We start from the raw sequence: 84,529 nt of genomic DNA on the forward strand, positions 1-84,529 counted from the left end.
GCCCCCACCAGCACCGCAGGCGGCCCCGCGACCCCTTCGCCGGTGGGCCCCACGACCACTTCCCAGACGGTCACCGCGCTTCCAGCGCCCCCACTTCAACCGGGCATTGATTGCCGGACAGTGGCATGACCACACAACTTCAGCCGCCCGTCGCGGTGACGCCGCCGCTGCCGACCCGTCGCAACGCCGAGCTGCTGCTGCTGTGCTTCGCCGCGGCCATCACCGTCGCCGCGCTGATCATCGTCGAAGCCAACCAGGACCGTGAAATACGCTGGAACGTCATCACCTACGGGTTGGTGTTCCTACTCGTGTTCGGTTCGGCGCACATGGCGATCAGGCGCTTCGCGCCCTATACCGACCCGTTGCTGTTGCCAATTGTGGCGCTGCTCAATGGACTTGGCTTGGTGATGATCCACCGGCTCGACCTGGTCAACAACCAGATGAGCGGCCGCCATCACCCCAGCGCCACCCAGCAGATGCTGTGGACGGTGGTCGGGGTCATCACGTTCGCGCTCGTGGTCACGTTCCTCAAAGACCATCGACAGCTGGCGCGGTATGGCTACATCTGCGGGATCACCGGCCTGGTGCTGCTGGTGATTCCCGCGCTGTTGCCGGCATCGTTGTCCGAGCAGAACGGCGCGAAGATCTGGATTCGCTTCCCCGGCTTCTCGTTTCAGCCCGCCGAGTTCTCCAAGATCTTGCTGCTGATCTTCTTCTCCGCCGTGCTGATCGCCAAGCGGGGCCTATTCAACAGCGTCGGAAAGCATTTCATGGGCCTGACCCTGCCGCGCCCACGCGACCTCGCGCCACTGCTGGCCGCGTGGGTGATCTCGGTGGGCGTGATGGCCTTCGAGAAGGACCTCGGCACCTCGCTGCTGCTCTATGCGTCGTTCTTGGTCGTGGTTTACCTTGCGACACAACGGTTCAGCTGGGTTGTGATCGGCCTGGTGCTGTTCGCGGTGGGCAGCGTCATCGCGTATTTCATCTTCGCGCACGTGCGGGTCCGCGTGCAGATGTGGTGGGACCCGTTCTCCGACCCCGACGGCAGCGGCTATCAGATCGTGCAGTCGCTGTTCAGTTTCGCCACGGGCGGCATCTTCGGCACCGGGCTCGGCAACGGCCAACCCGATACCGTTCCGGCCGCGTCGACCGACTTCATCATCGCGGCCTTCGGTGAAGAGCTGGGGCTGGGAGAAGCGGTGGTAGGTGGAGTGGTCGATGCTGGCGATGCCGCGACACTTGACTCGGGGGCGCCGCTCCCGAGGCCCGGGGATCCCGGCGGCGACGTAGCGCGCGGCGACGGACAGGTGGGCAGCAGGTATTCGGCCAGCAATTGTCGTAGCTGTGACTCGGCCTGGTCCAGGCTGCCGCCCGGCAGCCCGGTTTGCACCTGGACCTGCCCGGGACGGCGCAAGTCCCGCAGAGTCATCAGTTGGCAGTTCGAGTGGCCGGATTGGCCGTAACTGATCAGCGACAGCTCGTTCCGCGCGCTCAGGCAGCCGACCAGATAGGGCTCCTGCAGCGGCAGACCCAGCAAGGACCCCTGGATTCCGCGGACTATCGAGACCTTGCCGTCGTATTCGGTGACGTAATAGTTGCGCTGGATCACCCACCAGGCGATGGCCAGGCCCGACAGAACGAACAACACCGCCAACGTCACGACGAAGAACATCCGGCGCCGTGGCCAGCGGGGCCGGTTGGGGGTTTCTGGTTGGGGCGCAACGCGTTTCGCGGCCTCCTCGCGGGGCCTGATCGCGGAGGCGCGGCCGGCGGAGGTGTTGGGCAATGTCATCTGGTCGTCGTCACCGGAAACCGCGCCGGCCAGAATTGGTTGGGTTTGGCCGTAGTCGTAGTCGACGACATCGGCGACCACCACGGTCACGTTGTCCGGGCCGCCGCCGCGCAGCGCCAGCTCGATGAGGCGGTAGGCGGCTTCGGCCACGTCCGGGATCTGCAGGGCTTCCAGGATGGTCTCGTCGCTGACCGGGTCGCTGAGTCCGTCGGAGCAGAGCAGGTAGCGGTCGCCGGCCCGCGCCTCGCGCATGGTCAGCGTGGGTTCGACCTCGTGACCGGTCAGCGCGCGCATGATCAGCGACCGCTGCGGGTGGCTGTGCGCCTCTTCGCGGGTGATGCGGCCCTCGTCGACGAGGGTCTGGACGAAGGTGTCGTCCTTGGTGATTTGCGTCAGTTCACCGTCACGCAGCAGATAGCCGCGCGAATCGCCGATGTGTACCAAGCCAATTCGGTCGCCCGCGAACAGGATCGCGGTGAGCGTGGTGCCCATTCCCTCGAGTTCGGGCTCCGCCTCCACTTGCGCCGCGATGGCTGCATTGCCGGCGCGCACCGCGGCGTCGAGCTTGGCCAGCAGGTCGCCGCCGGGTTCGTCGTCGTCGAGGTGGGCCAGCGCGGCGATCACCAGTTGGGAGGCGACCTCGCCCGCGGCGTGGCCGCCCATGCCGTCGGCCAGGGCGAGCAGCCGGGCACCGGCGTATACGGAGTCTTCGTTGTTGGCGCGCACCAGGCCGCGATCGCTGCGCGCGGCGTATCGCAGGACCAGGGTCACGGGCGCAACTCCTCGATCCCGGCTAAGCCGGCATCATCGTCGTGAGCGCGGGTCACGGGCGCAGCTCGATCGCCGTCTTGCCGATCCGAATCGGCGTCCCTATGGGAACTCGTACCGCAGTCGTCACCTTTGCCCTGTCAAGGTAAGTGCCGTTTGTCGATCCTAGATCCTCGACGTACCATTCCGAACCGCGCTGAGATAGCCGGGCGTGCCGCGTTGAGGCGTAGTCGTCGGTGAGCACCAGGGTTGAGTCGTCAGCCCGCCCGATCAACACCGGTTGCCCGCTGAGTGTGATGCGGGCCCCGGCCAACGCCCCCTCGGTCACCACCAGGTAGCGCGCGGCGTGCCGGCGTTCCCGCGACGGCAGCAGGGTGCTGCGCAACGTCAAGCCCCGGCGCACCATGACGGCGCCGGTGGGGGCGTAGATATCGGTCCGCAAGATCCGCAACACGGACCAGATGAATACCCACAACAACATCAGAAATCCGGCACGCGTCAGCTGCAGTACGAGTCCCTGCATCTGGCGTCCTTTCCGTCCTGGCGGCGTAGTCCCCCCGGCGCCCATGACCCCGAGCACATCGGCAACGTCACGATACTTGGACGGCGGTCGACACGGGGCGAAGCAGGGCAGCGTTGAGCCCAGCGGGTTCAGTGGATCCGGACGATGATCTCCGAGTGGCCCAGGCGGATCACGTCACCATCGGCCAACTGCCATTCCTGCACGGGCGCGTTGTTCACGGTGGTGCCGTTGGTCGAGTTCAGGTCCGACAGGAGCGCCACCTGCCCGTCCCAACGGATCTCGAGGTGACGCCGTGACACGCCGGTGTCGGGCAACCGGAATTGGGCGTCTTGCCCGCGGCCCACGATGTTGGAGCCCTCGCGGAGCTGATAGGTGCGGCCGCTACCGTCGTCGAGCTGCAGCGTGACCGTCGTCCCGGCCGCACCATAGCCGCCGCCGTAAGCGCCGTAGCCGCCGGCCTGCTGGCCGTAGTCGGCGGGCTGGGCGTACTCGGCCTGCTGGCCGTAGTCGTAATCGCGCTGGGGGGCCTCGGGGTACCCGCCGCCCTGGCCGCCGTATCCCCCGCCCGGGACGTTCTCCGCGTACTGCGTGTAGTCGCCGGCGTAATCCTGCCGACTGTAGCCGCCGCCGCCCTGCTGGTATCCCTGCTCGTACCCGCCGGCCTGCTCATAGCCGCCGCCCTGCTCATAGCCCGCGCCCTGCTCGGGGTAGGCCGGCCGCTGCTCGGGCGGAGCGTAGGCACCCTCGTCGGGGCGCGCCGGTCCGCGGCCGTATTCGCCGTACCCGCCGTAGCCCTGCTGGCCGCCGGCGGGCTGACCGCCGCCGGGCGGGCCGTACCCGCCGCCCTGGCGGTAGCCCTGGTCGTAACCTTGGCCGCCGTACCCACCGGGCGCGGGAGGGCGCTGCTCGTACTGCGGCGGGTACCCGCCTTGGCCCTGCTCGGGGTAGCCCCCGCCCTGGCCCTGGTAGCCGCGCTGCTCGGGGTATCCCCCCGGGCCTTGGTACCCGCGCTGGTCGGGGTAGCCGCCCGGCGCCTGGTAGCCGCCCTGCTCCGGGTAGCCGCCTTGGCCCTGCTCGGGGTAGCCGGCCTGCTCGGGATGCCGCGGTGGCGGGTAGCCCTGCTGCGGCGGGTAGCCGCCCTGCTCGGGCGGCGGTGGGTACCCACCGCGCGGTTCAGGCCCCGCCTGCGGTTCTGCGCCACCCTCTTGCGGACGCCCGTAGCGGTCGTCGTAATACTCATCGCTGGGCCGCCCCGGCCCCTGAGCCCCGCGGTAGCTCGAATCGTCAGTCATTGGTGCTACTCCTCGTTCTGCGCCGAACGCATTATTTGATTGTGGCCGGACGGGCTCATTGACCGTCGGGCGGGGCTGCACATCGGGGTTGACAGCACCACGGGCGCGGTACTGGCCGGTACGCAGGTTCGACGATTGCTCGAACCGGACGACCACATCACCATACGTTTGCCACTCCTGTTCACGGATGTAGTCGGCCAAGTACCTAGCGAAAGCGCCCGACGTGAGATCAGGGTCGGCGCCCACCTTCTCGAAGTCGTGCCTTCCGAGGGTAATGATGTATTCGTTGGGGGCCAAAAACCGATTTCCATGCAGCCGCTGGACGCCGTCGCGGGCTTCGCGGCGCAGCAGGGCCTCCACCTCCTGCGGAACAATCGATCCGCCGAAGACTCGGGCGAAGGCATTGTCAACGGTGGCCTCAAGCTTGCGCTCGATCCGCGCCGCCAGCCCCCGTTGGCTACTCATGCCCCGCCGTTCGCCTGCACTTGCCGACGCGTGTCGCTGCTATGCGGCAAACGATGCGCGGAGTGACCTCTCACTCCAGCATGGTATCGACACAGCGCGAGCTCGCGGCACCGTGAAAACTCTGAGAACTGCGTCCGCCCTGCTCAGAGACGTTGGCCCGCAGCGCCGCCCAGCCGCCCGGCCCGACCAGGCAGTTGGGGAATGCGGCTATTAGAGTGATATGGTCCATCGGTTGTTTTTCCGGGCGAGTGGCGGAATGGCAGACGCGCTGGCTTCAGGTGCCAGTGTCCTTCGGGACGTGGGGGTTCAAGTCCCCCTTCGCCCACAGTTGAGCGGTTCTACGAACTGCAGGCACGAAGGTCACGAACTCGAAAAGGGGTCGTGACCTTTGTGTTTGCGTGGGGCCTGGCCGCGGGGGTGCGATTCCAGGTGCCGTAGGGGACTTTGTCCCGTAAGTCCCCGTAATCGTCTACAGATACCCGATCGACGCTGGGGGCCGCACAGCAAAAGGAGTTGTAGGGGCGCGTCGACGAAGTTGATCACCTAGGTGACCCAGGTGGCCGGCGCATCGAACTATGGATCCGGCAGATTTCCCAGGACCAGGGGAAGCGCTGTCACTCGTCGGTGTCGGGCGGGCCCGTCTCGGGTACCGGGAATGGTCCCAGTGCCGCGGGCCACGCCGCGCGCATCTCCCGGAGACGCGCGCAGGCTTCGGCCAACGCCGTATCCACTGCGGCCTCCGCTGCACTGCAGGCTGTGACCTCATCTCTACGCTCTGCAATCGCGCGCTGGTGTGCCTGGCGCTTGGCCTCGCTTGGTGCCGTCCACTTCGGGTCCCGCGTGAGTTTGCCGTCTATGAAGTCCCACCGTGGATTCAGGATCCGCAGGTAATCCTGCTTTGCCACTACGAGTTCATGCTGGGCCTGCGCCCATTCGAAGTGACGCCGGGCCTTATCAACTTGAAGCTCGTCGATCAGAGCTTGCTGTGCAAGGGCCAGGGCGGTGAGTTCGTCGACAGGGTTCACGGGTGGGTCGCCTCGTTGAGTTGCGCTTGGGCTGCGCCCACTTGCTCGGCCAAGCTGGCGAAGGCCTTGGCGATCTCGGCCGCATCGGGGGCCTGCTCGTCCAGAGCGGCGTCGACGGCCCCCAACAGAGCCAGCACCGCGTTCAGTTGATCGCAAAGCCCCGCGCTCGCCCAGTCGGCGCCCGCGGCGGCGACTGCCGCAAGGTGGACGCTCAAAGTGGCGGTGCCGATGAGTTGCCGTGAGGCCGCTATGGGCCGCTTGGCATGTTCGCCGGCCCACTCCTCGGTCAGGGCTTGGATCTGGGGAACGGAGACATTGCCCAGGTGCTGTCGCGCGCGCTGCGCCGCCGTCGGGCCGTCCTCGTCGTCGGCAGCGTCGGGGTCCCGTCCCAACGCCGCATTCAAAGCGAACTCGATGGACTTCTTCGTGACCTCGTTGACCACTTCGACGATCACAGAGGTCCCGATGACGTGACCAGGGACCAGCGGAGCCGCCGCCGCAGCGATCGCCGCAGCCGTCGCCGCGGGCATCACCGCTTGGCCGATCACCACGACGGCAGCCGCGACACCAGCCGCGACGGCCAATCCGCGGACGACGCGGGATCCTCGGCGTAACCACTTGCGAAACCGCGACGGCGTGGCCGCCGGCAGGACGGTCAATGCGACCAACTGCTTGCCCAGTTCCCGTACCTGGGCCCGCACCTCGTCGATGTTGCGTCCATCGCGCTCGACGATCACGGTGGATAACGCTTGCACGAAGGACGTCCCGTACGTGTCGGCCGGCGGCGGCTCCTTATAGCCGAGTGCGTTGAGGGTCTCAACCCAGTTGATGCTCACCGCCGCGCGCAGCCGGGCTCTCTCGCCGGGTGTCAGCGCGTTGTCGGTTCGATGCGCAAGAACCATCCATAACGCATCATCGGCGGCGGTTTCGATGAGAGTGTTGCCGACTTGTGCCGCCGTGCCACGCAAGACTGCGATGTTGGCGTCGGCATCCAACGCGGCTAACGCTTCAGACGCCGCGTTGACCCGGGCCCGCGTCGCATTCAACTTGTCGACGACATGCCCTTCTAGTACGGGCATGTTGTTTACGGGCTGGGTCATGTCGGTGGTGCCCCCGTCGCAGAAGGCTGGCAGAGGACCTTAATCGTACGGTCGACGTTTCCACTGCACGCCCAAATAACACGGTCGATGACGACGAGACACATACTGTTTAGCCACCCGTTATCCCGTCCGACGGCGCCGACTTGTCTCGTGGCAACGTCAGGCGCCGGTACGCGATCGCCTGCTGATGGCATCAAGCATCTCCACAGTGGATGGCCGAGGGCTGCCCTGATGATGCGGTGAGAAGTCATGTACGAGACAACCGCCTACGCGCTGGCAGCGAGCGGTCTCGCGGGCGGTCCGGCGGCTGTCTGTGTGCTCGACTCGGGACGGGCTTCGACGGAATAGCTGTCGCACCGCTACGACGACTGCAACCACCGCTGAACGTCAGGCGTAACCGCGTCGGTGATGTCGTCGTATTCGGGGTGCTTCTTGAGCACGGTGCCGATCATCGAGCACACCGGAACGATGCGCTTGCCTTCGTCCCGGGCTTCGTTGAGCGCCTCTTCGACGAGAATCGTGGCAAGGCCGCGTCCGCCGTACGCCGGGTCGATTTCGGTGTGGTAGAAAACCCGCTGGTCGCCACGGTCGGCGAAGTCGGCGAGGCCGACCTGCTTGCCGTCCACGGCAATGGTGTAGCGGCCGTCCTCGAGGCTGACGGTCGCTTCGGCTCCTGTCTTGTCGGTGGTCATGTGTTTCCCTTTCGTTGCGGTACGGGTCGAGGCCGCAGCCGCGTGGTCGGCAGCGGCGGGGCGGGCAGGCGGGCAAGCGAACCCCGGTAACCGTGGATGACGCCGAAACGATCGTCGCCGTCCTCCCACAGTTGGCGGATGCGGCGGAACGTCCATGCGCGTCGCCGCAGGGCCGTAGTGGTCGATGAAGCACCACGCCCCGATCAGCGAGCGCTGGCGTTGCGGAAGCGTGCGATGCACCTGCATGGCGCGGGGCCCGCCCAACGGAACCTCCCGGGGCCGCAGCACTTCGACGCCCACGCTTGGCGAAGCCGCGCAGGCGACTTCGACCGGCGCCGGCTCGAGGTTGCTCATCGCACCCGACGGTACCCATACGCCATTACTTGCGTGGCGGCCGGAGCACCTTCATGGCCAGCCGCATGACGGGTTCGGGCACTCGGTCCTGCATCGACAGTGCGGTATCGGCGGCGCGGGACCGCAGCGGGGTGCCGCGGCCGAAAACCCGGTTCAACGGTCCGCCCGACGGCTCGAGCACGACGTGCAGTGGCGGCGTGCCGACGGTGGCGCCCAGCGCGTTGGCGATCACCATCCGCTGGATTTCGCTGGTGCCTTCAAAGATGGTGTACAGCTTGGCATCCCGATACCACTTCTCCACCGGGTGATCCGTGATGTAACCCCAGCCGCCCATGGTTTGAAGGGCGCGTTCGGTCGCCTTCACGGCCACCTCGCTGGCGGCCATCTTCGACATCGAGCCTTCCCCGCGTTCGAAGGGAACGTTGTTGGCCGCCATCCACGACGCTCGCCATGTCAACAGCCGGGCGGCGTCGATCTGGGTGGCCAGCTCCGCCAGCGGGAAGGCAATCCCCTGATTGTCGATGATCGGCGCGCCGAAGGCCTCGCGCTCGGTGGCGTATGCCGTTGCGTACTCCAGCGCGGCGCGCGCGATCCCGATGGCCTGGGCGGCGACCATGGGCCGGGTCTGTTCGAACGTGCCCAATGTCGCCGACCCCGAACGCTTCCCGCCCGCCACCACCTCACGCGCCTTCGCGAGCTTGTGCTCCAGTTTCTCTTGTCCACCAAGCAGATTCGCGGCCGGCACCCGGACGCCTTCGAACAACAGCTCGGCGGTGTGGGAGGCGCGGCAGCCCAGCTTGTCCAGCTTCCGCACCAGCTTCAACCCGGGCGTGCCACCGGGCACCACGAACAGCGCCTGGCCGCGGTGGCCGAGCTCCTCGTCGACGACGGCGTTGACCACATGCACGTTGGCGATCCCGCCGTTGCCGATCCACATCTTGTGGCCGTCGATGATCCAGTCGTCACCGTCGCGGCGCGCGCGGGTGCGCAGATTGCGTACGTCGCTGCCGCCCTCGGGTTCGGAGATCGCCAGGGCCGCGAGCTTGAGATCGCCTGGGGTACCGAAGCATTCGGGCGCCCACTCCACCATCTGCTCTGGCGACGCGGCCTGTCCGATCGCCGACAGGGCCAATGCGGGCATCACGATCGCCAACCCGATCCCGGCGCAGCCCCAAAACAGCTCCTCCATGAACATCGGCAGCGAGAGGCCGGTCGGATCGCCGATCAGGTCACGGTAGAACAGCGGGCTGTAAAAGCCGCGTTGGGCCGCCTCCTCCAACACCGGCCACGGGAACTCCTGCCGTTGGTCGTAGTGGAGCGCCACGGGGCGGATCACTTCTTCGGCGAACTCGTGGGTCCGTCGGGCCAGGTCGTGCTGCGCTGCGGTCGGGGTCAGGTCGAACGTCATGGATCCCGCCTTTGGGTCGACAGACTCGGTCGTGCCGCCCGTCTACCCCGTCGACCAGGTCAGCAAACTGGCCCGCGAAGGAAGCTCAGGCGGCCGAGCGCGGCCCCACCTGTGCGAGCGGCAGGTGCAGCACCACCGCGGCAACCGCAACGGCCTCGTGTTCGTGGTTGGCGAGCAGGGCCGCGTTCTCGGGCAGCTGACGCGAATTGATCTCGCCGGACGCGATGCGCCGCAGCACCTCGTGGGCCTGCGCGAGCTGTTCGCGCTTGCGGTATTGGCCCCCCGGCAGTTTGACGCCGGCCCACACGCCGTATTCCTCGCGGTGCGCGATGGCGTGCTGGGCGCATTGGCGTTGCTGCGCCAGCGGACAACGGCGCAGGCATTGGATCCGCGCCTCGACGGCCGACCGCTCGTACGCACGGGCCTTCGCGGCGCCGTCACCACCGTCGTCGTCGGGGTAGCCGAACCAAAGTTCCGGGTTGGCAGCGCAGGGGTGTCCCATGTCGGTCTCCTTGTCGAGCGTGAAACGTAGACAGAAGCGTATACAGACATGGAGTCACTGCGCAAGAGAAACGTGACAGAAACGTATATCTACAGCGATACGACCCGGCGTGTGTAATATCCGGCCTATGGCCGGAGCGTGCGATGAGCCGTGAATCGGCCGGCGCGGCGATCCGCGCCCTCCGGGAGTCACGTGACTGGTCATTGGCCGACCTGGCCGCCGTCACCGGCGTCAGCATCATGGGTTTGAGTTTCCTGGAGCGGGGCGCCCGCAAGCCCCACAAAAGCACAGTTCAAAAGGTTGAGAATGGGCTGGGCCTGCCGCCCGGTACGTATTCGCGGCTGTTGGTGGCCGCCGATCCGGATGCGGAACTAGCCCGGCTGATGGCCGCGCAACCGCCCGCCGTCGAGCCCGCACGGCGCACCGGACCAGTGGTCGTAGACCGGCATAGCGACACGGAAGTGCTGGAAGGCTATGCCGAAGCTCAGCTCGAAGCCCTCAAATCCGTCATCGATCGCTTGCCTGCGACAACATCAAACGAATATGAGACGTATATTCTGTCTGTGATCGCTCAGTGCGTGAAGGCAGAACTGCTGGCCGCCGGTTCCTGGCGGGTCGCGGTGAACGCCGGCGCGGACTCCACCGACCGCCTGATGGACCATCTCCAAGCCCTCGAGGCGACTCGAACTGCGCTGCTCAAGCGGATGCCGACCAGCTTGAGCGCGCGCTTCGACCGGGCATGCGCCCGATCGTCCTTGCCGGAGACGATCATCGCCGCGCTGGTCGGCGTCGACGTCGGGGAAATGTGGGACATCCGCAACCGGGGCGTTATTCCACCTGGAGCGCTCCCTCGCGTCCGCGCCTTCACCGCCGCCGTCGAATCCGAAGCCCCACAAGCCGAGGAGGCGCAGTGACCCACAGCGATATCGAGCTGCTGAGTCGCGCTCACGACCTGTTCGCCGGCGGCACGCGGCCCCCATCACTGGATGCGGGCACGGGACACTATCGCACCCTGTTGCGCGCAGCCGGCGGGTTGAACGACGCCTTGGCGCACGGGGGTTACCGGCTCGCCGCGGATCACGGCCGGCAACGGCTCGCCACGGCCGCCGCCGCGGATACCGCCGCAGCCGGCGTCATCGCCGGTGCTCTACGCGAGCGGGCCGAGGCCCGTGATCTGACCCGGGGCGTACTCGACGAAGCACGAGCCGACGCAGCCGTCCCGGTGACACCGATGGCCCAGCGCGAAGCGATGCGTCGCCGCGCGGCGCGACTGCGGACCCAACGCGCCCACGTTTTATCGGCCCGCCTCCGGGCGCGACGACGCGTGGGGGAACTGCGTTCGCTGCGCTACCAACTCCTGCGCCACCGCGCCGGGGGGTCGGGATCGACCGGGCGCGCCGCAATCGCGGTGCGCGCCGCACTGTCGCGCCTTGGCCGACCTTACGTCTGGGGTGCGACCGGCCCCGACCGGTTCGATTGTTCGGGGCTGGTGCAGTGGAGCTACGCGCAAGCGGGAATTCGCCTGGGCCGCACCACCTATCAGCAGATCAACGACGGGATCCCGGTGACTCGTTCGCAAGTCCGCGCCGGTGATCTGGTCTTCCCGCACGCCGGACACGTCCAGCTGGCCATCGGCAACAACCTGGTGGTCGAAGCGCCCTACTCGGGAGCCTCGGTCCGGATCAGCCGGCTGGGCGCCAACGTCGCTATTCGCCGACCGCTATGACGAACAGGGTGAGTCGATGACGGAACAAGCCGGACCCTCGGTAGCCGCCGTGCAGGCACGGCAATCAGACCTGGCCGGCCAGCACGGTACGGCGGCCGACGCCGACCGCGTGCTGGCCGAAGTGCTGGCCAGCGCCCACGCCGCCACGCGCGAAGGCGCCAGGCGATTGGATGCCATCGCCGAGCAGATCGACCATGCCACCGCGCATCAGGCGAACCTTGCGCTGGACACGCCGACGGGGGCGCGTGAGTTTCAGCGGTTTCTGCTCGCCAAGCAGCGCGAGATCACCGCGGTCGTCGAGGAGGCGCGTGAACTCGGTCGAGCGAAAAAGGCTGTACTGGAAGGCCTTCGGGACGGGTACAGCTCGGGCAACGGCTAGCAAGGCAAGCATCACCGTGTCATCCACAATCGCTTGGCGCAGTGAATTGTCCACCGGAAAGGGTCTGGGTACTGTCGCCGGGCATGGAGGGGCCGCGACACCTGCCGCAAAGACAAGCGGTGACCGCAGCGCCGGTCGGCTAGCTGATGTCGGCGTACGAGGAGCTGCTTGCCGCGGTGAAATATGCCCGGGACCAAACCGGTGACCCCAACGCGTGGCAGGCGGGCCTGTCGCCCAGTGAGCTGGCCGCCGTGATCACCCCCACGGCGCGTCCCGAGCGGCTCCAGGCGATTGTTGACAAGATCCGTCAGCAGCATGCGGCGATGCCGGAAGGAGAGAAGGGCGAGGCGGCGGAAGCCATCTCGCGAGCCGAAGCCGCACTGTCGCACCAGAATTCAGCGAGTTCTCAGCTGGACATGCAGGTGATCACGGCCATCTTGAACGCCCACCTCAACACCGTCGAAGGCGGCCAGGCGTTGGCGAAGTTGCAGCAGGACACCGAAGCCGCGGTGCGGACGCGGTCGGATTTGGACACCCCGGCCGGGGCGCGCGATTTTCAGCGCTTTCTGATCGGCAAACTCCGTGACATTCGCGCGGTGGTCCTCGACGCGAGCCTCGACGACACGTCGAAGTCGGCACTGATGGCGGCATGGACGTCGCTGTACGACGCGTCCAAGAATCAGTCGAACACTTCCGAAGAACGCCCCTCGGCCAGGGTGTCGTCCGACGCCGATGCGGCCACCGCGCCGGCCACGGGCGACTCCGACTGGGATCCGCTGCTGGATTCGTTGTTGGCAGACGACCCGGGCCTGCCACCCGATGATTCGTCGGGAACGGTTGTGCCGGAGGGTGTGACCGCTCCCCCCGCGCCCTTGGCTCCTGTGCCGCCGACAATGCCCAGCCTCGCGTCCGGACTGCCGAGCCTCGGCGCGCCGCCGAGCGGGTTCCCGCTTCCCGGCCTGCAGGGTGACGACGGAACGGATCCTGCGCTGCAGGGCCTCGACGACGAAGGCGTGCTGGACCCCACCGACGACGATGCGAAGACGGACCCATCGTCGGATGAACCGGGCGACCAAGACGGGGACGCCGTCCAGGACGCGTCGGCGGTGGGAGATGCATCGACTCCGGCCGGTCCCACCACGGTGACCCTGCCCGACGGTGAGACGGTGACGGCGGCCAGTCCCCAGCTGGCGGCTGCGATCAGGGCCGCGGTCGGTGGAGTGGCGATACCGGATGCCTTCCAGCAGCAAGGAATAACGATTCCACCGCCGGGCACCGCGATCACCGAACCGGTCGACGTGTCGCACGTGGCTCCGGCGGACATCGGAATGTTCATCGACCGGCACGCCCTTGCCCTCGGCCCGGGCAAGGCCCTTCTCGATGGCCAAATCCAAGACATCGCCACCGTGAGCGGACCAAGCTTTCTAGGCTGGGAGCATCCACCGGCGGCGGCCGCGGTCGCGACCGCACCGACGAAGCCAGACACACCGACACCCACCCGGCCGGCGAGTTGGCCGGCCACCTGACAATAGTGATCCCGCCGGTCTGGCCGGCGGACGGGAAAAGGAGACAGCGGATGGCAGATTCGATCCATGTGGTGCCCGCGCACTTGCGTGAAGCCGCTGCGCGTCACCAGGAGACGTCCGAGTACTTACGCACGGTGCCGTCCTCGCACGAGGCCATCCAGGAAAGCCTGGACTCGCTGGGCCCCATCTTCGGTGAACTTCGTGACGCCGGGCGCGAACTGCTCGAGCTCAGACGCCAGTGCTATGAGCAACAAGCAGCCGACCACGCCGATTTGGCGGACAAACTCAGGGCGTCGGCAACGATGTGGGAACAGCACGAGCAGGATGCGGCGCGCAACCTCGGCGGCATTGCTGACCGCGGTCGATGACGGACGCGAACCCCGCTTTTGACACCGTTCACCCGAGTGGGCACATCCTCGTCCGCTCTTGCCGCGGCGGGTACATGCACAGCGTCGCCCTGAGCGAAGAGGCGATGGAGACCGACGCCGACACACTGGCACGAGGCATCTTGCTGACGGCCGACGTGTCTTGCCTGAAGGCATTGCTGGAAATCCGCGAGGAAATCCTGGCGGCCGGACACACTCCCTCGGCAGAGGTGCCGACCCCGCGAGACCTCGATGCGGCGATCGAGAAGCTACTGGCACATAAGCTGCGCCGCCGCGGCGGCTCGACCTAACCGGTTCCGCCCACCTAGAGCACCCAGGTCTTGGCCGCCTCGGGATCTGGAGCGATATCCGTGGGTGGCTCTACGGGATTGGGGCCGAACAACTCTCGTGCGCGAGCGAGCAGGGCACGCACCTCGTCGAGTTGCTGCTGCAGGGCAGATTCAGCCATATCTCCACGCTACCCAGGCCGTCACAGCTGCACAATTCACCGACCGAATAGGCGATTCATCAGCTCCCGGTACGCTTAGCCGGTGGCGATCTTCGGTCGGATGACGGCGCGTCAGCGCCTCCGGAGAGCTACCCGGGAATCACTGTCGAAGCCGGCCTTCAGCTCTCCCATCGATTGCACCCCGTGGGTGATCGGTGGGCTTTGGCCTGCCGAGCTTTCCACGATCACTGCCGAAAACACCGCGCTTGCAGACTATCTGAGGACTGACCTACGGCGAATCGCCGACAGCGCGAACGAGCAGCTCAAGATGATCAAACGTGCGGGTCTGGCCGATTTGCCCCGCCAGGCGGAGGAGACCCGGGTCATCGATGAATCGCGTGCCCGCGCGGTGCGGCGCGTCGAATCGACGATCCGCCAGCTGCGCGCCTCGAACGCCGGGGTGACCGTCGGGCATCCCGGCCCGCACTTCGCCGGACCACCGGCACCGGGCATGGATCAGACCCAAGTCATTCCTTCGGTGACGGACGCGGAACCTTCCAATGCGCCCACCAGGACTGTGCGTAAGCCACGCTGGCGGATCGCCGACAAGCCCGCTCCGGTCGGGCCGCAAGACGGTGACGACGCCGCTCCGCCTCCGGATGAGACGACCGCCCAGGAGGGGACCCAGGTCATACCGCCTGCCGTTGATACGGAGCCCGTCGCCAACGGCCGCCACCACGTGGAGGCGCCGGAGCCGGCGCCGGTCCCGGACGAGACGCGGCCCGCCCAAGAGCATGCGCCCGACGACGCAGCGGCGGCTTCTCTTGCGGAGACCCAGGTCATCCCCACCATCAGCGAGGACGTGCCCGCGATTGACGAGCCGGCCGGGAGCGCGGAGCCCGTCGCCGACGGTCGCCACCACCTGGAAGCGCAAGAGCGGGCGATCGATCAGGCCGCACCCGAGTGGGCTCCAGAACCGGTGGACGACACCACGGTGGGCTCGACGGAGGAGACGCAGGTCATCCCGGCGATCACCGAGGCCGGGCCCGTCATGGACGAGCCGGCCGAGAGCGCGGTGCATTGGGACGCCGTCGGCAACGGTCGCCACCACGTGGAGGCGCCGGAGCCGGCGCCGGTCCCGGACGAGGCGCGGCCGGCCCAGCAACCGCCGCCCGCCGACGACGCGGAGTTGGCTTCCCTCGAGGAGACTCAGGTCATCCCCGCGATCACCGAGGCCCTGCCCGTCGCCGACGAGCCGGCGGACAGCGGTCGTCACCACGCGGTCGTCGGCGATCCCGCCACGGGCCGAGATGAGCCGCCTTCCCAGGAGCCGCCCCGCCCGCCTTCCGAAAAAACCGTCACTGCAACAGGTTTCGATGTCGAGCGACTGAACCGACTCCTCGAGTTCGTGGTCCGCCAGGAGCCGCGGTTGAACTGGGCGGTCGGTGATCGTGCGGACGGCACGACAGTTTTGGTCACCGACCTCGCCCACGGATGGATACCGGCCGGCATCACACTGCCGGCCGGCGTGCGGTTGCTGGAACCGGAGCAACGCAGCGGCAGGGTCACCGCGTTGCTCGGGGACGCCGTGCGCATCGTGACCTACGCTCCCGGTGCTACGCTGCGCCGCTCGGTCGACTTCGCCGCGACCAAGTCGTCGTTGGAACCGCGCGAGCTGCCGGCCATCGAGGACCTGCGCAGAGTGCTGAGCGACACCACGCGCCGCTTCGACGGACTCCCCCGGATTGTGCAGAGGCTGGCCGACGCGGCCGCCGCGGAGGCCTTCATCGTCGACCAGGAGGTCGACGTGCTGCGGGTGCACCTCGATACGGCGCGCTACCAGCTTTTGGTCCAGTACCCGGCCGTGAATCCGGCGCTTCTGCTCAAATGTTTGTTGATGGCCGCCACCGAAGGCATCGCGAGCGGAGACGCGGTGTCGGCGAACTATCACCTCGCCTGGTATCAGAAACTCGCCAGCCCGCCGCCCAGCACATAGGCCACGGGTGGTTGCGCGCAACCAGGATTTTGAATTGACGCTGGTGGGAGGGGTCGACATACTGTGACCGTGTCGGGTTCGGGCAGGCGCGCGAATCTCAGCGATAAGGATCTCGTCGAATCAGTTCTGCGCGAACTGAGCGAAGCCGCCGACAAATGGGAAGCCCTCGTGGCCCAGGCCGAGGCCGTCACCTACAGCGTCGACCTCGGTGACATCTATGCCGTGGCGAATTCCGACGGACGGTTACTCAAGCTGAACCTGCACCCGAGCGTGATGACCGGATATGCCCACGGCGAGCTCGCCGACAGGCTCAATCTGGCGATTTCGGCGCTGCGTGAAGAGGCCGAGGCCGAGAACCGGGCAAGTTACGGCGGCCCGCTCCACTAACGCGCGCACGCGCGCTCATCGACCGTCGCCGGGTCGGATGGGCGCCGGCTCTCTTCGCGCGCACGCGCGCTCATCGACCGTCGCCGGGCGGTCCCGCGAAGGCTTGCGCAATCTCCAGCCAGCGCTGGGCGTCGGCCCCGTGCGCCGTGATGTCCAGAGCGCTGAGTGGGCGGCGCTGCGTGACCAGGAAGCAGAAGTCTTCGGCCGAACCGGTGACCCGCTGCACCGCGTCGGGAGGTCCCCAGCTCCAGGTGTCGCCCCCGGGTCCGTGCAGCTCGACCAGAAACGCCTCGGCCGGAGCAGGCAGATTGTTGACGAAAAACGCGTAGTCGCGGGTGCGCACCCCCAGGTGGGCGATCGACCGCAGCCGGTCGGTGGCCACCCGCTTGACGCCCAGCGCGTCGGCCACGTCCAGCCCGTGAGCCCAGGTCTCCATCAACCGCGCGGTAGCCATCGACGCCGCACTCATCGGCGGCCCGAACCAGGGAAGCTTGCGCCCAGCGGGAACGTTCAGCAGCTCGTCGTGCAGCCGGCCACGGGTGGCCCGCCAATCGGCGAGCAATTCGGCCGGCGCCAGAGTCGCCAACTCCGCCGCGCCCGCGTCGACGAAGCCCGTTGGGTCGGCGGCGGCGGCCTCGAGCTGTTCGGCGAACCCCGCCTCGTCGGTGACCGAGGTCAGCGCGACCCGGTCGGTCCACAACAGGTGGCCGATCTGATGCGCGATGGTCCAGCCCGGCGCGGGCGTCGGATCGGCCCAGCGTTCGGCCGGCAGCTCCGCCACCAGGGCGTCAAGCTCATCGCTTTCCGCACGTAGATCGGCCACGATCAGTTCGGGACCCGCCATCATTGCCTCCGCTCGTCCATCGCCCCCGCCGGGTAGCGATTATTCGCCTGCTCGCCGCGCCGGCCCAGGAAGCTGTGCATGGCGAGACCGGCCAGATACAGACCCGAGCCGAACAATGCGAATGCCGGTGCATGCCCGTCGGCGGGAATCAACGCCGCGGCCACCGTGATCGAGACGATGAACGAGACCCAGAACAGCGCGTCCTGGACGGCGAACACGTGCCCGCGAAGGGCGTCATCGACGTCCATCTGCATCGCCGAGTCGGCGCACAGCTTGACCATCTGTCCGGTCACACCGAGGAAGAAGCCGCACGCCACCATGATCGGCAGCACTAGCTCCGCGCCGGTGACCTCGACGATCGCCGACATCGCCAACGCGCCGTTCACCGTCCTGTAGCGCCCCCAGCGACGGACCGCGGGCGGAGTCAGCACGTTGGCCAGGAACGCGCCCAGGCCGGCGGCGCCGAAGAACAGCAGCGCGGTACCCAATCCCCCGGCTTGGGGATCGGTCATGTGGTGGACGAGCAACAGCACCAGCAAGGAATTGATGCCGATCACCATGCGATGGGCGGCCAGGCCGGACAAGGTGGCGGAGACCGTCGGCCGTTGGGCGACCGTGCGCGCGCCGTGCAGCCAACCGGTGACCACGGCGTAGACAACCGGCCCATGGATCGCCCGCTTGGTGTCGTCCGGGCCCAACACGCGGGAGCCGAACCGCCACGACAGCAGTAAGGCGATCAACACCGGAATCGCGGTGAGGAAGATGATCGCCGAGGCGCCCTTGTCGCCGGCGCCGAACACGAACCGGGGAACGAGCATGAAGTTGGCGCCGATGAAGGCGGCGACGGCCCCGGCCGCGTTCGCTGCGGCGTTCATGGTCACCACCTGTTCGCGCGGCACGACATGCGGCAGCGACGCCGACAGCCCGGACGCGACGAACCGCGCCAGGCCGTTGGCGAACAGCGCGCCCAATAACAGCGGCAGGTCGCCTGCCCGGACGGCCAGGATGGTCCCGATGGCGGCGATCAGGATGAGACGGCCGGCGTTGGCACCTACGAGCACCAGCCGCCGGTCCCAGCGGTCCATCAGCGCTCCCGCGAACGGTCCCAACAGCGAGTAAGGCAGGAACAACACGGTGAATGCCCGCGCGATCGCCATCGGATCGGCGGCCCGGTCCGGATTGAACAGCAACGCTCCCGCGAGCCCCGCCTGAAACAGACCGTCACCGAATTGACTCGCCATGCGCACCTGCAGCAGCCGCCAGAAGTCTGGCAAACCACGCACCGACCGCCATATTTCGGCGGGTGCGCTTGAGTGCATCCGGGATTGGATCACAAAACCGACTTCCACGAGGGGGGCTAGCAAGCTCGCCGCGATCCGAGCCGCTTTACCAACAGTACAAATCTTCACGCCCCGGGCTTGATTCGCCCGGGCGGCAAGCACCGGATGCGATGATGGTGGGGTGCCGCCGCCCGAGGATCCAGAGGACTATGTCGCGCCGGCCGCGCAGCGAGTGCGCGCGGGTACCTTGCTGCTGGCCAACACCGATCTCTTCGAACCGACGTTCCGGCGCAGCGTGATCTACATCGTCGAACACAACGACGGCGGGACGTTGGGGGTGGTGCTGAACCGCGCCAGCGAGACCGCGGTCTACAACGTGCTGCCGCAGTGGACCAAATTGGCGGCCAAGCCGAAGACGATGTTCATCGGCGGCCCGGTGAAGCGTGACGCGGCCCTGTGCCTGGCGACGTTGCGAGTCGGCGCCGATCCGGCGGGTGTTGCGGGCCTGCGGCACGTGGCCGGGCGGGTGGTGATGGTCGATCTGGACGCCGAGCCCGACACGATCGCGCCGCTGGTCGAGGGGGTGCGGATCTTCGCGGGCTACTCCGGCTGGACCATCGGCCAGCTGGAAGGCGAAATCGAACGCGACGACTGGATCGTCCTGTCCGCGTTGCCATCTGACGTTTTGACGGGGGCTCGATCAGACCTGTGGGGGCAGGTGCTTCGTCGCCAGCCGCTGCCGCTGTCGCTGCTGGCCACCCATCCGATCGACCTCAGCCGCAACTAGCTCCACTCCCCCGGGCGTCCGGGGTTCCGGCGGATGTCAGTGGCAGGACTGCGTGCAGCCGGTGCAGGTCCCCGCGCACGCGGGTGCGGCCGCCTCTTGCCGCAGCGCGAAGCGCGCGCTCTGCCAGGATCCGGCGGCGACCGTCCCGACGGCTCCGGTGACGCAGACGATCAGCACCACCAGCGCGGTGTGCGGGGATGCGGCCAGCGCCACCACCCCGCCGGCGGCCAGCATGATCGCCGCGGCCAGCTGCGCCGGTGCCATGGACCGCAGCGCCAGCGCGGTGGGGTCGACATTCTGGGGGTGCGCCAGCGACCACGTTCCGAATCCGGCGGCGGCCACCGCCGCACACATGCACAGCACGCCCGCAATCAGCATGGGCTCACAATACGAGCCCGGCCGTCGGCCCGCTCAGTGGGCTCCGGCGGCGTCGGGGCGGGGGCTAGTGCTGCAGGAATGAGAAGTTGGGCAGCGGGGGCAGGCCCGGAACCAGGGCCAGCAGGTTCGGCGCCGGCTGCCGGCTCGGGGCGGGCGCCTGCACCGGGAGGCGCACCGGGGCGGTGGCCGAGGTCTGCGTCAGCGGAGCCACCGCCGGCGCCTGCCCGACCGGAGCGGCGACGGGTGCCTGCCCGACCGGAGCGGCGACGGGTGCCTGCCCGACCGGAGTGGCGGCGGGTGCCTGCCCGACCGGAGTGGCGGCGGGTGCCTGCCCGACGGGGGCGGTGACCGCCGTCTGCCCGGGAAGCCCGACCGGCGAGGCGGCCGGCGTCTGGGCCGGCGCGGGGACGGGGGCCCCGGGAACGGTCACGCGGAAGCCGTTGACGATGGCGTCCGTGGCCGGTGCGTCGGCGACGGCCACCGCGCGATCGGTGGTCACGGCGAGCGACACCAGGTACTTGTCCGGCCCCGAGGTGGCGATGACGTGGCGCCGCGAGGTGTTCAGCGTCATGTCGCCGTCACGGTAGGTACCTTCGACGATCGACGATGGGAAGCCGCCGAAATCGGCCATCGAGGCGTTCGTGGGCTGCCAGGCGAGGAGCTTCTGGCTGTCGACGTAGCCGTGCGAGATGGCCTCTCTGGGATCGAAGTTGCCGACCAGCCTGTACACCACCACCTGCGCATTCGAGCTATAAATGCTGCTGCCCTGCCGGTCGGCGATCACCGCGAAGGCGTCGGGCACGTTGGGGTCGGGCACCTGAGTCCAGCGGGCCGGCACCGGCAAGGTGATGTCGAGCGCCTTGAGTCCCTGCGGCTTCTGCGCCTCGAGCTTGACCCCTTTGGACTCCAAGTATTCGCGGATGGTCCCGGAGGTGGCGGGAGTGACCGCGGGGGCGACCGGCGCGGCGGGTGTGACCGCGGAAGGCGCGGAAGCGCCCGGGGCCGCAGGCGACGCGACGGGGTTCGACGCCGGCGGTGCGGCGAGCAATCGGTTGGTCGGCGCCTGCGCGGGCACGGCGGTGACGTTCTGCGGCGCCGGCGCCGGCGCCGGGATCGCGGGAACGGGTGCCGGGGCGGGAATCAGGGGATCTGCGGATGCCTGGGCGCTGGTGAGAACCGCCAGGCCGATCAGGCCGGCGACCATACCCCCGAGAAGCACACGGTGGGCGGGGAGGGTCTCGATCATCTGCGTCGGTCCTTCCAATGGCGCACTGCCAGCAGTTAGAGGCCGACTGTAACTACAGGTCAAAGGCGGTGAATAGGCCCGAGACAGACCTGGGATGAACCTCTGATCCGTGCGCAACGGAACCGAGACCATCCTGTGGCCGGGCGGTCGGGCCGCGGCCATCCTTATACCCTGTTCAGGTGACCGACTCCCCGACCACCGCCGCCGCGGGCAACTCCGGTGCCGTTCAGACGGACTCCGATGCACCGACGTATCGCTACACCGCGGCGCTGGCGGGGCGGATCGAGAGCACCTGGCAGGAGAACTGGGCCAGGCTCGGCACGTTCAACGTGCCCAACCCGGTCGGTTCGCTGGCCCCGACGGACGGCACCCCGGTCCCCGCTGACAAGTTGTTCGTGCAGGACATGTTCCCCTATCCCTCGGGGGAGGGACTGCACGTCGGCCACCCCTTGGGCTACATCGCCACCGACGTCTACGCCCGCTACTACCGGATGACGGGACATAACGTCCTGCACGCGTTGGGTTTCGACGCCTTCGGGCTGCCAGCCGAGCAGTACGCCGTGCAGACCGGCACCCATCCGCGCACCCGGACCGAGGCGAACGTGGTGAACTTCCGGCGTCAGCTGGGCCGGCTGGGCCTCGGTCACGACAGCCGGCGCAGCTTTTCGACCACCGACGTCGAGTTCTACAAGTGGACGCAATGGATCTTCCTGCAGATCTACAACGCCTGGTTCGACACCGCGGCCGGCAAGGCCCGCCCGATCACCGAGCTGATCGCCGAATTCGACTCCGGCACAAGGAACCTCGAGGACGGACGGGACTGGGCCATGCTGTCGGTGGGGGAGCGGGCCGACGTGATCGACGGCTACCGCCTGGTCTACCGCGCCGACTCGATGGTGAATTGGTGCCCCGGGCTCGGCACGGTGCTGGCCAACGAGGAGGTCACCGCAGACGGCCGCAGCGATCGCGGCAACTTCCCAGTCTTCCGGAAGCGGTTGCGGCAGTGGATGATGCGCATCACCGCCTACGCCGACCGGCTGCTCGACGACCTGGACGTGCTGGACTGGCCGGAACCCGTCAAGACCATGCAACGCAATTGGATCGGCCGCTCCACCGGCACCCGGGCGCTGTTCTCGGCGCACGGCACCGGCGGCGAGACGGTCGACATCGAGGTGTTCACCACCCGGCCCGACACCATGTTCGGTGCCACCTACCTGGTGCTGGCTCCCGAGCACGACCTGGTCGACGGGCTGATCGCTGTCGCCTGGCCGGAGGGCACCGACCCGCGGTGGACGTACGGCGCCGCGACGCCGGGGGAGGCGGTCGCCGCCTACCGACGGGCGATCGCGGCGAAGTCCGACCTCGAGCGCCAGGAGAGCAGGGACAAGACCGGGGTCTTTCTCGGCAGTTACGCGACCAACCCCGCCAACGGGAAACCGGTGCCGATCTTCATCGCCGACTACGTGCTGGCCGGCTACGGCACCGGCGCGATCATGGCGGTTCCCGGCCACGACCAGCGCGACTGGGACTTCGCCAACGAATTCGGCCTGCCGATCGTGGAAGTCATTGCCGGAGGCGATATCTCGGAGGCCGCGTACGCGGGGGACGGCGTGCTGGTCAATTCCGGTTACCTCGACGGGATGGACGTCGCGTCGGCGAAGGAGGCGATCACCGCCCGCCTGGAAGCGGACGGCCGCGGTTGGGCCAGGATCGAATTCAAGCTGCGGGACTGGCTTTTCGCCCGGCAACGCTACTGGGGCGAACCGTTTCCGATCGTCTACGACAGCGACGGGCGCGCCCACGCGCTCGGCGAGGCCGCGCTGCCGGTCGAGCTCCCCGATGTGCCCGACTATTCCCCGGTGCTGTTCGACCCCGACGACGCCGACAGCGAACCGTCGCCACCGCTGGCCAAGGCGACCGACTGGGTGCACGTCGAACTCGACCTGGGCGACGGCCTGCGGCCCTACACCCGCGACACCAACGTGATGCCGCAGTGGGCCGGCAGCTCCTGGTACGAACTGCGCTACACCGATCCGCACAACTCGGAGCGGTTGTGCGCCAAGGAGAATGAGGCTTACTGGATGGGCCCACGGCCCGCCGAGCACGGCCCGCAGGACCCCGGCGGTGTCGACCTCTACGTCGGGGGTGCCGAGCACGCGGTGCTGCACCTGCTGTACGCGAGGTTCTGGCACAAGGTGTTGTACGACCTGGGCCACGTCAGTTCCCGGGAGCCGTACCGCCGCCTGGTCAACCAGGGTTACATTCAAGCCTTCGCCTACACCGATTCGCGCGGTTCATACGTTCCCGCCGAAGAGGTGGTCGAGCGCGCCGGCCGCTTCTTCTACGGGGGGCCGGACGGCGAGATCGAGGTCTTCCAGGAATTCGGGAAAATCGGGAAGAGCCTCAAGAATTCGATCTCACCGGATGAGATCTGCGACGAGTACGGCGCGGACACGCTGCGGGTCTACGAGATGTCGATGGGCCCGCTGGAGGCCTCTCGCCCGTGGGCCACCAAGGACGTCGTCGGGGCGCACCGCTTTCTGCAGCGGGTCTGGCGCCTAGTGGTCGACGAGCAGACCGGCACGACGCGGGTGCTCGACACGGACGGACCGCAAGAGCTCGACAGCGGCACCCTGCGAGCGCTGCACCGCACCATCGCGGGAGTTTCGGAAGACTATGCCGCGCTGCGCAATAACACCGCGGCCGCCAAGCTGATCGAATACACCAACCACCTGACCAAGGAACACCGCGATGCGGTGCCGCGGGCCGCGGTGGAGCCGCTGGTGCTGATGTTGGCGCCGCTGGCCCCGCACCTGGCCGAGGAGCTGTGGCTGCGGCTGGGCCACACCACCTCGCTGGCGCATGGCCCGTTCCCGCAGGCCGATCCGGCCTATCTGGTCGACGACAGCGTCGAATATCCCGTGCAGGTCAACGGGAAGGTGCGCGGGCGAGTGGTGGTGGCCGCTGACGCCGACCAGGACACGCTGAAGGCCGCGGCGTTGTCGGACGAGAAGGTCCGCGCGTTCCTGGCGGGTGCCAGCCCGCGCAAGGTGATCGTGGTCCCCGGCCGGCTGGTCAACCTGGTCGTCTGACCGGCGCCCAATCAGCGGCCCGTCGGCCGCAGCACCACCTCGTGAACATGGCCGTCCCGTGGCGTGGCCACCACGTTGGCGACGGTGGCCGCGACCGTCTCCGGCTTGAGGAACTTGGCGGGTTCATACGTGCCGCCCTCGAACGCGACGAGCTCGCGCTGCATCTCGCTGTCCGTGCGGCCGGGGTAGACCGTCGTCACCCGCAAGTCCGGCTCGTCGGCCCGCAGCGAGTCGGCGAACGCGCGCAACGCGAACTTGCTGGCCGAGTAGGACGCCATACCGGGCGACACGTTGCGCCCGGCGCCGGAGTTGATGAAGACCACCTGACCACGGGCACGCCGCAGCGCGGGCAGCAGTGCCAGTGTAAGTTCCACCGGCCCAAGTACATTGACGGCGAAGGTGGCGCGCCACTGCTCGACGTCCGACTCGGCGACATGACCGGGGATGGACAGCCCGGCGTTGTGCACCAGCACGTCGAGTTCGTCCACGACCTCACAGGCGGCCTCGATATCGCCGGAGTCGGTCAGGTCCAATGGAAACGTCGTCGAGCTGAGTCGCTCCGCGACGGCGTCGAGCCGGTCAGAGGGGCGGCCGGCCAGCAGCAGGGTGTGGGTGGGGGCCAGTGTCGTGGCGATCGCGGAGCCGATGCCGCCGCCGGCTCCAGTGATGAGTGCAGTGGGCATGTAGGGGAGTCTACGTGCGCAGCCAAAATGCCTGAATGGCAGGTACTTTCACGCCTCTTTACAGGCCGGCGGCTCGCCCGCGGGGCCGGGCGCCGGTTCGCCGCAGGCCAGCCGCTCCAGCGGCGCCAATGCCTGCATCAGGGTGCAGAGGTCGGACGCGGGGAGCTGACTGAGCATGGCGGCCAGGGAAGCGCGCCGGTTAGCCAGGGACTCGCCATGGACCGCGCGTCCCCGCGGCGTGATGTCGACCAGCACCGCCCGCAGGTCGGACGGGTCGCGGGAGCGTTTCACCAGCCCCAGCTTCTCCAGCCGGCGGATCGCCACGGTGGTGGTCGGGGTCCGCACCCGTTCGTGGGCCGCCAGGTCGGTCATCCGGATCGGCCCCTGATCCAGCAAGGTCACCAGGATCGACAATTGCGCCAACGTCAGTTCGCCCGCGGCCGCGCCGCTCGGGTCGCCCCGACGCAGAATTGAAAACAATTTGGACAGCGCGCGGTGCAAACCTTCGGCAAGCTCGGTCACGTCGGCCGAGTTGGGTTCGCTGTCCGCCATAACCGGGGAGTCTAACGCTATATCAGGCACGTACAAGGTCGCTATGCCGACTAATAAGTGCAATGGGGGCGGTCAAAGTACCTGCGACAAGAATCGCTGTAGGCGTTCGGTCTGCGCGGCTTCGAAAATCTGCTCCGGCGCCCCGGATTCCACGACCTTGCCGCGGTCCATGAAGACGACGGTGTCGGATGCCGAGCGGGCAAAACCCATTTCGTGGGTGACCACGATCATCGTCATACCGTCGGCGCCGAGGTCGGCGATGAGTTGCAGAATCCCTTTCACCATTTCGGGATCCAGCGCCGACGTCGCCTCGTCGAAGAACATCACTTGCGGAGCCATCGCCAGCGCGCGGGCGATGGCGACTCGTTGTTGTTGGCCGCCGGAGAGCATGCCCGGCCGGGCATCGGCCTTGTGCTTCAGGCCAACTCGGTCCAACTGGGCCAGCGCCAGCTCGCGCGCCTCGTCGGCGTCCAGGCGCCGCAACTTACGCGGCGCCATCGCCACGTTCTTCAGCACGCTCAGATGCGGAAAGAGATTGAAATGCTGGAACACCATGCCGATGCGCTGCCGGAGCTCGTTGGGGTCGTCGCGGAGCACCGATCGGCCGTCCAACAGGATGTCGCCGCTATCGGGTTCGTGCAGCCGGTTCAAGGTGCGCAACAGCGTTGACTTGCCGGAGCCGGAAGGCCCGATCACCGCGACGGTGCTGCCGGCGGCAGCCTCGAAATCGACCCCGCGCAGCACCTTGTTCCCGCCCAGGGTTTGGTGAATGTCCCTGGCGGCCAACGATACTGACCGACGTTCCGTGACCACGACGCTCACGTGATCTCCTGTCCGAACGTGGTTGCCAGCATCTCTGCATTGTCGTCGGCGTCGGGGGCACGCCGGCCGCGGCGCAGGCGAGCGTCGATGTAATTGACCAGATGCGTTAACGGAATGGTCAATATCAGGTAGAAGAGGCCGGCAGCGACCAGCGGCGACAGGCTGCCGGTCTGTGCGTTCAGATCCCGGCCCACCTGGAAAAGCTCCCGCTGATCGGCAATCAGGCCAAGGAAGTACACCAAAGCGGAGGCCTTCAACAACCCGATGAACTGGTTGACCAAAGCCGGCAGCACCCGGCGTATCCCCTGCGGCACTACCACCAGCCGCATCGCGGTCGTATAGCTGAATCCCAGCGCTCGGGCGGCCTCCAACTGGCCCGGGTCCACACTTTGTATTCCGGAGCGCAGGATTTCGCCGATGTAGGCCGCGGCCATCAATCCCAACGCTGCAATTCCCAACGGGTAGGGATTCTTGTTGGTGAGATCGCCGACCAGTGGCCCGATGCCCATTCCGATGAGCAGGATGATCACGACTTCGGGAAGGCCCCGGAAAATATCGGTGTATACGCGGGCCGGCCAGCGCAGCCAGCGCCGCTGCGAGATGCCCGCCATGGCCAGCACCATTCCGAGCGCCAGGCCGATCACGATCGCGCTGTTGGTCAGGATCAGCGTGTTCGGCAGCCCCGTCGTGAGCAGCACGGGGATGGCCCGTCGGTACATGTCCCAGTCGAAGAACGAGTCACGCAACTGGGCGAGCGTCGACTTGGGCGCGGCCGGATCCGCGACCGTGCGATGCCGGCTCGCCGCGATCGCGGCGAAGTCCGGCAGGTGTGGCACCGGGGCGGCTTTCGACCCGGGTTTCCAGCCCGGCGGCAGGCTGCGCGGTACCCATTCGCAGTACAGCTTGGCCCAGGTGCCGTCGGCGATCACAGAGTCCAGCCCGGAATTGAGCGCGTCGATCAGCGGCCTGTTCTCCCTGGCGACCGCGTAGGCCACGAAATTGCCTGCGCTGAAAGTGTTCGCGACCGTCACCGCGGGATCGCCCGGCCGGATGACGGTCGCGGCGAGGGTTCCGGGCGCCACCCATGCATCGATCTGCCGGGTCTTGAGGCTGGCGTACAGGGTGGCGAAGCCGGGGTACTTCACCGGTTGCAGGTGCAGGGTGTCGACGACGTAGGACTCCTCGACGGTGCCCTGGACGACACCGATGCGCTGGCCGGCCGCCAGCTCGCTGAACTTGTGGATCGGAGAGCCGGGCGGCACCACGAGGGAGTAGAAGCCGAAGTCGTAACCGTTGGTGAACGCGACGGTGCGTCGACGCTGTGTGGTGGCCTTCACCGACGCCGACCCCACGTCGAAGCGTCGGGAGGCCACCTGAGCGAGCAACGCGGAAAAGTCGGTGCTGACGAAGCGGAGCTGTAGATGCAGCTTGTCGGCGATGGCGCGCAGCAGCAGGTTGTCGAAGCCGCTGAATTCACCGGTGGGATTGATGCAAATGTTGGGCGGGGCATCCGACAGCGTTCCCACCGTCAGCACGCCCGGCGTACCGAGGCCCAGCGCGCCGATGTCGACCGCGCTCAATGGTTCGACCGAATTCGTCGTTTCGCGGTCCTCCTCGGGAGTCGGCGGCGCCGCGGTGAGATCTTTGGGTAAGGCCATGGCGCTGTCCAAACCGGAAGGCGCGCATTGGTTCCAGTCGGCGGCGGCGGGCGCCGCCAGTCCGCCTGACGCCATCCCGCAGACCAGCACGATGGTCACGGTGAGTCCGAACAGCCTTCCGCGGCGCTGGGTGCGCCGGTCCGCGCGCGCATTCATCCCTGTCACCGTATCGACCGGCGGCCGGCTTCGTCGGGTGAGCGTCCGCTCTAGAGAGCCAGCGACGGCTCGACGCCCGCGGATTCGGCGTCGCCGAGCACCTCGAGCTGTCCGGGCACGACGGGCGTGAGGTCGTCGGACGGCGTGAACACCCTGCGCCGGGAAAGTTCGGCCAGCATGGTCTGGGCCGCCAGGTAGGAGCGACTCACGCAGGCGGCCCGCGCGGCCTCGGGATCGCGCCGGTTGATGGCGGAGGTCTCGTCTTCGTAGAACGGCAGCAGCTCGTCGCGGCCGCCTTGGTAGGTCAGCCAGAACACCCGGGGGATGAGGTTCTGCGAAGCGCGGATCGTGGCATGCAGCCGCGGTCCGGCGTATTCGTCGTTGATGGTGCGCCGGTATTCCGCGGCGATGTCGCAGAAGGCCCGCGAATCCGTGGCGTTGCGCAGGGACCGCATAAAGGCGTCGAGTTGCCCGAGGATGCGCGGGGTCGGGCTGGTGGCCGCGCGCGCGGACGCGATGCCGTTGAGCAGGCCGTCGAGTTCGTGATGTTCGAGGACGGTGGCCTCGTCGAACCGTTCGACGAACGCTCCCCGGTGATAGCGGGTGGAGACAATGCCGTCGTGTTCGAGCTGAACCAGTGCCTCTTGAATGGGAACGCGGCTCACCCCGAGCCCCAGGGCGATTTCATTCCGATCGACGCGGTCGCCGGTGCGCAACTTTCCCGTCAGCAAGAGGTGCAGGATGTGCGAAACAACCAGGTCCTTTTCTTTGACCCCGTATTTCTTCGGCATTCGTTGTTGAGTCTCTTTCAAACCCGGTTTCGGCCAGCTAGCGCGAGAAGTTTCTCACGAGCGGGCTCGTATTTTCTGGTGTTTGACCGATAAATGGTTGCGACCGGTCTAACGATTGTCGCGCCATCGGCACAGCGCTTCAGCGGCGGTGAGGTCGTAATCCGGGCCATCACATGCCACGGTCAGCAGCGTGACACCGAGGCCGACGAGCGTTTCGGCGTTGTCGAGAAGTTTGCCGCCGTCCTGCAAGGCGGCCGAGCGTTCGATGCTCGCCGGGTCGCGGCCGACGTCGGCGCAGTGCCGGGCCAGGACCTGCGACTTCGCCGGGAACTCGTCGGCGGACGTGAAGCTGTGCCACACGTCGGCGTATTCGGCTACCAGACGGAGCGTCTTTCGCTCACCCCCGCCACCGATCAGGACCGGGATGTCGCGGGTCGGCGGCGGGTTGAGCTTGGCGAGCCGCGTCTTGATGCGGGGCAGCGCGCCGGCGAGATCGTCGAGGCGGCTGCCCGCCGTGCCGAATTCGTAGCCGTACTCGTCGTAGTCCTTCTGCTTCCATCCCGAGCCGATGCCCAGTACCAGCCGGCCACCACCGATGTGGTCGACTGTGCGAGCCATGTCGGCCAGCAGTTCGGGATTTCGGTAGGAGTTGCACGTGACGAGTGCGCCGATGTGGATGCGTGAAGTCTGTTCGGCCCATGCGCCGAGCATCGTCCAGCATTCGAAATGCGCGCCGTCGGGATCGCCGTAGAGGGGGAAGAAGTGGTCCCAGTTGAAGGCGATGTCGACGCCGATGTCTTCGCAGCGACGCACCGCGTCACGAATTTGTCCGTACTGCGGCGCGTGCTGCGGCTGCAGTTGCACGCCGATGCGGATGGGCAGATCAGATGTCATACACCCACCGTAGGGTCAGCGCCCGGCGAGCACCCCGTGCAGCAGGTCGATCAGGGCGAGCGGTTGGTCGCTTTGCACCGAGTGGCCCGCGTTCTCGACGACGTGCGCCGTGCGGAAATGCTTTGTGCGACGGCTTAATTCGGCGGCATCGTCGTCACTGACGAATCCGGACCTGCCGCCGCGGATGAGAGTGATCGGTGCCGACAGCCTGTCCACGTCATCCCAGAGGACGTCGAAATCCGGGAACTTGCGGATGGCGTCGTAGCGCCACGTCCACTTGCCGTTGTCCAGCCGGCGCGAGTTGTGAAACACGCCGCGGCGCAGGGCCTTCACCTCACGGTGCGGCGCCGCGGCGACGGTCAGGTCCAGCATGGTCTGGAAGCTTTCGAATTCGCGCTCGCCGTGCATCAACGCCACGGTGCCCTGCTGTTCCTTGGTCATCTCCGAGTGGCGCTGCAGCGCGGACGGGGTGACGTCGATCAGGACGAGTTCGTTGACGAGTTCGGGCGCCACGGCGGCCAGCCGTATCGCCGTCAGACCGCCCAGCGACATGCCCACGACCAGGTCGGCGCTCGGGGCGTGCTCTCGCAGCGCCGGCAACAGGGCGTCGGCGTTGATCTGCGGCGAGTAGTCGCCGTCCTCTCGCCATGCCGAATGGCCGTGCCCGGGAAGGTCGACGGCCAGTGCGGGCTGGCGCAGGCCGACGATCACGGTGTCCCAGGTGTGCGCGTTCTGGCCGCCGCCGTGCAGGAAGACGATCCGCGGGGGAGCGCCGCCCCAGCGCAGAGCGCTGATCTTCCCGTCGCCGGTGCCCGCCTCGACACGCTGCACGTCGGGCAGCGGACCGGTGATGCCGGCTTGCTCGGCGTTCTCGGAAAGCAGCGCGAACTCCGACAACCCATCCAGTTCGTCTTCGGAGATTTCGGTCACGGTCTACAGACACTAGCGCCGAGGACGCCCCAACGGCCGCGAGCGTAACGTCACGGCGATTTTCACCGCTGGAATTCGCCGTGACGTTACGCTCGCGGCTCTGGTGGCCGAAAGGGCTCAGCCCGCGATGATGAACTCTTCGAGCTGCGTGCGCGCGATGTCGTCGGGCAGCTGCTGCGGCGGGCTCTTCATCAGGTACGCCGACGCCGGGATCACCGGGCCGCCGATACCGCGGTCCTTGGCGATCTTGGCCGCGCGCACCGCGTCGATGATGACGCCCGCCGAGTTCGGCGAGTCCCACACCTCGAGCTTGTACTCCAGGTTCAGCGGCACGTCGCCGAACGCCCGGCCCTCGAGCCGCACGTAGGCCCACTTGCGGTCGTCGAGCCAACCGACGTGGTCGGACGGACCGATGTGCACGTCCTTGGTCTTGAACTCGCGCTGCAGGTTGGAGGTGACGGCCTGCGTCTTCGAGATCTTCTTGGACTCCAGCCGCTCACGCTCGAGCATGTTGAGGAAGTCCATGTTGCCGCCCACGTTGAGCTGCATGGTGCGGTCGAGTTGCACGCCGCGGTCCTCGAACAGCTTGGCCATCACGCGGTGGGTGATGGTGGCGCCGACCTGACTCTTGATGTCGTCGCCCACGATGGGCACACCCGCGTCGGCGAACTTCTTGGCCCACACCGGGTCCGAGGCGATGAACACCGGCAGCGCGTTGACGAACGCCACGCCGGCGTCGATGGCGCACTGGGCGTAGAACTTGTCGGCCTCTTCCGAGCCCACGGGCAGGTAGGACACCAGCACGTCGACCTTGGCCTCTTTCAGCGCCTGCACCACGTCCACCGGCTCGACGTCCGACAGCTCGATGGTGTCGGCGTAGTACTTGCCGATGCCGTCCAGCGTCGGGCCGCGCTGCACCACCACGTTGGTGGGCGGCACGTCGGCGATCTTGATCGTGTTGTTCTCCGACGCGAAGATGGCCTCGGACAGGTCGAAGCCCACCTTCTTGGCATCCACGTCGAACGCGGCAACGAACTTCACGTCGCGCACGTGGTACCGGCCGAACTTCACGTGCATCAGGCCTGGCACAGTGCTGTTCTCGTCGGCATCGAGGTAGTACTGCACGCCCTGTACCAGCGAAGACGCGCAGTTACCGACGCCGACAATGGCGACTCGTACCTCCGACTGCGCCTCTTCCGCCGTCGGCGGCTGGTGCTCACTCATAGGGCGTTCTCCTAACTTCCATAACCTTGTGGTCGCAGCTGATGAATTTCGTGCAGGGGTATTTATGTCTGCTCGGAGAGGCCGGGCATCGCCCGCTCCGCGGCAATGAGCTCGTTGAGCCACTTCACTTCGCGCTCACTGGACTCGAGCCCCAGTTGGTGAAGCTGACGGGTGTAACGGTCGAACGAGTTACTGGCCCGCGCCACTGCTTCGCGCAGGCCCTCCCGCCGCTCCTCAACCTGACGGCGGCGGCCTTCCAGGATTCGCATGCGCGCTTCCGCCGGAGTCCGGTTGAAGAACGCCAGGTGCACCCCGAAGCCGTCGTCGGTGTAGTTGTGCGGACCCGTGTCCGCCACCAGCTCACCGAAGCGCCGACGGCCCTCGTCGGTTAGCTGGTAGACGCGCCGGGCACGCCGAACCGGGGTTCCGGCCGGGGCGGCATCCTCAGCGATCAACCCTTCGGCCTGCATCCGCCGGAGGGCCGGGTACAGCGAACCGTACGAGAACGCGCGGAACGCACCGAGGAGGCCGGTCAGCCGTTTGCGCAACTCGTAGCCGTGCATCGGCGATTCGATCAGAAGGCCCAGGATGGCGAGCTCCAGCATCGAATCACCCCCTTTGCATGGTTGGTTACGACGGTTCGACGCCTCGCGTAATCGTATCGCTTCGATATATTCGCCACAACACCACCGGATGTTCGTCAGCTGTTAGTCAAGGCGCGCGGGAGCGAATCGCGGTGGGAGCCGGCGGGCTCACCGGGCGGTCAGGACGGCAAGTTCAGTTGCTTGACGGTGCCGTCACCTGCGAAGACGATGTAGCCACTACCGTAGTCGCTCGAGACATACAGCGACAGGGACAGGGCACCCGGGGTGGTCGGGTCCGTCGCCGGTTCGATGTTGAGGTACTCGCTTTTGACGTCTTCCGGCTTCATGTGCAGGGTCTGCGGGGCGCCACGCATGATGCCCACCGTCGCCGTCACGTCGAACTTGCTCAGGTCCACCGGCACCGGACCGTCGACGGAGCTCTTGGCCGAGCTGGTCGGGTCGCCCCAGCCGCCGCGGTAGGTATAGGCCAGCACGCGGCGATCATCGGAGGGATCCTGCCGGTCGAGCACGGCGTACGTCGGGTAGATCACCAGCCGATATCCCATGGCGTCGCCGAATCGCTTGCGGGTTTGCTCCAGGAGCCCGGTGAGCCCGCCCACCGAATGCAGTTGGGTGGGCGGGGTCAGCACGACGGGGCCCACTCCGTCGGGCTTGGCCCCGGGGTCGCTGGTGAAGTCCAGTGGCGACCGGGTGTTGCCGTACAGGCCCCATCCGATGCCGACCCCCAGCAGCACCGACACGGCGAAGGCGACGGCGAGCGAGCCCCACCCGCCCAGCTTCGGTGGCACCCGGGGGCCCTTGACGGCCGGTGTCGGCAGCGCGGAGCTGTCGGTCTGCAGGTCGGTCACCAGTGCCTGCAGGTCACCGAGGGTGACCGCATTGGTGGCCGCGCTGACCCGTACCCGGTGTTCTTCCATCGAGAGCTGGCCGTCGTTCAACGCGTCGTCGAGGATCTTGCAGGCGTCTTGCCGGTTGGTGTCCGTCGCGCGGGTGTTCGGTGTCGGCCGCTCGCCGAGCGATGTCCCGAGCCATTTCGCCACGGGGATGATCGTAGAGTCCGGTCCCGGTTCAGGCGGAGAAAGCGGCGCCCTCCGGGTTACCGGTGCGGGCGCCACGGTTTGGTTGCGTATCGGTGCTCGCCGATGGCGACGTACGCTGGGGGACGTGCGACTGCAGCGACAAGTGGTGGACTACGCCCTCCGGCGACGGGCACTGCTGGCCGAGGTGTATTCGGGCCGCACGGGTGTGTCCGAGGTGTGTGACGCGAACCCTTATCTGCTGCGCGCCGCCAAGTTTCACGGGAAACCGAGTCAGGTCATGTGCCCGATCTGCCGCAAGGAGCAGCTGACGCTGGTGTCATGGGTGTTCGGCGAACACCTGGGCCCGGTGTCGGGCTCGGCGCGCACGGCCGAAGAGTTGGTCCTGCTGGCCACCCGCTTCGAGGAGTTCGCCGTCCACGTGGTGGAGGTATGCCGGACCTGCGAGTGGAATCACCTGGTCAAGTCGTACGTTCTCGGCGCGGCCCGCCCACCCAAGGGCACCAGGAGTACGCGGACGGCGCGCGACGGCGCGCGAACGGCCATTGAATAACGGCGGACCCCACGACCAGTCGCCCGGAGACCCGGACGGACCGGCGACTGAGCGCGTGGGCAGACATGGAACCGGCGACCGCCCGCGTGACGCGCCGCCGGCGCCCGGTCACCGCCGTGGCGTTCCCCCCGACGACCGGCTGACCACGGTCCTCCCGCCGGTCGTCGACGACCGGTCCCCCCGGCGACCCGATCCCAGCATCGACGAAGTGAGGGCCGCGCTGGGCGGTCCTCCGTCGGCGCCCCTGCAACGGGATGCGCTCGAGGAGGTCAAGGCCGCACTGGACAGCCGGACGTCGCCGCGTCGGGGCCGGCCGAGCGGGGGAGGGCGTCCGCCCGAAGGCCCGCCGCCACCCGGGCCGCGGGGACGGCCCGGCGGCCCGGACGGCTTCGGGCGCCAGCCGCGGGGTGACGTTCACTGGACCCAGCAGATCAACTGGCTGTGGGTGCGGCGGGCGGCGTACCTTTCGGCGGCGGTGCTGGTGCTCCTGCCGATCGTCACGTTCGCCATGGCGTACTTCATCGTCGACATTCCCAAGCCGGGCGACCTGCGCACCAACCAGGTGTCCACCATCCTGGCCAGCGACGGGTCCGAAATCGCCAAAATCATTCCGCCCGAAGGCAATCGGGTCGACGTCAACATCAACCAGGTGCCGGTGCACGTGCGCCAGGCGGTGATCGCCGCCGAGGACCGCAATTTTTATTCGAACCCGGGCTTCGACTTCAGCGGTTTCGCGCGGGCGGTGGACAACAACCTCTTTGGCAACGGGGACCTGCAGGGCGGGTCGACGATCACCCAGCAATACGTGAAGAACGCGCTGGTGGGGTCGGCTCAACACGGGCTCAGCGGCCTGGTGCGCAAGGCCAAGGAACTCGTGATCGCCACCAAGATGTCGGGGGAGTGGTCGAAAGACGATGTGCTGCAGGCTTACCTGAACATCATCTACTTCGGCCGCGGCGCGTACGGGATCTCCGCCGCCGCCAAGGCCTACTTCAACAAGCCCGTCGAGCAGCTCACCGTCTCGGAGGGGGCGCTGCTGGCGGCGCTGATCCGGCGACCGTCCGCGCTGGACCCCGCGGTCGACCCGCAGGGCGCCCGGGCCCGCTGGAACTGGGTTCTCGACGGCATGGTCGAGACCAAGGCGCTCTCGCCCGGCGACCGTGCCGCACAGGAGTTCCCGCAGACCGTGCCGCCAGACCAGGCGCGCGCGGAGAACCAGACGACGGGACCCAACGGGCTGATCGAGCGCCAGGTGACCAAAGAGTTGATGGAGCTGTTCAACATCGACGAGCGGACCCTGAACACCCAGGGCCTGCAGGTCACCACCACCATCGACCCCAAGGCCCAGCAGGCGGCCGAGAAGGCGGTGTCGAAATACCTTGACGGGCAGGACCCCGACATGCGGTCGGCCGTGGTGTCGATCGACCCGCATGACGGGGCGATCCGCGCGTACTACGGCGGCTCGGACGCCAACGGCTTCGACTTCGCTCAGGCCGGGCTGCAGACCGGTTCGTCGTTCAAGGTTTTCGCCCTGGTCGCCGCGCTCGAGCAGGGGATCGGTCTGGGATACCAGGTCGACAGCTCGCCGCTGACCGTCGACGGCATCAAGATCACCAACGTCGATGGCGAGGGCTGCGGGACGTGCAACATCGCTCAGGCGCTCAAGCAATCGCTGAACACCTCGTATTACCGGCTGATGCTCAAGCTCAAGGGCGGACCGCAGGCTGTTGCGGACGCCGCGCACCAGGCCGGCGTGGCGACCAGCTTCCCCGGTGTGGACCACACGTTGTCCGAAGACGGCAAGGGCGGGCCCCCCAACAACGGAATCGTGTTGGGGCAATACCAGACCCGGGTCATCGACATGGCGTCTGCGTACGCCACACTGGCCGCCTCCGGCGTGTATCACCGGCCGCACTTCGTGCAGAAGGTCGTCAACTCCGACGGCCAGGTGCTCTTCGACGCGAGCAAGTCCGAGAACAACGGGGAACAGCGAATCCCGAAGGCCGTCGCCGACAACGTCACCGCGGCCATGGAACCGATCGCCAGCTATTCGCGGGGCCACGCCCTGGCCGGCGGCAGGCCGTCGGCGGCCAAGACGGGCACCACGCAGCTGGGTGACACCACCGCCGACAAGGACGCGTGGATGGTCGGGTACACGCCGTCATTGGCGACGGCCGTGTGGGTGGGCACCGCGAAGGGGGACGTGCCGCTGGTAACCGCTTCGGGCTCACCGGTTTACGGCTCGGGGCTGCCATCGGACATCTGGAAGTCCACGATGGACGGCGCCCTGAAGGGCACCTCCAACGAATCCTTCCCCAAGCCGACCGAGATCGGCGGCTACGCGGGCGTCCCGGCGCCGCCGCCCCCGCCCCCGCAGCCCTCGGTGACCGTCATTCAGCCCACCATCGAGGTGGCGCCCGGCATCACCATCCCGATCGGCCCGCCCACGACGATCACCAACGCGCCTCCGCCGCCGAGCGGCGGCGGCCCCGGCGGGCCTGAGCCAGGCGTGCCGCCGGGTGGGCCCCAAGCCCCGCCCCCCGGCCAGCCGCCACCGTGACCGAGGCCGAGCGGCAGACCGCCACCATTTCCCCGCAGCCGCTGGCCACCGATCTGCGTAGCGTCGGCAACCGCGACTGCCCGAGCCGCACCGACGCGTTGGGCGCCGCCCTGGCGGATGTCGTCGGCGGGCCGGTGGGCAGCCACGCACTGATCGGCCGCACCCGGGTGATGACGCCGCTGCGGGTCATGTTCCTGATCGGCCTGGTGTTCCTGGCGCTCGGCTGGTCGACGAAGGCGGCCTGCCTGCAGAGCACCGGCACCGGGACCGGTGACCAGCGGGTGGCCAACTGGGAGAACCAGCGCGCCTACTACGAGTTGTGTTACTCCGATACCGTCCCGCTCTACGGCGCGGAGTTGTTGAGCCAGGGCAAGTTTCCGTACAAGTCGAGCTGGATAGAGACCGACGGGAGCGGCACCCCGCAGACCCGCTACGACGGCCGGCCGGCGGTGCGGTACATGGAGTATCCGGTGCTGACCGGGATGTATCAGTACGTGTCCATGGCGCTGGCGAAGACGTACACCGCGCTGAGCAAGCTGGCCCCGCTGCCTGTGGTCGCCGAGGTGGTGATGTTCTTCGACATCTCCGCGTTCGGCCTGGCGCTGGCCTGGCTGGCCACCATCTGGGCCACCGCCGGTCTGGCGGGGCGCCGGATCTGGGACGCGGCCCTGGTGGCCGCCTCGCCGCTGGTGATCTTCCAAATCTTCACCAACTTCGACGCGCTGGCAACGGGTTTCGCCATGGCGGGGCTCCTGGCGTGGGCCCGGCGCAAACCCGTGTCGGCCGGCGTGCTGATCGGGCTGGGGGCCGCGGCCAAGCTGTATCCGCTGTTGTTCCTGGGCCCGATGGTGGTACTGGCGATCCGCACCGGGCGCTTTCACGCGCTCGGGCGCACCGCGGGGACGGCCGTGGCGACGTGGTTGTTGGTGAATCTGCCTGTCATGGTGCTGTTTCCGCGAGGGTGGTCGGAATTCTTCCGGCTCAACACCCGGCGCGGTGACGACATGGATTCGGTGTACAACGTGGTGAAGTCGTTTACCGGTTGGCGCGGCTTCGATCCCGGTCTCGGGTTCTGGGAGCCGCCCACGGCGCTGAACGCGGTGGTCACGGTGCTATTTGTAACCGGTTGCGCGGCAATCGTATACCTGGCGTTGACCGCCCCGAAGCGGCCGCGGCTGGCACAGCTGGTGTTCTTAGTGGTGGCGGTGTTCCTGTTGACCAATAAGGTGTGGAGCCCGCAGTTTTCGTTGTGGCTGGTGCCGCTGGCGGTCCTGGCGTTGCCGCATCGCCGGATCCTGCTGGCGTGGATGACCATCGACGCCGCGGTGTGGGTGCCGCGGATGTACTACCTGTATGGCAATCCGAATCGTTCGCTTCCGGAGCAGTTCTTCACCACGACCGTATTGGTTCGTGACGTCGCCGTCGTCGCGCTCTGCGCTCTGGTGATCCGCCAGATCTACCGGCCCGACGAGGATTTGGTGCGCTGGGGCGGCCGGGTGGACGACCCGTCGGGCGGCCCCTTCGACCGTGCCCCCGACGCTCCGCCGGGTTGGTTGCCGGACTGGTTGCGACCGTCCGGCATGCGCCGGGCAGCGATTCCCGAACCCGAGCCCGCGGTGCCATGACGCTCGTCGCCGTACCGCTGTTTCCCCGCGTGACCGCGCTCGACGCGATCGGGCCCTACGAGGTGTTGCAACGCATCCCCTCGATCGAGGTGACGTTCGTCGGGCACCGCCGGGGCGAGGTGCGTACGGAAAACGGGATGCTCGGGCTGAGCTGCGACGCGCGGTTCGACGAGGTCACCTCACCGGACGTGGTGCTGGTTCCCGGCGGGATCGGCACGCGGCAGCTGCTCCACGACGACACCATCCGTACCTGGCTGCAGGCCGTACACCCGATCACGGCCTTCACCACGTCGGTGTGCACCGGTGCGCTGCTCCTGGCCGCCGCGGGCCTGCTCGACGGGCTCACCGCCACGACGCACTGGCGGGCCAGGGACCTGCTCAACGACCTGGGCGCCCATTACGTGGCGGACCGAGTCGTCGAGCACCTACCGCAGCGGATCATCACCGCCGCGGGCGTCTCCAGCGGCATCGACATGGCCTTGCGGCTGGTCGAGCTGCTCGTCGACCGACAGGCGGCGCAGGCCGCCCAGCTGCTCATCGAATACGACCCGCAGCCGCCGTTCGACTCCGGTTCCCTCGCCAAGGCCGATCAGGCGACGATGGACCGGGCCACCGAATACTTGGACGCCCGGCAGTAGCCGGATTGCTCCAGCACCGGCGATCCGGCGCGATTTTGGAGGCCACCCCACCCGTCCGGTAGCCTGGTGCGGTTGCCGACGCAGGCGACCCTCCTGCCACGGATCGACCGTGGCCGTTTGAGACCAGAGGAGGTGGTGAGGTTTCCATGCGTCCATACGAAATCATGGTCATTCTTGACCCCACGCTCGACGAGCGCACCGTTGCTCCGTCCTTGGAGACGTTCCTCAACGTCGTCCGCAAAGACGGCGGAACCGTCGAAAAGGTCGACATCTGGGGCCGGCGCCGGCTGGCCTACGAGATCGCCAAGCACGCCGAAGGCATCTATGTCGTGGTCGACCTGAAGGCGGAGCCGGCGACGGTGTCCGAGCTCGACCGCCAGCTGAGCCTCAACGAGTCGGTGTTGCGCACCAAGGTGATGCGCACCGACAAGCACTAACACCCGTCGCTGAGTCGCGGGCCCACCGTCGGCGGACTTGCGTAGGCTCAGCGAGGATACGTGCCGTCCACCGTCGGAGAAGCGATTCACCGGGCGGAACAAGGAGGAAACTGTGGCTGGTGACACCACTATCACCGTTGTCGGAAACCTGACCGCCGACCCCGAACTGCGGTTCACCCCGTCCGGTGCCGCCGTCGCGAATTTCACCGTGGCGTCGACACCGCGGATCTACGACCGCCAGAGCGGGGAATGGAAAGACGGCGAGGCGCTCTTCCTGCGCTGCAACATCTGGCGGGAAGCGGCCGAGAACGTGGCCGAAAGCCTCACCCGCGGCGCTCGAGTGATCGTCACCGGCCGACTCAAGCAGCGTTCCTTCGAGACGCGCGAAGGCGAGAAGCGCACCGTCGTCGAGGTCGAGGTCGATGAGATCGGCCCCTCGCTGCGCTACGCCACGGCCAAGGTCAACAAGGCCAGCCGCAGCGGCGGTGGCGGAGGAGGCGGCTTCGGCAGCGGAGGTGGGTCCCGGCAAGGGTCGGCGCCGGCGAGCAGCGCTCCCGCCGACGACCCGTGGGGCAGCGCCCCGGCGTCCGGGTCCTTCGGTGGTGGCGACGACGAACCGCCGTTCTAAGAGAACTTCAACAGTAAGAAACGGAAAGAAAGACAGTCATGGCCAAGTCCAGCAAGCGACGTCCGGCTCCGGAAAAGCCGGTCAAGACGCGGAAGTGTGTCTTCTGCGCGAAGAAGGGTCAATCGATCGACTACAAGGACACCGCGCTGCTGCGTACCTATATCAGCGAGCGCGGCAAGATCCGGGCGCGCCGCGTCACCGGCAACTGCGTGCAGCACCAGCGCGACATCGCCATCGCGGTGAAGAACGCCCGCGAGGTGGCACTGCTGCCCTTCACCTCCTCGGCGCGATAGCCGCCGAAGCTCGAGCGAAAGTACGAAAAGATGAAGCTGATTCTGACGGCCGACGTCGACCACCTCGGTACCGTCGGCGACACGATCGAGGTCAAGGACGGCTACGGCCGTAACTTCCTGCTCCCGCGCGGTCTGGCGATCGTCGCCTCGCGCGGTGCGCAGAAGCAGGCCGACGAGATCCGCCGGTCCCGGGAAAGCAAGGCGGTGCGCGACCTCGGGCACGCCAACGAACTCAAGACGGCGATCGAGGCGCTGGGCCCCGTCCAGCTGCCGGTGCGGACCGCGGCGGACTCCGGGAAGCTGTTCGGCTCCGTGACCCCCGGCGACGTCGTTGCGGCCATCAAGAAGGCAGGCGGGCCGAACCTCGACAAACGGATCGTCCGGCTGCCCAAGTCGCACATCAAGGCCGTCGGCACCCACCCGGTGTCGGTGCACCTGCATCCCGAGGTCGACGTCGAGGTCGCTCTCGAGGTTGTAGCGGAGAGCTAAGCCTCCGACGTTTGCTCTTTCCAGGCGGCGGCCGTCATCGGCCGCCGCCTGGTTCAGTTGCGCTGCGCGCATGCTTTTCGGTCGCAGCGTCGGCGGTCGCGGACGCACGCCGTAGCGAACTATTGCCGCGGGGTGTTCCGGGGAGCTCATTTACCCTGCCGTAACGCTGCGAAAATGTGGCTGAAAGCCAACACGCCCGACGCAGTAACCTGCGACGACACGCCGTAGAGATTCTTGTCCACACGAAATTCGTGGCGTTACATGGCCCTTATCAGCAGCGATGTCAGAGCCCCTTGAATTCATACACAGGTTCTCCACATCCCACTCAACACAGGTGTCGACGGATATGCACACACGATGCACAGGTTCATGAACAGCGCCCCTTTCACCTCCTAGCCAGCAACGTCTAACGTCGTCCCGTCGCCAGGCGTACGGGCGCGGTGCGGCGAAGGTGTCGGCTCCTTGACTTACGCTGACGAGAGCGGTCTTCGAATGTACGTTCGGGTGCGTAGTAGGGGAGGAGGGGTTCATGGCGGTCGTCGATGACCTCACGTCGGGCATGGATTCGCCGGCCCCCAGTGAGGACTTCGGACGTCAGCCGCCGCCGGACCTCGCGGCCGAGCAGGCGGTGCTGGGCGGCATGCTGCTGAGCAAGGACGCCATCGCCGACGTGCTCGAGCGGCTGCGGCCCGGGGACTTCTATCGTCCCGCGCACCAGAACGTCTACGACGCGATCCTGGACCTCTATGGCCGCGGCGAGCCGGCCGACGCCGTGACGGTGGCCGCGGAACTGGACCGCCGGGGGATGCTGCGCCGCATCGGTGGTGCGCCGTATCTGCACACGCTGATCTCGACCGTGCCCACGGCCGCCAACGCGGGTTACTACGCGACCATCGTGGCCGAGAAGGCGCTGCTGCGCCGTTTGGTGGAGGCCGGGACGCGGGTGGTGCAGTACGGCTACGCCGGCGCCGAGGGCGCCGACGTGGCCGAGGTGGTCGACCGCGCGCAGGCGGAGATCTACGAGGTCGCCGAACGGCGGACGTCGGAGGACTTCGTCCCGCTGGAGGACCTGCTGCAGCCGACGATGGACGAGATCGACGCCATCGCCTCCAACGGCGGCATTTCACGCGGTGTGCCGACGGGCTTCACCGAACTCGACGAGGTCACCAACGGGCTGCATGCCGGGCAGATGATCATCGTGGCGGCCAGGCCTGGAGTAGGTAAGGCACTCGCCTTGGACACCCTGCTGCCCACGCCGACCGGCTGGACGACGATGGGCGACGTCGCGGTCGGTGATGAGTTGCTCGGCGCCGACGGGCGCCCGACGCGGGTGGTGGCCGCGACCGGCGTGATGCTCGGCCGGCCCTGCTACGAGGTGGAGTTCTCGGACGGGACGGTGATCGTCGCGGACGCCGAGCATCAGTGGCTGACCGAAACACGCGCGTCGCGCAAGTCGGCGCAAGCCGCGGCGGTGGGCTACAACCGCTACAAGAATCAGCGCACCTTTGCGGCGGTGCGAACGACGGCTGAGATCGCGGCGAGCGTGCGCTGCGAAACCAAAGACCGGCGCCTGAACCACAGCGTGGTGAACGCGCGTGCGCTTGACCTACCCGACCGCGAATTGTTGATTCCGCCATACACTCTCGGTGCCTGGCTGGGCGACGGAACCAGTGCCGCAGCCCAGATCACCACGGCCGATCCCGAACTCATCATGCGAATCGAAGCGGACGGCGTGGTCGCGGTTCCATCGGAATCCGCTCGATACCGTTATCAGCTCCTTCTGCCGGCGAGCGACGAGCCCGCTCCACGGCAATGCGTGGTGTGCGGGAAGGATTTCGTCCCCCAGACCAGTCAGGTGCGGACCTGCGGGCGGTCATGCGGTGGCCGGGCTCGGTTCGTCTCCGCGCCCGTGCCTAGCCCGACCTGCGTCCGCTGCGCCGGACCATCATCGGGGATGCGGCTGTGCCAGCAGTGCCACGCCGCCGTGGGGACACTGCAGGCGCGGCTGCGCACACTCGGCGTGCTGGGGAACAAGCACATTCCCATGGAGTATCTGCGGGGATCCGAGGCGCAACGGCGCGCGCTGCTCGCCGGGTTGCTCGACACCGACGGAACTGTGACGGCGGGTGGGGCGGTCCAATTCTCCGTCACCAGCCATCGGCTGGCGCTGGATGCCGCCGAACTCATCGTCAGCCTCGGCTATCGCTGCCAAACTTCCACCAAGCGTGTCCGAGGCCGCCGGGAGTCGTCCAGCATCGCTTACACCCTGACCTTCTCCACAGAAGACACCGTATTCGCATTGCAGCGAAAAGCCATCCTGCACAAGGAACGTCGAGCCGCCACCGGCACCGTGCGATCTGGCTCACGCTTCATTGTGGAGATCCGCCCGATCGAGACCGTTCCCGTGCGGTGCGTCGAAGTGGACAACGATAGCCACCTATACCTTGCCAGCAAGGCCATGATTCCGACCCACAACTCGACCCTCGGTCTGGACTTCATGCGGTCATGCTCGATCAAGCACCGGCTGGCCAGCGTCATCTTCTCGCTGGAGATGAGCAAGTCCGAGATCGTCATGCGGCTGCTGTCGGCGGAAGCCAAAATCAAACTCGCCGACATGCGGTCGGGGCGCATGAGCGACGACGACTGGACGCGCCTGGCGCGGCGGATGAGCGAAATCAGCGAGGCGCCACTGTATATCGACGACTCGCCGAACCTGACGATGATGGAGATCCGCGCCAAGGCGCGCCGGCTGAAGCAGAAGGCCGACCTGCGCCTGGTCGTCGTCGACTATCTGCAGCTGATGTCGTCGGGGAAGAAGGTGGAGTCGCGGCAGTTGGAGGTTTCCGAGTTCTCGCGCCAACTCAAGCTGTTGGCCAAGGAGCTCGAGGTTCCCGTCGTCGCGATCAGCCAGCTCAACCGTGGCCCCGAGCAGCGCACCGACAAGAAGCCGATGCTGTCGGACCTTCGTGAATCGGGATCACTGGAGCAGGACGCGGACATGGTCATCCTGCTGAACCGGCCCGACGCGTTCGAGCGCGACGATCCGCGCGGGGGAGAGGCGGATTTCATTCTCGCGAAACACCGTAACGGTCCGACCAAGACCGTCACCGTCGCGCACCAGCTGCACCTGTCGCGGTTCGCCAACATGGCGCGGTAAGCGCTGGCGAGAAGAGCCGGTTTGGATTGAGTGTTGTGCGAGAAGCGTCGGAGGCGCCTTATCGCCAGCGTTCTGCTCACTCCCGCGGATGAATGAAAACCCCTTCTGCTGAGACGGTTACGCCTCCGCTGTCGCTTAGTTGTCCGACGGCAAAGGTCTTGACTCCTTCGACGCGGTCGACCCAGGCCTCGGCGCGGAGAGCCTTTCGTAGCGGGGTTCCTCGGCGGTAGCGCAGGGTCAGCGTCCCGGTGTAGGCGGGCCGGCCCGGCTTGTGGGCGGTAGCGCCGAGTACATGGTCCAACACCATCGCGCAGACACCGCCGTGCACGTAACCCGCAGGCCCCTCATAGGCTGCACCGAGAACAAGTTCCGACCAGACCGATCCGTTTGTCTCGTGAATCACGAGTGGGGGAGCCAACGGGTTGCGGATTCCGATCACCGCATTGCCTGAAGCTGGGCTCTGCCCGTCGGTGCTGGTACGTTCGCCGAATGATCCAGGTATCTGTTCGGCGCTCAGTCGGCTTGTAATAGCGTCGATCTGGGTTGCAATGGAGGCAATAGCGTTGGGCTTCAACTCTGTGCGGATCGTCGCGTCGATCAGGTTGCGCACGGAGATGGCCAGTAGCTCGTATGTCGACGATGGGTCAGTCATCGTTAGGCTCAGATCGCCGGTGTCCGCGGTGCCGCTGGCAAGGCCTTCGCCCTCACTGGAAGCGGACCGCTAGCCGGGGCGCGTCGTCCCCTAGGCGTGGCACGTCGATTGTTGGCGTTGCGGCGGGCGTGGTGCGGACGATGTGCTGCCCAACGGCAGGGACGCTGCGCATGGCATCGACGCCGGCGACTTCGGTGGTCATCGACTAACAGCGTGAAATGGCACGTAGCGGTTCGGGAAGGTGGCGTCCCGTCCAGCGGGCATATCACAGAGACACCTCGGCTGTGCTGTTAATCTGGCAAAATGGCCGAGCCCAGTGATAAGCCGGTGAAGTCGGCACTTGCCGCCACCAGTTGGGCGTTGCTGGGCATGCTGTCTTATGAAGAGGAAGTTTCCGGCTACGACCTGAAAAAATGGATCGACTGGAGCGTTGACCTCTACTACTGGAGCCCGTCGAACAGCCAGATTTACACCGAGCTGAAGAAGCTTCAAGGAATGGGGCTGGTGACCTCACGCATCGAGCGTGACGAGGGCACCCGCAGCCGCCGGCTCTACAAGATCACCGCGGCCGGCTTGGAAGCGGTCACCGACTGGACCAACAACGCCCCCGTGGATCCGCCGGTGCTCAAACACAGTGTGCTGATGCGGGTGACGTTCGGCCATCTGACGACTCCTGCTCGGCTCAAGGAATTGCTCCAGGAGCATGTGGCCTATGCCGAAGCCAGGCATCGCAAAGCTGTCGAGGACGCCGAGGGCGCTGAAGGGGAACCCGCTTGGGCCTACTCGGTGCTCGCGCTGCGCTGGGCGGCCAAGTATTACGCTGCCGAGCGCGAGTTCGCGTTGGAACTGATGAAGGAAATCGACGAGGCCGACGCCTTCATGCAGAAGGCTAAAGGCGGTGCGGGCAAGGTGCGCCCCACGCCCGGCTACTGGCGCGAGGTGGAAAAGCAGGTCCAAGCCAAGCGCCGAGCCGACTAACCGCCACCGGCGGCGTCTCGGGCGGCGATGTAGCCGTACACCAATCCCTGGGCGATTGTCGCGCCCGCGCCGGGATATGTGGCGCCGAACGCGTTGGCGGCGGTGTTACCGATCGCGTACAACCCGGTGATGACGGTGCCGTCTTCGCGCAGCACCCGTGCCCACTCGTCGGCCTTGAGCCCACCGCAGGTACCCAGGTCGCTGAGCACCATTTTCACGGCGTAGAACGGGCCCTTGGTCAGGGGGCGCAGGTTGGGGTTCGGCGTTATCGTCGGGTCACCGTAGTAGCGGTCGTAGGCGCTGCGGCCGCGACCGAAGTCGGGATCCTCACCTAGAGCGGCGCTTTCGTTGAAGCGCGTCATGGTCTGGTTGAACGCTGATGTGGGAGCGCCGATCCGAGCGCCGAGTTCGCGCAGGCTGTCGGCGCGCACCGCGATGCCCGCGTCATACCAGGTCTGTGGAATGGGCATCCGCGGAAACAGTTCGGCGCCAAAGACATAGCTGTTGCGGTATTGCTGATCGAAGATGATCCACATCGCTTCTACCGGTTGCCCGGACTGCTCGAGTTCGAGCAATCGCTGACCGAACGACATGTAGTCGGCCGACTCGTTGGCGAATCGATGCCCATTTTGGTTGACGATGAGGCAGCCCGGAAGTGATCGCTCTGCGAGCATGACCGCGGGCGCCTTGCCCGGTAGCGGCGCGATCGCGGGAAACCACCAGGCCTGGTCCATCAGATCGATGTCTGCGCCGAGTTCTTGGGCGACGCGGATCCCCTCGCCGGTATTTGAGTCGGCGCCCAGGCTGACGTTGGGGTCTAGTGACTCGGACTGAAATTTCCAGCGCATCTCCATGCAGTGGTCAAAGCCGCCGGTGGCCAGCACCACCCCGTGCCTGGCCGTGATGGTCACTTCACCGCCACCATTGCCGACAACCGCCCCGCTGACGCGGTCGTCGTCGCCGACCAGACGCAACAAGGTGGTGTCGGTCCACACCGGGATCTGAGCCCGCAACACACCGGCGAAGAGGGCGGCGGCCAGGGCTTGGCCGCCCGCGGCGTAGTGCCGGCCAAGCAGGCGGCCGCCGATACCCTGGGCCACTCGCTTCGCCAGGGTCGGAATTCCCTTGCGCGGCACCCGCGCAACCAAGTTGAGCCAACGATAATCCGCCCCCGTTGTCGGGATGGAGAAACCGGACTCCATGACCCCGGGCCGCAGCCGGCCGCGATATTCGCCCAGGACGGCAGTGTCTAGGGGCCGGCACTCGCAGGTACGCCCAGCTGCGCTGCCGCCGGGCTCTTCGGGGTGGTAGTCGGAGTATTCCCGGGCCCAGAACAACCGCATCGGAGTCGTTCGCTCCAGCAGCTCGACGGTCGCGGAGAGATTTGTCAAAAACCCCGCGGAACGCGGAGGCGGGGCTGAGCCCGCAACAACGGAGTCAAGATAGGTGGCGGCGCGCTCGGCGGTGTCGTTGGCACCGGCCCGCTGCAGCACTGGGCCCGCGGGCAGCCACAGCGCGCCACCGGAACGTGCGGTCGAACCACCCACGTACGAGGACTTCTCGACAATCAGCACGGAGAGCCCCCGGTCGTGGGCGGCGAGTGCTGCGGCCATGCCGGTTCCCGAACCGATCACGAGTAGGTCCACCGTCGTGTCGGACACGGGAAGTCCAGCAGGAATCGTCGTGCTGTGCGTTGTCACGCCTGGGAACGGTAAGCGGCCGGGCTGCTCAGCGGGAAGAGGCGTCCTGATCAGTGGAACACGTGCCCTCCACGTGCCGGTCAGTCGGGGTTGAATGGCGCCCATGAATTCGCAGTCCGAAGCCGGCGAAGTTCGGCTGATCGAGGCCGACGCTGCCCCCACGCGATTCGCCCGCGGCTGGCATTGCCTGGGTCTGATCAAAGACTTCAGTGACGGCAAACCGCACGCGATCAATGCTTTCGGCCAGAAGCTGGTGGTGTTTCGCGGCGGTGACGGGCAGGTCAATGTCCTCGACGGCTACTGCCGCCACATGGGAGGTGACCTGTCGCAAGGTGAAGTCAAGGGCAACGAGGTGGCGTGCCCGTTCCATGACTGGCGCTGGGGTGGTGACGGGCGCTGCAAGCTGGTGCCCTACAGCAAGCGCACACCCAAGCTGGCCCGCACCCAAGCCTGGACCACCCTGCAACAGGACGGCATGTTGTTTGTGTGGAACGATCCCGAGCGCAAACCACCCCCACCTGAGGTCGCGATCCCACGCATCGAAGGCGCCACCAGCGACGAGTGGACCGATTGGCACTGGTACACGACCGTCGTGAACACCAACTGCCGTGAAATCATCGACAACGTCGTGGACATGGCCCACTTCTTCTATATCCACGGCTCGCTGCCCACTCATTTCAAGAACATCTTCGAAGGGCACGTGGCTACCCAGTACATGAACAGCGCGGGCCGACCCGACCTGGGCGGCGCAGAAGGTCCTCAGCTGCTCGGCACGACATCGGTGGCGTCCTACTATGGCCCGTCTTTCATGGTCGACGACCTGACTTATCACTATGCGGATGGTGACCACCACACCGTCTTGATCAATTGTCATTACCCAGTTGACGCGAATTCCTTTGTGCTGCAGTACGGCATCATCGTCAAGAAATCCGAGGCGCTTCCCGATGATGTCGCGGTGCAGACCGCGGTCGCCCTTGGAGACTTCGTCAAACTCGGTTTCGAACAAGATGTGCAGATCTGGCGGCACAAGGCGCGCATCGATAATCCGCTCTTGGTCGAAGAAGACGGCCCGGTTTACCAACTGCGCCGATGGTATGAGCAGTTCTATGTCGATGTCGCCGATGTTCGACCAGATATGGTGGACCGCTTCGAATTTGAGCTGGACACCACCCGCCCGTACGAGGCGTGGATGAAAGAGGTCGAGTCCAATATCGCTACGCAGGCGACCGCCAAAGACCCGGTGTGATGACTCCGGCGTCGTCTGCCAGGGAAGACAATCGCCTTGCCGACATGCCTATGTTCCCCGTGGCATGTCGACGCTGTCGAGCGCGGGTGCACGTCCGTAAAAGCAGCTGGAACCAGACGAGCGTGCAGTGGACAGCCTCGGCCCTGGCCCGCTGTGAGGAGAGATCGGCCGCCACGCAACTGGCCCCATACGGCGGATGCAATCTGTTCCTGTCATGCTCGGCTCTGACCGAGTCGATCGTCGACGCCGTGCGAGCGGGGACGCTACCGGTGGTCGATGGCGGGTGAGGCGGAACCCTTTGGTGGTCCAGTGGCGAATGAGAGTTGAGTGGTGAACGCGCGTCTGAGGGAGCGCGCCCCATGCCAGCATTTCGACTTATCGCGTCGGCGCGGTGCGCCGTTCATGCCCCACTCATCAGAGAGGTTCCATGACGGATCTGCTAATTCCAGAGTATGACCCGAGCACGCTTGTGCGCTCCATCACCGTAGAGATCGAGGCGCCGCCGGCTGTGGTGTGGGAAGTCCTTCTAGACCTCGACAATTACGGACGGTGGAATCCGTTTTGCGTAGCCGCCAAATCAGCACTCGCAATGGGCTCTGCGGTCGAGATGGTTCTCGCCGGGAAATACTCTGGCACTAACGGCACGTGGCTCCACACCGAATACGTGTGCGCGATTGTCCCGCAGCGTTTGCTCTCCTGGGAGCAGCGAGCGACAGCAGAGTCTCCGTACGCCGCGCGGCGCGACCAGATTATCGAGCCGTGGGGAGACCTCGGGTGCCGCTACTACTCCACGGATGCATTCCTAGGACAACACGCAGCCCAAGTCATGACAGACACCGGCAGCTGGGTGAAGCGAGCTTTCGACGACACGGCGCTTGCCCTCAAGCAGTACAGTGAGCGCGGATACAGGTCGCGCACCAGTGCAGCGAGCTGACGCCCCTCACCACCCGACGACTTCGGGCAGCGCAGTCCAGATGTAGCGCACCGACTGCGACATGAGCGATGTGGGACTACCCTCTGCGTAAAGTGGCTCGCGCGCATGAATCTCCGGCGGCGGTTAGGCAACCGTCTGTCGAGGGGCCGGAGAATAACGCAAGCAGCAGACCAGGTCATGATGACAGGTACATCCGTTCCGGTTTCTCGGCCGGTGACAAGCGGGCAATCAGGTCGCCGTCTGCGGGCGCAAACCCAAAAGTTGGTCAGCCCGGGCCGCAAAACCCTCCCGGAGAGTGGGCGGCCCGCGCGCTAGGAGTACGCCAGCAGCCTACGGTCAAAACCGTGTTCTCCCAACCGTTATTAGGCGCGATAGCCGAAGCTGAACAGTTGATTGCGGCAGCTCCGCATGCAGAGAGCGATGCCGATCTGGCCGAGGGCCTGGGATATCTGGCGGGCGGCATCGTCGCCTGCACTCACCTAGCGTTCAACCTAGACACGGACCATCCGTATTTGTTCACGGGCACTGGTCCGTTCAGCAAGATGGGCCTGGACAACCCAGATACCCTGTACTTCGGCGCCAAAATGGTTGCTGGCTTTGAATATGTGATCGCCGGCGTCCGCGGCACCACCACGGACCTGAGCTTCCAATATCTCGCCGGCGAGTACACCGACGACAGTGTGCCGGAAAGCGAAGTGGCCTTTGATGATCGCCAGCTCGACATCGCCCCCGACGGCAGTTTTGAATGGCGGTTCACTCCGAAACGATCCGGACAGCTGGTGATCCGCGAAGTGTATGGCGACTGGGCCCAGCGGCGTGGATCGGTCACCATACACCGCGCCGACACCTCCGGCGGCTCTCCAGCTCGGCCGACCTGTGCGGACGTCCACGAGCATTTCGCCAGCGCCGCATCGGCATTGGTTCAGCGGGTGAAGACCTGGCTGCAATTTCCGCAATGGTTCTATCTCAACCTTCCGGTGAACACACTGGTCGCCCCGCGCGTCACCCCTGGTGGGTTGACCACCCAGTACTCCTCCGCCGGACATTATGAACTGGCCCCGGACCAGGCCATGATCATTACAGTCCCGCTCAGTGACGCCCCGTATCAGGGCTTCCAGCTGGGCAGCATGTGGTACATCTCGCTCGATTACATCAACCACCAGACCTCACTGAACGGCGCCCAGACGCAAGTTGATCCCGACGGCAAGATGCGCATTGTGGTTGCGGAACAGAACCCGGGACTGACGAATTGGGTTGAGACACTGGGCCACCGACGTGGTTACCTACAGTTTCGGTGGCAACGGTTGTCCCGCCAGATGGGCCAAGCGGACGCACCTACCGTCGAGGTGGTGAACTTCGACGCGATACCCGACACACTTCCCTATTTCACTCATAACGAGATCTCCGAGGCGGATTGGCGTGAGCGGATTGCCCTTCGACAGAAGCAGGTAGCCCAACGAATGCTGGGTTGATCGATGCCAGGGCTACTACAGGACAAGGTCATCGTGTTCAGCGGCGTCGGACCCGGCCTCGGTACCACTCTCGCCCGACGGTGCGCCGACGAAGGCGCCGATCTCGTCTTGGTGGCACGAACGCCCAGCCGACTTGAGGCGGTCGCCGAGGCTGTCACCGAAGTCGGCAGGCGCGCGGTACCTTTCGCTGCCGACCTCACGGTGGAGGACGACGTGAACCGACTTGTCGGTGCCGCGGTATCGGCCTACGGCAGGGTCGATGGCCTTGTCAACAACGCATTCATCTTCCCGTCGATGAAGCCTTTCGCTGAAACCACATTCACGCACATCCGAGATTCCGTGGAACTGACCGGCCTCGGAGCGCTCAGGGCGATTCTGGCTTTCTCACCCGCTCTTGCGGCTTCTGGCGGAGCAATTGTCAACCTAAGCTCGGCGGTCATCAGGCATTCCGATCCGCTATACGGTCCGTACAAGCTTGCGAAGTCAGCGTCGCTGGCGATGTCACAATCGCTTTCCAGCGAGCTTGGCGGCCTGGGGATACGGGTGAATTCCGTAGCACCGGGCTACATCTGGGGGCAGGTGCTTCGCGAGTACTTCGAGGCTCAGGCGCGCGAGTCCGGCTTCTCCGTGGATGCGGTCTATGCGGCCGTCGCCGAGAAATCCGACTTGAAGCGACTGGTCACCGAGGACGATGTCGCCTCGGCAATTATCTTTCTGCTCAGCAACATGGCCGGCGGCATCACCGGACAGACCCTTGACGTCAATTGTGGGGAGTTCAAGGCATGACAAAGGCAACCGTCGTCGGAACTGTGGACGAGCTGTGCGCTGAAGCGATCCAAAGAGCTGGGCACAGCGACTTCGGAGCCGATGACGACAATTTCCGCGAAGCGCTCAGCGTGCTACTTGACTCGTATGAGCGCGAAGCGGGCTTCACGCCATTGGGTGCCACCATGACGCGGCACTACCTGCTGGGCGGCTTGGTGGCAAGGCTGCTGAGCGAGGCGGCATGGAAACGCTACCCCTCGCACGCGAATGTCTCGATTGAGCGCCCCATCTTCGTCACCGGGTTACCGCGGACCGGAACGACTGCCCTGCACCGTCTTCTGGGCGCCGACCCCGCCCACCAGGGATTGGAACTGTGGCTGGCGGAGTACCCCCAGCCGCGGCCACCCCGAGAAGACTGGGATAGCTACCCGGAGTATCGCCAGCTGCAGGCCTACTACGCGAAGGCGCACCGGGAGAATCCGGAGTTTCTCGGCTTGCACTACATCGCTGAGGACGTCCTCGAAGAGTGCTGGCAATTGCTACGGCAGTCGGTCCATTCGGTGTCGTATGAATCATTGGCGCACGTGCCCACCTATGCGCAGTGGCTATCGAACGAAGACTGGGCACCGGCGTATCGCCGGCACCGCCGGAACCTCCAGTTGATTGGACTCAACGATGTCTCAAGACGTTGGGTGCTGAAGAACCCCAGCCACCTGTTCTCGATCGACGCGATCTTCGAGACCTATCCGGACGCGTTGATCGTGCAGTGCCATCGTCCACCCGAGACGCTGCTACCGTCCATGTGCTCGCTTGCGGAGCATTCCACCAAGGGTTGGTCGAACACCTTCTCGCGGGAACAAATCGGGCATGACACTTTGGACACCTGGGCGCGCGCCATCGAGCGGTTCACGAGCGGTCGCGCCAAGCACAACCCGAACCAGTTTTGCGACGTCGACTACTTCGATTTCGTTGCCGCTCCGGTAGACACCGTGCGAAGCATCTATGAGCACTTCGGGCTGCCGTTGACCGAGGAGGCCGTATTGGCCATTGGTTCGGCTCACGAAGAGAGTCAGCTCGACCATCGTGCACCCAAGCACCGATACTCGCTGGACGACTACGGACTAACCCCCGACGCGGTCAAGGCGCGGTTCGAGCACTGGTGACGATTGATCGCTAGCCCGGACCCATAGCTGACAGATCGTTCCGGGGACATCCCTGACACGCTCTGAAAGTGAGAGTGCTGAGCGTGAACGAACCGTCCTTACGCTCAACCCCGTAAGCACTTGCTCAGCTTTCGACCCGAAAAGCTGCTCAAAGTTCGACCGGGGCCGGCACTGAACTGCGTCGTCGCCTATCCCGCGACACCGTGGACTCGTTAGGTGCTGAGCCCCTGCGAACCGATTGCTGTCGAGCGAGTGTTGTGTGTGTCGAGTGGATTTGGGACGGATTGAGTCTCCGGTCGTGCCATACGGGCCGTTCATGGTCGGGCCCCGCAACTCCTGGCCGAGGAGATCCCGGGCCACGCCGCTTCCTAGGTCGATGACACCGGCATGATCGGGATCTTCTTCATCGCGCTGGCCCGCGGATCAGGGGCAGCGGCGGCCGCCTTGTGGTTTGCTTCACCGCGCGTGTACGTCCACACGCAGAAGGGTTCTCCTTGGGCAAACTTGAAATCCTTTGGCGGCAAGTTGATGTCGAGTTTGCACCCGGGAAAGAACGGGGCTGAGATTCGCTGCTCAAAAGTGCAGTTCATCCAGGCCCGTGCCGGTGGGTAGAGGCCTTCGTCGGTGTACTTCTGTAGTACTTCGCACCGACGCATGTTCAGCACCACGTGATCAGGGTTGTACACGATGTACTCGCCGCCGTACCCGAGCGTGCCATCGATGCTCAGGCAGGCCAACTTGAGAAAGTCCACGACGTGCACTGGCTCGATCTTGAACACTCGGGCCAGCTTGGGGTATTGGTAATCGATGATGAGTTGATACATGTCGGGAAGCCCGAGCCAGACCTCCTCCTCAGGGAGGATCTTGGTCCACTGGTCGATGAAATAGTTGTGTCCTTTGAGGTACTGGTCCCAATAGGTTTTGATCAGACGTATCAGGGCCGGCTTGGTCAGGTCCTCAGTCTGCACATCAAAAGGAATCGCTTGGTATTGAGCGTTTTTCCAGTCCCAACCCGGAGGGGCGATGTAGCGCCCCATCGGCATCACTTGGCGCATCCCCGCCCGCGACAGCTCCGCGGCGACATCCATGGCGGCGCTAATGCCAACCTTCTCCGAATAGATCTTGACATGGGCGTAGGGCATGAAGTTCAAGACGTCTTCGAACACTCGCGCTAGGCCCATGAGGAAGTCGCGGGAAAAGTCTTGGACGTTGCCGACCTTACCCATGAAGTCATGGGTGTAGTCGTCGTAGTTGAGTTCTTCGGTCTCAATGGTCATCGGGGCTTCTCCTCAATGGGCTCGGCTGGTGGTCGTGACCTCGTTGGCCGCGTGGTTCAGCCCTCCTGGGGACGGGTCATCGCTATCTGTCAACGGGCCACTGCTTGGCAGCACGTCACCCCGCTGTCGTGTCAGATCACGCCATGAATGGCAGAATCTGACAATCCCGAGGCTAGTCCGCAAGAGGTGTGCGTCACCATCGCGATCCCGCTCAGCGGGATGCCGTCGCAGGTCCGAGCACATAAGTCAAGGGGTATTCGCGGTTAGGATCGACATGCCGTCAGTGTGGCGAGGAAGTGAGGTAAGGCTGGTGAGCAGTCCGGCGACGCACGCGGAGCGTCGCGCCGAGGACCTTCGGATGCACATCGCGCTAGCTGCCCGCGACACGTTTCTCGCCGACGGGTCTACCTCGGCGACCGTCGAGCGGATCTGCGAAGCGGTGGGCATTGCGCCGCGGACGTTTCACCGGTACTTCCCGGTCAAAGAAGACGTCGTTATGCCGCTATTCCGTGAATTCGGTAGGCTGAGCATCGAGATCCTGCATGACGCAGCACCGGACAGCGACACCGTCGAGGTCCTCGTTGCGGCATTCAGCACCGAAGTTCCCCGGCGGGGCCGGATGGAGATCGATCGCAGGTTCATGGCGATGATGATCAGCGATCCCCAATACCGATTACGGTGGCTGGACTGGGGACAAGACCTTGTCGTTTCCATCACCGAGTTCCTTGCCGCCCGGTTCGATCTAGGCGATGACCCATTCACCCGAGAGCTGCCTGCCCAGCTGGTGGTTCAAGCGTGTCGGCACGCCTACGTCCACTGGGTCCAGCACGGCGATTTCGCCGCCCTGCAATCCGCGTTGCGATCCGCCATGCAGATGATCGTAGGAACGCTAGCGTGCCCGGGCGTCTGAGCCGCAGTTCACGGTCGGTCGATCACGATAGATCCAACGTGGTGTGGCTCTCGGGACATTTCGTTGTCCCACCACCCCGGGATTCGCCGAAATGATCCTTGATGCTGCGCCTTTCGGTGCTTAAGCCAATTGGAACGCACTCAGTGGCGCTTCTTCTGGATAGGTTGTCGGTCCGCCGAGGTCGTAGGCAGCGTTAAGGGCGGCGATGAACGCCGGGTCGTGCAGGGGATCGCTGGGAGTGTCGAGCTTGATGCCTTTGCCCTTGAGGTCGTCGATCATCATGCCGATGGCCCGTTCGATCGTGATGTCGTCGGAGCCGTCCATGTTCTTTTTGAGTTCCTCGAAGTCGGAGAACACTTCGGCGGACCAGTGCACCAGGAAACGCAATTCGTCGGTGTGGTGGCGGGAGATGACGTCGTCGCCATTCTTCAGAAGCCAGTGGTTCGGGTCGGCCGGGTCGCCGGCGAAGACGGTGTCAAAGGCCAGCCCCGGCGGAATCTGTTGTTCCAGCGGCCCGTTGGCTTCTCCGCGGTGCACCATCATCTCGTTCTGAACGACCACTCCGCGGTTGTTGATCGGCGGCAAGACCCGGGAGGGGGCCTTGAGTGGGCCGTCGGGCCAATAGGTGAAGCCAGACCCCTCGTCGAGGGAGAACCAGGTGATGACTTGAGCCATTTTGATGAGGTAGTCGGTGAACAGGCCCGACTTGCCCATCACGCTGCACAGCCAGGTGGGGGCGTTCTCGTGGCGTACGCCGCGAAAGCTCGGCGAGTCCAGATGGCCGGGATCGCGGTTGGCGCAGGGGCCGTTGATGTTGAACAGCATCATCTCAGGCTTGGCGTACTCGGCGTTCCAGTAGCTCTTGGCGTGCTCGAGGAACGTGGCGTTGTAGAAGCAGTCGTGCAGCTCCGGGTAGAGGACGGCCCCGTAGTTGGCCAGGTAGCCGCGGAATGTCGGCGTCAGAAAAAGGTCCAGCGACGGAGTGAATCCCTCGGGGAAGGCGCCGCTCATGGTGGCCATCAACTCGTCGGCCGACGCGAAGTGCTGGGCGATGATCAGCTTCCACGGACCGTGCGCGTGTACGACATTGAGCAGCCGCTCGCGTTGGTCGGCGGTGTAGACGTTGTCGATTTCGCGCGGCGGGGCGGCGGGCCGCAAAACGTTGGAAAGCTCCATCCGGCGCTCATCGGTGAGCATCAGCGGTCTCCTTCTGCATGTTTGGATTGATGTGATTGTCTCCGGCACCGTCGACGTACGGTCGATGCGTGTCCGGTGATCGGGACGTCAAAATGGGAGCGGATTGGCGAACTTGGCGCCCAATACGGCGCCGATCTCGGCGATGGCCAGCCGCCCGCGGGCGGTCGCGTCGGGGTACATGAGGAAGCCGTGGTACATGCCCGGATAGCGGACGAGGGTGGTCTGAACTTCGGCGTCCCGGAGCCGGACCGCGTATCGCTCACCCCAGTCCCGGATCGGGTCGCAGCCGGCGGTGACCACGATCGCGGGCGGCAGCCCCGAAAGGTCGGAGGCGTAGGCGGGAACCAGGTACGCCCCCTCGGGCGGCCCGGCGTCTCCGTCGGCAAGTGCGTGCATGTAGTCGATGTCGTCGCGGGTGAGCAGTGGCGCGTCGGCCAGCGAGGCGACCGACGGGGCCGTCATGTCGCGATCCAGGCCCGGGTACAGCAGCACCTGCGCGCAGATCGCCGGACCGCCGCGGTCACGCGCGGCCAGTGCAACCGCGGCCGCCAAAGAACCTCCGGCGCTGTCGCCGACCACTGCGAGCCGGCTGGCGTCGACACACAGATCCACGGCTCGGCGCGATACCCATTCAGTGGCGGCATAGGCGTCGTCGAACTGCGCCGGTGGTGCCGCTTCGGGGGCCAGGCGGTAGTCGATGGCGACGACGGTGGCCATGGACGCCGAGGCGAGCGCGCGGGCCAGCGGTTCGAACGAGTGGTTGGATCCCATGACCAGGCCGCCGCCGTGGAAATACACCAGCACGGGTGGGCGGGAATCTGTGGCGGGACGATAGATTCGCGCGGGTATCTGCCCGGCGGGCCCTGGGAGGGTCGTCTCGGTGATGCTGTCCATCTGTGGCATTGCCTCGGGCAGCGGCGCGGATTCGATCGCGGCCCGCACCGCGGAGAGGCCGCGTTGGCGCATCGGCGGGATGGTACCGAACGATGCTACTCGGGCGGCGGCGTCGGGATCCAGCGGAGGAGTGGGCACGCTAATGCCGCGCGGGGTCGAACCGGCGCTCGGTCCGCAATACCGGAGCATGTTGGGACGCAAGGATGTTGGCGCGCTCTTGCATCGCCGACCGAACATAGTCGGGGTGGGTGAGCAGATAGAAGCCGCCTTGAGCGGCTTGCTCGAAAACCACCGCGGCAGCTGTCAGCGGGTCCATCGCGTCGGCCTTCAGGTCGAGCATGGCCGTACGGTGCGCCTCCGCGGCCGCAACGTCGGTGGCCTCAGTGGAGTCGACGCCGCCGGCTGATTCGAAAATGTTGGACAGGACCGGGCCGGGCAGCACGGCCTGGACGTGAATGTGGTGGTCGTGCCCGCTGGACTGTAGTTCTAGGTTGAGACACTCGGTCATCGCCAGTACGGCGTGCTTGCTCACGATGTAGGGCGTTTGCAAGGGCATCGCGACGACCCCACCGACCGACGACACATTCCACACCCACGCCTGCTCTGGGGTGGCCATCATTGGCGGCAGGAATGCGCGGATGCCGTAGAAGACCCCGCTGATGTTGATATCGACGATCCGCTGCCAATTGGCTACCGGGGTGTCCCACAGGTAGCCGAACTGTTCAATTCCGGCGTTGTTCACCAGCAATCGCACCGGACCGACGTCACGGATGGTCGTGTTGGCAAGCTCTTGCACGGCGACGGGATCGCGTACGTCACACACCATGTCGACCGCGGTGCTCCCCGTGGCGGTGAGCTCCTCGCGCAGGGCGGCGATGCTGTGCGCATCGACATCGGCGAGCACCACGGTCATGCCCAATGTGCTGGCGTAGCGGGCCATGCCGGCGCCGATCCCGGAGCCGGCGCCGGTGATGACGGCAACCCCGCCAGAGAAGAGCTCTTCAACGGTCATGGTTGCGACGCGGTGGCAGTGCCGCTGTGCAGTTCGGATAGCAGCACGGAGTTGGTGGCATCCAGCACGACGTCCATATCGGTGAACTCCAGCCCATTGGGGCCGCGGCGCACGCCGACGTTGACCACTCCGCTGGACACCGCGAACGGCACGAAGTTGGCGATCTGGTTGACGAAGATGTAAAAGCGGGCGCGGGTTACGCCGCTATCGGTGCCGGTGCGGTGCACGTTGGTCGCGTGGTGACGCAGCGGGTAGGGGCTTTGCTGGCGATGCTCGGATAGCCACTCGATAACCGCGTCACGACCGTCGAGTTCGGGCGACATCAGCTCCTCGAAAGGACTGGCGCCACTGTCGCTTCGGGTCAGGTAGTGCACATCGTGGGCGTAGCTGGCGGCCAGCTCGTCATAGTTGGCTTCGTCGTAGTGGTACCAGAAGGCGGCGATGAACTCCTGCAGTTCCGACAGCGTGATGTCGTTGCTCATGCCCACAGTCAATCCCGGCTGTGTCCCCGCTAACACCCCGACGCCCGTTGAGTGGAACACCGTCGTTGCTCAGCCGCTGATCAGGCTCCATAACCCGGCGGCTCCCGCCCCAAGCGCGGCCGACGTGACCTCTTCGTCCCAATACTGCACGGAGCCGAACTCTCCGCGCCACACCAGGGCAGGCCGGGTGAACTCGTGTAGCCGGTGCTCGCGCGTGGTGCCGATCGCGCCGTGAACCTGGTGAGCGTTACGCACCACCACGGAGGCGGCGTGGCCCACACACGAACGTGCCACTGCGACAAGGAAGGCGAGGTTGGACGCCGACCACGCGCTGATGACCGCCGCCGTCAGCGCCGCCTCGGTGGCCGACCGCGCCAGGGCGGCTTGCGCGGCGATGTCGGCGATCATGCTCTGCACGGCCTGAAAGCGCGAAAGGGGCCGACCGAACTGGACGCGTGAGCTCGCGTGCTCGATCGAAAGCTCGAGAATCTGGTCCAGCGCGGCACACACTTGCACCGCGCGCACCAAGGCCGATTTCAGCCGCAGCTGGTCGACCACACTCGCCTCGAGGGGAACACCGCACAAGCCGGCGGGGTCGGCGACGACGATGTCCCGCGGCTCGCCAATCATATTGGCGCCGGGCGTGATATCCAGCGACTCAACATTGACATCGGCGGCCTGATACTCGCCGCCCCGCTGCCAGATGACCACGATCTGTTGGGCGCGAGACGCCCAGGGCACCCCCCTCGCGGCGCCCTGGGCATCGAGCAGGCACACGGTCCGCACCGCATCGTCGCACGGTGATCCGATAGCCTCCAGCAGCCAGCACGCCAATAAATCGTGCTCGGCCAATGGGATTCGCGCGCCGTGCTGAACAGCGACGGTGAGCAGCTCGGCCGCTTCATGCCAGCCGGCGCCGCTGCCACCCGAGTGTTCGGGGCCAGTCAGGCGCACCAGCCCGAGCTCGTCAAGCTGGTGCCATAGCTGGGCGTCACGATCCCCAGTGGCGGCGGATGACTGCGCTGTGCGGTACGCGCCGAACACCGCGCGCATCATGTCGATCAGGGCCGGGTCCACCGGGGTCGCGTCGATCGGTGAGGTTGTCAACGGATCCCCAATCCGCGGGCAATCACGCCCCGCAACACCTCGTTGGTTCCCCCACGCAGGGTAAAGCCGGGGCGCTGGTCCACCGCGGCGGTTATCAGCTCCGAGGATGCCGCATCGACGCCGCCATGCCGCTCAGCGAGGTCGGCGACGTCACCCTCGACGGTGGTACCCAGCACCTTGACCACCGCCGCGGCCACGTCAGCGGAGTCGCGGCGCTCCAGGGCGCCGGCGACTGCGGTCGACATCTGGTGCAGGCCGGCGACGCGGGCCACCAGACGCCCGAGGCTCTCGTCTCGCGAGATGCATCGGGTCGCCATGTTGGCGGTGGTCGCTGTGAGCAGAACGAAAGTGGAAAGGAAGCGTTCGGGTCCGCTGCGCTCAAAACTCAACTCAGACGTCACCTGCGCCCAGCCGGCGCCGATGTCACCGAACACCATGGCATCGGGCACGAACGCCTGGTCGAGGATCACCTCGTTGAAGTGGTGTGCTCCGTTCATCGAAATGATCGGACGGACCTGCACCCCCGAACCGCGCAGGTCGACGATGAACTGGCTGAGCCCAGCATGGCGCTGATCTGGATCCGCCGGCGCAGTGCGGGCAAGCACGATGAACGCGTGGGCGCGGTGTGCGCCCGACGTCCAAACCTTCGTGCCCGATAGCGACCAACCGCCCTGCACACGCACGGCGCGGGTACGCACACTGGCCAGATCAGAACCGGAATCGGGCTCGCTCATACCGATGGCGAAGAAGCAGTCGCCGCGCACGATCCGCGGCAAGAATTGCGACTTCTGCAGTTCGGTGCCGTATTTCAGCAGCGAAGGCACGATCTGACGGTCGGCGATCCAGTGCGCGGCGACCGGTGCGCCGGCGGCCAGCAGCTCCTCGGTAACCGCGAACCGTTCCAGAAATGAGCGCCCATGTCCGCCGTACGCGACGGGCACCGTCATACCGATCCAGCCACGCGCCGCCAGGGCGGCAGTGAAAGTCTCGTCCCACCCCGTGAGCCAGGCGTCAACCGACGGGGTGAAGGCGCCCGCGGCGCGTTGGTCGGCGAGAAACTGGCGGACCTCCGCGCGTAGCGCCTGGGTCGATGGGTCGACGGCGGCCGGTGGCACCATCCGGGGCAGCGCCATCAGGTCGTCTTCCACTTGGCGATACGCCGTTCATGTTCGGGGTCGCGGTGTGCCAGCGGCTGCATGGCCGCGGCCATCCCCAGCGTGGTTTCCAGCGACGCCGTCTGCGATTCCCGCAGCAGCCGTTTGGCCATCCGCAGCGCGTGCGCAGGGTTGGCAGCGATGCGCTCGGCCAACGCGTGCGCGTGGGAGAGCAGGTCGTCGTGTGGCACCACCCGGCTGACCATGCCCCACTGCAGGGCGGTCGCAGCATCGATGCGGTCACCGGTGAAGGTCATCTCGGCGGCGCGCTCGTAGCCCACCGCCCGCGGCAGAAACCAGGTGCCCCCGTCGCCCGGGATCAGGCCGAGCTGTACGAAGCTCTCGGCGAAGGACGCCCGCTCAGAAGCCACTCGGATGTCGCACATCATCGCCAGATCGCAACCGGCGCCGATGGCCGGCCCATTGACCGCTGCGATCAGCGGAACCTCGAGTCGGGCCAGTGCCCGCGGAATCCGTTGGATGCCGTCGATGTAGGCGTACCGTTGGGCCCGAGCGTCCAAGCCGAACATGCCGTCTCGGTCGGCCATCTCTTTGACGTTGCCGCCGGCGGAGAAGATTTTGCCGCGCCCGGTGAGGATCACCGCCCGAATATCGGTGTCGGCGTTGGCATTATCGACTGCGGCATCGAACGCGGAGATGAACGCTTTGTCGGTGATCGCGTTGCCGAGGTGCGGCAGGTCGATCGTCCATACCTGCGTGGGTCCGCTGGTCGCGATATCGAGAGGCCCGCTCATGCCGGCAGCTGCAGGGACTTGGTCTGCAAGTACTCTTCGAATCCGGCGCGGCCGAGTTCACGTCCGATGCCGGATTTCTTGTAGCCGCCGAACGGTGCCACCGGGTTGTACTTGCCGCCGTTGATGTCGAGCTGGCCGGTCTGCACGCCGCGCGCGAAGGCGATGGCCCGGTCGGTGTCGGCCGCCCACACCGCGCCCGAGAGGCCGTATGGGGTGCCGTTGGCGATGCGCAGGGCGTCGGTCTCGTCGGTAAATGGGATGACCGCCAGGACGGGACCGAAGACCTCTTCTTGGCCGAGTTCGGAATCCGGGTCGACGTCGGCGAACACCGTGGGTGCGACGTAGTAGCCGACCGCGCGGATCGGCTCGGCGCCCCCGGTGAGCAGGCGCGCACCGTCGCGTTGGGCGCGTTCGATGAAACCCCGCACGGTTTCGAACTGGCCCGCCGAAGCCGAGGGTCCGATTCGGGTCGCCGGGTCGAGCGGATCGCCCACGGTGTATTTCGACACGGCGGCCTCGATCAGTTCCAGGGCCTCGCCGTAGCGGGGCTGGGGCACGAGCATTCGTGTCCACGCCATGCAGGTCTGGCCGCCGTTGAGGAAGGCGTTGCCGACTCCGACCTTGACCGCGGTCTCCAGGTCGGCGCCGTCGAGGATGACGTTGGCTGACTTGCCGCCAAGTTCAAGTGCGACCTTCTTCACCGAGCGCCCGGCCAACTCCCCGACGCGGGCTCCGACGCCCGTGGAACCGGTGAACGAGACGAAGTCGATTTCGGGATGGGCGGCGATGCGCTCGCCGATCAGCGCTCCGCGCCCCGAAACCAGGTTCACCACACCGGCGGGCAGACCGGCCTCCTCGAGGGCCTCGACGAACTCGAACACCGACAGCGGTGCTTCATTGCTGGGTTTGAGAACGACCGTGCAACCGGCCGCGATCGCCGGGACCACCTTGGCGACCACCTGATACAGCGGATAGTTCCACGGGGTGATTGCGCCGACCACGCCATAGGGTTCGCGCAGGATCAGCGAGTTCCCCACTCGTTCTTCGAATTCGAAACCATCAAGGACGGCAGCGAAGCCGCGGGCCACCGCCAGCGGGACCTGCGTCTGCACGGTCTGCGCGATGCGCACCGGCGCACCCATTTCCCGGGTGATCGTCTCGGCGATGTCCGGCAGACGCTTTTCCAGGGCGGCGATCACCGCCGCGACGCGCTGGCGGCGCTCGGCGACACTGATCAGCGGGTCAAAGGCGCGCCGTGCTGCGGAAACCGCCGCATCGACGTCGGCTTCGGTGCCTGCCGGAACCGTGCCGATGACCTGTTCTGTCGAGGGGTCGATCACCTCGATGAGGTCCCTGCCGGCCGGCGTGATCCACTCGCCGCCGATGAACAATGTCTTCCTGGCGTAGTCATGCATTGGTTGTGGTCTGCTTTCTGTCGTTAGGGCACGATGCTCGCGCGAACGTCGCGCTTGCTCTCGGCCGCGGCGAAGGCGTCGTTGATGTGGTCGAGTGGGTAACAGGCCGCGGCCAGTCGGTGCAACGGCAGCCTGGCCTGATGCTGTTCGAGAAACGTCAGCGCCCGCGACAACACGATGGGGTCGTACAACGAGACGCCGACCATCATCTTGTTGCCGAAGACAAAACGGGACGGGTCGAATTCGAGGGTCTTGCCAATGTTGATGTTTCCGATCTCCACGTAGCGGCCGAACTGGCCGAGCATCTTGAGGCCTTCGTCGATGGCCGAGGGGTGGCCGACCACCTCGACCACGACATCGGCGCCCTGGCCGTCAGTCAGTTGTCGCACGAGCTTGGTCCGGTCTTTGACCGTCGCAACGTCGTTGATGTCGACGACCGTGTCGGCGCCGAAGGCGGTCGCCAGCTCTAGGCGCTCGGCCACACCGTCGATGGCGATCACGTGGGCAGCCCCGCGCGCTTTTGCCACCGCCACTGCATACAGGCCCAGCGCCCCCGCACCCTGCACCACCACCGATTCGCCGAGCTGCAAGTCGACACGCTCCAGACCGTAGATGACCTGTGACAGAGCGCAATTCGCGCCCGCGGCGATGTCATCGGATACCGAATCGGGCACCGTGTAGACCACCGCCCCGGCGGGCAGCAGGAAGTAGTCGGCGTAGCCGCCCACGAAATAGGGTGGCTCGTCGGCGCGGCCGAGCATGGCCATCGTCAGCTTCAGACAGGCGTTGCGCCTGCCCGCCAGGCAGTTTCGGCACGTGTGACACGAGAAGAAGTAGGGAAAGACCACTCGCGTGCCCACCGTCAGCGGCGCGCCATCGGAATCGGTGGTGACCCCAGCGCCGAGCGCTTCGATCGCGCCGACCATTTCATGGCCCAACACGGTGGGTAGTTGACCTCCCAGGCCGCCGGTGGCGAACGTGCCGTGCCAGGCATGGAGGTCAGAGCCGCAGATGTTGGCGCGACTCACTTTGATCAGGATCTGACCAGGCCCCACCTCCGGAAGGCTCACCGTTTCGATGTCGAACGGCTTACGGGGTTCGTCGAATCGCGCGATTCGGCCTTTAAACACAGAGCGGTCCCTTCATTGGCTGGCGAATTCGAGGGTGAAAGCGTCCCGCAGGGCACGTTTGAGAAGTTTGCCGCTGGGGTTTTTCGGCAGTGAATCGACGAAGAAGACCCGTTTGGGCGTCTTGAAGCCCGCGAGGTGCTGGCGGCAGTGCACGAGGACGTCGTCTTCGGTGAGGCTGACGCCGTTTCGGGGTACTACTGCGGCGACCACGGCCTCCACCCAGACCGGATGCGCCAAACCGAATACGGCGGCCTCCTGGATCCCGTTGTGGCGGTAGAGGATTTCTTCGACTTCGCGGCTGGCGACGTTCTCGCCGCCGGTCTTTATCATGTCTTTTTTGCGGTCCACGACGTGCAACAGCCCGTGTTCGTCGTAGTAGCCCAGGTCGCCGGAATGAAACCAGCCGCCGCGGAAGGCCTCCGCCGTTTTAGCAGGGTCGTCCAGATAGCCGACCATCAGATGCGGGCTGCGGTGGGCGATTTCACCCACGATGCCGGGTGCTACGGGGGAGTCGTGGTCATCGAGGATGGTGGTTTCGACGTTGACCACTGGGCGTCCGGCCGCGCCGGCGTGGGTGTCCTGCTCGTCGGGTCCCAGCGCCGAGGCCAGCGGCGCCATCTCGGTTTGACCGTAGAAGTTCCACAGCCTCAGATTCGGCAGCCGTCGCCGTATTTCGTGCAGGACCTCGGCGGGCATCGGTGAGGCGCCGTAGTAGCCCTTGCGCAGGCTGGACAGGTCGACGTCGTCGAAGATCGGGCAACGCAGCAGTGAAATCCATACCGTCGGGGGCGCAAAGTAATTCGTCACGCCGTACCGCGCGATGGTGCGCAGGACCAATTCGGGTTCCGGCCGCGACAGGATAATGCTGGTCGCTCCCAGATAGAGGTCGGTGGCCAAGAAGTTGTCCAACTGCGCGCAGTGATAGAGCGGCAGTGAGTGGATTTCGACGTCGTCCGGCGACATCGCCCCGGCCACGATGGTGCTGACGTACTGCCACATCAGGCTGCGACTGGTGTGCATGACGGCCTTGGGCCGTGATTCGGTGCCACTGGTGTACATCAGCCGCACGAGTTGCTCATCGCCGATGGGCGGGTTCGGTGCGGCTGTGGTCGTCGTGAGCCACTGAGCAAAGTCGTGCCAGCCGGCAGGAGGGATGGCCCCGTCGGTCATCAGCGCAACCTTTGTCGTGACCGTCCCGCCCAGGCGCATCGCCTGTTCGGCTATCGCCGTCAGGGCGGATTCGACGATGAATCCCCGGACCCTGCTGTGCCCGAGGATATAGGCGATCTCCTCGGCCGTGAGCATGAAATTGATGGGCACCAGGACTACCCCCGCGCGCGCGGTTGCGAATGCCAAGACCGCGAACTGCCAGCAGTTGTGGGACAGCAGCGCCACGCGATCGCCGGGGGCAAAGCCGTTGTCGCGCAGCGCGGCTGCGGCTTTGTCCACCAGCTGGTCGAACTCGGCGAACGTCAGCACCACATCACCGTCGATGATCGCGGTTTTCTCCGGCTGCCGGCGGGCTGACCGGCGGGGGATGTCGCCGAGCGACTGACTGCGCGCCCGGGCGACGGCGGCGTCAAGTTCCCGTGTCAGTCGGTCGTCGTGGTGCGCCGGTTGCATGCGACGAACACTAGGTCCCGATGTCGTTTCCGTGATCGTGGCCTCCCGCTGAGTAGACAACAGCGGTGCTCGGGGTGACCGCGGGCCTCAGACTCGATGGCATGACCGCCGCTACCGAATCGACGTCGCCCACCGGACCGGCCGCTCCTGACCCCGACGAGCTGCGCACCAACCTGCGTCAGGCTGACCCGGGTGTGCTGCTGGCGGTGCTGGCGCAGCTTACCGGCGACCTGTCGGTGATCGACACCTACGCGCCCAGGATCTCCTATGTTGCCGACCCGCCCGAGCGGGCCGGCGTCACAGACGCCGACACGGCCGATTCGCTGGTGGAGGCCCTCGTCGAGGCGCTGGGACGGCCACGGTGCGCCGATGCGCCAGCACCTGTGGACCGGGACTTCTTCGCTCGGCTGCTACCTGTAGCGCTGGGTTCGCAGGTCGACGACGAGCAGGTCGACCTGTTGCTCGAACAGGGCGGCTTCCAGCGGTCGCAGCCAACCTTGCCACGCACCGTGCCGATCCCCGAGACGACCACTATCGCCATCATCGGTGCTGGTCTGGCCGGGATCAGCATGGCGTTGGCCGCCGCCGCTGAGGGAGTGGCGTTTGAGATCTTTGACCGCTACGACGAGGTCGGCGGCACCTGGCTGACCACCACCTACCCGGGCATCGGTGTCGATACGCCGTCGGCCTATTACTCGCTGTCGTGGGAGGTGAACCCGGACTGGAGCAGCTACTACCCGCAGGGTGGCGAATATCAGAACTATTTGGTGACGCTGGCCGATAAGCACAAGCTGCGCGACCACATTCGGTTCGGCACCGAGATCGAGGCGTTGTGGTGGGACGACGAACGCAACCAATGGCAACTCCATGCGGTCGACGCCCAGGGCCGTCGCACGGTCAGCTATGCCAGCGTCGTGGTCGCCGCGGCGGGCTACCTCAACCGCCCGCGCTGGCCGGACGTCAAGGGGCGAGACACCTTCGCGGGCACCAGCATTCACTCGGCACTGTGGGATTCTTCACTCGATCTCACCGGCAAGAAGGTGGCCGTGATCGGGGCGGGCTGCACCGCCGTACAGATCGTCGATGCGTGCGTTGACCAGGTCGAGCACCTGACGGTGTTCCAGCGGCAACCACACTGGGTGGCGCCGCGTAAGCGGCTGACCGATGAGGTGCCCGCGTTCCGGCGTTACCTAGGACGGCACCTGCCCTACTACGCGAAGTGGCACCGGCTCAAGTCCTATTGGGGCACCGCGGACAACAACTACCCGATCATCCTGCAAGACCCCGACTGGAACAAAGACCACCTGTCGATCTCGCCGGCCAACGACGTCCTTTTGCAGATGTGCTTGCGCTACATCGAGGACACCTTTGGAAAAGACACCGAGCTGGCCAAGAAGGTCACCCCGGACTTCGCCCCCTACGGCAAGCGGATCATCCGCGACCCGGGCGGCTATTACGCGGCGCTGACCCGCGACCACGTCGACGTGGAGGCCAGCGAACCGGCCGAGGTCAACCCCAAAGGCATTGTCACCCAAGACGGCCGGCAGATCGACCTTGACGTCATCATCTACGCGACCGGCTACTACTTGGACTTCTTATCCACAGTGGACATACGTGGACGCGGCGGCAAGAAGCTGGCTGACGAATGGGGTGACAACCCCCGTGCGTACCGTGGTGGCACAGTGCCCGGCTTTCCCAACCTGTTCATCATGTCGGCGCCCAACTACAGCCCGGGACACGGTGCGGGAGCGAACTTCTCGATGGAGGTGCTCGCGCACTACATCATCGAGTGCTTGCAGTTGATGGCGCTGCGCGGCGCCAGCACGATCGAGGTCACCCAGCAGGCGTACGAGGATTACGTTGCCGCGATCGATGAGGCGATGCTCGGCACGGTATGGTGCCACACACCCAATGCCCACACCTACTACCGGTCCGGCTCGGGCCGGGTAGTGGTGGCCACCCCGTACCGACTGGTCGACGTCTGGCATCAGCACCGAGCGCCGATCGAGCAGGACTTTACGCTGCGGTGAACGAGTTGCTCACTGGCAAGACGGCATTGGTAACGGGAAGCAGCCGCGGCATCGGTCGCGCGGTGGCCCAACGGCTGGCGGCCGAGGGCGCCACCGTCGCGGTGACGGCGCGCGCTCACGCGCCCTCACGCTCGCAGCGCGCCGGGTCCGATCGCACGCTACCCGGCACGATCGAGGAGACCATCGCCCTGATCGAAGATGCCGGCGGGTCGGCCTTCGGGGTGGTCGCAGACCTCGAAGACGCCCAGGCGCGCGAGACCCTGGTCGACCAGGTGCTCGACCGCACGGGCCGCATCGACATCTTGGTCAACAACGCCGGCTTCGCTGACTACTCGGTCATCGAGGACATGCCGCTGCAGACCTTCGACCGCACCGTCGAGCACTATCTGCGCACGCCGTTCGTGTTGACCAAGGCCGCGGTTCCGCACATGCGCAAACTGCGCGGCGGGTGGATCGTGAACATCGGCTCGGTCACCGGTGTGGCACCGGTGCGGCCGTACCGCGATTACAACAAGACCTCCGGCGATGTGATTTACGCGGCGTGCAAGGCCGCACTGCACCGGTTCACCCAGGGGGTGGCCGCCGAGCTGCTCGACGCGAACATCGCGGTGAATTGCGTTGGCCCGTCGACCGCTGTGCGCACCCCCGGCGCATCCTCGCTTATCCCAGAGGGCTTTCCGACCGAGCCGGTGGAGTATCTGGCCGAAACCGTGCTGGCAATGTGTCATCTACCGGCGGCTGAACGCACCGGCCTGGTGGCGTTTAGCTTGCACTACTCGTGGTCACAACGGCTACGGGTGCACAGCCTGGACGGAAAAACCGCACTGCCGCCACTCGAACCGCCGGCGAACGCTAATCCGAACATCCTGCCCGCCGGGATGTGAGATCGACTAGGTGGGCGACGCGGTCAAGACGGGGTGATCGCATCGACAGAAGCTGTGGCACACCCGGTCTCGGATGATGACGTCGGGGCATTCGGGATCAAACCAGCGGTCCACGACCGCCCAGTGGATCGGATGCATCAGGTAGGGCCCCATCAGCGCATCGATGTCGCTGAACTCTTGCTCGAACACGTGGGTCCATCGTGATGCCCCGACCGCATCGTCGACCCGGCTGAGCTGCCATGCCCTGATCGTCGGTATGAAGCGCGGCATCGAGGCCAACTCGTCCTCGAAACGCGCGACGGTGTCGACATCGGTGTCGGGCTGCACGCGCAAAAGCAGGGCCCGGTAGACCGCGCCCGGGCGGCCACCATTGGGCGTTGGAGTACCCCTGTAGGTGACCCCGTTGACATGGGTGATCGCGGGATCGCCCAAAATCGCGGTGAAATCGTCTGCGGCGGTGAACCATTGACTCGGGGAATCGAACCTCAAGTGGACGAGGACGTCACCGCCGTTGCGCGCCCCGGGCAGCGTCGGTTCGACGAGCCGGTGACGGGCGCCGGTCGCCTCAGCGCTCGCGCGCACCAGCGCGAGTATCCGGTCGCGGTGCTCGTCTGCGACGTCGAGGAGGCGGGTGACGTTATACATCGCAGAGCGGATCGACGTCGTCGGCGGCCGCAGCGACCGAGCGGGACCGCTCGGCGATGAGTTCCTCGATCCGGTCCCACCACTGGCCCAGCGTCGGGTCGGGGCGGCCCTTCCAGGTCATCTCCCACCACGCCTGGGCGCTGGGCAGGGCCCAGGTGATGGTGACGGTGTTGGATTGGTCCGTGAACCAGATCGGGGGGCTGACCAGGACATCGCGCAGTGTCATTCCGCGGGAGCGGGCACCGGGCGCGTACTCGGCGAGGTAGGTCTCCACGAACTTCCGTGCGCGGCCCGGCCGCGTCACCACCCTGTCGATCACGAAAATCCGACCGTCGGCCATGGGCGTGACCGTACCGACAGTGTTGCAACCCGGACAGGTTCAGTCCCGGCCATCGGGAGGACCTCATTGCCCCCCATCCGGCTGGGCACCACGGTGGGAGGATGAGCGCTTCCTTCAGCCCCGTGCAGCTCGGTCCGGCCACCTTACGCAACCCGATCATCAAGGCCGCGACCTCCGAAGGCCGATCGCCCCACGGGCTGGTCACCGATGATCTCATCGCGTTTCACCGGGCGTTCGCCGACGGGGGAGTGGGCATGACGACGGTGGCCTACTGCTGTGTCGCGCCCGAGGGCGCCAGCGCCCCGGGTCAGATCGTCATGAGCTCACAAGCGCTGCCCGGCCTGCGCAGACTTACCGATGCCGTACACGGGGCGGGCGCGGCCATCTCGGCCCAGCTGGGCCACGCCGGGGTGGTAGCCCCCAGGGCGCTGACCGGGGTAACCGCCCTGTCGCCGAGCCGCTTCGTCAACCCGACGTCGCTGGCCTACTGCCGGGCGATCACCCGCGACGAGATAGCGACCGTCATCGACCAGTTCGGCGCGGCGACGCAGGTAGCCATCGATGCCGGATTCGACGCCGTTGAACTGCATTTCGGACACCTGTATCTGCCGAGCTCGTTTTTGAGCCCACTCATCAACCGCCGGACGGACGAGTACGGCGGCTCCATCGACAACCGTTCCCGCCTGTCACGGGAGATCGCCGAACGCGTCCGCGAGGTGGCCGCCGGACAGGTAGCGGTCATCGCCAAACTGAATATGGACGACGGACTGCCCGGCGGTATCTGGATCGATGAGGCGTTGCGCACCGCGCAGCTCCTCGACACCGACGGCACACTCGACGCGCTCGAACTGACCCAAGGGTCCTCGGTCTTCAAGCCGATGTACCTGTTCCGGGGCGACGTCCCGGTGCGCGAATTCGCCCGCGTCATGCCGGCCGCACTGCGGCCCGCCATCAGGCTGGCCGGCAAGCGCGTGATGGGCAGCTACCCGTACCGCGACCTCTACATGCTCGAAGCCGCTCGCCAATTCGTGCCGGTGATGCGCAACACCAAACTGATCCTGCTGGGCGGCATCACCCGCCGCGACCACGTCGAGACCGCACGAGAGGAGGGATTTGACTTCGTGGCGATGGGTCGGGCGCTGCTGCGGGAACCCGACCTGGTCAACAAGATGATCGCCGACCCGGCCAGTCGCAGCCGATGCAACCACAACAACAAGTGCATGGTCACCGTTTTCGGTCGCACCCACTGCGTGCTCGATCCCGACCAACGCTACGGGCCACCTACCAAGATCGAGGAGCAGCCCGCCCAGCCTGCAGCACGGTAATCACCCCAGCAGCGCGGCCAACTCGCGGCACGCCTGCCGCCGGGCTTGGTGAGCGATGTCGAGCATCGGCATCGTCATGAACCCATGGATGCCTCCCTCGAAGCCGCACCGCACGGTGACTACCCCTGCGGACTGCAGCGCGTCGGCGTAGGCGATGGCTTCGTCCCGAAGCGGATCATGCCCCGCGGTGACCATCACCGCGGGCGGCAGCCCGTGTAGGTCCGCTCGCAGCGGTGAGGCGTAGGGATGGTCGCGGTCGGCGGGTGTGGGCACATACTGGTCCCAATACCATTGCAGCGCGGCCGTCGGGTTGTAGAAACCGTTGCCGAACAGTCGATATGACTCAGTGTCGAAGCCGGCCGCGAGCATCGGGTAGAGCAGCAATTGCGCGGCAATCGCCGGGCCACCGCGATCGCGCGCCATCAACGCCACGACGGCGGCCAGGTTGCCGCCCGCGCTGTCACCGCCCACCACGACCGCGCGCGAATCTCCGCCGGCGATGTCGGCGGCCCATCGGGTGGCGGCGTACACGTCCTCGGCCGCGGCGGGCCACGGATTTTCTGGAGCCAGCCGGTATCCCACGGAGACCACCACGGCGGGAACGAGGTTGGCCAGACTGCGGCACAGGCCGTCGTGGCTGTCGAGGTCGCAAAACACGAATCCGCCGCCGTGCGCGTATACCAGGATCGGCAGGCCACCGTCGTCGGCATGGCCGCGTGGCCGGTAGATCCGTATCGGGATGTCAGCACCGGCGCCCGAAATGGTGTGATCTCGGACTGCGGCGACCGGCTCGGGCTGGGCGGGCGGTACCAGCCGCTCGCGGATGGCCGCCCTGGCCTGGGCGCCCGTCATGGTGTGCACCGGCGGGAAGCCCGCGTCCAGCCCCTCAATCAGCGCGGCGACCTGGGGGTCGAGGTTCACGCGTACTGCAAGGTGGGCTGCGGCGCCGGCATCGGGCGGTGGGGCAGCAGCGGTCGCGTTGTTTGCAGCGTGGGCGCCACCCGGTGGGCGCCGTCTTCGATGTTGCGCCAGATGTTCACCGCGGTCATGCGGACCGGGGTGGTCAGTCGCTGATCGAACATCATGCGATTCATCGGCGCGCATACCGACACCGCGGCAATCGCCTCACCGGGGTTGCCGATCGGGGCCGCCACGCAGCCAAAGCCCAGCAGCGACTCCTCGCGCTCGAAGGCGACGCCGTGGGCGCGCACCTTGGCTAACTCAGCGGCAAGTTGCGAGCCGGTGCAAATGGAAAACTTGGTCTTGCGGACCTGCAGATCAACGTCGGCCTGCTGGTCGCCATAGGCCAGGATCGCCTTGCCGACCGCGGTACAGTGCGCGGGTTGCCGACCCCCGACCCTGGTGGGGATCGCGTTGATCAGTCGGTCACCGATCTTGTCGAGGTAGACAACGTCCGGCCCGTCCAGCACCGCCAGATGAACGACAAGCCCGGTGGCGCGGTGCAATTCACCCAGCAAGGGCGCGGCCGCGCGCACCAGGCGGTCTTGGTGCACGGCCAGTGAGCCCAACTCCACCAGCCGCATGCCGAGCTCGTAGTCGCGGCCGTTGCGGCGTAGCCAGCGCAGCTGAACCAATCGCTCGAGCATCCGGTGCGCCGACGAACGCGGCAGGCCCGTGCGACGCACGATCTGGGCCAGCGTTAGTCGTCCCGGCCCTTCGAAGGCGTCCAGCACCAAGGAGACGCGGTCGATGACGGCGGTGGGAGTTGCTGGTTCCAGGGGCGCTGACATCGGTCCTCCAAAGCTCCATTGCATCTGGCTGCGATATCTCTATTAGAGATACCCCAGTTTGTACCATAGGCTTGTGCTCGCTGTCACATGGCATGCGAAAAGCGCCACCGGCCACAGCTGTGGCGGCCGGGGTGTAGCGATCAGTGCAGTCGGCTAGCCCTTGGCGGCGGATCGGCCGGCGCGGCGGCCGTAGAAGCTGCCGTCGCCGAGGGAGATGCCGCTGGCGTAGCCCCAGGCGGCGAGTCCGGCTGTGCAGCGGCCGGCGGCGAAGAGGCCGGGTATGGGTTCGCCGTTGACGTGGAGTACCTCGGCGTCCAGCGTGGTGGCCAGGCCGCCGAGGGTGAAACCGCCGGTGTTCTCCCGCAGGTCGATGGCGCCGACCGGGGAACCGATGGGCTTGCACCACTCCGGCTTCTTGTGCAGCAGCGGGTCCTCACCGCGGGCGGCGCCCGCGTTGTAGGCGGCGACGGTGGCCTGCAGGTAGCCGGGTGCCAGGCCGATGTCGCGTTCGAGGTCGGCGATGGTGTCGGCCACCCAGGTCGCCTCTCGCAGCATGAATTTGGGTGACCAGGACGCTTTGGCTTCTTGTTGGGCGTCGTCGTCGATGATCAGGTAGGCGGTGTTGTCCTGCTGGTAGAGGGTGAGTTGGCCGATGCGGCCCGGGTAGGTGTCCTCGGGGACGTAGCGCTGGCCGCGGCCGTTGACCAGGATGCCGCGCACCAGTTGTTGGGGGTCGATGAAGATGGCGACCTCGGTGGCGTCCATGTGCGCCAGATCGGCGCCCAACGCCTGGGCCATCCGGATGGCCTGGCCGTCGTGCTGTTCGATGGAGGCGGCCGGGCGGCCCGCGATGCGCGGGGCGTAGCGGGCGATCATGGTGTCGTTGTAGGCGAAGCTGCCGGTCGCGAGCACCACGCCCCTGCGGGCCCGGACCGCAGTGTCGGTGCCGTACTGGCGCGCCCGGATCCCGACCACGCGGCCGTCGGCTTCGACGATGAGGCGTTGCACCCGCACGTCGTAGCGCGCGCGGGCGCCGGCGGCGGTGGCGGTCTCGACGAGCGGCTTCATCAGCATGTAGCCCGCGCTGGCCTCGCCCTGCTTCTTGTTCTGCATTTGTGGGACGTGCCCGCGGGGGGCGGGGGAGGCGATGGTGTTGAAGGGGTAGGCGTTTTCCCCGCCGCTGTACATCAGGCCCTGGTCGCCCATCGGTTCCCAGCCGGGTTCGGCGAAGAATTCGGCCTTGAACGGCACGCCGCAGCCGACCAGCCATTCGTAGTGGGCGACGCTGCCGGCGCAGTAGTCGGCGATGCGGTTCTCGTCGGCGCCGGGGCCCATCGCGACGTTGAGGAATGCCGCCATGTTGTCCACGGAATCGGTGAAGCCGCAGGCCTTTTGCAGGGGGGTGCCGCCGCCGAGGTAGATGAACCCGCCGGCCATCGCCGCCGCCCCGCCCCAGGACCCGGTGCGTTCCAACACCAGCACGTCGGCGCCGGAGCGTGCCGCCTCTACCGCCGCGGCGGCGCCGGCCACCCCGTAGCCGGCGATGACCACGTCGGCCTCGTCATCCCAGGAGGTGATCGAGGAGGCCGGGATCGGCGTGATATCGGTGTCCGGCGTCATAGCCGCATGGCCGCGGGCATGTCGCCGACCCACTGGTGGCCCCAGTAGCTGTCGGCGGTGATTTCCTCTGCGGTGTAATACGTTTCGTCGACGCGCATGCCGTCGGTGCCGAACTCGATGTCCCAGTCGCCGGGCGCGCGGACGTAGAACGACACCATCTTGTCGTTCGTGTGCCGGCCCAGGGTGGAGGACAGCTGGAAGCCTTCGGCGTTCACGCGGTCCAAGGCCTGGCCGACGGCGTCGAGGCTGTCGACCTCGACCATGATGTGCACCAGGCGCGGGTCGCGCTGATGCGCGGCCGGCACGATCGCCAGGCTGTGGTGGCGTTCGTTGATGCCCAGGAACCGAACCCGCACCGGGCCGAACTCTTTCGGTAACGGCACCCGGAACGCCCCGCGGGACCGGAAACCCAGCACCTCGGTGTAGAAGTCGAACAGCCCGTTGGGATCGGTGGCGGGTATGACGACGTGGCCCAGGCCCTGGTCACCGGTCACGAACCGCGCGCCGAACGGGGTGACGACCGGGCTGTGGTCGAGCACCGCCCCATGGAACACCTCGAGCGTGGTGCCGGCCGGGTCCTCGAAGGTGATCACCTCTTCCACGCGGCGGGCCTCGGCCTCGTCGGTGGACAGCTGCTTGAACGCGGTTCCCGCGGCGTCCAGGGTGGCCTTGACCCGCTGCAGCGCCGGGCTGTCACGCACCTCCCAGCCGACCGTGAGCACCCGGTCGGTCTCGCCGGGCACCACGATCAGCCGGGCGGCGCGCTCGTCCATCCGCAGGTACAGCGCCGACGGGTCGGGGCCCTTCCCCTCGGCGAAACCCAATACCCCGAAGGCGAATTGCCGCCAGCGGTCGACGTCGTTCGTCGAAATCGTGATGTAGCCCAGGCTCTTCAAGTCGGTCAACGTGATGCGCCTCCTCTGGCTGTCTCGGCCCTGTTAAATCATCGCCCGGAGTGGACCCTGCGGGTCGACGCCCAGCGAACTCAGCGCCGACGCGTGATAGATGGTGCCGGGGACATGGATCGCGTGCATCTGCCCCACATGGACGTCGCGCCAATACCGTTGCAGCGGCTTGTCCATCCGCGATGCGTTGCCGCCCGAGCGGGCGAAGATCTCGTCGACCGCCGCCACCGCGCGCCACACCGCGCGCACCTGGGTGCGCCGCCCCGCCGCGCGGTCGGCGAACGACACCTCCTTGCCCGCGGCCACCATGTCGTAGATGCGGTCGGCGTTGGCCAGCAGCTCCTGGCGGGCAGCGTTGATGTCGGCGGCCGCCTCGCCGACCGCGAACATCACGTACGGGTCGTCCTTGATCGCGGTTCCGGTCGCGCCGACCCGCTCACGCTGATAGTCCAGGTGCGCGGCCAGCGCCCCCTCGGCGATGCCGATGGTCGCCGCGGAGATCCCCAGCGGGAACATCGTCGACCACGGCATCAGATACAGCGGCTCGGTCATGCCGGCCTCACGCTGCGCGGTCCCGTCCATCACCTTCGTCGCATCCATCGTCCGGTAAGACGGGACGAACGCATCGGAGACGATCACGTCCTTCGACCCGGTCCCGCGCAGCCCCACCACGTTCCACGAGTCCTCGACAATCTCGTAATCCTGGCGCGGCAGGATCATGTGCAGCATCTGCGGCGGCATCAACGGCTTTCCCTCGCCGTCACCCAACATCGCGCCCAGAATGATCCAGTCGCAGTGGTCGGTGCCCGAACTGAACTGCCAGCGGCCGTTGAACAGATAGCCACCGTCGACCGGCCTGGCCACCCCCTGCGGGGCGTACGGCGAGGCCATCCACGTGTCGACGTCGTCGGCCCATACCTCGGCGGCGACCCTCGGGTCCGCGTAGGCCAACTGGTAGGGGTGCACACCCACCACACCGACGATCCAGCCCGCCGCCGGATCCAGCGCCGCCGTCGCCATCACGGTCTCGGCGAACTCGCGCGGGTGGACCTCAAGGCCGCCGTGGCTCTTGGGCTGCAGCAGCCGGATCAACCCGGCCGACTTCATCAGCTTGACCGTGTCATCGGTGAGCCGGCCGATCCGCTCGGCCTCGACGGCCTGCTCGCGCAACTGGTCGGCCATCGCCACGACCCGGTCGATTACCCGCTCGCTCATATCGTTGTCCTTTACGTCTGGGGGCGTAGTAATGATCTATCGACGTCTGCACCGCATCGGACGCCGTTCCCGGTGAGCGGACGCCGACATCAGAACGTGAGGTGCCTTACGCGCCTAACCGAGGTTGCGAGCGGTCCGACACCACCGGACAGTCTTCTGGCATCGTCCGGTAGCCGGGAGGCGCGGCAACTAGAACCTGTCGATAGGCCTAGCCTCAGTGTCTATGGACAAGGCGCAGCGACCAGCCTCTGGATGCAGCCGCGGCCAGCAGGCACCGATGCCGGAAAAACAAATCCTGCCGTTGGCCGCCCAGATAGCCCAATTGCCCTGTGCCATCACACGGAATGTGTCCCGTGACTTGATCGATGGGAACGGGCACATGAACGTGTTGCACTATCTGGATTTCGGATCGGCGGCCGCAGATGCGGTGGTGCGTGAAATCGGGATCGACGACGCCTACCGGGCTGATCGACAGCTCGGCCTCTTCACCGTCGAGCACCACCTGCGCTACTACAGCGAGCTGATCGAAGATGACACGGCCGATCTCTACGCCCGCGTCCTCGACCGCTCACCCAAGGTGGTGCACATGATCTCATTCGCCGTGGATCGGCACCGGAAACGTTTATCGGCAACACTCGAGATGGTCCTTGTCCACGTCGATCTGACCCGCCGACTGCCCGTGGCGATGCCGGTCGACATCGCCGCTGCTTTCGACAAGCATGTCAGGTACTCGTCGACCCTGGAGTGGTCCGCGCCCGTCTGCGGCGCGATGGGCGTGCGACGCCAACCATGAAACGGCCAGCGGCCCGGTGATTACCGCGGTCAAACGGATTGCCGGCGTCCAAACCTCAGTAACCGCCACATATACCGCGGCAGTCGCGGAGTGGGGACGCGGGCCGGCCAGTGGTCGGCGCGGAAGTAGGCATCAGACCCGCCGTCGACGAAAAGCACACTGCCGCAGAGAAAGGCGGCGGCATCCGACAACATGAACACCATCCAGTCCGCGAGGTGCGTGGGGTCACCGAACCTACCGACCGGGACCGGGAACGCGCGGATGGCCTTGGCTTCACGCGGTGTGGCCAGCTGTCGGTCGAGCAGCGGGGTCATCACCGCGCCCGGGGCGATCGCATTGAGCCGGATACCGGCACCCGCCCACGCCGACGTGACCGCGGTGCGCCGCACCCAACGCGCCACCGCGATCTTCGATGCCCCGTAGGCCATAGAGGGGGCGGCCGATCGGAACACTCGTAGTGCACGCTGGGCCTTCTCGAGATCGCGGCCTAGTAACGCCCGCACGGCACGCCGGGGCACCAACGGCATTGTCGTCGTCGAATTGCTGCTCACTACAACAACCTTGGCGCTGCCAGCCGCCGCCAACGCCGGGTGCCATGCCTCTAGAAGCTCGACCACACCAAAGAAGTTCACCGCCAGGATCCGGCTGGCACTACCGGCACCCGGGGTGGGGCCTACACCAGCGGCCAGCACTGCACCGTCGAGCCGACCCTCGCTGGCAGCGGACACGGCAGCGGCGGCCGCTCTGCGTCCGTCGGGAGTGGACAGATCGGCGAGGACGTCGGCGTCTTTGATGTCGACGCCGATCACGCGGTGACCCGCGCCCCGCAGTTTGCGGACGACGGCTTGGCCCATGCCCGATGCCGATCCGGTGACGGCGTAGACACCCATCTGCGTTGCCCGTTAGGCCTTGGCCATGAGGCCCGCGTCAACGACGAGCTCGGTGCCGGTGATGTAGCGGGCATGCTCGGAGGCCAGGAACACCACGGCATTGGCCACGTCGCCGGGTTCCACCCACGGCACCGGGAGCAGGTGGCGAGCTGTGAGCACCTCGGCGGCGTCGGCCGCCGTCGGGCTAGCCAGGTCAGGACGAAGACGTTTAAACGTCGCCTCATTGAGCATTGTCGAGGTCCCGACGGCTCCCGGATGAACAGTATTGACACGAATGCCGCGGGGGCCGAGCTCGTTGGCGAGCGTGCGCGCCAGCCCAACCACGGCATGCTTGCTCGCGGTGTAAGGAGCGGTGTTGGCCGTACCGCGAAGAGCGTTGGTAGAGCCGATGATCACGATCGACCCGCCGTCCTTGCCAAGGTGCGCGACGGCGGCTTTGACGGTATGCCAGACGCCGGTCACGTTGACGTCGAGGGCTTGTTGCCAACTCTGGGCAGTGATCTCCCACGTCGGAGCGTGGGTGGTATGGATTCCGGCGTTGGCGACGATGATGTCAAGGCATCCCAGGTCGTCGACGGCGGCATCCACCGCGCCGGTCAGTCCGCCAAGGTCGCTGACATCGGCCAGACCGGTCACCGCGCGTCGGCCGCGCTGCGCCACCGCGGCGGCGGTCTGTTCGAGGTCTTCTGCTGCCGCCGGCACGTCCACCGCGATGACGTCGGCGCCTTCGTCGGCGAGTCGCTCGCAGACGGCGCGTCCGGTGCCGCGCCCAGCGCCGGTCACCAGCGCCACACGACCAGGCAGGCTCGACATCATGGCGCCTTGGTCAGCGAAAACCCCTTGTACCCAGCCTCGGCGACTTCGTTGCAGATGTCGAGGTAGGTCCCAAACCCGCCGAGAAACAGCATGAACACCCGCGGCTTGCCGGGCACGTTGGCGCCCATGTACCAGGAGTTGGCCTTGGTGAACAGGGTGGCCTCGGCTCGGCGCGCGCATTCGGCGACCCAGTTGTCCACCGCATCGGCAGTCGCCTCGATCGCCGTGTAGCCGTGATCGTCGAGATATCTGATCGAGTCGGCGATCCAATTCACATTCGCCTCGGCGTGCAGCACCATGTTGGCCAGCACCGCCGGCGCCCCGGGGCCGCACACGACGAACATGTTGGGAAAGCCGTCAATGCTCAGACCCAGATAGCTTCGCGGCCCATTGCTCCAGTCATCGCGCAGCCGTTTGCCGCCGCGGCCGACGATGTCGATTTTGGCCAATGCCCCCGTCATCGCGTCGAATCCGGTAGCCAACACGATCATGTCGAGGTCGTAATGGGCGTTGCTGGTGTTGATGCCGGTCGCATCGACAGATTCGATCGGCGTGTTTCGTACACTGACCAGCGTCACGTTGGGACGGTTGAACGTCTGAAAGTAATTGCTGTCGGTGCAGATTCGCTTGGTCCCGATCGGGTGATCCGTGGGGATCAGCAGTTCGGCCAGCGCAGGGTCATCAATGATGGCCCGCACCTTCTCCTCGTAGAACTTGCGGGCCTCCTCGTTGGCGTCCGGGTCGATCATCTGATCGGAGAAGGTCTTGGAGAACAGCACCCCGCCGAGATCCCAGCGCTCTTCGAACGCCGCTCTTCGCTCTTCGGGGCTGGCTTGCATCGTCAGTTTCGGATGGGCGATGTGTGGTGAGCCGCCGCCGCTGCGCCAAGATAAGCGCCTGCGTTCGGCGTAATTGGCCTTGACTCGGGCCCGGTCTTCGTCGGTGAGAGGCCGATTGCCCGCGGGGACACTGTAATTCGGGGTGCGCTGAAAGACGTAGAGTTGCGAGGCTTGTTCGGCGATGATCGGAATCGACTGAATGCCCGAAGATCCCGTCCCGATGACCGCGACCCGCTTACCCGTGAAGTCGACCGTCTCGTGTGGCCATGCCGCGGTGTGGTAGATCTCACCGGCGAAACTGTCCAGGCCGGCAAAAGGTGGGGTCATCGCCGCGGACAATGGGCCCGTCGCCATCACACAAAACCGCGCGCTCACCCGTTGCCCGGTATCCGTGGTCACCGTCCACCGCAGCCGCTGCTCGTCGAGAACGGCCGACGTGACACGGGTGTCGAAGGCAATGTCGCGACGCAGATCCAACCTGTCGGCCACCCAGTTGATGTAGCGCAGGATCTCCTCTTGGGTGGCGTACTTTTCCGACCAGTCCCACTCCTGTTGCAGGTCATCGGAGAACGAATAGCAGTAGTCGACGCTCTCGACGTCGCAGCGGGCGCCGGGATACCGGTTGAAATACCACGTGCCACCCACGTCGGGACCGGCCTCGAACACCTTGACCCTCAGCCCGTCGGCGCGCAGCTTGTACAGGGCGTAAAGCCCGGCAAAGCCGGCACCCACGACCACCACGTCGATGCCCTGGTCCAACCCGTCATTCGTGCTACTGGTCACGAACAGCGACGGTAGAGCCGCAGTGCCCGGAATCGCAGGAGATGTCCCGGTCACTGGACGCCGGGATAGCGACCTCCCGTCCATCGGAATCCGACCACGACATCGCGCACCGATCTGGCAAGGATCAGCCGCATGGCAGATGTCGAAGAACAAGGCGCCGCGATGTGCACCGACGTCGAGGTGGCCACCGTAGACGTCGAGTTGGACGGTGCTCTACATCGACTGCAATGGCGACGCGACCAGACCCTGGTCGACATGTTGCTTGACGCCGGGATCGATGTGCCGCACTCGTGCCGAGAAGGACATTGCGGCTCCTGCGTGGCGACCCTGATTTCTGGCGAGGTCGATATGGCCGGTGGAGATGTGCTGGGGCCCGAGGACCGCGCCGATGGCTTGATCCTCGGCTGTCAAGCCCGGCCGGTGACCGACAACATCCACATCGAGTTCTAGCCGCATGAACGGCGCTGCGGAACTCGAACCCGGGCGTGCCGACATGACGCGGGTTGCGACGTGAGCGGCAGGGTCACCGGGAAGGTGGCTCTGATCACGGGCGCGGCGCGGGGAATCGGGCGTGCGCAGGCGGTGCGGTTAGCCCAGGAGGGAGCCGATATCGTAGCCCTTGACGTGTGCGCCCCGGTCGACACGGTGGTGGTCCCGCACAGCACACTCGACGACCTCGAGCACACCGCCGCCCAAGTGCGCGACACTGGCGCCAAAATACATACCGAGATCGTCGACGTGCGCGACCTCGACGGCGTCCAGGCGGCCACCGATCGCGGTGTGCGACGGCTGGGAAGATTGGACGTGGTGTGTGCGACCGCTGGGATCACCTCACGTGCACTGGCGCTCGACCTCACCGAAACGGCCTGGCGCACCATGTTGGATATCAACCTCACCGGCGTGTGGCACACGTGTCGGGCCGCGGCGCCGCACCTGATTGCGCAAGGTGGAGGCGCGATCGTCCTGACCAATTCGATCGCAGGACTTCGCGGATTGGTGGGCGTCGCCCATTACACCGCGGCTAAGCACGGCGTGGTCGGCCTAATGCAAAGCCTGGCCAAAGAACTTGCACCGCACAACGTCCGAGTCAATTGCGTCCATCCGACCAATGTCGACACTCCGCTGATCCAAAACGACGCAGTGCGCGGCGCGTTTCGTCCCGACCTCGAACGGACGCCGACGCGTGCCGAGTTCGCCGAAGCGGCCCTTCGCATGAACATGCTCGCGGTGCCGTGGGTACAACCGGTGGATGTCGCCAACGCCGCTTTGTTTCTCGCTTCCGACGAGGCGCGCTATATCACCGCGGTCACACTCCCCGTCGACGCCGGTGCGACTCAACGATAGGGAGGGTGCGACATGAAAGACTGTCCGCTGGCTTTCTTTTCCCTTGTCGCGTTGGACAATCCGGAGCTGCTAAATCTGCCGGGAGTGGCCGGGGCGTGGACCTTCTCGCTGGACCGTCATCAGGATGACGGTCTCGGTCTGCGGCGAGTTGGCGCCACTGCTGCCCGGGGAGCATTGCGTGTTCGCGTGCTCTACCTTGACGGTGAATCGATCGCTACCGCGAGGCGCGTGCGTGACTGCGTCGCGGCAGCCGAAACCCGGCTGCCGGCCTCAACATTGGGGCAGACCGTGATCAGTACGCCGCTGTGTACGATCATCCCTTGGCAGGACTGGTGACGTGGCGTTCCCGTCGCCGCTTCATGAATGCTGCCGTGAGAGGAACGCCAGCACGGTGCTTTCGAAGGCTTGCTTCGCTTCGATCATCGCCCAGTGCCCGGACTTGGGAAATACGTGAAGTTCGGCGTCTTGGATGGTGCGCATCGGGATCAGCGCCATGTCGGGTGGGCTCACACGGTCGTCGCGACCCCATGTAAGCAGCGTGGGGACGGTCAACTTGTGCAGGACTGCCCACGGCATCGGCTTTTCGGAGGCGGCCATCGCGGCGTTCATCGCGGCAAACGCCGCTTTGCCGTACATGCGGCGCGCCGCGGCCAGGGTGTCCGGATCGGTCGCCAATTGCCAGCGTTCCTCGACCAGTTCGTCAGTTATCAGGGACTGGTCGTACACCATCGATTTGAGCCAGTCGACCAGCCGCTGCCGAGTCGGGTCTTCGACGAACTCCTGCAACAGCCGGATGCCCTCACTCGGGCTGGGGCTGAAGATGTTGATGCCAATTCCGCCGATCGTGACCAGCCGGTCGACACGATCGGGGTTGTGGATAGCGAAGTTAATGCCCACACCCCCGCCCATCGAGTTGCCGACGATGTGCGCCTTTTCGACGCCAAGCGCATCCAGGAACGGCGATACGGTGCCGAATGCCATGAGCATTGGGTGGCCGCCGAAGTCATCGCTGACGCCGAAACCGGGAAATTCCAGGATGATGCACCGGAAGTGCTCGGCGAAGGTGGGCAGTATGCCGCGGAAGTTGCGCCATCCGGTGACTCCGGGACCCGAGCCATGCAGGAAGAGCAGCGGCGCCACCGACGTGGCTTTCGGACCTGTGTCGTAATAGCGCAAAACCCCTTCCGGTAGGCGGATTTCGCGTACGTCCTGCTCGCCTAGGAAGACCCGTTCGGAAGTGTCTGTCACGGTGTCAGCGTGCCACGGCGTTGCGGGTGGCACGCCGCGTTGTTCCGCTGACCGGGTGGTGTTATGACTGGCGCTCGGATAGTACCGTCACGGCGGACCGCGGGTCATACGACGCGGTCGGCGACACCTGTTGCTGCACAGCCAACTTGCTGTCCACCAGGTGTGTTACACCGTGTGCTGCTCGCGTTTGATTTCGAGTGCGATGTCGATGAGTTGGTCTTCTTGGCCGCCGATGAGTTTGCGTTGGCCGGCGCGGTGTAGGAGTTGGTGGGCGGGTACGCCGTAGCGTTCGGATTGGCGGATGGCGTGTTTGAGGAAGCTGGAGTAGACCCCGGAGTAGCCCATGATCAGGGCGTTGCGGTCCAGGAGGCATTCGGCGGGCATGGCCGGGGCGACGACTTCTTCGGCGGCATCAGCGATGTCGAAGAAGTCGATGCCGGTTTTGACGCCGATCTTGTCGAACACCCCGATCAGCGCCTCGACGGGGGCGTTGCCCGCCCCGGCGCCGAAGCGACGGCAGGAGCCGTCGATCTGCTTGGCGCCCGCGCGGACGGCCTCCACCGAGTTGGCCACCCCGAGGCCGAGGTTTTCGTGGCCGTGGAAGCCCACCTGGGCGTCGTCGCCGAGCTCGGCGACCAGCGCGGCCACCCGGTCGCGCACCCCTTCGAGGACCAGCGCGCCGGCCGAGTCGACCACGTAGACGCATTGGCAGCCGGCATCGGCCATGATCCGGGCCTGCTGCGCGAGTTTCTCCGGGGAGATGGTGTGGGACATCATCAAGAACCCGACGGTTTCCAGGCCCAGTTCGCGGGCCAGCCCGAAATGCTGGATGGACACGTCGGCCTCGGTGCAGTGCGTGGCGATCCGGCAGATCGACCCGCCGTTGTTCTGGGCCTCCTTGATGTCCTCCTTGGTGCCCACCCCGGGCAGCATCAAAAAGGCGATCTTGGCCTCTTTGGCCGTCTCGGCCGCGAGCTTGATCAGCTCCTGTTCCGGGGTCTTGGAAAACCCGTAGTTGAAGCTCGAGCCGCCCAGCCCGTCGCCGTGAGTCACCTCGATGACCGGCACCCCGGCGGCGTCCAGCGCCGCCACGATCGCCCCCACCTCGTCTTTGGTGAACTGGTGGCG

81 protein-coding genes, 1 tRNA gene and 3 pseudogenes are annotated in these 84,529 nt (G+C 66.3%); 36 read left to right on the top strand and 49 right to left on the bottom strand.

Annotation, left to right across the window (positions count from 1 at the left end):
• Positions 1-125 precede the first annotated feature (125 nt).
• Positions 126-1,190: pseudogene (locus tag A5713_RS08535) on the top strand (FtsW/RodA/SpoVE family cell cycle protein); the annotation flags it as partial.
• Here A5713_RS08535 and A5713_RS27430 read toward each other — a convergent pair.
• The 3 genes and pseudogenes from A5713_RS27430 to A5713_RS08550 form a co-directional block, all read right to left on the bottom strand.
• A pseudogene (locus A5713_RS27430) lies at positions 1,115-2,563 on the bottom strand (PP2C family serine/threonine-protein phosphatase); the annotation flags it as partial. The pseudogenes A5713_RS08535 and A5713_RS27430 overlap by 76 nt on opposite strands.
• A 52-nt stretch (positions 2,564-2,615) precedes the next feature.
• The gene (locus tag A5713_RS08545; protein ID WP_067916879.1) at positions 2,616-3,083 is read right to left on the bottom strand and encodes an FHA domain-containing protein; all 468 of its coding nucleotides are present in this window, start codon (positions 3,081-3,083) and stop codon (positions 2,616-2,618) included.
• A 128-nt stretch (positions 3,084-3,211) separates the two neighbouring features.
• Positions 3,212-4,840, bottom strand: a complete 1,629-nt coding sequence (locus A5713_RS08550; RefSeq protein WP_068094590.1) for a DUF3662 and FHA domain-containing protein — start codon at positions 4,838-4,840, stop codon at positions 3,212-3,214.
• A gap of 242 nt (positions 4,841-5,082) precedes the next feature.
• Between A5713_RS08550 and A5713_RS08555 the strand changes: the two genes are divergently transcribed.
• Positions 5,083-5,165: transfer RNA gene (locus tag A5713_RS08555), tRNA-Leu, on the top strand.
• A 289-nt stretch (positions 5,166-5,454) separates the two neighbouring features.
• On the opposite strand, the gene A5713_RS08560 is transcribed toward A5713_RS08555, so the two are convergent.
• The 6 genes and pseudogenes from A5713_RS08560 to A5713_RS08580 all read right to left on the bottom strand — a co-directional run bounded on the left by A5713_RS08560 (position 5,455) and on the right by A5713_RS08580 (position 9,921).
• Positions 5,455-5,865 (bottom strand): hypothetical protein, encoded by a 411-nt coding sequence (locus A5713_RS08560; RefSeq protein ID WP_068094593.1) that lies wholly within the window; start codon positions 5,863-5,865, stop codon positions 5,455-5,457.
• Positions 5,862-6,860, bottom strand: a complete 999-nt coding sequence (locus A5713_RS08565) for a hypothetical protein (protein WP_156751804.1) — start codon at positions 6,858-6,860, stop codon at positions 5,862-5,864. The genes A5713_RS08560 and A5713_RS08565 overlap by 4 nt, the downstream gene beginning before the upstream one ends.
• Positions 6,861-7,324: 464 nt before the next feature.
• Positions 7,325-7,657, bottom strand: a complete 333-nt coding sequence (locus A5713_RS08570) for a GNAT family N-acetyltransferase (RefSeq protein ID WP_067916886.1) — start codon at positions 7,655-7,657, stop codon at positions 7,325-7,327.
• Between the two features lie 129 nt (positions 7,658-7,786).
• Positions 7,787-8,011, bottom strand: a pseudogene (locus A5713_RS27435) (pirin family protein); the annotation flags it as partial.
• Between the two features lie 25 nt (positions 8,012-8,036).
• Positions 8,037-9,419 carry an acyl-CoA dehydrogenase family protein gene (locus A5713_RS08575; protein ID WP_068094600.1) on the bottom strand — a complete coding sequence of 461 codons (1,383 nt, stop codon included), beginning with the start codon at positions 9,417-9,419 and terminating at the stop codon, positions 8,037-8,039.
• Between the two features lie 85 nt (positions 9,420-9,504).
• Positions 9,505-9,921: a WhiB family transcriptional regulator gene (locus tag A5713_RS08580; RefSeq protein ID WP_067916892.1), complete on the bottom strand. Its 417-nt coding sequence runs from the start codon at positions 9,919-9,921 to the stop codon at positions 9,505-9,507.
• Positions 9,922-10,064: 143 nt separating this feature from the next.
• Here A5713_RS08580 and A5713_RS08585 point away from each other — a divergent pair, with 143 nt between their 5' ends.
• The 6 genes from A5713_RS08585 to A5713_RS08610 all read left to right on the top strand — a co-directional run bounded on the left by A5713_RS08585 (position 10,065) and on the right by A5713_RS08610 (position 14,228).
• Positions 10,065-10,835, top strand: a complete 771-nt coding sequence (locus A5713_RS08585; protein ID WP_068094602.1) for a helix-turn-helix domain-containing protein — start codon at positions 10,065-10,067, stop codon at positions 10,833-10,835.
• Positions 10,832-11,647, top strand: coding sequence for a C40 family peptidase (locus A5713_RS08590; RefSeq protein WP_067916896.1), 816 nt, complete (start codon positions 10,832-10,834; stop codon positions 11,645-11,647). Before A5713_RS08585 ends, A5713_RS08590 begins: the two co-directional genes overlap by 4 nt.
• 16 nt (positions 11,648-11,663) lie before the next feature.
• Complete coding sequence (locus A5713_RS08595) at positions 11,664-12,026, top strand: DUF4226 domain-containing protein (RefSeq protein WP_068094606.1); 363 nt, start codon at positions 11,664-11,666, stop codon at positions 12,024-12,026.
• Positions 12,027-12,172: 146 nt separating this feature from the next.
• Positions 12,173-13,552: a DUF4226 domain-containing protein gene (locus A5713_RS08600; RefSeq protein WP_068094608.1), complete on the top strand. Its 1,380-nt coding sequence runs from the start codon at positions 12,173-12,175 to the stop codon at positions 13,550-13,552.
• Between the two features lie 50 nt (positions 13,553-13,602).
• A complete protein-coding gene (locus tag A5713_RS08605) occupies positions 13,603-13,920 on the top strand; it encodes an ESX-1 secretion-associated protein (RefSeq protein ID WP_067916913.1) in 318 nt (105 codons plus the stop codon).
• On the top strand, positions 13,917-14,228 hold the full coding sequence (locus A5713_RS08610) for a DUF2694 family protein (RefSeq protein ID WP_068094609.1): 312 nt from the start codon (positions 13,917-13,919) through the stop codon (positions 14,226-14,228). The genes A5713_RS08605 and A5713_RS08610 overlap by 4 nt, the downstream gene beginning before the upstream one ends.
• A gap of 14 nt (positions 14,229-14,242) precedes the next feature.
• Here A5713_RS08610 and A5713_RS28690 read toward each other — a convergent pair whose 3' ends face one another.
• A complete protein-coding gene (locus tag A5713_RS28690) occupies positions 14,243-14,386 on the bottom strand; it encodes a hypothetical protein (protein WP_197508968.1) in 144 nt (47 codons plus the stop codon).
• 307 nt (positions 14,387-14,693) lie between these two features.
• Here A5713_RS28690 and A5713_RS08615 point away from each other — a divergent pair, with 307 nt between their 5' ends.
• A complete protein-coding gene (locus tag A5713_RS08615) occupies positions 14,694-16,361 on the top strand; it encodes a DUF5632 domain-containing protein (protein WP_231980290.1) in 1,668 nt (555 codons plus the stop codon).
• A gap of 63 nt (positions 16,362-16,424) precedes the next feature.
• Positions 16,425-16,748 (top strand): DUF2710 family protein, encoded by a 324-nt coding sequence (locus A5713_RS08620; protein WP_197508970.1) that lies wholly within the window; start codon positions 16,425-16,427, stop codon positions 16,746-16,748.
• Positions 16,749-16,818: 70 nt separating this feature from the next.
• Here the strand turns inward: A5713_RS08620 and A5713_RS08625 are convergent, their stop codons facing one another.
• The gene (locus A5713_RS08625) at positions 16,819-17,592 is read right to left on the bottom strand and encodes a TIGR03084 family metal-binding protein (RefSeq protein WP_068094689.1); all 774 of its coding nucleotides are present in this window, start codon (positions 17,590-17,592) and stop codon (positions 16,819-16,821) included.
• A complete protein-coding gene (locus tag A5713_RS08630; RefSeq protein WP_068094693.1) occupies positions 17,592-18,911 on the bottom strand; it encodes an MFS transporter in 1,320 nt (439 codons plus the stop codon). Before A5713_RS08630 ends, A5713_RS08625 begins: the two co-directional genes overlap by 1 nt.
• A 142-nt stretch (positions 18,912-19,053) precedes the next feature.
• Between A5713_RS08630 and A5713_RS08635 the strand changes: the two genes are divergently transcribed.
• Positions 19,054-19,659, top strand: a complete 606-nt coding sequence (locus tag A5713_RS08635; RefSeq protein ID WP_067916905.1) for a YqgE/AlgH family protein — start codon at positions 19,054-19,056, stop codon at positions 19,657-19,659.
• Between the two features lie 36 nt (positions 19,660-19,695).
• On the opposite strand, the gene A5713_RS08640 is transcribed toward A5713_RS08635, so the two are convergent.
• Both A5713_RS08640 and A5713_RS08645 read right to left on the bottom strand, forming a co-directional pair.
• Positions 19,696-20,037 carry a hypothetical protein gene (locus tag A5713_RS08640; RefSeq protein ID WP_067916907.1) on the bottom strand — a complete coding sequence of 114 codons (342 nt, stop codon included), beginning with the start codon at positions 20,035-20,037 and terminating at the stop codon, positions 19,696-19,698.
• A gap of 64 nt (positions 20,038-20,101) precedes the next feature.
• The gene (locus tag A5713_RS08645) at positions 20,102-21,283 is read right to left on the bottom strand and encodes an LpqN/LpqT family lipoprotein (protein WP_068094618.1); all 1,182 of its coding nucleotides are present in this window, start codon (positions 21,281-21,283) and stop codon (positions 20,102-20,104) included.
• Positions 21,284-21,462: 179 nt separating this feature from the next.
• Here A5713_RS08645 and leuS point away from each other — a divergent pair, with 179 nt between their 5' ends.
• Entirely contained in the window at positions 21,463-24,375 is a 2,913-nt protein-coding gene (gene leuS / locus A5713_RS08650; RefSeq protein WP_068094620.1) for a leucine--tRNA ligase, read from the top strand.
• A gap of 11 nt (positions 24,376-24,386) precedes the next feature.
• Here leuS and A5713_RS08655 read toward each other — a convergent pair whose 3' ends face one another.
• The 10 genes from A5713_RS08655 to A5713_RS08700 all read right to left on the bottom strand — a co-directional run bounded on the left by A5713_RS08655 (position 24,387) and on the right by A5713_RS08700 (position 33,730).
• A complete protein-coding gene (locus tag A5713_RS08655; RefSeq protein WP_068094623.1) occupies positions 24,387-25,058 on the bottom strand; it encodes an SDR family oxidoreductase in 672 nt (223 codons plus the stop codon).
• Between the two features lie 48 nt (positions 25,059-25,106).
• A complete protein-coding gene (locus A5713_RS08660; RefSeq protein WP_067923517.1) occupies positions 25,107-25,610 on the bottom strand; it encodes a MarR family winged helix-turn-helix transcriptional regulator in 504 nt (167 codons plus the stop codon).
• 72 nt (positions 25,611-25,682) lie between these two features.
• The gene (locus A5713_RS08665; protein ID WP_197516343.1) at positions 25,683-26,423 is read right to left on the bottom strand and encodes an amino acid ABC transporter ATP-binding protein; all 741 of its coding nucleotides are present in this window, start codon (positions 26,421-26,423) and stop codon (positions 25,683-25,685) included.
• Positions 26,424-26,428: 5 nt separating this feature from the next.
• Positions 26,429-28,246 (bottom strand): ABC transporter substrate-binding protein/permease, encoded by a 1,818-nt coding sequence (locus tag A5713_RS08670; RefSeq protein ID WP_068094629.1) that lies wholly within the window; start codon positions 28,244-28,246, stop codon positions 26,429-26,431.
• A 50-nt stretch (positions 28,247-28,296) separates the two neighbouring features.
• Positions 28,297-29,037: a GntR family transcriptional regulator gene (locus tag A5713_RS08675; RefSeq protein ID WP_068094632.1), complete on the bottom strand. Its 741-nt coding sequence runs from the start codon at positions 29,035-29,037 to the stop codon at positions 28,297-28,299.
• A gap of 108 nt (positions 29,038-29,145) precedes the next feature.
• On the bottom strand, positions 29,146-29,931 hold the full coding sequence (locus tag A5713_RS08680) for an LLM class F420-dependent oxidoreductase (RefSeq protein ID WP_068094635.1): 786 nt from the start codon (positions 29,929-29,931) through the stop codon (positions 29,146-29,148).
• Between the two features lie 15 nt (positions 29,932-29,946).
• Positions 29,947-30,861, bottom strand: coding sequence for an alpha/beta fold hydrolase (locus tag A5713_RS08685; RefSeq protein WP_068094637.1), 915 nt, complete (start codon positions 30,859-30,861; stop codon positions 29,947-29,949).
• 117 nt (positions 30,862-30,978) lie between these two features.
• Complete coding sequence (locus A5713_RS08690; RefSeq protein WP_068094640.1) at positions 30,979-32,085, bottom strand: inositol-3-phosphate synthase; 1,107 nt, start codon at positions 32,083-32,085, stop codon at positions 30,979-30,981.
• 62 nt (positions 32,086-32,147) lie between these two features.
• A complete protein-coding gene (locus tag A5713_RS08695; RefSeq protein ID WP_055399552.1) occupies positions 32,148-32,690 on the bottom strand; it encodes a PadR family transcriptional regulator in 543 nt (180 codons plus the stop codon).
• A gap of 158 nt (positions 32,691-32,848) precedes the next feature.
• The gene (locus tag A5713_RS08700) at positions 32,849-33,730 is read right to left on the bottom strand and encodes a DUF1707 domain-containing protein (protein WP_068094642.1); all 882 of its coding nucleotides are present in this window, start codon (positions 33,728-33,730) and stop codon (positions 32,849-32,851) included.
• A gap of 124 nt (positions 33,731-33,854) precedes the next feature.
• Here A5713_RS08700 and A5713_RS08705 point away from each other — a divergent pair, with 124 nt between their 5' ends.
• The 9 genes from A5713_RS08705 (at position 33,855) to dnaB (ending at position 44,107) form a co-directional block, all read left to right on the top strand.
• Positions 33,855-34,280 (top strand): DUF5318 family protein, encoded by a 426-nt coding sequence (locus tag A5713_RS08705; protein ID WP_067928332.1) that lies wholly within the window; start codon positions 33,855-33,857, stop codon positions 34,278-34,280.
• A gap of 55 nt (positions 34,281-34,335) precedes the next feature.
• Positions 34,336-36,840, top strand: a complete 2,505-nt coding sequence (locus tag A5713_RS08710) for a transglycosylase domain-containing protein (protein ID WP_068094645.1) — start codon at positions 34,336-34,338, stop codon at positions 36,838-36,840.
• Complete coding sequence (locus tag A5713_RS08715; RefSeq protein ID WP_068094648.1) at positions 36,837-38,465, top strand: glycosyltransferase family 87 protein; 1,629 nt, start codon at positions 36,837-36,839, stop codon at positions 38,463-38,465. Before A5713_RS08710 ends, A5713_RS08715 begins: the two co-directional genes overlap by 4 nt.
• A complete protein-coding gene (locus A5713_RS08720) occupies positions 38,462-39,103 on the top strand; it encodes a DJ-1/PfpI family protein (RefSeq protein ID WP_068094652.1) in 642 nt (213 codons plus the stop codon). Before A5713_RS08715 ends, A5713_RS08720 begins: the two co-directional genes overlap by 4 nt.
• A 146-nt stretch (positions 39,104-39,249) precedes the next feature.
• Positions 39,250-39,540 carry a 30S ribosomal protein S6 gene (rpsF, locus tag A5713_RS08725; protein WP_036362157.1) on the top strand — a complete coding sequence of 97 codons (291 nt, stop codon included), beginning with the start codon at positions 39,250-39,252 and terminating at the stop codon, positions 39,538-39,540.
• A gap of 112 nt (positions 39,541-39,652) precedes the next feature.
• Positions 39,653-40,168 carry a single-stranded DNA-binding protein gene (locus tag A5713_RS08730; RefSeq protein ID WP_068094654.1) on the top strand — a complete coding sequence of 172 codons (516 nt, stop codon included), beginning with the start codon at positions 39,653-39,655 and terminating at the stop codon, positions 40,166-40,168.
• A 38-nt stretch (positions 40,169-40,206) separates the two neighbouring features.
• Positions 40,207-40,461, top strand: a complete 255-nt coding sequence (gene rpsR, locus A5713_RS08735; protein ID WP_046182476.1) for a 30S ribosomal protein S18 — start codon at positions 40,207-40,209, stop codon at positions 40,459-40,461.
• A 30-nt stretch (positions 40,462-40,491) separates the two neighbouring features.
• Positions 40,492-40,950, top strand: a complete 459-nt coding sequence (rplI, locus tag A5713_RS08740; protein ID WP_068094657.1) for a 50S ribosomal protein L9 — start codon at positions 40,492-40,494, stop codon at positions 40,948-40,950.
• Between the two features lie 529 nt (positions 40,951-41,479).
• Entirely contained in the window at positions 41,480-44,107 is a 2,628-nt protein-coding gene (dnaB, locus tag A5713_RS08745) for a replicative DNA helicase (RefSeq protein WP_068094660.1), read from the top strand.
• A 76-nt stretch (positions 44,108-44,183) separates the two neighbouring features.
• Here the strand turns inward: dnaB and A5713_RS27445 are convergent, their stop codons facing one another.
• On the bottom strand, positions 44,184-44,759 hold the full coding sequence (locus tag A5713_RS27445) for a PaaI family thioesterase (protein WP_082972851.1): 576 nt from the start codon (positions 44,757-44,759) through the stop codon (positions 44,184-44,186).
• 303 nt (positions 44,760-45,062) lie between these two features.
• Here A5713_RS27445 and A5713_RS08750 point away from each other — a divergent pair, with 303 nt between their 5' ends.
• The gene (locus A5713_RS08750) at positions 45,063-45,737 is read left to right on the top strand and encodes a PadR family transcriptional regulator (protein WP_067928353.1); all 675 of its coding nucleotides are present in this window, start codon (positions 45,063-45,065) and stop codon (positions 45,735-45,737) included.
• Here A5713_RS08750 and A5713_RS08755 read toward each other — a convergent pair.
• Positions 45,734-47,437: a 3-ketosteroid-delta-1-dehydrogenase gene (locus tag A5713_RS08755; RefSeq protein WP_197509479.1), complete on the bottom strand. Its 1,704-nt coding sequence runs from the start codon at positions 47,435-47,437 to the stop codon at positions 45,734-45,736. The two genes, A5713_RS08750 and A5713_RS08755, sit on opposite strands and share 4 nt — an antisense overlap.
• Before the next feature lie 103 nt (positions 47,438-47,540).
• Between A5713_RS08755 and A5713_RS08760 the strand changes: the two genes are divergently transcribed.
• The 6 genes from A5713_RS08760 to A5713_RS08780 all read left to right on the top strand — a co-directional run bounded on the left by A5713_RS08760 (position 47,541) and on the right by A5713_RS08780 (position 53,017).
• A complete protein-coding gene (locus A5713_RS08760; RefSeq protein WP_067928358.1) occupies positions 47,541-48,683 on the top strand; it encodes a Rieske 2Fe-2S domain-containing protein in 1,143 nt (380 codons plus the stop codon).
• Entirely contained in the window at positions 48,683-48,970 is a 288-nt protein-coding gene (locus A5713_RS29120) for a ferredoxin (protein WP_082972855.1), read from the top strand. Before A5713_RS08760 ends, A5713_RS29120 begins: the two co-directional genes overlap by 1 nt.
• A 140-nt stretch (positions 48,971-49,110) precedes the next feature.
• Entirely contained in the window at positions 49,111-49,617 is a 507-nt protein-coding gene (locus A5713_RS08765) for an SRPBCC domain-containing protein (RefSeq protein ID WP_067928361.1), read from the top strand.
• 344 nt (positions 49,618-49,961) lie between these two features.
• The gene (locus A5713_RS08770) at positions 49,962-51,089 is read left to right on the top strand and encodes a hypothetical protein (protein WP_067928364.1); all 1,128 of its coding nucleotides are present in this window, start codon (positions 49,962-49,964) and stop codon (positions 51,087-51,089) included.
• 3 nt (positions 51,090-51,092) lie between these two features.
• Positions 51,093-51,875, top strand: coding sequence for an SDR family oxidoreductase (locus A5713_RS08775; protein ID WP_067928366.1), 783 nt, complete (start codon positions 51,093-51,095; stop codon positions 51,873-51,875).
• Positions 51,872-53,017, top strand: a complete 1,146-nt coding sequence (locus tag A5713_RS08780; RefSeq protein WP_067928369.1) for a sulfotransferase — start codon at positions 51,872-51,874, stop codon at positions 53,015-53,017. Before A5713_RS08775 ends, A5713_RS08780 begins: the two co-directional genes overlap by 4 nt.
• 368 nt (positions 53,018-53,385) lie before the next feature.
• Here A5713_RS08780 and A5713_RS08785 read toward each other — a convergent pair whose 3' ends face one another.
• Positions 53,386-54,294 carry a hypothetical protein gene (locus A5713_RS08785; RefSeq protein WP_067928372.1) on the bottom strand — a complete coding sequence of 303 codons (909 nt, stop codon included), beginning with the start codon at positions 54,292-54,294 and terminating at the stop codon, positions 53,386-53,388.
• Between the two features lie 310 nt (positions 54,295-54,604).
• Here A5713_RS08785 and A5713_RS08790 point away from each other — a divergent pair, with 310 nt between their 5' ends.
• Positions 54,605-55,204, top strand: coding sequence for a TetR family transcriptional regulator (locus tag A5713_RS08790; protein WP_231980292.1), 600 nt, complete (start codon positions 54,605-54,607; stop codon positions 55,202-55,204).
• Between the two features lie 120 nt (positions 55,205-55,324).
• On the opposite strand, the gene A5713_RS08795 is transcribed toward A5713_RS08790, so the two are convergent.
• The 10 genes from A5713_RS08795 to A5713_RS08840 all read right to left on the bottom strand — a co-directional run bounded on the left by A5713_RS08795 (position 55,325) and on the right by A5713_RS08840 (position 65,973).
• On the bottom strand, positions 55,325-56,401 hold the full coding sequence (locus A5713_RS08795; protein ID WP_067928375.1) for a hypothetical protein: 1,077 nt from the start codon (positions 56,399-56,401) through the stop codon (positions 55,325-55,327).
• An 87-nt stretch (positions 56,402-56,488) separates the two neighbouring features.
• Positions 56,489-57,433 (bottom strand): alpha/beta hydrolase, encoded by a 945-nt coding sequence (locus tag A5713_RS08800; protein WP_067928378.1) that lies wholly within the window; start codon positions 57,431-57,433, stop codon positions 56,489-56,491.
• Position 57,434: 1 nt separating this feature from the next.
• Entirely contained in the window at positions 57,435-58,307 is an 873-nt protein-coding gene (locus A5713_RS08805) for an SDR family oxidoreductase (RefSeq protein ID WP_067928381.1), read from the bottom strand.
• On the bottom strand, positions 58,304-58,789 hold the full coding sequence (locus A5713_RS08810; RefSeq protein WP_067928383.1) for a nuclear transport factor 2 family protein: 486 nt from the start codon (positions 58,787-58,789) through the stop codon (positions 58,304-58,306). The genes A5713_RS08805 and A5713_RS08810 overlap by 4 nt, the downstream gene beginning before the upstream one ends.
• 69 nt (positions 58,790-58,858) lie before the next feature.
• Positions 58,859-59,845: an acyl-CoA dehydrogenase gene (locus A5713_RS08815; protein WP_067928434.1), complete on the bottom strand. Its 987-nt coding sequence runs from the start codon at positions 59,843-59,845 to the stop codon at positions 58,859-58,861.
• 47 nt (positions 59,846-59,892) lie between these two features.
• The gene (locus A5713_RS08820; protein ID WP_067928437.1) at positions 59,893-61,029 is read right to left on the bottom strand and encodes an acyl-CoA dehydrogenase family protein; all 1,137 of its coding nucleotides are present in this window, start codon (positions 61,027-61,029) and stop codon (positions 59,893-59,895) included.
• Positions 61,029-61,805, bottom strand: coding sequence for a crotonase/enoyl-CoA hydratase family protein (locus tag A5713_RS08825; protein ID WP_067928386.1), 777 nt, complete (start codon positions 61,803-61,805; stop codon positions 61,029-61,031). The genes A5713_RS08820 and A5713_RS08825 overlap by 1 nt, the downstream gene beginning before the upstream one ends.
• A complete protein-coding gene (locus A5713_RS08830; protein ID WP_067928389.1) occupies positions 61,802-63,220 on the bottom strand; it encodes an aldehyde dehydrogenase family protein in 1,419 nt (472 codons plus the stop codon). The genes A5713_RS08825 and A5713_RS08830 overlap by 4 nt, the downstream gene beginning before the upstream one ends.
• A gap of 23 nt (positions 63,221-63,243) precedes the next feature.
• Positions 63,244-64,350, bottom strand: coding sequence for a zinc-binding dehydrogenase (locus A5713_RS08835; protein ID WP_067928392.1), 1,107 nt, complete (start codon positions 64,348-64,350; stop codon positions 63,244-63,246).
• A 12-nt stretch (positions 64,351-64,362) separates the two neighbouring features.
• Positions 64,363-65,973: an acyl-CoA synthetase gene (locus A5713_RS08840; RefSeq protein ID WP_068094663.1), complete on the bottom strand. Its 1,611-nt coding sequence runs from the start codon at positions 65,971-65,973 to the stop codon at positions 64,363-64,365.
• A 101-nt stretch (positions 65,974-66,074) separates the two neighbouring features.
• Between A5713_RS08840 and A5713_RS08845 the strand changes: the two genes are divergently transcribed.
• Together A5713_RS08845 and A5713_RS08850 are read left to right on the top strand one after the other, a co-directional pair.
• On the top strand, positions 66,075-68,003 hold the full coding sequence (locus tag A5713_RS08845; RefSeq protein ID WP_067928438.1) for an NAD(P)/FAD-dependent oxidoreductase: 1,929 nt from the start codon (positions 66,075-66,077) through the stop codon (positions 68,001-68,003).
• The gene (locus A5713_RS08850) at positions 68,000-68,887 is read left to right on the top strand and encodes an SDR family NAD(P)-dependent oxidoreductase (RefSeq protein WP_068094665.1); all 888 of its coding nucleotides are present in this window, start codon (positions 68,000-68,002) and stop codon (positions 68,885-68,887) included. Before A5713_RS08845 ends, A5713_RS08850 begins: the two co-directional genes overlap by 4 nt.
• 6 nt (positions 68,888-68,893) lie before the next feature.
• On the opposite strand, the gene A5713_RS08855 is transcribed toward A5713_RS08850, so the two are convergent.
• Positions 68,894-69,532, bottom strand: coding sequence for a Dabb family protein (locus A5713_RS08855; protein ID WP_067928402.1), 639 nt, complete (start codon positions 69,530-69,532; stop codon positions 68,894-68,896).
• Positions 69,525-69,872 (bottom strand): hypothetical protein, encoded by a 348-nt coding sequence (locus A5713_RS08860; RefSeq protein WP_067928405.1) that lies wholly within the window; start codon positions 69,870-69,872, stop codon positions 69,525-69,527. The genes A5713_RS08855 and A5713_RS08860 overlap by 8 nt, the downstream gene beginning before the upstream one ends.
• Before the next feature lie 101 nt (positions 69,873-69,973).
• On the opposite strand from A5713_RS08860, the gene A5713_RS08865 reads away from it, so the two are divergent.
• Positions 69,974-71,197, top strand: coding sequence for an NADH:flavin oxidoreductase (locus A5713_RS08865; RefSeq protein ID WP_067928408.1), 1,224 nt, complete (start codon positions 69,974-69,976; stop codon positions 71,195-71,197).
• On the opposite strand, the gene A5713_RS08870 is transcribed toward A5713_RS08865, so the two are convergent.
• From A5713_RS08870 to A5713_RS08890, 5 genes are all read right to left on the bottom strand, one after another.
• The gene (locus A5713_RS08870) at positions 71,198-72,118 is read right to left on the bottom strand and encodes an alpha/beta hydrolase (RefSeq protein WP_068094669.1); all 921 of its coding nucleotides are present in this window, start codon (positions 72,116-72,118) and stop codon (positions 71,198-71,200) included.
• Positions 72,115-72,948 carry an IclR family transcriptional regulator gene (locus A5713_RS08875; RefSeq protein ID WP_067928412.1) on the bottom strand — a complete coding sequence of 278 codons (834 nt, stop codon included), beginning with the start codon at positions 72,946-72,948 and terminating at the stop codon, positions 72,115-72,117. The genes A5713_RS08870 and A5713_RS08875 overlap by 4 nt, the downstream gene beginning before the upstream one ends.
• Before the next feature lie 153 nt (positions 72,949-73,101).
• Complete coding sequence (locus A5713_RS08880; protein WP_068094672.1) at positions 73,102-74,568, bottom strand: FAD-dependent oxidoreductase; 1,467 nt, start codon at positions 74,566-74,568, stop codon at positions 73,102-73,104.
• Positions 74,565-75,473 (bottom strand): biphenyl-2,3-diol 1,2-dioxygenase, encoded by a 909-nt coding sequence (gene bphC, locus A5713_RS08885; protein WP_068094674.1) that lies wholly within the window; start codon positions 75,471-75,473, stop codon positions 74,565-74,567. Before bphC ends, A5713_RS08880 begins: the two co-directional genes overlap by 4 nt.
• 33 nt (positions 75,474-75,506) lie before the next feature.
• Entirely contained in the window at positions 75,507-76,688 is a 1,182-nt protein-coding gene (locus tag A5713_RS08890) for an acyl-CoA dehydrogenase family protein (protein ID WP_067928419.1), read from the bottom strand.
• Between the two features lie 223 nt (positions 76,689-76,911).
• On the opposite strand from A5713_RS08890, the gene A5713_RS08895 reads away from it, so the two are divergent.
• Entirely contained in the window at positions 76,912-77,481 is a 570-nt protein-coding gene (locus A5713_RS08895) for a thioesterase family protein (protein WP_231980296.1), read from the top strand.
• 29 nt (positions 77,482-77,510) lie between these two features.
• Here A5713_RS08895 and A5713_RS08900 read toward each other — a convergent pair whose 3' ends face one another.
• The 3 genes from A5713_RS08900 to A5713_RS08910 are packed head-to-tail and all read right to left on the bottom strand — an operon-like array spanning position 77,511 to position 80,809.
• Positions 77,511-78,371, bottom strand: a complete 861-nt coding sequence (locus A5713_RS08900) for an SDR family oxidoreductase (protein WP_068094678.1) — start codon at positions 78,369-78,371, stop codon at positions 77,511-77,513.
• A 12-nt stretch (positions 78,372-78,383) separates the two neighbouring features.
• On the bottom strand, positions 78,384-79,184 hold the full coding sequence (locus tag A5713_RS08905; protein WP_082972853.1) for a mycofactocin-coupled SDR family oxidoreductase: 801 nt from the start codon (positions 79,182-79,184) through the stop codon (positions 78,384-78,386).
• Positions 79,184-80,809, bottom strand: a complete 1,626-nt coding sequence (locus A5713_RS08910; RefSeq protein WP_067928427.1) for an NAD(P)/FAD-dependent oxidoreductase — start codon at positions 80,807-80,809, stop codon at positions 79,184-79,186. Before A5713_RS08910 ends, A5713_RS08905 begins: the two co-directional genes overlap by 1 nt.
• Positions 80,810-80,941: 132 nt before the next feature.
• Here A5713_RS08910 and A5713_RS08915 point away from each other — a divergent pair, with 132 nt between their 5' ends.
• The 3 genes from A5713_RS08915 to A5713_RS08925 are packed head-to-tail and all read left to right on the top strand — an operon-like array spanning position 80,942 to position 82,489.
• Positions 80,942-81,259 (top strand): 2Fe-2S iron-sulfur cluster binding domain-containing protein, encoded by a 318-nt coding sequence (locus A5713_RS08915; RefSeq protein WP_082972854.1) that lies wholly within the window; start codon positions 80,942-80,944, stop codon positions 81,257-81,259.
• A 60-nt stretch (positions 81,260-81,319) separates the two neighbouring features.
• Positions 81,320-82,153, top strand: coding sequence for a mycofactocin-coupled SDR family oxidoreductase (locus tag A5713_RS08920; protein ID WP_067928430.1), 834 nt, complete (start codon positions 81,320-81,322; stop codon positions 82,151-82,153).
• A 12-nt stretch (positions 82,154-82,165) separates the two neighbouring features.
• Positions 82,166-82,489, top strand: a complete 324-nt coding sequence (locus A5713_RS08925; RefSeq protein WP_068094681.1) for a hypothetical protein — start codon at positions 82,166-82,168, stop codon at positions 82,487-82,489.
• Positions 82,490-82,510: 21 nt separating this feature from the next.
• Here A5713_RS08925 and A5713_RS08930 read toward each other — a convergent pair whose 3' ends face one another.
• Positions 82,511-83,401: an alpha/beta fold hydrolase gene (locus A5713_RS08930; RefSeq protein ID WP_068094683.1), complete on the bottom strand. Its 891-nt coding sequence runs from the start codon at positions 83,399-83,401 to the stop codon at positions 82,511-82,513.
• A 165-nt stretch (positions 83,402-83,566) separates the two neighbouring features.
• Positions 83,567-84,529: 4-hydroxy-2-oxovalerate aldolase (dmpG, locus tag A5713_RS08935; protein ID WP_068094685.1), on the bottom strand; the 963-nt coding region annotated here is incomplete at its 5' end.

The sequence above is a fragment of the Mycobacterium sp. E2497 genome (assembly GCF_001668695.1).
GTDB lineage: Bacteria > Actinomycetota > Actinomycetes > Mycobacteriales > Mycobacteriaceae > Mycobacterium.

Bases quoted from the DNA above. Each gene is read 5' to 3' on its own strand.
- A5713_RS08545 (WP_067916879.1), bottom strand. From the start codon at position 3,083: ATGCAGGGACTCGTACTGCAGCTGACGCGTGCCGGATTTCTGATGTTG.
- A5713_RS08550 (WP_068094590.1), bottom strand. From the start codon at position 4,840: ATGAGTAGCCAACGGGGGCTGGCGGCGCGGATCGAGCGCAAGCTTGAG.
- A5713_RS08570 (WP_067916886.1), bottom strand. From the start codon at position 7,657: ATGACCACCGACAAGACAGGAGCCGAAGCGACCGTCAGCCTCGAGGAC.
- A5713_RS08575 (WP_068094600.1), bottom strand. From the start codon at position 9,419: ATGACGTTCGACCTGACCCCGACCGCAGCGCAGCACGACCTGGCCCGA.
- A5713_RS08580 (WP_067916892.1), bottom strand. From the start codon at position 9,921: ATGGGACACCCCTGCGCTGCCAACCCGGAACTTTGGTTCGGCTACCCC.
- A5713_RS08585 (WP_068094602.1), top strand. From the start codon at position 10,065: ATGAGCCGTGAATCGGCCGGCGCGGCGATCCGCGCCCTCCGGGAGTCA.
- A5713_RS08595 (WP_068094606.1), top strand. From the start codon at position 11,664: ATGACGGAACAAGCCGGACCCTCGGTAGCCGCCGTGCAGGCACGGCAA.
- A5713_RS08600 (WP_068094608.1), top strand. From the start codon at position 12,173: ATGTCGGCGTACGAGGAGCTGCTTGCCGCGGTGAAATATGCCCGGGAC.
- A5713_RS08605 (WP_067916913.1), top strand. From the start codon at position 13,603: ATGGCAGATTCGATCCATGTGGTGCCCGCGCACTTGCGTGAAGCCGCT.
- A5713_RS08610 (WP_068094609.1), top strand. From the start codon at position 13,917: ATGACGGACGCGAACCCCGCTTTTGACACCGTTCACCCGAGTGGGCAC.
- A5713_RS28690 (WP_197508968.1), bottom strand. From the start codon at position 14,386: ATGGCTGAATCTGCCCTGCAGCAGCAACTCGACGAGGTGCGTGCCCTG.
- A5713_RS08615 (WP_231980290.1), top strand. From the start codon at position 14,694: ATGATCAAACGTGCGGGTCTGGCCGATTTGCCCCGCCAGGCGGAGGAG.
- A5713_RS08625 (WP_068094689.1), bottom strand. From the start codon at position 17,592: ATGGCGGGTCCCGAACTGATCGTGGCCGATCTACGTGCGGAAAGCGAT.
- A5713_RS08630 (WP_068094693.1), bottom strand. From the start codon at position 18,911: ATGCACTCAAGCGCACCCGCCGAAATATGGCGGTCGGTGCGTGGTTTG.
- A5713_RS08640 (WP_067916907.1), bottom strand. From the start codon at position 20,037: ATGCTGATTGCGGGCGTGCTGTGCATGTGTGCGGCGGTGGCCGCCGCC.
- A5713_RS08645 (WP_068094618.1), bottom strand. From the start codon at position 21,283: ATGATCGAGACCCTCCCCGCCCACCGTGTGCTTCTCGGGGGTATGGTC.
- A5713_RS08655 (WP_068094623.1), bottom strand. From the start codon at position 25,058: ATGCCCACTGCACTCATCACTGGAGCCGGCGGCGGCATCGGCTCCGCG.
- A5713_RS08660 (WP_067923517.1), bottom strand. From the start codon at position 25,610: ATGGCGGACAGCGAACCCAACTCGGCCGACGTGACCGAGCTTGCCGAA.
- A5713_RS08670 (WP_068094629.1), bottom strand. From the start codon at position 28,246: ATGAATGCGCGCGCGGACCGGCGCACCCAGCGCCGCGGAAGGCTGTTC.
- A5713_RS08675 (WP_068094632.1), bottom strand. From the start codon at position 29,037: ATGCCGAAGAAATACGGGGTCAAAGAAAAGGACCTGGTTGTTTCGCAC.
- A5713_RS08680 (WP_068094635.1), bottom strand. From the start codon at position 29,931: ATGACATCTGATCTGCCCATCCGCATCGGCGTGCAACTGCAGCCGCAG.
- A5713_RS08690 (WP_068094640.1), bottom strand. From the start codon at position 32,085: ATGAGTGAGCACCAGCCGCCGACGGCGGAAGAGGCGCAGTCGGAGGTA.
- A5713_RS08695 (WP_055399552.1), bottom strand. From the start codon at position 32,690: ATGCTGGAGCTCGCCATCCTGGGCCTTCTGATCGAATCGCCGATGCAC.
- A5713_RS08720 (WP_068094652.1), top strand. From the start codon at position 38,462: ATGACGCTCGTCGCCGTACCGCTGTTTCCCCGCGTGACCGCGCTCGAC.
- rpsF (WP_036362157.1), top strand. From the start codon at position 39,250: ATGCGTCCATACGAAATCATGGTCATTCTTGACCCCACGCTCGACGAG.
- rpsR (WP_046182476.1), top strand. From the start codon at position 40,207: ATGGCCAAGTCCAGCAAGCGACGTCCGGCTCCGGAAAAGCCGGTCAAG.
- rplI (WP_068094657.1), top strand. From the start codon at position 40,492: ATGAAGCTGATTCTGACGGCCGACGTCGACCACCTCGGTACCGTCGGC.
- dnaB (WP_068094660.1), top strand. From the start codon at position 41,480: ATGGCGGTCGTCGATGACCTCACGTCGGGCATGGATTCGCCGGCCCCC.
- A5713_RS27445 (WP_082972851.1), bottom strand. From the start codon at position 44,759: ATGACTGACCCATCGTCGACATACGAGCTACTGGCCATCTCCGTGCGC.
- A5713_RS08750 (WP_067928353.1), top strand. From the start codon at position 45,063: ATGGCCGAGCCCAGTGATAAGCCGGTGAAGTCGGCACTTGCCGCCACC.
- A5713_RS08760 (WP_067928358.1), top strand. From the start codon at position 47,541: ATGAATTCGCAGTCCGAAGCCGGCGAAGTTCGGCTGATCGAGGCCGAC.
- A5713_RS29120 (WP_082972855.1), top strand. From the start codon at position 48,683: ATGACTCCGGCGTCGTCTGCCAGGGAAGACAATCGCCTTGCCGACATG.
- A5713_RS08765 (WP_067928361.1), top strand. From the start codon at position 49,111: ATGACGGATCTGCTAATTCCAGAGTATGACCCGAGCACGCTTGTGCGC.
- A5713_RS08775 (WP_067928366.1), top strand. From the start codon at position 51,093: ATGCCAGGGCTACTACAGGACAAGGTCATCGTGTTCAGCGGCGTCGGA.
- A5713_RS08780 (WP_067928369.1), top strand. From the start codon at position 51,872: ATGACAAAGGCAACCGTCGTCGGAACTGTGGACGAGCTGTGCGCTGAA.
- A5713_RS08785 (WP_067928372.1), bottom strand. From the start codon at position 54,294: ATGACCATTGAGACCGAAGAACTCAACTACGACGACTACACCCATGAC.
- A5713_RS08795 (WP_067928375.1), bottom strand. From the start codon at position 56,401: ATGCTCACCGATGAGCGCCGGATGGAGCTTTCCAACGTTTTGCGGCCC.
- A5713_RS08805 (WP_067928381.1), bottom strand. From the start codon at position 58,307: ATGACCGTTGAAGAGCTCTTCTCTGGCGGGGTTGCCGTCATCACCGGC.
- A5713_RS08810 (WP_067928383.1), bottom strand. From the start codon at position 58,789: ATGAGCAACGACATCACGCTGTCGGAACTGCAGGAGTTCATCGCCGCC.
- A5713_RS08815 (WP_067928434.1), bottom strand. From the start codon at position 59,845: ATGATGCGCGCGGTGTTCGGCGCGTACCGCACAGCGCAGTCATCCGCC.
- A5713_RS08820 (WP_067928437.1), bottom strand. From the start codon at position 61,029: ATGGCGCTGCCCCGGATGGTGCCACCGGCCGCCGTCGACCCATCGACC.
- A5713_RS08825 (WP_067928386.1), bottom strand. From the start codon at position 61,805: ATGAGCGGGCCTCTCGATATCGCGACCAGCGGACCCACGCAGGTATGG.
- A5713_RS08830 (WP_067928389.1), bottom strand. From the start codon at position 63,220: ATGCATGACTACGCCAGGAAGACATTGTTCATCGGCGGCGAGTGGATC.
- A5713_RS08840 (WP_068094663.1), bottom strand. From the start codon at position 65,973: ATGCAACCGGCGCACCACGACGACCGACTGACACGGGAACTTGACGCC.
- A5713_RS08845 (WP_067928438.1), top strand. From the start codon at position 66,075: ATGACCGCCGCTACCGAATCGACGTCGCCCACCGGACCGGCCGCTCCT.
- A5713_RS08855 (WP_067928402.1), bottom strand. From the start codon at position 69,532: ATGTATAACGTCACCCGCCTCCTCGACGTCGCAGACGAGCACCGCGAC.
- A5713_RS08860 (WP_067928405.1), bottom strand. From the start codon at position 69,872: ATGGCCGACGGTCGGATTTTCGTGATCGACAGGGTGGTGACGCGGCCG.
- A5713_RS08865 (WP_067928408.1), top strand. From the start codon at position 69,974: ATGAGCGCTTCCTTCAGCCCCGTGCAGCTCGGTCCGGCCACCTTACGC.
- A5713_RS08875 (WP_067928412.1), bottom strand. From the start codon at position 72,948: ATGTCAGCGCCCCTGGAACCAGCAACTCCCACCGCCGTCATCGACCGC.
- A5713_RS08880 (WP_068094672.1), bottom strand. From the start codon at position 74,568: ATGACGCCGGACACCGATATCACGCCGATCCCGGCCTCCTCGATCACC.
- A5713_RS08890 (WP_067928419.1), bottom strand. From the start codon at position 76,688: ATGAGCGAGCGGGTAATCGACCGGGTCGTGGCGATGGCCGACCAGTTG.
- A5713_RS08895 (WP_231980296.1), top strand. From the start codon at position 76,912: ATGGACAAGGCGCAGCGACCAGCCTCTGGATGCAGCCGCGGCCAGCAG.
- A5713_RS08900 (WP_068094678.1), bottom strand. From the start codon at position 78,371: ATGGGTGTCTACGCCGTCACCGGATCGGCATCGGGCATGGGCCAAGCC.
- A5713_RS08905 (WP_082972853.1), bottom strand. From the start codon at position 79,184: ATGTCGAGCCTGCCTGGTCGTGTGGCGCTGGTGACCGGCGCTGGGCGC.
- A5713_RS08915 (WP_082972854.1), top strand. From the start codon at position 80,942: ATGGCAGATGTCGAAGAACAAGGCGCCGCGATGTGCACCGACGTCGAG.
- A5713_RS08925 (WP_068094681.1), top strand. From the start codon at position 82,166: ATGAAAGACTGTCCGCTGGCTTTCTTTTCCCTTGTCGCGTTGGACAAT.